We start from the raw sequence: 115,343 nt of genomic DNA, 5'->3' as shown, positions 1-115,343 counted from the left end.
ACAATGCAAGGACCGACCCACTACCCTTTCTTCTTTTTGCAGAATGCCCACAAGGTGTTAATGAAACGAGCTCTTTTGCAATATGTCGGGATTAAACCGGTGAAGTTCTTTGAATTTGGCATGATGGAAAGTCCAAAAGGGAAGCATGACGTGAAATTAAAACGGATATACAACTATTTTCGGAATATCAGCTCATAAAACCACATTCCTTGAGTCACTTTTCTTCTAATTTGAACCTGTTATGTCTTAAAATGACAGAGAGAGTGAGTAACTCATTCTCTTTATTTGAAAAGGGGGATATGGATGAAGAAAACATTGTTTAAAGATGCGGCTCTTATCACACTTGATCCATCTTTAGGTTTTCTGGAGAAGGGAGATCTATTAATTGAAGGGGCACATATTTTAGAAGTCGGACCTTCGATTGAAGTAAGTGGTGCTGATGTTGTTGATGCGTCTGACATGGTCATCATGCCAGGGCTTGTGGATACCCATCGTCATGTGTGGCAGTCTGTCATACGGGGAATCGGAACAGATTGGTCTTTGCAAACGTATTTGAGCAAAATTTATTATGGCAACTATGGGGCGATGAGACGTCCATCAGATGATCGAATTGCTAATTATTTAGGCGCATTAGAGGCATTAGATGCAGGAGTAACCACGTTTTTCGACTGGACGATGATCAATTCTATGGATCATACAGAAGAACTCATTGGAGGTTTAAAAGATGCGGGTATTCGAGCGGTCTTTGGTTTTGGTACCTCTGGAGATGCAGCGTATTGGGACAGAGAGAGTACGCTCACGAATATGGAAGACGCAGCCCGCGTGAAACAAAAACATTTTCAATCATCGGATCAGCTGTTGACGATGGGACTTGCCATTCGTGGACCTGAATTTTCTTCATGGGAGACGACCGTCTTTGAAATTGAAACAGCGAGATCACTAGATGCATTATGCAGTATGCACATTGGCTTTGGAAATTGGGGAGCAGCGGATCGATCGATTGAGCGGCTTCATCAAGCAGGGCTGCTCGGGCCTGATTTGAATATGGTGCATATCAATGCAATTGATGCAGATCAAATGAAGATGTTAGCTGACAGCGGAAGCTCCATCTCTATTACACCTGAGATTGAAATGATGATGGGACACGGATATCCTGTCACAGGGCTCGCCATTGAAAATGGCGTTCTGCCAACGCTTGGTGTAGATGTGGTGACAGCGACAGGCGGAGATTTATTTACTCAAATGAAATTCGGACTACAGGCGGAGCGGGCGATTCAAAATCAATCTTTATTGATGGAAGGGACGATGCCAGGACCTGAACTTGGATTGTCTGCACAGCAAATGCTTGAAGCAGCCACTATAAACGGGGCTCGTGCCTTGAAGCTTGATGACAAAATCGGCTCACTCACACCGGGAAAAGAAGCTGATTTTATCTTAATTGATCGGACAAGCATGAATCTTCTTCCGATGACAGATCCAGCTGGGGCAGTTGTGCAAACGGCACACCCTTCAAATGTTGATTCTGTCTATGTCGCTGGAAAAGCAGTGAAACAAAATGGGAAGCTAGTTGGAGTGAACGTAGAAGAGATCAAACAAAAAGCTTATGCGGCAAGAGATCATATTTTATCGCATCAGTTTGAATCAACGACATCATAAACAAACAATCCCCATAGGCAGCTGCCTATGGGGATGAGATTACAAGGATTCTTTAATGACTTTTTTGTAATACTGGACAGATAGGAATCCGAAGATAGAATATAGCACCGTATAAATCGACATGACGATGAGCATTGGTGTCCACAGTTCACCGCCGAAGAAAAACCAGCCTGACTGTACTGCAAAGTAGCTGTGAAGCAACCCGACAACGAGCGGAATCCCAAAGTTAAATAGCTGTTTGAGCCGAATACCTTTTAATAGATCCTTCTCAGTAAAACCAAGCTTACGCAAGATCGTGTAAGAGCTTTGTTCTTCTTCACTTTCATTCATTTGCTTAAAGTATAAAATACAGCCTGATGTGACAAGGAAGCTGAGACCTAAAAATCCGACTATAAACATCATCAGTCCGATGGTTTGTTTTTGTTGCTGAGTGGTAGCCAATTGAGACATGCTGTTGTCACCTAGTTTTAAAGAGGTAAACACATCATTCGCTTGTTCAAGGTTTTGATCATCTTTTATATTGACTGCGTGATATTGATTATTCTCAATCTGAAGTTTAGGATCTTTCTGCTGGTCAAGCTGCTCAAAGACACTTTGACTGACGACAGCAACAGGTAGACCACCAAACGTAAAGTTGTAAGAAATTAGGTAATCTTTCTTCATATCAATGACCTTTAAATCAAGGGGTTTCTTAATAAGTAGTTTCACATCACCTGAACTTTGAATCGGCATGAATTTCTTCAATAAATCACTGTAGCCGCTTAAGGTGACTTCGTTGCTTTTCACATGAATATTTGGTGTGTTTTTCTCACTGATCACAGGTAGAGTTAAGACGCCTGGATCATTATTCATATTTTTAATCTCTGAATCCATGATCTTTTTTGCGTCAAACTTCGCTTGAATGACCTTGAACTGCTTTGTTTCATACGCAATATGTTTGTCAGAAAGTGCACGAGTGAAGGTATCGGTATCTTTCTCAGAACTCATGACGAAATGTGATGGGATCTGTTGTTCAGCGGTTTTTTCTGCTGAGTAATAGGAAATGTAGCTTAAAGATAACAACCCGATAGCAAGCGCAGATACCGTTGTAATAATCGTTAAAAGCAGTGCGTTTGATTTTAACCGGAACATAATAGATGACAGAGACAGGACTTCATGAATGGCGAGATAGCCATTTTTTCGTTTGCGTACGATATTGGCAATGAACGAAACAGAGCCTTTATAGAAAAGATAGGTACCGATAATGACAGAGGCTAGAATATAAATCATCGCTAAAAGTAACGCAAGCATGGACGTATATGTGCCGGTAAAAAGCTGAGAAGAAATATAATAGCCTGAGCTGATGAATGCAATGCCTAGAACCCCAATGATGATTTCAAACACAGAGATTTTTTTCACACGCTGTTCTGTAGAAGACGTGGTTCTAAATAAAGATAAAATCGTCTGTCTATTAATAAACCATCGATTTCTTAACATAATTAATCCATAGATGACGAAAAAGACGATCAGTGTCTGCAAAAGGGCCATGCCTGAAAAATGCAGGTTGGCGATGGCGTTCACGCCGGTTACTTTAAATAGCACCATCAGCATGAGTTTTGAACCGATAAATCCAGCTATGATACCAATAGCCATGGAGACCACGTATAGGATAAAGTTTTCTGCATTGAGTAGTTTGGCAATTTTTTGTTTCGTCATGCCAATGAGCTGCAGGAGACCTATTTCTCTCCCTCTTCGTTTAATAAAAATGCTGTTCGCATATAACAGGAAGATTCCAACAATGGCAATGAGTAGTACTGAAGCGGCTTTAATCGACGCACCGCCCTTAATGGACCCCTTTACATCATCAAGTGCTGGTGAATACTGCAAGGTGACAAAGGAAAAATAGAGCGCCACACTAAATACAAGTGCAAACACGTATAAATAGTAATTTTTTAAGTTTTTCTTCAGATTGCGGAAGACGAGCTGATTAATGTTCATGCTTCACACCGCCTAAAACACCTTGCGTTTTCATAATATCCTCGAAAAACATCTTTCTCTCTAGTGCGCCTTTATTCAATTGTGTATAGATCTGTCCATCTTTGATAAAAATCACTCGTCTTGAATAACTGGCTGCAACAGGGTCATGCGTCACCATGACAATGGTTGCTTTGCGCTTGTGATTGAATTCTTGCAGCTTGTTCAGTAAGTCAGACGCAGATTTGGAATCAAGTGCTCCGGTTGGTTCATCAGCAAAAATAAGGCTTGGTTCATGAATAAAGGCACGTACCGCAGATGTCCGTTGCTTTTGTCCACCAGACAGTTCATTTGGATATTTGTCTCTTAGTTCATAAATCCCCATATCCTCTGCAAGCTGTTGAAAGCGTTCAAAAGCTTCTTTTTTAGGCGTTTTGGAGATGGATAATGGCAAGAGGATGTTCTCTTTAACCGTGAGTGTATCAAGTAAGTTATAATCCTGAAAAACAAAGCCAAGCTGTTTCTTTCTAAATTCAGCGAGTTGCTGATCTTTCATTTGCGTCATTTCTGCATCTGCGATCCGAATCGATCCGCTGGACACATGATCAATCGATGACAATACGTTCAAAAGGGTCGTTTTCCCCGAGCCTGATGGCCCCATGATGCTGACAAATTCTCCAGCTTCTATCGTCAAATCAATGCCTTTCAGCACCTCTTGTTTATTGAATTTATTTCCATATCTTTTATATAATTTGCGAGCTTCTAAAATGTTCATCTGTCGAACCCCTTTTTTATTTAATTGATATCTCTAGTATAAAAAGAAGCCGATCAGACTTCCTGCGATTTGGCGAACAAAACAGACGAGCATGTGACATTGTTGTCACATGCTCGCAATATGCACAAAATCATTCTTTTTCGGAAAGATAAAGGTGAAAGTTGTCCCTTGATCTAATGTGGAGTTGACCTCGATCGTGATATGAAGAGCGTCAGCTCCCTTTTTTGTTAAATAGAGCCCCATGCCTGTGGAGGCCGTGTCATTGTGATGTCTTGTGGAGGTAAAGCCTTTTTCAAAAATACGGGACACGTCTCTTGGGTCAATTCCTCTGCCTTGATCTGTGATGGTGAGCACCACTTGTTCGTTCATTTGTTTGCTTTCGATGATAATGTCAGATGATTGGCTGTACTTGACGGCGTTTGTCAGCACTTGTCTGATCATAAAGGATAACCATTTTGTATCACTTAATACATCTCGCTCTTCTAATAAAAGGTCAAAGCCAATTCCTTTTTGCATACACCACGATTGGAGCGCTTTGATTTCTTTCGTTAGCATGTTTTGGAGATCCAGTTTTTCAATAAATAAATCATTTTCAATATGTTGGATCCTGCTTTGATGCAGCTGTGCATCAAGGAGTAAATGTATTCTAAGCCATTCATATGTCATATTTGATTTGAGCGGCTGTTCTGTTATGCGGTCAATCATTAAGTGCATCGCCGTGAGCGGCGTTTTCACCTCATGTATCCATGAGAGCAGTTCATCTTTTTCTTCTTCCAGCGCAGTCTTTTGTTTAGCCGTCATCTGGCGGTATCGGTCAATTTGCTCTGACGTTGCCTCCTGTACAATTTGTTCAAAGGGGGAAGAGGGTTTGAGACGTATTTGATGGTCTATGTTTTCATCCCATTCTTTCAGTTGCATGTAATAAGCAGTTTCTTTCCGGTAACGAAAAAAAAGAAAAACAATGAAGAGTAATGTAGACAAAAGCACGATATAAAAAAGAGAAGCGAGTGGAATCGTTGTATCCAAATATGCAACAAAGAGAATGAGAAGCTGCAAACTAAGAAAGAACAAGATCCAGCTTCGTCGTTCTTTTAGAAATGCTTGCAGCATCATTGATCATCCTTTTCCTTTGCAAGATAACCTTGACCCACCTTTGTTTCAATGAAGGCGCCAAGGGAGATTTCGTCTAGTTTTTTTCTAAGGCGGTTGACGTTTACAGTGAGTGTATTGTCACTCACGAATCGTTCATCGTCCCATAAAGCTTGGATGAGAGATTCCCTTTTGACGATATGATTTTTATGCTGAATCAATTCTTTGAGAATAAAAAACTCATTTTTTGTTAATTCAACCTCACCGTTTTCATTTGTCACTGTATTATTTTCGAGGTCAAGGGTAGCGCCGCACCAGACTTTTAAGTTGGCTGGTTCCGCATTATAATCATGGACTCGGCGAAGAACAGCACTTACTTTGGCGATGAGAACGTCAAAGTGAAAGGGCTTTTGTACAAAATCATCAGCTCCAAGCTGCATCGACATGACCATATCAGCAGGATGATCACGAGAGGAAAGAAAGATGATGGGCACATTAGAATGATGCCGAATCATCCGGCACCAATGAAAGCCATCGTACTTTGGCAGCTGAATATCAATAATGACTAAATCAGGCTGGATGGAAGTGAACTCCTGCATGACCTGTTGAAAATTGTTGATCCCATACACATCATAAGACCAGTTGACTAAACGTTCTTTGATTTCTTGGAAGAGGGTTGTATCATCCTCAATCAGCAAAATTTTAAACAAAACGAGCACCACACTTTTTGAATTACTTGTACATCATTGTAGCGGAAAACAGGCACTCCCGCTAGAAGCAGACAGCAAAAAAGCAAGGGAAGAGATCCCTTGCTTCGGTTTATTTACCTAAAAAGTGCTTTTTAAAGAATGATAATTGATATTCAAGTGTGAGTGGGTCATTAAAGTAAAACTCTTCCGCATTTGCTTCATACACACGATGTTTTTTCACAGCAGGAATAGACTTATAGATTTCACTGTTTTGATAGGAATTGTCCATCTCGCTGTTTTTGCTAATGATCATATAGTCTCCGGCAAATTCAGGGATGACCTCTTGTGATACCGCATAATAGCCAGCTTTTAATGCTTTTTCTTTTACTTTTTCCGGCATTTTTAGTTTCATTGCTTGGTAGAGGATTTCTGTTCCGCGTCCCCATGCATCTCCAAAGACGTAAAGATCTTTTGTGCCGCTTTCAAAGACAGATACGGTTGCATCTTCACCGATTTTTGCTTTGATTTCTTTGCCAGCTTCAGCTGCACGCTGTTTGAAATCCTTGACCCATGCTTTTGCTTCTTTTTCTTTGTTTAAGACTTTTCCAATTTCAATATGCTGCTGAAGGTAATCGACTTTGTTATACGTGAATAAAACGGTAGGGGCGATTTTTTTCAGTTTTTCTACATTTTTTGCACCGCTTAAACCGATGATGACATCAGGCTTTAGCTTCATGATTTTTTCTACATTTTCATCGGATACTTCTTCCACATTTTTTAATTTCTTTTTGAAACGTGGATTCTTTTTTGACCAAGAGTCAACGCCCACAAGGTTCACACCAAGTGACAAGACATTTCCTGTATAAGAGGCGAGAACAACAACACGTTTTGGATTTGCTGGCAGCTTCACAGGTCCATTTTCAGATTGATATGTAATCGTGTCCGATGACGTTGATTGCTTTCCTTTATTTGAGGAAGAGTTGCTGCTATTGCCACATGCGCTCAACGCAAGTACGAAGATGAGCATCAGAGGGAACAATATTTTCTTCATGAATGTAAACTCCTTTGAAATCGGCACATCAGCCGTGTATTTGGTTGTATGAGTGATAATGATAATTATTATCACTAAGATATCATACCATAGAAGTGAGGTTTGTTGTCAATGATATTTTAGCAGTGGATAGAGGAATTCTGATAAAAAGAAAAAAAGATCAAGGCAGTGTCTGACCTGATCTTTTTTCTTATTTAAACCAGCCTTTTTCTTTGGAACGAGTGATGGCTTCAATTCGGTTTTTGACTTCTAGTTTATCTAAAATAACGGATATGTAGTTTCGGACAGTGCCGCTTTTAATGCTGAGTTCCTTGGCGATTTCTTTTGTGTTTTTTCCGTCCGCGACGAGTTCTAGAACCGACTTTTCTCGTTCAGTTAAAGGATTTTCGTCGCTGTACAAGTCTTCCATTAATTCAGGGGCGTACACCTTTTTCCCTTTCATCACGCTGCGGATGGCACTTGCCAAATCCTCGCTTGGGCTGTCTTTCAGCATATAGCCGCTAACGCCAGCTTTCAGCGCTCTTTGAAAATAGCCGGAACGGGCAAAGGTTGTTAAAATGATGATCTTCACATCAGACTTTTTGAGTTCTTCAGCGGCGTCGAGCCCAGATTTCCCGGGCATTTCAATATCCATTAAACAAATATCGACCGGGTGTTTTTGAGCAAAATCAATCGCGTCCTGGCCGTTAGTGCCTTTTCCAACAACCGTCATATCGTCTTCTAAATCAAGAAGCGATCCAAGAGCACCGAGCAGCATTTGCTGATCCTCTGCGATAAAGATGTTAATCATTTTATTTCCTCCTTATCTTTCGCTGCTGAATCATTTGGAATACTCATGATCAGCTTCGTCCCGTCTTTTGTTTCAATGTGTAGGCGTCCATTTGCAAATTCCAATCTTTCTCTAATCCCTAAAAGGCCATGTCCCTTCGTTTGAGAGGATGGATCACCGCCTTTAAATGTGCCGTTATCCTCAACTGTAATGACAACTTCCTTTGACTTTTGATGAATGGTGATTTGACAGACAGTGGCGTCGCTATGTTTGACGACATTCGTTACGGCTTCTTTGATGCACATGCTCACAATGTTTTCGTTCAGAAGAGAGATGTGTTTCGGCGCTTCCTTTTCATCATAAATCATGTCAATATCGGCGGCTTCAAGGATTTGCTTGATGTTCAATATTTCATCTTTGATCCGAATACCTTTCATGGAAGAAACAATTTTCCACACTTCATTTAGAGACGTTCTAGCTGTCTGCTGAACACTCTTTAGTTCGGCACGAGCCTGTTCAGGATCTTTATACACGAGCTTACGGGCAAGGTCACTCTTTAAACCAATAAGAGAGAGTTTTTGTCCAAGTGTATCATGCAGGTCACGAGCAATGCGCTGTCTTTCTTCAAGTTTGACAAGATCGGCGATCCGTTCATTGGCATTTTCTAATTTCTCTTCAAGGCGTTCACGTTCTTTTCGGCTTCGAATGCTGAGAGGGAGCAGAATGGCACTAATAAGTGTGATCACAACAAACGGAATTTGTGTGAGAAACCATCCCTTTTTTAAAATCAAGCTAAAGTTCACTGCTACGGCGGCGCTCCCTAGATGAATATAGTATAAGATATAAAAAGGGACTTTTCTTTTGATATGCCCGTTGAAATAGGCGATACAAAAAGCAAAATAAATGTAGCTGTAGAGCATCACATAGCCTGTAGAAATCGCAATCAATAAAAGACCGAAGACATATAAAGACCAGCCTTTTGCGACAAAGGCAAAACGATACACTCCGAAAAAAACCACGTTCAAAATAATGCCAATGACAATACCTAAAGTCGTAGGCGTCTTTAAGATAAAATAGAAGGGCAGGATGAAAAAAATGGCCCATATATAGGGGGAAATCCCATGCAATTTTTGAATTTTAAACTGTTTTTTCATCCGTGTGCCACCTTTTCCGTTTTTCGTTCTTTTCCTTACTTTATCAAATTCAACTTACGGTTGCATCCTGTAAATGGCAACAAGCTCCTTCTAGAGTAAGAAAGAGCTTGCACCAATTATGCATTTTTCTTCAGAATGTCTCCTTTAATGACAGGTGCGGGCATCTTCTTAGATTGCCGTGCTTCTTTAAAGGTAACGAATGCTTTCGTTTCTTCATCCCAAAGTCTAAATTTCATTGATTCGATACTTGTTTTTAAAGTGATGGTTGGAACATTTTGAAGCGGCTCACTATGATCATGTGCATGCTCCAAGTGATAATTCGGTACCCTCGGACTTAAATGATGAACATGGTGATAGCCGATATTGCCTGTTAACCATTGAAGAAGCTTTGGTAATTTGTAAAAAGAACTGCCTTCTACTGCCGCCTGCACATAATTCCAATGTTCATCTGCTTCAAAGTAAGAATCTTCAAATGTATGCTGCACATAAAACAGCCATACGCCGATTGATCCTGAGATCAGGAAGATTGGACCTTGGACAAGCAGGAACTCCTGCCAGCCAAAAAGAAGACACGTTGCAGTTGCTAGTGCAATGATGCTCACGTTTGTGAAATACGTGTTCCAGCGCTCTTTTTTACGAGCATTTTTGACGTTGAAACGGTTTTTTAAGAGAAAAACAAAGATCGGTCCTAAAATAAACATCACAAAAGGATTACGGTAAAATCTGTAGCGAAATTTCGTCCAAGCTGATGCTTCTTGATATTCTTTGACTGTCAGGAGCCAAATGTCGCCAGTACCTCGTTTGTCTAGATTACTGCTTGTGGCATGGTGAATTGAATGATCTCTTTGCCATTGAAGATAAGGGAAAAGGGTGAGTACGCCCGTTACAAAACCGAACAGGTGATTCAGCGGCTTCTGTTTAAAAAAGGATTGATGGCAGCAGTCGTGAAAAATAATAAAGACACGTACTAAAAAACCAGCTGCAATCACCGCAAAGAAGAGGGTTAAAAGGTAGGAGATGTTCAGGCTATAATAGGCAAGAAACCAAAGCCCCAAAAATGGAATGAATGTATTAAAGAGTTGAATGATACTTTTTTTCGAATTAGCACCAGAGAATTGGCCAACTTGTTTTCTTAAAGTGGCTTGCTGCTGTGTGTTTGTTGAAGTCGTCATGAACGTTCAAGTCCTTTCCGTTTCTTTCTACTTCAAAGTATAGAAGGAAAGGTGTCATGCTCATAGTAGCACCCATCATGTATTCAATATGACATTTGTCATGTTGGACGCGGGAAAGGCTGATGGTTCAAGGGTTGTAAGCTTATTTTATTTTAAATAAAAAAAGTAAAGGCGCTTAGCCTTCACTTTTTATGCACGTGCTTCATGAACTTTTAACTGCTTGCCTTTAATCGTTGTGTGGCGCATGGCGTTCAGCACAAGAGGGCCTTTGCCGTTTAAAATATCGACGTATGTTTTCGTATCTTGAATGGTAATAATCCCAATGTCATCAAAGGCAACGCCTTCTATTTTGGCAATGGTCCCAACGAAATCAACAGCCCGCAGCTTCTTTTTCTTCCCGCCGTTAAAATAAAGCTTCATAATATCTTTCTCTATGCCGGCCTGCTTATTTTCCTTTTGAATCGGTGTTTCAATTTTTTCTTCAAAGCTTGCCACATGCTGTTCTGCTTCTTCTTTTGTAGGATAAGGCTGAATTTGAAAATGAATGTCAGCTTCCTCTTTTAATTCTTCAATGAGCGGTTGCCCGTGCCTTGTCATAAACGCAATCGTTTTTCCGCTTTTACCCGCTCTGCCAGTTCTTCCGGTCCGATGAATATAGCGTTCTTTTTCATATGGCAAGTCGTAATGAATGACATGTGTCATATCACTGACATCAATTCCTCGGGCTGCAATATCTGTTGCGATCAAATAACGGAATTCCCCGTTTTTGAATTCATCCATGACAGCAAAGCGGTCTTCCTGCCTCATCCCGCCATGAATCTTATCGCAAGGAACATCCCACTCATCCAGCTTCATCGTCAGCTCATTCACTCGCTCCTGCGTATTGCAAAAAATAATACAGCTATCTGGATTTTCAATGACAATCGTTCGTTGAAGTAATGAAAACTTGCCTTCTTCCTCGGTTTCAATCAAGGTGTGGGTGATATGCTGCTTCGTCGTTTCCTCCCGAGCAATCTCTATCACTTTTGGCGATTGTAAAAACTGCTCACTCAAATCCTTCATTTCATCAGACATCGTCGCTGAAAATAACATCGACATCCGCTTTGGCGGCAGATGCTGAATAATAGAAGAGACTTGATCAATAAATCCCATGTTCAGCATTTCGTCTGCTTCATCTAACACGAAAAATGACAGATTGTCTAAAGAAAGTGTCCCTTTTTCAAGATGATCCAATATTCGTCCTGGCGTTCCGCACACAATGTGGTTCTTTTGTGCAAGCTCTATTTTTTGTGCTTGAAATGGAGCTTTTCCATAAATGGCGGCCGCTTTGATTCGTTTAAATCGTCCGAGGCTGGTCAGATCCTGTTTGACCTGCATGGCAAGTTCTCTTGTTGGGACGAGGATGAGGGCTTGAGGTTTATTCTCAGCCCAATCCACCATTTCACAAATTGGCAGACCGTAGGCTGCTGTTTTGCCACTGCCTGTCTGAGATTTGACAATGAGGTCCTGCTTTGAAAAAGCAACGGATAATGTCTCGTGCTGGACGGGTGTAGGTGTATGGAAATGAAGCGCTTCTAGCGCTTGTTTCAATTCATCGCTTAATGGATATTGATCAAAATGTTGTAATGGCATCGTGTTCTCCTTTTCGTACATGTATACTTGTGACATCATACCATATCTTTTCAAAGACACCATGACCTTGAATGAAAAAGCATGAAAAAAAGCCCCGTAAAGGAGCTTTCAGCGTGTAGACAAACCCTCGCATTCGGTGTCAGATTTGCGCTCCGGTACTCACTCTTCCTAGACTTCAAAGGTTTTCTATCACGCTGAAAAGAAAACAAAAGCCCCTTAAAGGAGCTTTTTGATTAAAGGAATCTGCGTTTTACTTTTTCCCAATAGGAGTTATCTTTTAATTTGACCGTTTTGATCACTTTACCAGAAAGGCCAATATCAATTTGTTTGACATGTTTTGTACCTAGCGCTTCGTTATCAAGACCGATAATCGGATGGTCGTTACCGTCCTGAACAATCTTTAGTGTCAGCTTGCGGTCACTGCTTAAAATGAAAGGAGCTCCAAGTGTACGGTATGAGTTGTTATTCAGCGATGCTAGCTCGGTTACTTGCATACACGGAAGCATCGGATCCACCACGGCGCCGTTGACAGATTTATTGTAGGCCGTTGAACCGGTTGGAGTGGAAATAATCATCCCGTCGCCTCTAAAGGTTTCAAAATGGAAATCATCTATATACACATCGATGACAAATGTTTTAATGATGCTAGAGCGGATCGACAGTTCGTTTAAGCAATGGAACTGGTTTGTACTGTCAACGCTTACATCGATGATCGGATATTTTCTCACTTCAATTTGTTCAGTGTTCATGGCATCAATCATTTTATCAAAATGTTCTAACGAAAAATCGCAGTATAGGTGCGAATTCTCTGTTTTTGATACCCCTACATACAAGCAGTCATCCCGGAAGTTCGTTTTGCGAACCGCTTGAAGAAATGTACCATCTCCACCAATTGAAGCAATGATATGGGCATCTTCTGCACGCTTTACGACGTGAAAGCCTTGATCGGTAGCGAGCTTCTCCAGAGAAGAAATGTGTTCATCCAATTCATGATCTTTTTTGTAAAAGAAAAATACATTGCGACGATTGTCTGTCATTGACGTTCTCCCCTTTGTTGTCAAAAATAGATTTCGAGTAGTAAAGGGCTTACATAGAAAACCCTTGCTCACATTTTACACTTTTTTCATATGAAAGTAAAAATATTAGAAAGACGCTTCATCATGATAGAGGCTTCCATTTGAGAAATGAGTCATTGTAAGTGATTAGACAACGCTGACTTTGAGCATAATTTAATAGCTCATTTTGGAGGATAGAGAGGTCTGGGCGTTTCGTTGTGGAGATGATCTGATCAATTAGATGTAGGGAGAGGATAAAATAACCAATTTTTCGTCATGATGAGCAAATGATAGAAGATGTAAAGTTGATCGTCATTTCACATCGGTGCTATCATATGTTGAAATGAAATGTAAAAAAACCACAGTTCCTGTGAAACATTTCATGTGTGTATTCGTATGAACGAAGTGAGACAAAAAGGAGGAGAAAGAAATGAATGCGAAAAGATGGGTAGCCTTAATCATTGCACTTGGTGTTTTCGGCTTTTCGATTGTGATTAGTATCACGACGGCCTTGTATGAAAGCTTCAATGATAATAAGATGAGCTATCAATTCGGGGACGAAATCGAAGAAAAGGTACTAGAAGATGGAAGCGGTGCGAGTAAAATTGCTGTACTTGAGATTAATGGTACGATTCAAGATAACGGCGGTGCATCCAGCCTTCTAGGCGGGGAAGCATATGATCATCGTGCGTTCTTAAAAGAATTAGATAAAGCAAAAGACGATGCGTCTGTGAAAGGTGTCTTGCTGCGCGTCAACTCTCCTGGCGGCGGTGTCTATGAAAGTGCTGAAATACATAAAAAATTAGAAGAAGTAAAGAAAGCGAAGAAGCCAATTTATGTTTCTATGGGTTCAATGGCGGCTTCTGGCGGCTATTATGTATCCACTCCAGCGAAAAAAATCTTTGCTTCACCTGAAACGTTAACAGGCTCTCTCGGGGTCATCATGCAAAGTTTGAATTATGCAAAGCTGGCAGATAATTTAGGCATCAAATATGAAACCATTAAAAGTGGAAAATTCAAAGACATCATGTCCCCAAATCGTGATATGACAAAAGATGAGCGAGACATCATGCAAAGCATGGTTGACAACTCTTATGAAGGCTTTGTGAAAGTCATCTCAGAAGGACGTGGTATGTCTAAGCAGGACGTCAAGAAAATTGCTGACGGCCGAATCTATGACGGAACACAGGCGAAATCGAACGGATTAGTGGATGAGCTTGGGTACTATGAAGATGCTCTAAAAGCAATGAAGAAAAATGAAAAAGGCCTAAAAGGAGCGACAGTGATCAGCTATTCACAAAGCTTTGGCTGGAACTCTCTTTTCAATATGAGTGCAAGTAAGCTCTTTAAAAGCGAAATTGATTTTCTGAACTTAAAAGAAACACTGGCTGGCTCAAATGGGTCTAAACCGATGTATCTCTATTCAAAATAAAGGAGGGATCATAGATGGATTCTACATTCGATGAAGTAACGGAAAGTCGCAGCCAAGAGGGAGAATCAAGGCCGACTCTTGCGAAGCGCACTTCAATTGAAGCGCAGGCTTTTGCAGGTTTCTGGATTAGATTTTGGGCATTTATCCTAGATTGGCTCGTCGTATGGGGTGTTAACCATTTGACGGTTTCTCCAATCTTTAGTCTCTTTGGCTGGTCAAAAGGTGGAGGCTGGTTTTCCCCATTTTCCGTCACAACGACAATTGTTTTTCTGCTTTATTTTGCGATCATGACGAAGATTTTCCAACAAACACTTGGAAAGATGGTGTTTGGAATCAAAGTCGTCTCACTTCAGCCGGAGAAGAAGCTGCCATGGGATGTCATTTTCTTTAGAGAAATTGTGGGGCGATATATTAATACGCTTTTTGTTCTCTATGCTGTGGTTGGGTTCACGCCGAAAAAGCAAGGGGTTCATGACTACTTTGCAGATACGGTGGTTGTTCATGAACATTTATATGAAAAAACAGAATCAAACGCATAATCAAAGAGAGTTTGGCCGAGTACCGGTCAAACTCTTTTTTTTGGTGATTGGGTATAAAATCCAGAAGGAGAGCCATAATCGTAGTGGAAGCATCATTTGTTATGGAGGAAGTGAGCACAGTGCTGTACGTTTGGATCGCAGCTTTTTTGTTCCTTGTGATCTTATTGATCTTTATGAAAGTGACCATTTCACTGGACTATTCACATGCAAATGACAATGACCATATTGCGGTGAAGATCATCACGTTATATGGAATCGTCAGACTGAAGAAAGACATTCCGATGGTGAAAGTGAATACGGAAGATCAAACGATTGATATTCGTGAAAAGAAAATGGCCAGCACCAAAACGCCTAATCAAGAAAAAGAAACCATGCATAAAAAAGTGGGAAAACGTGATGTAAAGGAAATCCTTCATCAAATGGAGCGTATTACAAAAGAAATTGTCGATCTAAACCGGATCATGCGAACGTTTTTCATTCATATAAAAATCGTCTCATTTCACTGGTCCACATGGATTGGTTTTCATGACGCAGCTTTAACAGGTGTAGCAGCCGGTGGTGTGTGGTCAGTCAAAGGAGCACTTCTTGCCTTTATGCAGGAGCATCTCACCTTTAAGCACAAACCCGTCTATGAAGTGATTCCCGCTTTTCAGCACAATGTGTCACAGACACACTTTGCATGTATAGCTTATTTTCGGATTGGACATGCTATGCTTGCAGCCATTCGATTACTTGTCCATTGGTTAAAAGGGAGAAAGGCGAGAAAAAATGCCTCTCTTCAAGCAACGAAGAATGAATCATCTGTTTAAGGAGGAACCCGAAAATGGCAGATCATCCAATCCAAGGTCTGATGAAGACAGCGATGGAAAACTTAAAAGAAATGATTGATGTGAACACGATCATCGGCGATCCAGTCGAAACCCCTGACGGCAGTGTCATTCTCACTGTGTCAAAGGTTGGTTTTGGATTTGCAGCCGGCGGCAGTGAATTCAACGGTAACCAAAAGAAAGAAAAACGGTCTGATGAACAAGAACGAAAAGAACCGAGACTCCCATTTGGAGGCGGAAGCGGCGGGGGAGTATCGATTACACCAATCGCCTTTTTAATTGTGGGAACAAATGGCGTACGAATGCTTCATTTGGATGAACACACACATCTGCTCGATAAAATATTGGATTCTGCTCCTCAAGCAATTGAACGTCTTCAGCACATGTTTAAGAAGGATGAACGGGAGCATCGTCACAAAGAACGAAAACTAGACGACATAGACCTTTAAAAAGTTAGCTGCCCTGCAGTTAACTTTTTTTTCAAAATGGACGATTAGGCTTTGCAGTTTTTTGCTTTCTCTACTATGATAGAACCATACATTTGATAAGGGAGGAATTGTTTTGGCATCGATCACATTTAAAGGGAGCCCAGTAACGCTTGTAGGAAATGAAGTGAAAGTAGGCGAGCAGGCTCCAGATTTCACGGTATTAACGAACTCACTAGGGGAAGTTTCACTTTCTGATTTAACAGGAAAAGTGACGATTATCTCAGTGATTCCTTCTATTGATACAGGTGTGTGTGACGCACAAACAAGACGTTTCAATGAAGAGGCAGCCGGTTTAGGTCCGGTCAATATCTATACCATTAGTGCAGACCTACCATTTGCACAAGCACGCTGGTGCGGAGCAAACGGAATTGAAAATGTCGAAACATTATCTGATCATAGAGATATGTCATTTGGTGAAGCGTTTGGTTTATATATGAAAGAATTGCGTTTATTGGCGCGTGCGGTCTTCGTATTAGACCCAAGCGGAAAAGTGGTTTACACTGAGTACGTAAGCGAAGCAACCAATCATCCAAATTATGAAAAAGCCATTGAGGCTGCGAAATCACTGTTATAAAAGCAGCATCGACAAGAGCTCCGGCTTCATACTGGGGCTCTTTTCAATGAGAACATATAGCTTTTAACAAAGCGAGGAGAGAAAAGCATTGCAGAAAGATCAAGTGAGTACGATTTTTGAGCTGCTCGATACAGCTTCAATTCGTTTAAAAAAGGAACAGAACATTTCCTATATTGAAGCATTGGCAGAAGCAGGAGAAGCCTTTTTCCAGGCAAATGATCGAAACGGTTTACTAAAAGATTTAATAGAGAAAGCAGATTTCGCCTCTTATGATCATGAGCAGATTCGTAAAGCGTTTCAGCTCGCCGTATTAAAAGGACAAAAGGATATTTCACATCCAAACCGGCAGATGACACCTGATACAATTGGTCTGTTTGTCAGCTATTTGGTCAATAAATTTTTAGAAGGACAAAAAGAGCTGGTTGTCTTTGATCCAGCAGCGGGAACAGGGAATTTACTGCTTGCGGTCCTCAACAATGTAACAGCAGAAACAACACGCGGTTTTGCCTCTGAAATTGATGACGTGCTCATTAAAATTGCGTGGGCACAAGCGAACTTAGAAGAAAAAGAAGTAGAGCTTTTCCACCAAGACAGCCTTGAGCCGCTTCTTATCTCACCAGCAGATGTTGCTGTATGTAGTCTTCCTGTCGGGTTTTATCCAAATGATGAGCGAGCTAAAGACTATGAATTAAAGGCAAAAGAAGGTCATTCCTTTGCGCATTATTTATTCATTGAGCAAAGTCTTCGTTATACGAAAGAAGGTGGCTTCTTATTCTTCATCATTCCAAACGATTTGTTTGAAGGAAAAGAAAGCGTACAATTAAAGGAGTTCATCAAAGAACATGCATATATGAATGCGTTAATTCAGCTGCCAGTCTCTATGTTCAAAGACAAAAAGCATGCCAAAAGCTTATTTGTGATGCAAAAGAAAAAAGAGGGGCTCGAAGCACCGAAACGTATGCTATTTGCCAATCTGCCATCTTTCTCACAGAAGGAAGCAATGGTTGGCGTCATGAGAAAATTAGACCAATGGTTTATAGAAGAAAAAGAAACGAAAGAATAGCCAGAGTGATGTCTGGCTATTTTATTATTCAGAAAATAACGACTTATTGATGTAAGCGGTAACAGTTCGAAGGTGTACTTGAAATGCAAAGTTTTCAATGTTTAAATGAAAAAGTCAGATATTTTTCGGACTTATCGTTAAACTATAAAAGACCCGTTCAAACAGGTTGAATATAGCACCGAAAAAACGTGAAACCTTATATAACAACTGAGTAAAAGGAGCGACAGTAATGTCCAAAATTATTGCAATCAACGCAGGAAGCTCATCTCTTAAATTCCAATTGTTCGACATGCCAGAAGAAACCGTTTTAACAAAAGGTCTTGTTGAAAGAATCGGAATGGACAACAGTATCTTCACGATTTCTGTAGATGGAGAAAAGAAAACAGAAGTCACAGATATTCCAGATCATGCAGTAGCGGTTAAAATGCTGCTTGAAAAACTAATTGAATTTAACATCATCAAAGACTTTAATGAAATTGATGGCGTAGGACACCGCGTCGTTCACGGCGGAGAAAAATTCAGCGATTCTGTTGTTTTAACAGATGAAGTCATCAAAGACATTGATCAGCTTTCAGAGCTTGCACCACTTCACAACCCTGCAAACGTTGTAGGAATCAAAGCATTCAAACAAATTCTGCCTGACGTACCAGCGATTGCTGTGTTCGATACAGCGTTCCACCAAACAATGCCAGAGCAGTCTTACCTATACAGCCTTCCGTACGACTACTACAAAAACTTTGGTATTCGTAAATACGGATTCCACGGGACAAGCCATAAGTTCGTAACAGAGCGTGCAGCAGAGCTATTAGGCCGTCCTCTTGAAGAGCTTCGTTTGATTTCTTGCCACCTTGGAAATGGTGCAAGTATCGCAGCAGTTGAAGGCGGAAAATCAATCGATACGTCAATGGGCTTCACACCACTTGCGGGTGTTGCAATGGGAACACGTTCAGGTAACATTGACCCTGCCCTTATTCCATTTATTATGGAGAAAACAGGACATACAGCGGAAGAAGTACTTTCTACTTTGAATAAGAAGAGTGGTCTTTTAGGTGTGTCTGGTCTTTCAAGTGACCTTCGTGATATCGAAGAAGCGACAGAAGAAGGAAACGACCGTGCTGAAGTAGCACTAGATATTTTTGCAAGCCGTATTCATAAATACATCGGTTCTTATGCAGCGAGAATGAATGGTGTAGATGCCATCATCTTCACAGCTGGAATCGGTGAAAACAGCTCAGAAGTGAGAGCACGTGTACTTCGTGGTCTAGAATTCATGGGCGTATATTGGGATCCATCTCTTAACAACATGAGAGGCGAAGAAGCATTCATCAGCTACCCTCACTCTCCTGTAAAAGTCATCGTGATTCCAACGAACGAAGAAGTCATGATTGCAAGAGACGTTATGCGTTTAGCGTAACATCCTTTTGAAGCTCTTTTCCTCAGCGGAAAAGGGCTTTTTTCTATTGAAATCAGCATGCTATAATGTGAGGCAATATGAAAGGAGCGGTGTGAAGATATGAGCGTCGAAGAACATAAACGCGAAGCGAAAACGAGGCTTCATGTAAAAGTCATTACCGTCAGTGATACAAGGACAAAAGAAACAGATAAAAGCGGCCGTCTGATGATTGATTTGCTCAAAGAACAAGGGCACCTAATTCTTGCATACGATATTGTGAAAGATCACATTGGAGCGATTCAAGATGCCGTTTTAGAAGGAACAAGTGAAGCGAAGATTGATGCCGTCTTGTTAAACGGGGGAACTGGTATTGCAGCAAGGGACGTTACGATTGAATCCATTACACCTCTTTTCTCAAAAGAGCTGCCGGGCTTTGGAGAAATTTTTCGCATGCTGAGCTATACAGAAGATATTGGATCAGCCGCTATCTTATCTAGAGCGACGGCAGGGGTGATTAACCAAAAAGCCGTTTTTGCCACACCAGGCTCTACCGGAGCAGTTCGGTTAGCCATGACCAAACTCATTATTCCAGAGCTTCCTCATGTCTTGCGAGAGCTTGAAAAAGATCAAAAATAGCCCAAAATGACTCTGCCAAGAAAATTTGGCAGAGTTTTTTTCATAAAGGGGTTGAAAAAACAATTTTTCCTTGTTACAGTGTATACATACTAAATGCATGTTTATAAATTAAAACTTATTTTTATGCAAAAAACATTCACAGAATCAAAACAAGCGAGAGGAGCTTTTCAAACATGTCACAAAATAAAAAAGTCGTATTAGCATATTCCGGAGGTCTTGATACCTCTGTTGCAGTTAAATGGTTACAGGAGCAAGGTTATGAAGTTGTTGCTTGCTGCCTGGACGTAGGTGAAGGAAAAGATTTAGCATTCGTTCAACAAAAAGCACTTCAAGTCGGAGCTGTTCAATCTTACATGATCGACGCAAAAGAAGAGTTTGCTGAAGAATTTGCACTTGCTGCACTGCAAGCCCACACGATGTATGAAGGGAAATACCCACTCGTGTCTGCACTATCTCGTCCGCTCATTGCCAAAAAGTTAGTGGAAGTCGCAGAGAAAGAAAATGCCGTAGCCGTTGCACACGGATGTACAGGTAAAGGAAACGACCAAGTTCGTTTTGAAGTATCAATCAAAGCATTGAATCCAGACTTAGAAGTTCTTGCACCAGTGCGTGAATGGAAATGGTCTCGTGATGAAGAAATCGACTATGCACAAAAGCACGGGATTCCAATTCCGATTAACTTAGACAGCCCATATTCAATTGACCAAAACCTTTGGGGCAGAAGTAACGAATGTGGTATTTTAGAAGATCCTTGGGCAGCGCCGCCAGAAGGTGCTTATGATCTGACAAATCCACTTGAAAAAACACCAGACACACCTGAAATCATTGAAATCACGTTTGAAAAAGGAAAACCAACAGCTATTGACGGAATCCAGTATTCATTATCTGATCTCATCCTTCATTTAAATGAAGTTGCTGGCCAGCATGGTGTAGGCAGAATCGATCATGTTGAAAACCGTCTTGTTGGAATCAAATCTCGTGAAGTGTATGAGTGCCCAGGTGCAGTTACATTGTTAAAAGCACACAAAGAACTTGAAGACTTAACGCTTGTCAAAGAAGTAGCACACTTTAAGCCAATCGTTGAACAAAAAATGGCTGAATTAATATACAACGGCTTATGGTTCTCACCACTTAAAGGAGCACTAGATGCATTCTTACAAGAAACGCAAAAGAACGTAACAGGTGTTGTACGTGTGAAACTATTTAAAGGCCATGCTATTGTAGAAGGACGTAAATCACCATATTCACTTTATGATGAAAATCTAGCAACTTATACAAAAGCAGATGAATTCGATCATGATGCAGCTGTAGGATTTATTAACCTTTGGGGTTTACCAACAAAAGTAAACAGCATCGTGAACAAAAAGGAGCAGGTTAAAGCATGAAAAAGCTTTGGGGAGGCCGATTTCAAAAAACACCAGAAAAATGGGTTGATGAGTTTGGTGCATCCATTCATTTCGACAAACAATTAGTCAAAGAAGATCTGACCGGCTCCCTTGCCCATGCAAGTATGCTGAATAAATGCGGTATCATCGGCGATGAGGAGGCCGCTGCGATCAAAGACGGACTGAATACGCTCATGAAAAAGGCAGAGGCGGATGAACTCGATTTCTCAGTAGATTATGAGGACATTCATTTAAACCTTGAAAAAATGCTCATTGATGAGATCGGTCCGCTTGGCGGCAAATTGCACACAGCGAGAAGCCGGAATGATCAGGTTGCCACTGATATGCATTTATATTTGAATAACCAAGTAGAGCATATCATTGAACTGATCTCTTCCTTTCAAACAGTGCTTGTAGAAAAAGCTGAACAGCACGTTGAAACGATTTTTCCAGGATATACGCACTTACAGCGTGCACAGCCTATCTCCTTTGCTCATCATATGCTCGCCTACTTTTGGATGCTTGAGCGGGACAAAGCGCGTTTTCAAGATTCATTGAAGCGGATTAATGTGTCACCACTTGGATGCGGGGCGTTAGCAGGAACGACATTCCCGATTGATCGTGAATATACAGCAGAGCTTCTTGGCTTTGACCATATTTACGAGAACAGCCTTGATGGTGTGAGTGATCGTGATTTCATTTTAGAGTTCTTGTCTAATAGCAGTCTTGTGATGATGCACCTCTCACGTCTTTGTGAGGAAATCATTTTATGGTGTTCTCAAGAATTCAAATTCATTGAGCTCGATGACACGTACGCAACAGGCAGCAGCATGATGCCGCAAAAGAAAAACCCGGATATGGCTGAATTGATCCGCGGAAAAACAGGGCGGGTATATGGCAACCTGATGGGGCTGCTCACCATTATGAAAGGCTTGCCGCTTACGTATAACAAAGATTTGCAAGAAGATAAAGAAGGCATGTTTGATACGGTGAAAACGATCGCTGGCAGCCTGCAAATCTTCACAGGCATGATTCAAACAATGACAGTGAACGAAGATGTCATGAAAAAAGCAACAAAAGAAGATTTCTCAAATGCGACCGAAGTGGCAGACTACCTTGCGAAAAAAGGTATGCCATTCCGTGAAGCACACGAAATCGTTGGGAAGCTTGTGTATACATGCATTCAAAAAGGCATCTACTTAAGTGACCTTCCATTTGAAACATTTACAGAAGCAAGCGGCCTCTTTGAACAAGACATTTACACTGTTCTTGATCCGTATGTTGCTGTTGAAAAAAGAACTAGTGCAGGTGGAACTGGATTCAAACAAATTCAGCTCGCGTTAGAAAAAGCAAAAGCCTGCCTAGCATAATTCGCCAAAACCATTCGTTTATACGGATGGTTTTTTGTCATGGGAAAAAGGAGATTGATCTTCACTGGAGAAAATGAAAGCATACCAGTGTCAAGCTGAATAAGGAGTGACAACAGTTCATGAAGAAAACGCTTCAGGCTTTGTTTGACCAGCCTATCGTATTAGTGAAAACGTTAGGAGAACCATATGACGGCCGGGCTAATGATGTGTGGCTGATTTCCTTACAAGACCAAACGGAATATGTAGTGAAATCTCCTAAAACTGCAAGAGAAGAAAGTGAATTTGTGTATGGGATCAACATGATTTATGGAGTAGATGCCCGTACTGTACAGGAGCATCTTGATGAAATCAGTGAAAAGCTGTCTCATACGAATTCCTTTCATATTCCGATAGTTGTTCGTAAAGTGAAGAAGGCGGGGAAACACTTTTATGTCATGGAAAAAGTAGAAGGAATCCCTTTAACATCTTTTGAGGGCCGTTCAGCACAATTCTATAGGGATTACGGGAGGAAACTAGCACATCTTCATTCATATCAAACAAACTTTTTCGGTGCAGTATACGGGGGAGAAAAGAGACATTTGAGAGAATTCCATGCGCTGTTAAAAAAGGCAGTTTCCAAACTCATCAGCCACTATTACGCTGATCAGCCTGAATATCAGAATTATGCAGAAAAGGTGCAGCAAAAGCTTGAAAAGCTAAGTCCTCCTGATGCAGCCAGTCTCATTTTAATTGATTTAGACCCATCGCAATATATTGAAGACGATGATCAAGTGACGAGTCTAGTTGATACGGAATATGTCGTATTTGGACCAGCTGCGTTTGATTTGATTGCACTCGAATACCTTTTGACGAAAGAAGCTGCACAAGCGGTTCAATTAGGGTATGAAGAGATTTGCCCGCTTCCTCGTCAGCTTCATGAGGTGAGAGAATGCTATCGGTTTGTTTCACTGCTTCTCGATATCCATGGTTCATGGGATATGAAAAAGTGGATGAATCACCCTATACGGTTTTCCCCTCACTGTTAAAGGGTTCAAAAGTGCGAAGGAAGCCGGTTTATAGTAAAGTAAAGATAACAAAAGAAACACATGAACTTGCAACCTTTGCTTTAGGAGGAGATTGTGTGCGACACGCATTAATAACAGCGGGTTCTAAAGGACTTGGCAGGAAAGTCACCGAGTCTTTACTGAATATGGGGTATTCTGTGACAGTCAATTATCGAAGTGATGATGAAGCTGTCCGGCAGATGAAAGAAGAACTGCAAGAATACGAAGAAAAGCTTCAATTTGTCCAAGGCGATGTGACAAACAAAGAAGATTTAAAAAACATGGTCGAGCTGGCAGCAGAGCGATTTGGGCGGATTGACGCCTTGATCAATAATGCTGGACCTTATATTTTTGAACGAAAAAAACTCGCGGATTACTCTGAAGACGAATGGTATCAAATGATGGAAGGCAACCTATCCGCAGTGTTCCATTTGTTCCGAATGGTGATCCCTATGATGAGAAAACAAGGCTTTGGCCGGATTATCACATATGGCTTCCAAGGAGCAGACCATGCGCCAGGCTGGATGCACAGATCAGCTTTCGGAGCGGCAAAAGTGGGCCTTGCGTCATTGACGAAAACCATTGCGATTGAAGAAGCCGAAAACGGCATCACCGCTAATATGGTGTGTCCAGGCAAAATCGTTGGAGACATGAAAGAATCAACGATAGAGGAAGCACGTCAGATAAAAGACGATGAAACACCGATTGGTCGGTCTGGGACAGGTGAGGATATCGGTCGTATCATTTCATTTCTATGTGATGACCGTTCAGACCTCATTACAGGAACCGTCATTGAAGCAACAGGTGGTCTTAATGTAATTCACAAGCACTAAGTTTTTCAGCTTTTTATAGAGGGAATAGACAAAATGAGATCAAATTCGAAAGGTGGATATATTTACATGAAAGCTACATATCATGGACATTCAGTCGTACACATTGAAACAAACGGATACCATATTTGGATTGATCCATTTTTAAATGGAAATAAGCACACCGATATCAAACCGCAAGATGTGAAAGTAGATGTGATTTTGCTCACGCACGGGCATGGAGATCACGTCGGAGACACGATTGAAATCGCTAAAAACAATGACGCACTCGTGATTGCGCCATTCGAACTTGCCACTTATTTAGGCTGGCAAGGGGTGAAAACACACCCGCTTTCTATTGGCGGCGGACGTGAATTTGAATTTGGTAAAGTCAAGCTGACGCAAGCGTTCCATGGCTCAGCGGTCATTGATGAAGAATCCAAAACGATTACGTATACAGGGATGCCATCCGGTATTTTATTTACTGCTGAAGGCAAAACAATTTATCATGCTGGAGACACGGCTCTCTTCTCGGATATGAAACTCATTGGGGAGCTGAATCATATTGAGCTCGCCTTCCTGCCAATAGGTGATAACTTCACAATGGGACCAGACGATGCGAGAATCGCAGCAGAATGGCTTCGTGCGAAACAAGTCGTACCGATTCATTACAGTACATTCCCGCCGATTGAGCAAGATCCTCATGCGTTTGCAGACAGCTTGCATGGCGGCGTGGGTCACGTATTAAACAGTGGAGAATCCATCGAGATATAATCAATAGAAAGAAAAGCCGGCACTCTACCGGCTTTTTTATTTGCCTGTATCGTGCTCGTGTAAAAGACAAATTGCTATTAAAAGCCTCCTGCCTTTATAATGAAATATAGATGAAAACGCTGAAAACAAAAAGGGTGAACGGGATTGGCGACAAAGCATGAGCAAATTTTATCGTATATTGATTCATTGGATGTCGGAGAGAAAATTTCTGTCCGGCGTATAGCGAAAGAAATGAAAGTCAGTGAAGGCACGGCTTACCGGGCTATTAAGGATGCTGAAAATAAAGGGTTCGTGAGCACTATTGAACGAGTCGGTACCATTCGAATTGAACAGAAGAAAAAAGAAAATATTGAAAAGCTGACATATGCGGAAGTCGTCAATGTCATTGATGGTCAGGTGCTTGGCGGACGAGCCGGCTTACATAAAACGTTAAATAAATTTGTCATCGGTGCAATGGAACTGGATGCGATGATGCGATACACAGCAGCAGGCAACCTGTTAATCGTCGGAAACCGAATCAATGCTCACCGGCAAGCATTAGAGGCGGGAGCGGCTGTGCTGGTCACGGGCGGATTCTCAACAGATGATGAAATTATTCAGCTCGCAGATGAGCTTGAGCTGCCCATTTTATCAACAAGCTACGATACATTTACCGTAGCGGCTCTCATTAACCGGGCCATTTATGACCAGTTGATTAAAAAAGAAATTGTGCTTGTGGAGGATATTTTAACGCCGATAGAACGGACCGTCTATTTATCGCCAGAAGACAAACTTGAGAAATGGTATGAAAAGAATTATGAAACTGGACACGGCCGGTTCCCGGTAGCAGACGATCAAATGAAAATTCACGGCATTTTGACCTCAAAGGATATTGCAGGCCATGACCGTTCTACACCGATTGAAAAGGTGATGACAAAAAATCCACTGACCGTTATTGGCAAAACATCTGTCGCTTCAGCTGCACAAATGATGGTGTGGGAAGGTATTGAGGTACTGCCAGTTGTAAATGATCATGCGAAGCTGATTGGGATGATTAGTCGTCAGGACGTGCTGAAGGCGCTGCAAATGATTCAAAAGCAGCCGCAGGTCGGTGAAAAGTTGGATGATGTCGTGTCACGAGGGTTTAAGGAGACTGAGACAGAAAAACCAAAAACAGATGCGGTGTACCAATATGAAGTCTCACCACAAATGACAAATCAACTCGGTAATATTTCGTATGGTGTGTTTACACAAATTTTAATCGAATCAGCCAACCGCTTCTTAAAGTCTCATAAAAAAGGTGAACTAATTGTAGAAAGTCTTTCTGTCTATTTCTTAAAACCAGTTCAAATGGAATCCACGATACAGATCAAACCGAATATTTTAGAAGTTGGGCGCAAGTTTGGAAAGCTGGAAGTGGAAGTTTACCATCAGTCAAATATTGTAGGCAAAGCGATGTTGATGGTGCAGCTGATGGAGAGAGGATAAAAGGCAGAAAAGGGCGGCATGAATGCGCCCTTTCAGCGTGTAAACAAACCCTCGAATTCTTTGTCAGTCCTGCGTGCTGGTGCTCACGAATGACAAATTCGCTCCGTAAAAGTAGCTGTCCTTCCTAGACTGCAAAGGTTTTCTAACACGCTGAAAAGAAGAGAAAGGGCTAAAATCAAGTTCATTTTAGCCCTTTCTCTATTATGCGTGGTCTTTTTCGCCTTCCTTTAAAAAGAGCGGAAGATAGTGCTTATAGGCTTTATATCCGGCCCATGTACTGCCGATACCAACTGCAACAAAAATAAACCCAATGACAAATGCGAGTGACGAGCGGTTTAAAAATAATTGATTCACACCGAAGAGCAGGACAAAGCAGCCAAGTGCCATACTTGATTTGGCAGACCAGAATTTCTTTTCGACCGGCCGGTTCGTACGGACATTCTTTGCTTTGTAGTATAAATAAAACATGGCAGAACAAATAATAAACACAATCAAAACAAGCATGTGCCAAGCCTCCATTGTAAGTGGTTACAACCCTATTTTAAACGTAAATAGGCTTGCTTACTAGAATAAATTGTCTATTCCTCACTTTTCTGTCTGGGTAGATTATGATTTAATAATAAAAAGAGTATCGCAATAAGAAGGAGTATTTATGAAAAAAGAACTGATTAGAACCATATCATTATATGACACCATCATCATTCATAGACATGTAAGACCCGATCCAGACGCATATGGATCGCAGTGCGGCCTTACGGAAATCTTGCGTGCCACCTATCCAGAAAAAAATATTTATGCAACAGGAACCCCTGAGCCATCTCTTTCATTTTTATATGAATTAGATGACGTGCCGGATGAAGTGTACAAAGGTGCCCTTGTCATTGTCTGTGACACTGCGAATCAAGCAAGAATTGATGATCAGCGCTATTCAATGGGCGATAAACTGATGAAAATTGATCATCATCCGAATGAAGATCCGTATGGTGATTTGCTTTGGGTTGATACAGAAGCAAGCTCTGTCAGTGAAATGATTTATGAGCTGTATTTAGAGGGGAAAGAAGAAGGATATCAGCTGAATACAAAGGCGGCAGAACTCATTTATGCCGGCATTGTAGGAGACACAGGCCGTTTCCTTTTCCCAAACACAACGAAAAAGACACTCAAATATGCGGGTGAACTCATCGAATATCCGTTTTCATCATCAGACCTTTTCAATCAATTGTATGAGACAGATTTGAATGTCGTGAAATTAAATGGCTATATTTTTCAACATATCTCTTTATCAGAGAATGGCGTAGCTTCTGTTTTTATTAAACGTGACATTTTGGAGTCGTTCCAAACAACAGCGCAGCAAGCCTCACAGCTTGTTGGGACACTTGGAAATATTGCAGGGATTAAGGCATGGGTCTTTTTTGTGGAAGAGAACGATCAGATTCGTGTGAGATTCCGCTCAAAAGGCGTCGTCATTAACACCATTGCTAAAAAATATCATGGCGGAGGTCACCCGCTTGCAGCCGGTGCGTCCATATATGATTGGGCAGTTGCAGATGAGATTTTGCGTGATTTAGAAGAAGTATGTAAATCATCATCGTGAGAGAGGGGCTTCAAGTCCCCCTCTCTTTTTTTGAGCTTTGAGAAAAGGGTTACTTGGATACAGGGATAAACCAGCAGCCGATGTCAGTTGAATCTTCATAGGCTTGGAGATTTTGATGCTTTAATTCTTTTTTAATTAAATGGGCCATCATTTCTGTCTCAGCATAAGCACACATGCCGTCTTTAATCCGGCTTGCTTTGTCTCGTGCCATTTGACGATAGCTGTAAACCTCCATTGTTCTCACCTCTTTCTTATAATCATCTCGTTCTTCTTTTAGTGTATAAAAATAACAAGTGAAAAGCGATCATTGAGTGCAGAAATTCATAAAAATTCCACATCATCTATTATTCAGCAAAGGAAATACGTACTTCAAGCGAAAGCTTTGTATAGATGGTCAGTTCGGTGACTTTGGCGCGGTATGCCTTTTCTCTAATCGTATATTCTTTATTTTCCACGGTCCGTTTTAAGAGCTCTTTTGTTTTATACACACTTTCAATATCCTTTGTGATCACCTCTGAGATATCCTCTTTCACCTGATCTTCGAATTTCAAGGTATCTGGTTCCGGGATTTTGTACTGCTCACGGTTGACGAGGTGAACGTCTACGCTCTGAATAAGCAGACGCTGCTTATTGTCTTCATTTAATTTATGCAAATCTTCCCGATAGAGTGTGATTTGTTCTTTCAGACTGTCCATATGGTGCTGCTGGCTTCTGAGCAGTGTCACCTGCTTCTCCTGAAAGGTGCCATACGTAAAGAGAAAAATCAGCCAGCTGATAATTGCGCCGAACATCATCCCAGCAAAAAAACGCTGCCAGCCTGGACGTTTATACAGCTCAGGCACCCTCATGATGATACATGCTCCTGAGTGAGCCACGTAATCAGGAGATACCCCGTTTGCGCACCGCCCATAGCAGAGATAATGAGCAAGATCTGCTTGAAAATATCACGTGTGTTCCCTTCGAAAATCCCTCTTTCAAAACTATAGACCGCATCAAAAGTTCCACCGATTGCCGCAACAAGTGCCCAAATTTTTAAGCGGTTGGCAAGACTTGAAATAATTGATAGCGGGGGCTGACCAGATAAATATGCACCTACCCCGCCTATAATGGCACCGCCCAAAATAACCCCTAGTGCGATAAAATAACAGCTAATAAAGTTTGGAATAAAGGCTTCCTTCACATCCATTTTTCCCACCTCACTCTATTCAATATATGGCGAATGCTGGACAAGTATGAACGAGCGGAAAAGAAAGAACATTTGTTTCTCACCGCATCGCGATTTATAATGAAAGAATGAATTTAGACGAAAGGAGTGGATTAAGCATGTCCTATGTTCATCTTCAGGTGCACAGTGGATACAGCTTGTTGAGCAGTGCAGCGAAGGTCAAGGAGCTCGTATTAAAGGCGAAAGAACTTGGCTATCAAGCGCTCGCTCTTACCGATGACCATGTGATGTATGGAACGGTTGAATTTTATAAGGAATGTAAAACACATGGCATCAAACCGATTATCGGTTTAACAGCTTCTGTCTTCATAGATGAACAAGAGACAGAGGCTTATCCTTTGATCCTCCTTGCCAAAAACAATGAAGGCTATCAAAACTTGATCAAAATTAGCAGTGTCTTGAAATCAAAGTCAAAAACCGGCCTGAAAGAGAAATGGCTGAAAGCCTATCATCATGGCCTTATTGCCATCACACCAGGCGTATCCGGCTATATTGAAACGCTGCTGCAACATGATCAGCTAGATGAAGCAAGGGATGCAGCCAGCCATTTAAAAGATCTTTTTGGTGAGGAACATGTGTATTTAGCCGTTCAGCCGTTTCAGCAGGACGAAGAGCTGTCTCATAAGCTCAGGGAACTCTCAAAAAGGGCGAACATCCCGCTTGTGGCAACAGGTGACGTCCACTATATCCATCAAGAGGACAAAACCGCATATACATGTTTAAAAGCCATTAAAGCAGGCCAGCAGTTATCAGAAATTGAGGAAGACCAAGGAGACAAGCATTTCAGATCGATCGAAGAAATGATGAAGTGGTATGGTGATGATCCAGAATTGCTGGCAAGAACGGTTGAGATTGCGAACCGCTGCGAGGTCGATTTAAATCTTGGCCAGACGAAACTGCCAACCTATCCGACGCCTGATCAATCAACAGCTGATCAATTTTTACGAAGAGTGTGCCAAGAAGGCATGAAACGAAGACAGATTGCTTCAAATGACACATATATCAAAAGGCTTGAGTATGAGCTGAGCATCATTCAAAAAATGAATTTCAGTGATTATTTCCTCATTGTGTGGGATTTTATGAAGTATGCTCATGATCATGGCATTGTCACAGGTCCTGGCAGGGGATCAGCAGCAGGCTCTTTAGTTGCGTATGTTCTGTTTATTACAGATGTCGATCCGATCCGTCACGGGCTTTTATTTGAGCGTTTTTTAAATCCTGAACGAATCAGCATGCCAGATATAGATATCGATTTTCCTGACACGAGAAGAGATGAAATCATTTCATATGTAAAAGACAAATATGGGGATATGCATGTGGCGCAAATTGTCACGTTTGGAACACTTGCCGCAAAGGCAGCTTTAAGAGATGTCGGACGTGTGATGGGAATTGATTCAAAAGCAGCAGACCGCCTTGCAAAGCTCATCCCATCAAAGCCAGGGACGACACTGAAAGAAGCGGTGACAGTCTCCTCAGAATTAAAAACACTGCTCCAGCAATCTGAAGAGCTGCAAAGAGTGTTTCAAACCGCTTTAAAGGTAGAAGGATTACCAAGACATACGTCAACACATGCAGCCGGCGTTGTCCTAAGTGAGGAGCCGCTCACACAAGTCGTGCCTATTCAAGAAGGGCATGATGGAGTGTATTTGACGCAATATGCGATGAATTATTTAGAAGATCTCGGTCTTTTAAAAATGGATTTTTTAGGTTTGAGAAACTTAACATTAATTGAATCCATTAAAAACCAGATTGAAAGACAGGAAAACGTCCACATTAACTTTAGTGACATTTCATATGAAGATCAGAAAACGTTTGATTTGTTATCAGCGGGAGATACAACGGGGATTTTCCAGCTCGAATCACAAGGTATGCGTCAGGTGCTGAGACGACTGAAACCTTCTAGTCTAGAAGATATCGTGGCTGTTAATGCCTTATACCGCCCGGGTCCGATGGAGAATATCCCGCTCTTTATCGACCGAAAGCATGGCAGAGTGAAAGTCTCCTACCCGCATCCAGATTTGTATGACATCTTAAAGGATACATATGGGGTCATCGTCTATCAGGAGCAAATCATGCTGATTGCAGCAAAGATGGCAGGCTTTAAGCTGGGCGAGGCCGATCTACTAAGAAGAGCCGTTTCAAAGAAGGATAAAAAGGTGCTTGATGAAGAGCGAAGCCATTTTGTTGAAGGATGCCTAAAAAAGGAGTATCCTGTTAACATTGCAAATGACGTTTATGACCTAATCGTCAAATTTGCAAACTATGGTTTTAATAGAAGCCATGCTGTTGCATATAGCATGATCGGCTTTCAGCTTGCTTATTTAAAAGCGCATTATCCGTTATATTTTATGTGCGGTCTTTTAACGAGTGTGATTGGAAATGAAGACAAAGTGGCTCAATATTTCTATGAGGCAAAGGAAAAAGGGATATCGGTGTTGAAGCCTTCTATTAATAAGAGCGAATTTCCATTCACGGTTGAAAAAGGGGAGATCCGCTACAGCTTAAGAGCGATTAAAAATGTCGGAGTGTCAGCTGTAAAGGATATATACAGAGCAAGACAGGAAAGGCCATTTGAAGATTTATTTGATTTTTGCGCAAGGGTATCAACAAAGAGTGTCAACCGAAAAACGATTGAAGCCCTCATTTTCTCAGGGGCAATGGATGAGCTTCATCCAAATCGTGCTTCGTTATTAGCATCGATAGATATTGCGTTAGACCATGTGTCATTTTTAACACCTGAGGATCAACTGGACTTTCTTGGGGATACAACGTTCTCCATTAAGCCAAAATATGCGGAGATAGACGAACTGCCGCTTGTTGATCTCCTGCAATTTGAAAAAGAGGCACTCGGGTTATATTTATCAAATCACCCAGTACAAGCGTATCGAGATCGCTTAAGAGAGAATGGTGCAGTGGAAATCATCAGACTTTCTTCCTATATAAAGCGAAAGATCTCAATGGGTGGTCTTTTGACAAAGGTGAAATCGATTCGGACAAAAAATGGACAATCGATGGCATTTGTCACATTCGGGGATGAAACGGGAGAAATGGAAGGTGTCGTCTTTCCAGAGCAATTTAGAAAGCTGTCCCCCTTACTTGAGGAGGGCGCAATGCTTTATGTTGAAGGCAGAATAGATGTCAGAAATGAGAGCAGTCAAATCATCGTGCAAGAAGCTGTTCTACTGGAAGAGATGGGCTCTAAAAGAAAAGAATCTGTCTACATTCGAGTCAAAGAAGAGAACCATACGCAGGAGCTGCTAGAACAAGTGAAGCGAGTGATCTCCATGCATAGCGGAGAAGCAGATGTCTATTTGTATTATGAAAAGCAAAAAAAGACGATGAGACTTCCAGATGCATACAAAGTTCATGCAGATCATGCGGTCATTTTCCAGTTAAAAGAGCTGCTAGGTGAACAAAACGTTGTGATTAAATGATGACAAATCGTCTGAATATGTTTTACAATTTCACCTATTGTGTTATCATTTTAAAGATTCTGTGTATTTAAACTGCCAAGTATGTGCTTATCAACTTAGCAATTCATTAAATCATTTTCCACTTGAAGGAGTGTTCATCACATGTCATTAAGAGAAGAAGCATTACATATGCACAAAGAGAATCAAGGCAAACTCGAATCAAAATCAAAGGTACAAGTGAAAAATGCGAAAGACTTGAGCTTGGCTTACTCACCAGGTGTAGCGGAGCCATGTAAAGATATTTATGACGATACAAGCAAAGTGTATGATTATACAATGAAAGGCAATATGGTCGCTGTTGTCACAGACGGAAGTGCTGTATTAGGGCTTGGAAACATTGGGGCAGAAGCATCTCTTCCAGTAATGGAAGGAAAAGCTGTCTTATTCAAAAGCTTTGCAGGTGTTGATGCATTCCCAATCGCACTTGCAACAAACGATGTAGACAAAATCGTTGAAACAGTGAAGCTTCTTGAGCCGACGTTTGGCGGCGTGAACCTTGAAGATATTGCAGCACCAAACTGCTTTATCATTGAAGAGCGTTTGAAAAAAGAGACAAACATTCCTGTTTTCCACGATGATCAGCACGGGACAGCGATTGTAACAGTGGCAGGACTTGTGAATGCACTGAAGCTGTCTGGAAAATCAATGTCTTCAATTAAAGTGGTTGCAAACGGCGCTGGAGCAGCAGGAATTGCGATTATCAAACTTCTTTATCATTTCGGTGTACGTGATATCATCATGTGTGATACAAAAGGCGCTATTTATGAAGGCCGTCCGAATGGTATGAATGCAGTGAAAAATGAAGTAGCTAAATTCACGAACCAAGATCGTAAAGAAGGTTCTTTAGAAGAAGTGATTGAAGGCGCAGATGTCTTTATCGGCGTTTCAGTAGCAGGTGCTTTAACTAAAGAAATGGTTGGAAAAATGGCAAAAGATCCTGTCATCTTCGCAATGGCGAATCCAAACCCAGAGATCATGCCAGAAGATGCACATGCAGCAGGTGCAAGTGTTGTAGGAACTGGCCGTTCTGACTTCCCGAACCAAGTGAACAACGTCCTTGCATTCCCTGGTATTTTCCGTGGAGCGCTTGATGTACGTGCGACACACATTAACGAAGAAATGAAAATTGCAGCTGTTGAAGCGATTGCTTCCCTTGTATCAGATGAAGAATTGTCAGCGGAATACGTTATCCCTGCACCATTTGATGCACGAGTAGCGCCAGCGGTAGCCAAAGCAGTGGCAAAAGCAGCAATGGAAACGGGCGTTTCAAGAATCAAAGTAGACCCAGAAGCTGTTGCAGAAAAAACAAGAAAATTAACGATTATCGGCGAGTAATCGAATTGGAAAAGTGTGCACGTTCTTTCTGAATTTGGAGGAAAAACGTGCACCATTTCCTCTCTTATACGAAATTTTTTTCATCCTAAATGAGATTTTTTTTGTAGACGTTCACAATTCACATATACCAACTACTCAGCGCCCCAAACCTATACTCATTTCTCATCAATTCCCCACTGAAAAAATTGAATGAAGGATGACAGCGTTTGACAAAAAAAGTACAATAGTTTCGGTACAGTTATGACATGTCCTATAATAGTGGATGTGCGTGTAAAGAAAAAACCCTTCAAAAAGGGAGGTAGTCATTTGTCAATCAAGAATATTTTCAGTAAAAAGAAAAAATATGCATCTGTACCCTCTGAACAGGCAAGTCAAGATGTGCCTGAAGGCATCATGACCAAATGTCCGCAATGTAAAAAAATAATGCTCACCAAAGAACTAGATAAAAATTTGCGTGTTTGCATGAATTGCGGCAGACATTTGCAAATGAATGCAAAACAACGTATTGAAAGCCTTGTAGACGAAGGCACATTTGAAGAATTTAACGGTCACCTCATTTCTGAGAACCCGCTCGGTTTCCCAGGCTACGAAGAAAAGCTTCAGAAAGACAGAGAAAAAACATCTTTGAATGAAGCCATCGTAACAGGAAAAGGTGAAATTAAAGGTCAAAGTGCTGTCATTGCTGTCATGGATGCCACGTTCCGTATGGGCAGCATGGGCTCAGTCGTTGGTGAAAAGATTACATTAGCTATTGAGAAAGCAAAAGCGGACAAGGTGCCATTTATCATCTTCACTGCATCTGGAGGAGCAAGAATGCAAGAGGGGATTCTTAGTCTGATGCAGATGGCAAAAACAAGTTCAGCATTAAAGCTGTTCAGCGAGGATCAAGGTCTGATTATCTCTGTGATGACCAATCCGACAACTGGCGGTGTATCAGCTAGTTTCGCGTCTCTCGGTGATTACAACTTTGCAGAGCCTGGTGCATTAATTGGTTTTGCTGGTCGCAGAATCATTGAACAAACCATTCGTGAAGACCTACCAGAGGACTTCCAAACGGCTGAATTTTTAATGAAGCATGGTCAGCTAGATGCTGTGATTCACCGTGCAGAAATGAAAGAAACATTAGGCCAAATCTTAGCATTACACAGCACAGGAGGTGAACGAGAGTGGCTGGAGAACTAGAATTTGAAAAACCTGTCATTGAACTCCGAGCGAAAATTGATGAATTGAAAAAGTTCACACAAAACTCAGAGATGGATTTAAGTGCGGAAATTGAGCGCCTTGAAACGCGTCTGAGTAAGCTTGAAACAGACATTTATACAAATTTAAAGCCTTGGGACAGAGTACAAATTGCTCGTCATGCGATGCGCCCAACAACTCTCGATTACATTCAAGAGCTGTTTGATAACTTTTTCGAATGTCACGGTGACCGTTTTTATGGCGACGATGAAGCCATCGTTGGAGGAATTGCTACGTTTAAAGGACTTCCTGTCACAGTCATTGGTCATCAGCGCGGAAAAGACACAAAAGAAAACTTGCGCCGTAATTTCGGGATGCCGCATCCAGAAGGTTACCGTAAAGCATTGCGCTTGATGAAACAAGCAGATAAATTTAATCGTCCAATCATTTGCTTTATTGATACAAAAGGAGCTTATCCTGGTAAAGCAGCTGAAGAACGCGGGCAAAGTGAAGCAATTGCGAAAAACCTTTTCGAAATGGCAGGACTTCGTGTACCGGTTGTCTGTATTGTCATTGGAGAAGGCGGAAGTGGCGGAGCACTAGGCTTAGGCGTAGGAAACCACCTATTTATGCTAGAGAACTCAACATATTCAGTGATTTCACCTGAAGGTGCAGCAGCACTGCTCTGGAAGGACTCATCACTTGCGAAAAAAGCTGCAGAATCAATGAAAATTACCGCTCCAGACCTAAAAGAATTAGATATTATAGATGATGTTATTAAAGAAGTGCAAGGTGGAGCACACCGAGACGTGAAACAACAAGCAGCCTACATTGAAAAAACATTAAAACAGTCACTTACATCTTTGCTCAAACAATCGCCTGAAGAATTAGTCGAACAAAGATATCAAAAATACAAAGCAATCGGTAAAGTATCGATTGAAAATCAATATATTGGGGTAAACTAAATAAACGTACAGCCTTTTGGCTGGCGTTTATTTTTTTCGTCTTTTTTCATCAAAACGATCTGATGTAAGCGCTATTTGAAAATAATTTTCTTTTGTTTTCATAAAATTTGAAACGTCTGAAAACGTTGATTTGACAAGGTTTAGAGCACTTGGATCAACTGTTTTTTGAACAAAGTGCTTTCATGACTTTCTTAACTTTTGTTTAAAAACATTTTATTTAATTGTATAATAAGTACGGTTTTAGAAATTCGTATTGAAAACATCCGGTTTTGCTCATGATTGTTTTCAAGCAGTGGAAATGGTATGTTTAATTCATATATGGTCTCTGAGGTGAAAAAGATGAAGCGTATAGGAGTTTTAACGAGCGGTGGGGATTCCCCAGGAATGAATGCAGCTGTGCGCGCAGTTGTAAGGAAAGCAATTTACCATAATGTAGAAGTTTACGGTATTTATAATGGATATTCAGGTCTAATTAACGGTAAAATTGAGAAACTCGAAATAGGTTCAGTAGGCGATATCATTCATCGTGGAGGAACAAAACTTTACACGGCAAGATGTCCTGAATTCAAGACAGTTGAAGGTCGTGAAAAAGGGATTGAGAACTTAAAAAAATTCGGTATTGAAGGACTTGTTGTCATCGGTGGAGATGGCTCATTCATGGGAGCGAAGAAATTAACAGAGCTCGGTTTTCCATGTGTAGGTGTCCCTGGCACGATTGACAATGACATTCCTGGTACTGATTTCACTATTGGCTTTGATACAGCACTAAATACAGTCATTGATGCCATTGATAAAATTCGTGATACAGCCACATCTCATGAACGTACATACGTAGTGGAAGTAATGGGAAGACATGCTGGGGATATTGCCCTTTGGTCAGGTCTTGCAGGCGGAGCTGAATCGATTTTGATTCCTGAAGCAGACTATGACATGGACGAAATTATTGCCAGATTGAGAAGAGGACATGAGCGCGGCAAGAAGCACAGTATCATCATCGTCGCAGAAGGCGTAGGCAGCGGTGTCGAATTTGGTAAGAGAATTGAAGAGGAGACAAGCCTTGAAACGCGTGTATCTGTCTTAGGACATATTCAACGTGGAGGTTCTCCAAGTGCGTTTGACCGAGTGCTCGCAAGTCGCCTAGGAGCGTATGCAGTAGAACTTCTTCTTGAAGGAAGAGGCGGACGTTGTGTAGGTATTCAAAGCAACGAACTCGTTCATCACGATATTTTAGACATCTTAGATAAAAAGCATACAGTCGATCAAAATATGTACCGACTTTCACAAGAGCTCTCTATATAAAACGAGAAGACCTTAGGAGGAACAGTAATGAGAAAGACAAAAATCGTTTGTACAATCGGTCCAGCAAGTGAAAGCATTGAAAAGCTGACTGAATTGATTGAAGCAGGAATGAATGTAGCCAGACTAAACTTCTCTCATGGAGATTTTGAAGAGCATGGTGCACGTATTGAAAACATTCGCAAAGCAGGTAAAACTTTAGGCAAGGACATTGCGATCCTTCTTGATACAAAAGGTCCAGAGATCCGTACACGCACAGTTGAAAACGGCTCAATTGAGTTAGTTGCTGGTGCTGATCTTATCGTGAGTATGGAAGACATTGTGGGAAACACTGAAAAAATCAGTGTGACGTACGAAGATTTAATTCATGATGTAGAAGTGGGCTCAACTATCTTATTAGATGATGGTCTGATTGGTCTAGAAGTAAAAGAATTAAATAAGAACCGAAAAGAAATCGTCACAAAAGTGATGAATACAGGCACACTGAAAAACAAAAAAGGTGTCAACGTACCAGGTGTGAGTGTGAACTTGCCGGGTATTACAGAAAAGGATGCCAATGATATTCTGTTTGGAATTGAACAAGGTGTCGATTTCATCGCAGCTTCTTTTGTGAGACGAGCTTCTGATGTTCTTGAAATTCGTGAGCTACTTGAAAAGAACAACGCAGCTGACATTCAAATCATTCCGAAGATTGAAAACCAAGAGGGCGTTGATAACATCGATGAAATCCTTGAGGTATCAGATGGACTGATGGTTGCGCGTGGAGATCTTGGTGTAGAGATTCCGGCAGAAGAAGTACCACTTGTTCAAAAAATGCTGATCAAAAAATGCAACCGTTTAGGCAAGCCTGTCATCACAGCAACTCAAATGCTGGATAGCATGCAGCGTAACCCGCGTCCAACACGTGCGGAAGCAAGTGACGTGGCAAATGCTATTTTTGACGGTACAGATGCGATCATGCTATCTGGTGAAACAGCAGCAGGAACATATCCAGTTGAAGCTGTGCAAACGATGCACAACATTGCCTCACGTTCAGAGGAAGCACTTAACTATAAAGCAATCCTTTCTCGCAGAAGCGAAGAAGTAGAGGTCAGCATTACAGATGCAATCGGTCAATCTGTTGCGCACACAGCTATGAAGCTTGATGTGGCAGCAATTGTGACACCTACTGAGAGTGGTCATACAGCAAGAATGATTTCAAAATATAGACCTAAAGCACCAATCGTTGCAGTCACAGCAAACGAATCAGTAGCAAGAAAGCTATCTCTCGTATTCGGTGTATTTGCGAAGAGTGGATCAAATACGTCATCTACTGATGAAATGCTAGAGAATGCAGTAGAAAAATCTATTGAATCTGGCTATGTAAGACATGGCGACTTGATTGTCATTACAGCTGGTGTGCCGGTTGGAGAAGCTGGTACAACGAACTTAATGAAAGTGTATGTTGTCGGTGACATCATTGCGAAGGGTCAAGGAATTGGCCGCAAATCTGCATTTGGACCGGTTGTTATTGCACAAAGCGGAAAAGAAGCAGAGGAAAAAATGTACGATGGTGCGATTCTTGTCGCAAACTGCACAGATCGTGATATGATGGGTGCTTTAGAAAAAGCGTCTGCCCTTATCACGGAAGAAGGCGGTTTAACAAGCCATGCAGCAGTCGTTGGGCTTAGTCTTGGAATTCCAGTCATTGTCGGTCTTGACAGTGCCACAACACTTCTAAAAGAAGGCGAAGAGATTACAGTAGATCCAGCACGCGGAGCGATCTACAAAGGCCGTGCAAGCGTCCTTTAAATCACACACGAGGGGAGTTATCTGACTCCTCTCTTTTTTTATGTTACACTAAAAAAAGTAAACAGCTTTCGATGAAAGAGACCCCATGAGGTGATATGGTTGAAAAAATATTTTCTACTATTATTGATTCTGTTCCCGGCAGTGGAAATTAGTTTATTTTTAATCTCAAGTAACATCATTGGTATTTTACCAACGATGCTAGTCATTGTGCTGACAAGTGCACTAGGTGCTTACTTTGCAAGAAAACAAGGAATAGAAGCATTTCAGAAAGTGCAGCGAGATTTACAATATGGCAAAATGCCAGGGGCCACCATTGTCGATGGCTTCTGCATTCTGATCGGTGGTTTGCTGCTGCTCATACCTGGATTCCTTTCTGATCTGATTGGGGCTGTGCTGCTCATTCCCATGACAAGAAAACGGATCAAACCGCTCTTTGAGCGCTGGCTTAGAAACATGTCCAATCGCAAACGCTATACGATTATACGATAAAGAGACCTTCGCATCAGGTCTCTTTTACTTTTGCGCACCATACCGAATGTACTGATAAAGGTCTCTGAAAACCCCTGCATTACGAAACGCCTGCCAAACGACAAGAGAAGCGGGACCGAGTGCAAGTCCAAGAAAACCAAAGCATTTTAACCCGACAAACAGTGCCACAAGTGTTGCTAAAGGATTAAGACCGATTGATTTACTTAAGACTTTTGGCTCTGATATTTGTCTTTGAATGAGCACCACAATATACAAAATGCCCAGTCCAATGGCGAGTGAAAGATTTCCTGTCATGGCGGAGTAAATGATCCACGGAAGAAAAACGGTGCCACTCCCGATGTAAGGAAGTAAATCAACTAGACCAATACATAGAGCAATCACAATCGCATGTTCGACCTTTAAGATGAAAAGTCCAATCAGCACGATCCCAATGGTCATGGCAACAAGGAGAAGCTGGGCTTTCATAAAGCCAGAAATGGCTTTTTTGATTTCAGATAAAATGGCACGTGTATGAAGCATCCATTTGGCGGGAAAGATACGAGAACCATATTTTTTTAACGTAAACCAATCTTTTGTGATAAAAAAAGTCGCTAGTGCGGAAAATAAAAGCGTCGCTGCTGCATCAGGCAAAAGACCTAAAAAAGCTGGAATGAATTCAAGAGTTTTTGAAAGGAAAGTCCCGATTTTTGCCGCTGCTTCGTCACCAAGTGCTTGGATTTGTCCTAAAATCGATTCCTTTTGACCTGCTTGAAGTGTATTAAATTGAGCAGTCAAATCATGATATAAAGGCAAAATCTGATCTGTGAAAAAACGTTCCACGATCCCAATCAGTTGATCAAGATGACCTGGCAGGACCTTTGCTAAATAAGCACTTCCTGAAATGATTTCCGCCACCAAAAGTGTCATGAATCCAGCTGCTGCCACTAAAAAGAGTAATAACACAATGATGACAACAAAACCTCTTGGCATCCCGGTCATGTTTTCAATTTTGCATACGGCTGGATGAATCAAACACGACACGGCAAATGCAATCCAAAATGGATATAAAAACGGAAAAGACTGATATAAAAAAACAACCGCACAAACGGCGATGCTGAAAATCATCAAACTTCGCAAAAAAATGCCTACATAAGTGTGATTCACACAATCCCCTCCAAAAAACAAGCATGTCCGATACTTCATTTTATTCAAAAAGATTAGTAATATGAAAAGGTCGCAATAAAAAGAAAGAAAGGAGCGGCGTATGTTTACTCAAGCAAATTTGTTTTTGGTTCTTTTACTCGTTATTGCACTTATTGCAAAAAACAATTCGTTAATTTTAGCGGTCTCTGTGCTGATTGCCATTAAGCTGATTGGCCTGGATCAAAAAATATTCCCGGTTCTGCAATCAAAAGGTATCAATTGGGGTGTGACGGTCATCACGATCGCTGTGCTTGTACCGATCGCAACAGGGGACATTGGATTTAAACAACTTGGAGAAGCGATGAAATCTTCCTATGCTTGGATAGCTCTTGGAGCGGGTATATTAGTAGCATTAATTGCAAAAAACGGAATTGTGCTACTCGAAAACGATCCGCATATCACAGCAGCACTTGTATTCGGTACGATTTTGGCAGTCAGCTTATTCAAAGGTGTGGCTGTTGGCCCGCTGATTGGTGCTGGAATTGCCTATTTAGCGATGCAAGCAGTGAAATTTTTCAGCGGTTAAAAAGAGAGTGGCTCATGCCACTTTCTTTTGATTTTTTTCTGGCGTGAGCTTTTGCAAAAAAACATAATTAAATATATTAAAAGAAGCAAAATCCCTTTATTCCATGCCCGAACCGGAAGGCTGGAAAAAAAAATATCAAAAAAAATTATAGTTAAACATTTAACAAATGTCTGATTATTGTTTATAATGGGAATAGGCTTAATTTTGAACTCATTGATCAAACACGAGATATGAGGCTAAAAGCGCTCTAACCGTATAGGTAAATGTAAGCATTTTCTTTTCTAAACCTGCCAGCCTATTTTGGTTGGATAGCGCTTTCAAAAAGCGAGAATTTTGCAACGAAGGGGAATCTTTTTAAAAAGGGGAGATTGAACATGACAGCAACAAGAGGTCTTGAAGGTATCGTGGCAACAACTTCATCCGTAAGCTCAATTATTGATGATACTCTTACTTATGTAGGGTACAATATCGATGATTTAACTGAAAAAGCGACTTTCGAAGAAATTGTCTACCTGTTATGGCACTTAAAGCTGCCGAATGAGCAGGAGCTAAGCGAGTTAAAGCAGCAGCTCAATGAAAATGCTCATATTCCGCAAGAGATCATTGAGCACTTTAAATCTTATTCGCTGGATGGGGTTCATCCAATGTCTGCGATTCGTACAGCGGTATCCTTATTAGGTTTACTTGATGACGAATCAGAGATTATGGACAAAGAAGCGAATTACAGAAAAGCCATTCGCTTACAAGCGAAAATTTCTGGACTTGTCGCTGCATTCTCACGTATTCGAAAGGGACTTGAGCCTGTACAGCCAAAAGAAGAATACAGCTATGCTGCAAACTTCTTATATATGCTAAACGGCGAAGAGCCTTCACCAGTAGAAATTGAAGCGATTGATAAAGCGCTCATTCTACATGCGGATCACGAATTAAACGCATCGACATTTACAGCACGTGTATGTGTTGCTACACTATCAGATATCTACTCTGGTGTAACAGCGGCTATCGGCGCATTGAAAGGACCACTTCATGGCGGCGCGAATGAAGGCGTAATGAAGATGCTCTCAGAAATTGGCGAAGTTGAAAACGTAGATTCCTATATTCATGGTAAGCTAGAGAAGAAAGAGAAAATTATGGGCTTTGGCCACCGCGTTTACCGCCAGGGTGACCCGCGTGCAAAACATTTAAAAGAAATGAGCCAGCGCTTAACAAATCTCACAGGCGAGCCAAAATGGTATGAAATGTCTGTACGCGCAGAGGAAATCGTGACATCAGAGAAAAATCTTCCACCAAATGTTGATTTTTATTCTGCTTCTGTCTATCACAGTCTTGGAATTGATCATGACTTGTTTACACCAATTTTCGTGATCAGCCGATTCTCTGGATGGATTGCTCACATTTTAGAGCAATATGACAACAACCGTCTGATCCGTCCAAGAGCTGACTATATTGGACCTGATCTTCAAACGTTTGTTCCGATCAGTGAAAGAGACTAATGTTTATAGAATAGCGGAGGCTGATCCATCTAAACCAATCAGCCTCCATATCAACAAAAAACGAATCACGTGAAAAACTTCTTGGCTTGCAGACATCAAGCTTGGAAGTTTCAAATATTCACTACATAACCTGGGAGGTAATATCATTGTCACAAGGCGAAAAAATTACAGTTACTGGCGGCGTATTGAATGTACCAAATAATCCAATTATCCCGTTTATCGAAGGGGACGGAATCGGTCCTGACATTTGGAAAGCAGCATCAAGAGTTCTTGAAGCAGCTGTAGAAAAAGCATATAAAGGTGAAAAGCAAATCACTTGGAAAGAAGTATATGCAGGTGAAAAAGCTTACAATAAAACTGGCGAGTGGCTTCCAGAGCAAACACTTGAAGACATTCGTGAATATTTAATCGCGATCAAAGGCCCACTGACAACACCAATTGGCGGAGGAATCCGTTCACTGAACGTGGCACTAAGACAAGAGCTTGATTTATTCACATGCTTACGTCCAGTTCGCTGGTTCAAAGGTGTACCATCTCCTGTGAAACGTCCAGAAGACACAGACATGGTCATCTTCCGTGAAAACACTGAAGATATCTATGCAGGAATCGAGTATGCAAAAGGATCAGACGAAGTGAAGAAGTTAATCGACTTCTTGAAAAACGAATTAGGTGTGAATAAAATCCGTTTCCCAGAAACATCAGGTATCGGAATCAAACCAGTTTCTGAAGAAGGAACATCTCGTCTTGTCAGAGCAGCGATCCAATATGCGATTGACCAAGGCCGTAAATCTGTGACGCTTGTTCACAAAGGAAACATCATGAAATTTACAGAAGGAGCCTTCAAAAACTGGGGCTACGAAGTGGCTGAAAAAGAGTTTGGCGACAAAGTCTTTACATGGGCACAATATGATCGTATTGTAGAACAAGATGGAAAAGATGCGGCAAACAAAGCGCAAAGTGAAGCAGAAGCTGCTGGCAAAATCATTGTCAAAGACAGCATTGCAGATATTTTCCTTCAACAAATTTTAACTCGTCCAGCTGAGTTCGATGTTGTCGCAACAATGAACTTAAACGGAGACTACATCTCTGATGCACTTGCAGCACAAGTTGGTGGAATTGGTATCGCACCTGGTGCAAATATCAACTACGAAACAGGACACGCTATTTTTGAAGCGACTCACGGAACAGCACCGAAATATGCTGGTCTTGATAAAGTGAATCCATCTTCTGTTCTTCTATCAGGCGTGCTTTTACTTGAGCACCTTGGATGGCAAGAAGCTGCTGATCTAGTGATTCAATCTGTTGAAAAAACAATTGCATCTAAAGTCGTCACGTACGATTTTGCTAGATTAATGGATGGTGCAACAGAAGTGAAATGTTCTGAGTTTGCTGACGAGCTCATCAAAAACTTGTCTTGATTCTTAAACTTTAAAGTTAAAGGGGAAAAAGGAAATGGCAAACAAGCGTAAAAAAGTATCTGTCATCGGAGCAGGCTTTACTGGAGCAACTACAGCATTTCTAACAGCTCAAAAAGAATTAGCGGATGTCGTATTAGTGGATATCCCTCAGCTTGAGAACCCGACAAAAGGGAAAGCACTTGACATGCTGGAAGCAAGCCCTGTTCAAGGCTTCGATGCGAATATTACAGGAACTTCTAACTACGAAGATACAGCCGGTTCTGATGTCGTGGTCATTACGGCAGGAATTGCAAGAAAGCCGGGAATGAGCCGTGACGACCTCGTGTCAACAAATGAAAAAATCATGCGCAGTGTGACACGTGAAATCGTTAAATATTCTCCAGAAGCGATCATTGTTGTGTTAACAAACCCTGTTGATGCAATGACATATGCAGTTTATAAAGAATCAGGATTACCAAAAGAAAAAGTCATCGGACAATCAGGAATTCTTGATACAGCACGTTTCCGTACGTTCGTTGCTCAAGAATTAAACTTATCTGTGAAAGATGTGACGGGCTTTGTTCTTGGTGGACATGGGGACGACATGGTTCCTCTTGTACGTTACTCTTATGCAGGCGGTATCCCGCTGGAAACATTAATTCCTAAAGAGCGAATTGATGCAATTGTTGAAAGAACAAGAAAAGGCGGCGGTGAAATCGTCAACCTATTAGGTAACGGTAGTGCGTATTATGCACCTGCTGCTTCACTCGTTGAAATGGTTGAGGCGATCTTAAAAGATCAACGCCGCGTCATGCCGACGATTGCATACCTTGAAGGTGAATATGGCTACGAAGGCATTTACCTTGGAGTTCCAACAATCGTAGGTGGAAACGGCCTTGAGCAGATCATCGAGCTTGAGCTGACAGAAGAAGAAAGAAGTCAGCTTGACCGTTCTGTTGAATCTGTAAAGAACGTCATGAAAGTATTGTCTTAATATGAATAAAAAAGAAGGCTTCTCGTATGAGGAGTCTTCTTTTTGTTTACAAAGCCAATCTTGTCGAAATTTTAAATTGTTCTCTTGTTAAGCTTTCGTTAAAATGAAAGAGAAAGCATGACTTCTCGCTTTTCACATAAGATACAAAAAACCGGATGCAGGGGAAATCACTAATTGGAGGCACAACATGAATAAAAAAATATTAGTTGTGGATGATGAAGAATCAATTGTAACACTTCTAAGCTATAACCTTGAAAGGGCGGGCTACGATGTCGTCACAGCAAGAGACGGAGAAGAAGCGCTTGAAAAAGCAGCAAGTGAACAGCCTGATCTGATTGTGCTTGATTTAATGCTTCCGAAAATGGACGGCATTGAAGTGTGCAAACAACTGAGAATTCAAAAAATGATGTTCCCTATTTTAATGCTGACAGCAAAGGACGATGAATTTGATAAGGTGCTCGGTCTTGAACTTGGAGCCGATGATTACATGACAAAACCTTTCAGTCCTAGAGAAGTGGGTGCTCGGGTAAAAGCCATTTTGAGAAGAGCACAGCAATCTCAGCCGGCTCCCGTGCAAGAAGAGAAGGAAGAGATCATTGCAGACCAAATCAAAATTGGAGACCTGCGCATTTTACCTGAACATTACGAAGTCTATTTCCAAGAAGAACGTCTAGAGCTCACGCCAAAGGAATTTGAACTGCTTCTTTATTTGGCTAAGCATAAAGGCCGTGTCCTTACGCGTGATCTATTGTTAAGTGCGGTTTGGAATTATGACTTTGCAGGTGATACTCGTATTGTGGATGTGCATATCAGCCACTTGCGGGACAAAATTGAAAAGAACACGAAAAAACCAACATATATTAAAACCATTCGAGGCTTAGGCTACAAATTGGAGGAGCCAAAGCCAAATGAGTAAAGTGAGAACCCGCCTTTTTTCTGGGCTCATTTTTCTCCTGTTTATTGTGTTTGTTGCGCTTGGTCTTTTCTTGGATCATATGTTTCATATTTTCTATGAAACAAAATTAACCGAACGAATGGAAAAGGAATCGAGTTTTCTCCTTTCTTCTATGAATGTTGAAGATTTGAATGCGGAGCAAAACAAGAAGATTCTCAATCAAGCAAAGCAGCATCTCGATATGAATGCGTCGATTGTGGACGTGAAGGGGAATATCATACATACAACGGGTCAAGCAGAACAAAGGGCTGTCATTTTAAACACACTGAAAAGTGAGCAGCTCCAAACAAAAGGAACGTTCATTGAGGATGAGAAGGATGCGCTGTTTCATTATGCAGTCCCAATGATGAAACAAAACGAACCGGCGGGATATTTATTTCTTCATGCTTCATTCCAGCCTTTGAATGAGATTGATGGTCAGCTCTGGCTTGCATTAGCCTTTTGTCTTGGTTCGGCCATCATTATCATCGTCTTCTTTGGCTATCGCATGTCGATGAAGTATGTAAAGCCGATTGATTATGCCACAAAGGTGGCCAAACAGCTTGAACGAGGGAACTATGATACAAATAACTATGAAGAGCTGATCATTGAAACAAGTGAACTCAATACATCAATGAAGCGTCTGGCAGAAAGTCTTCAAGACATGACAAGCGCTGGCGAAATGCAGCGAGATCGTCTGCAAACAGTCATTGAAAACATTGGAGCGGGGATTATTTTGATTGATAAAATGGGCTATATTCACTTAGTCAATCGAACATTCCGCAAGCAATTCAAAGTGCAAAAACATATTTACATGCACAAGCTGTATCATGAAGCCTTTACCCATGAAGAGATTATTGAGTTAATAGACGAAATTTTCATGACAGAAACCAAGGTCCGAAAGTTTTTACGTCTCGCTGTTGACATCGAGCGCCGTTATTTCCAAGTCGATGGTGTTCCGATCTTAAGTACAGACGATGAATGGAAAGGGATTGTTCTTGTCTTTCATGATGTGACAGAAACAAAGCAGCTAGAACAGATGCGAAAAGACTTTGTCGCTAACGTGTCACATGAATTAAAGACACCGATCACGTCAATTAAAGGCTTTTCTGAAACACTTCTGGATGGTGCCATTGACGATAAAGAAGCGCTGACACAATTTTTGTCCATCATCCTAAAAGAGAGTATTCGTTTAGAAACGCTCATCCAAGACTTACTTGATCTCTCGAAAATTGAACAGCAGCATTTTAAGCTGAATATTCAAGAAGCCAATGCGACAGAAATCATTCAAGAGATTGAAGTACTGCTAAAACAAAAGGCTGCTGAAAAAGGCATTGACCTACAAGTGCGTGTTCCGAAAGAGCCGGTCTATGTCATGGCAGATCCGTTGAGATTAAAACAAATTTTCCTCAACCTGATCAATAATGCCCTCACCTATACACCAGAGGGAGGAAGTGTCACGATCACAGCAAGACAGAGGAAAGACAGCTATGAATTTGATGTAGCAGATACAGGGATCGGTATGAAAAAGAGTGAGATTCCAAGAATATTCGAGAGATTTTATCGAATTGATAAAGATAGAAGTAGAAACTCAGGCGGTACAGGGCTTGGTCTTGCCATTGTCAAACACCTTGTCGAAGCACATGAAGGAACGATTTCTGTTCATAGCAAACAAGGCAAAGGGACGACGTTTACCGTGAGTTTAAAGTCAAAATAGAGAAGAATGGAAAGTGGCGTTAAAATTTACATGATCTTTACAATGAATTCATGTTTTGTTAATCAATCATTGGTAGGATGAATAGGAACCCCTTCATCCAAGGAGCCAATTTTGGAAGGACGAAAACACTTGTTGTTTTCGTCCCTTTTTTATGCAGGCTCGTCTATTTTCTTTTCAAAATAAACTTTGATAAAATGAACATACAATGTGCGAAAGAGACGGCTGAGCCGGCTCAGTCGATGGAGGATTAAAAGATGACAGATCAAAAGAAATTAGTACTTGTGGATGGAAACAGTCTCGCTTATCGAGCCTTTTTTGCTTTGCCGCTATTATCCAATGATAAAGGCGTACATACAAATGCCATTTATGGCTTTGCGATGATCTTAATGAAGATGCTGGAAGACGAGAAGCCGACTCATATGCTCGTAGCATTTGATGCGGGTAAAACCACCTTCCGTCACGAGACCTTTAAGGAATATAAAGGCGGAAGACAAAAAACTCCGCCAGAACTATCAGAACAAATGCCGTTCATCCGTGAGCTATTAGATGCTTATCAAGTGAAAAGGTACGAGCTTCCGCAATACGAGGCGGATGACATTATCGGCACACTGGCTGTAGAGGCAGAAAAGGACGGCTTTGAGGTCAAAATCTTCTCAGGAGATAAAGACTTAACGCAGCTTTCAACAGACCATACAACAGTAGCCATTACGAAAAAAGGTATCACAGAAGTAGAATATTACACACCGGCCCATATTGAAGAGAAATATGGCCTCAGACCAGATCAAATCATCGACATGAAAGGGCTGATGGGAGACTCATCAGACAATATCCCTGGCGTGCCTGGTGTCGGTGAAAAAACAGCGATTAAATTACTAAAGCAGTTTGAAAGCCTTGAAAATCTGCTTGATCATATTGACGAAGTCAGCGGGAAAAAGCTAAAAGAAAAGCTTGAAGAATATAAAGAACAAGCGGTGATGAGTAAAAAGCTGGCGACGATTCTCGTAGAAGCACCAATAGATGTGTCAAGCAAAGAGCTCGCCTATGAAGGTCCTCACATTGAGCAGGTCATCTCGCTTTATAAAGAACTGGGCTTTCAAACGCTGCTAGAGCGTTTAGGAGAAGCGCCAGAATCAGATGAACCAGTAGAAATAGACGAACTAGACGTGAAGAAAATGACAGATGTCACGGAGGACATGCTGACAGATCACGCTGCACTTGTGGTAGAACAGCTAGGAGACAATTATCACGAAGCCGATTTGATAGGGTTTGCGATCCATAATGAGAACGGTGCATTTTTTATGACAAAAGAAGATGCTCTGCAATCTGAAGCGTTTAAACAATGGGTACAGGATGAAACGAAGAAGAAATGGGTCTTTGATTCCAAAAGAGCGGTTGTTGCCCTTAGATGGCATGATGTTGATCTAAAAGGTGTCGATAACGATGTCCTGCTCGCTTCCTATGTGGTCAATCCGCAGAAATCCTATGAGGACGTTGCAAGTGTGGCGAAGGAATATGGCCTGAACATAGCCCTTTCCGATGAAAAAGTTTACGGAAAAGGAGCGAAACAGGCGATTCCATCTGAAGAAGAGCTAAAAGACCATCTTGGAAGAAAAGCAGCAGCGATCTCTGCGCTGCATGATTTGACCCTTGAAGCGTTAGAAAAGAATGATCAGCATGAGCTGTATGAAGATTTAGAGTTGCCACTTGCCCTCATCTTAGGTGAAATGGAATCTCTTGGGGTAAAAGTGGATGTTGAACGTCTTCAGAAAATGGGTGATGAACTCACGAAGAAGCTGAAGGAATATGAAGAAACCATTCATCGGTTAGCAGGAGAAACATTTAACATCAATTCACCGAAGCAACTTGGTGTGATTTTATTTGAAAAATTAGGACTGCCGGTTATCAAAAAGACCAAAACAGGCTACTCTACGTCTGCGGATGTCCTTGAAAAGCTTGAAGACAAGCACGAAATTATTCGGTCCATTCTGCATTACCGTCAAATAGGAAAGCTGCAATCCACTTATGTGGAAGGCTTAATGAAAGTGACGCGCAAAGATACGCATAAAGTGCACACAAGATTTAATCAGGCACTTACACAAACAGGAAGACTAAGCTCAACAGACCCAAACCTTCAAAACATCCCGATTCGTTTAGAAGAAGGCCGAAAAATTCGTCAAGCGTTCGTTCCGTCAAAAGAAGGCTGGCTCATGTTTGCAGCTGACTATTCTCAAATTGAGCTGCGTGTACTCGCGCACATTTCTCAAGATGAGAACTTGATTGAAGCCTTTACGCAAGATATGGATATTCACACGAAAACAGCCATGGATGTGTTCCATGTCTCAGAAGAAGAAGTGACTTCCTCTATGAGAAGACAGGCCAAAGCTGTCAACTTCGGAATCGTATATGGAATTAGTGATTATGGACTGTCTCAAAACCTTGGGATTACAAGAAAAGAAGCAGCGGCCTTCATTGAACGTTATTTAACAAGCTTTAAAGGCGTGAAAACCTATATGGAGGACATCGTGCAGGAAGCAAAACAAAAAGGATATGTGACCACGCTTCTTAAACGCAGACGATATATCCCAGATATCACAAGCCGTAATTTTAATGTGAAAAGCTTTGCGGAAAGAACGGCAATGAACACACCGATTCAAGGCAGTGCTGCCGATATCATCAAAAAAGCGATGATTGATATGGCACGAAAGTTAAAAGAAGAGAATCTGCAGGCAAATCTGTTATTGCAAGTGCACGACGAACTGATTTTTGAAGCGCCAAAAGAAGAAATCGCCATATTAGAAAAAATCGTCCCTGAAGTCATGGAAAACGCACTTCAGCTCGATGTGCCGCTAAAAGTCGATTTCGCTTCAGGTCCATCTTGGTACGACGCAAAATAAAGAGAGAGAAAAAGGAGCGAGGAGCATGCCGGAATTACCAGAGGTTGAGACCGTCCGGCGCACTCTTCAGCGGTTAGTCAAAGGAAAAACGATTGAATCGGTCGATATCAAATGGCCAAATATCATCAAACGTCCTGGGGAACCGGAAGAGTTCGCTAGAAGGATGGTAGGAGAAACCATTCAAACCATTGAAAGAAGAGGGAAGTTTCTACTCTTTCATTTAGACCACTATGTGATGGTCTCCCATTTAAGAATGGAAGGGAAATACCGTGTACATGAAACTGGTGAGCCTTATGATAAACATGTACACGTCGTCTTTACGTTCACAGACGGTACCGAACTTCGGTACCATGATGTCCGTAAATTTGGGACGATGCATCTATTTCAGCCAGGCGAAGAAGAAAAAGAACTTCCGCTATCACAGCTGGGGTATGAACCTTTTTCAGACTCATTTACACCAGAATATTTATGGGAGCAATTAAAGAAAACCTCCCGCGTGGTCAAAACGGCTTTACTTGATCAAAAAATCGTGGTTGGCCTTGGTAATATTTATGTAGATGAAGTGCTGTTTAAATCAGGCATTCATCCAGAAACAAAAGCGAATCAGCTAAGTCTTGCATCTTGCAAGGTGCTCCACAAACATATTATTGACACGCTTCAAGTGGCTGTTGATGCAGGAGGCAGCACCATTCGCTCCTACATCAATTCACAAGGTGATATTGGGACTTTTCAATTACAGCTTCTTGTATATGACCGGCGGGGAGAACCTTGCCAGACGTGCGGCAGTATCATAGAGAAAACAGTGGTGGGAGGGCGCGGCACGCACTTTTGTGTGACCTGCCAAAAACGCCCTTCATAAAGGTAAGCCGTCAGCATGCTTCCTTTTTGCCATGCATACGATAAAAAACATTCTTTTTTCAGCAAGGTGTAGACTGACACACAGCCCACCTGCTCTTCATATAGTGAAGAAGAGTCTAAGGACGCCTAGAGACTCTTGATCATCGTTGCATGAACAGAAAGGAAGAGTACAGGTATGATTTCGTTTTCGCTTCTGTTTTTAGCTATTGCCGTCAGCATTGACAGCTTTTCTGTAGGTTTTACGTATGGTCTTCGCAAGATGAGGATTCCATTTAAAGCCATCGTTATTATTGCTTGCTGTTCAGGAATTGTGTTGCTCATTTCCATGCTGATTGGCAGCCTGCTCACGACATTCCTCCCTGTCTCAGTGACAGATAAACTGGGTGGAGGCATTTTAATTGCCATCGGACTTTGGGTTCTGTATCAATTTTATAAACCAGCGAAAGAGCGTGATTTGCTCCTTCATGAAAAAACACTTCTCAATGTAGAAGTGCAGTCTCTTGGGCTTGTCATTCATATTTTGCGAAAGCCTACAAGTGCAGATATTGACCGCTCTGGCACCATTAATGGAATGGAAGCGGTGCTTCTTGGAATTGCTTTATCCATTGATGCATTTGGTGCAGGGATTGGTGCAGCGATTCTTGGTTTTTCTCCAATTGTCATGAGCATCACGGTCGCTGTGATGAGTTCTCTTTTTGTATGCATCGGACTGCGTGCAGGTCATTATTTGGCCAATTGGCGCTGGATCGATAAACTCGCATGCTTACCAGGGCTGTTGCTCATTTTAATTGGGGTGTGGAAGCTGTAAAGGAGGAAACGAATTGACGCTCGTCATTGGATTAACAGGCGGGATTGCTAGCGGAAAAAGCACAGTCTCGCAGATGATAAAAGAGAAAGGCATTCGGGTGGTGGATGCTGATATCATTGCAAAAGAAGCGGTTTCTAAAGGATCGGCTACCCTTCATCAAATCGTTCAAACTTTTGGTGAAGAGGTTCTTCTGCCAAATGGTGAACTGAACCGGCAGCAGCTTGGAGCGATCATTTTTTCTGATGAAGAGAAAAGAAAAAAGCTCAATGCCATCGTTCATCCTGAAGTCAGAAAGGAAATGCTCGAGCAGCGTGATGAAGGGGTGAGCAACAATGAAACATTTGTTGTGCTTGATATCCCGCTCCTATTCGAGAGCAAGCTGGAAGGGCTAGTCGACCGCATCATCGTTGTGTACACGACGCCTGAATTGCAGCTGTCGCGGCTCATGAATCGAAACGACCTGAGCGAGGAAGAAGCACTGAATCGCATTCACTCCCAGCAGCCTCTTGAGGAAAAATGCCAAAAAGCAGACCGCGTGATAGAAAACACAAAAGATCTTGCTTTTATTAGAAAGCAATTAGAGAACATATTAAACGAATGGGAACATACAGATAAGTAAGAGTACATACAGTACTCTTCTTTTTTTATGCTTTTTTCGTCAATTTCATTGCAAAGAACAGCCCTTTTTTTGAAAATATACGTTTATATACTGGCAATTACATTCTAATGTGATATACTAATTTCATAAATAAATTTATTGAGTATAACACATAATAGAGGAGTGACCTGTTCATGAAGGTAAAAGCAGCGATCAATGGGTTTGGCAGAATTGGACGCATGGTCTTCAGAAAAGCAATGCTTGATGATCAAATTCAAATTGTAGCGGTGAACGCAAGCTATCCTGCCGAAACGCTAGCACATTTAATTAAATATGACACAAATCATGGACGTTACGAATGCGATGTGACAGCAGAAGATGACGCGTTGATTGTCAATGGCAAAAGAGTGCTTTTGCTCAATAATAGAGACCCAAAGCAGCTCCCATGGGGAGAGCTTGGGATTGATATCGTGATCGAAGCAACAGGGAAATTTAATTCAAAAGATCAAGCGATGGGCCATATAGATGCCGGAGCGAAAAAGGTCGTACTTACAGCTCCAGGTAAAAATGAAGACGTTACAATTGTAATGGGTGTCAATGAGGATGATCTTGATCCTGAAAAGCACGTCGTTATTTCAAACGCATCTTGTACAACAAACTGTTTAGCGCCAGTTGTCAAATTGTTAGATGATGAATTTGGCATCGACAACGGCTTAATGACAACGGTTCATGCTTATACAAATGATCAAAAAAATATCGACAACCCCCACAAGGATTTGCGCCGGGCAAGAGCATGTGCCCAGTCCATCATTCCAACGACGACGGGTGCCGCTAAAGCGCTTTCTTTAGTGCTGCCGCACATGAAAGGGAAATTACATGGACTTGCACTTCGCGTACCGGTTTCAAATGTGTCGATGGTTGATCTTGTGGTCGACTTGAAAAAAGATGTCACAGCAGAAGAGGTAAATGCTGCCTTTGCAACGGCTTCAAAAACATCTCTTGCTGGCATATTAGATTACACAGATGAACCACTTGTCTCCACAGACTTTAACACAAACCCTTATTCTGCTGTCGTTGATGGACTTACAACGATGGTGATGGAAGGCAGAAAAGTAAAAGTTCTTGCATGGTATGACAATGAATGGGGCTATTCTTGCAGAGTGGTTGATCTTGTAAAGTTTGTTGGTTCCCAGATGAAAGAGCTTTCAGCTGTTTGAAATGAAGAAGACTGAACGTCCCTTTTCAAGAAATGAGAGAAAATCCCACTAAAAACACAGCTTGCAAAATGGGTCTAAACAAAGTATACTATTTTTCGTGAACTTCTTGTTCGCAGACTCATTCGGGTATACTTAAAGGGTTAGGACCTCTTTGGACTAACTTTCCCCCGTGGTATATGTCCGGTCCGGCTGCTTAGAACTTCACTCTTTCATTCTTGTTTAAGGGGGGTCCATGATGGAAACAATCGGACGTCACGTTATCTCCGAGTTATGGGGATGCGACTGTGATAAACTGAACGACATGGATTTTATTGAAAAAACGTTTGTAAATGCAGCTTTGAAATCAGGAGCTGAAGTAAGAGAGGTTGCTTTTCACAAATTTGCACCTCAAGGAGTAAGTGGAGTTGTCATTATTTCTGAATCTCATCTGACAATTCACAGCTTTCCTGAACATGGTTATGCGAGCATAGATGTTTATACTTGCGGCGATCTAGATCCGAATATTGCAGCAGATCATATCGGAGATGAACTAGGTGCTGAAACAAGAGAAAACATCGAAATTCCTCGAGGCATGGGACCTGTACAAGTGAAACAGGCGCAAGCAAAAGCACTGTAAACATAAAAAAGATTGCAATGGGAGCTGGCCAAAAGCATTAAATGCCTTTGTGTTATGCTCCTTTTTATATTTGTTCCATACACGACATCCAGCATGATCCAACCTGTCTATACTTTTGTTCTAGGAAAACAAAGGTTTTTTTTATAAAATAAAGAAGAGGGTTTATGACAAAGGGGATACGTGTATGACTTTAGGACAAAAGCTCAAACGATTCATTTCAAATCATACAGAAACATCTGACCATCATCCAGTGTCAGAGCTGAAAAGCCATTACTACAAATCGACACAAACTCAAGTTTTCCAAACGGTAGAAGCCGTTCTTTCAAGAAACGATTCCTATCAAGTGACATCTGTTTCAGCAGAACGAGGTGAAATCAGCGCAAACATACGAACGCCGAAAAAAGCTTTTCTCGTGGCGACTGTCATTTCAATTCGTCCTTTTGAAACAGCTGTCGATTTTAATGTGACAACAGAAACAGCACTGCCAACAGACTTTGGCTACAGTCAAAAGGCTGTTTTGTCCCTTTATAAAGAACTAGACAAACAACTTCCAAGAAGAGATCGGAGCTGATGAAATGAAATGTCCCACATGTCAGCACCTTGGCACAAGGGTGCTTGATTCAAGACCAGTAGATGAAGGGAAGTCCATCCGTCGGAGAAGAGAGTGTGAAAGCTGTCAATTTCGCTTCACGACGTTTGAAAAATTAGAAGAATTGCCATTGATTGTGGTGAAAAAAGAAGGAATTCGAGAAGAATTCAGCCGGGAAAAGATGCTGAGAGGCCTCATCAAAGCATGTGAAAAACGTCCTGTCGCTTTAAAACAGCTCGAGGATGTCTGCTTTAACATCGAGAAGGAATTGCGTAACCAAGGCATGTCAGAGGTGAAAAGCGAGCTTGTAGGGGAAATGGTGATGGACGAGCTGGCGAAAATTGATGAAGTGTCTTACGTCAGGTTTGCCTCGGTATACCGTCAATTTAAAGATATCAATGTATTTATTGATGAATTAAAAGATTTATTAAAGAAAGAACGCTAAAAAAGAGCTGAAGATTCTTCATGCTCTTTTTCCTGCGTAAAGCGTAAAACGCAAAAAGAGTGTACAATGAAGACAACCGTATTAAGGGAGGATCAGCATATGACAGAGCATTGGAAGGAAGTGCTAGCCGTCGATCCGTATGTCGTCAAAAGCGCTTCATTGCTCGGTGACATCGATAGACAGCTTATTACTCTTTTATATCAGCCGCTAATTGGCATGTCCGCTTTCAGTTTATACATGACGCTGTGGGGAGAGCTGGAACAAAATCGAATGTGGGGGAAACCCGCACCTCACCGTCAGCTGATGGTGATGCTGCAAACGAATTTAAATGATATTTTTGAGGAGCGCTTAAAGCTTGAAGCGATCGGATTACTCCGCACATATGAACAGGAAACGGAAGAAGGCAGACTGTTTACATATGAGCTCGTGCCGCCGCTAAGACCGGATGAATTTTTCCAAGACGGTATGCTGAATGTCCTTTTGTATCATCGGGTAGAGAAAGCTAAATATATGCAGCTTCGTGATTATTTTTCTTATCCAGGAGTTCCTGCTGATGCAAAGAACATCTCCCGATCGTTTGAAGAAGTGTTTCACGTCTTGCAGCCAGGAGAGCGCAAGATGACAGAGGAAATCAATCAGGCGTCATCGCTTGACGAGGGCTACGAATATGTGACAGTTGGCTCAAGTCAGCCTGCACCGCTTTCAGATGAATCTTTTGATTTTGATTTATTGTTAGCAGGCATGTCGGATATGATGATTCCGAGAAAGGCTTTGACAAAGCAAGTGAAAGAGACAATTAAGAAGTTAGCGGTCGTCTATGGCATCACCCCGCTGCAAATGCAAAATATTGTCGCAGCTGCCTGTGGTTCAGATCAGATGATATCAACTGAGGATCTGCGAAAAGCAGCGAGAGACTGGTATCAAATTGAATACAGAGGCGAACAGCCGAAGCTGATTGATCAAAAACAGCCAAGGCATTTACGTCACAATGTCACGCAGAATTCAGGTGCAGATGCGCCTGATGCGAAATTGATTGAAAAGCTTGATCATATTTCGCCTAGAGAGCTTCTAAAAGATATGGCAGATGGCATTGAGCCGACGTATGCAGACTTAAGAATTGTTGAAGATATTATGCTTGAGCAGCAGCTAGAGCCTGGGGTCATGAATGTCCTGATCTACTATACACTGCTAAAAACCGATATGAAACTGTCCAAAACATATATGCAGAAAATCGCCGCTCACTGGGTGCGAAAGAAAATCAAAACCGTGGCAGCTGCAATGAAAATTGCCAAAGAAGAAAATAGGCAAATGACAGAATGGGCGCAGCAAAAAAATAAGCGTCAATCATATGGATCAGGAAAAGTGATCCGCGAGGAGAAGCTGCCTGACTGGATGAAGGAAGCTGAAACGAAAGAACAGCCAAAAGAACAGACAGATAACTTGTCTACAGAGGACCTCGAACGAGAAAAAGAAAAATTGTTAGATCAGTTTAATAATATGAAAAAGTACAATGCACATTAATGTGAGGTGAGATGGAGATGAAACCGATCGGTCGTTCATTTGATCAGCTAAAAGGACGGGTAGATTTTCGCGTGAGATACAATCAGATTAAAGAAAGTGTCCTAGCTGATGAAGATGTAAAAGCTTTTTTAAAGGAGCATCAAGAGGACATCCAAGAAGACATGATCAATCGCAGCTTGAACAGGCTCTTTGAATATGTACAGCAATCAAAGGGCTGTTCTTACTGCTTAGAGGAAGAGAATGTAAATGTCATTTTAGACGGGTATCACCCGAAGCTTGTGATCAAAGGTCAGAGCATTGATATTGAATATTCCCCTTGTCCTGTCAAACTGCGGCTTGATAGACAGAAAAAACAGCAAGAACTCATGAAAAGCATGTATATTCCGCAGAATGTTCTTCAAGCGACGTTTGCTGATTTAAATGTGGTTGGAAGACAAGAAGTCATTCAAAAAGTAGGTCAATTCCTGCAAAGTTATGATGAAACAGGTAAGGGAAAAGGCCTCTATTTACATGGAAAGTTTGGGGTCGGAAAAACATTTATTCTGGCAGCGATTGCGCAGCAGCTAGCGGTAAAAGAGTATCCATCTCTCCTTGTATACGTGCCTGAATTTGTGAGAGAGTTAAAGAATTCGTTAGCCGATCATACACTCGAAGAGAAGCTGAATATGGTCAAATCAACACCAATTTTAATGCTTGATGATATTGGAGCAGAGTCGATGACAAGCTGGGTACGAGATGAACTTTTAGGAACAATCTTGCAATACCGCATGGCAGAGCAGCTGCCGACTTTTTTCTCTTCTAATTTCTCACCGAATGACTTAAAGCATCACTTTACGTACTCACAGCGCGGGGAAAAAGAAGAGGTGAAGGCAGCTCGATTAATGGAACGTATTCTCTACCTAGCTGAACCAGTTCTGCTTGAAGGGGAAAATCGCCGTCATTTATAAAAAGATAGGTCACGTGAAGGGGAGCGGATGAAATGAATAAAAGAAAATGGCTGCTTTTCCTCGTGATTGGCGTTCTAGCTGCTGTGCTATGGTGGCTCAACAAACAGCATCTTCAACTGTCGCCGAAAGATGTGAAGAATTGGATTCTTCAATTTGGGATGCTAGCTCCCTTTGTCTTTCTTTTCTTATCACTTTTTCGTCCATTTGTGCTTGTCCCTCTCACCGTCTTTTCGCTAGCAGCAGGTTTGGCATTCGGCAGTGTCCTTGGGACCATTTATGCCTTAGCTGGTGCGACAGCAGGTGCAACAGGGTCTTTCCTGCTTGCCTCAACCTTCCGTTCAAACAAGCAGGAAACCGAATCAAGCAATCGGAAGCTAAAAGCGGTGACGTCCCGTATTCAAGAGCATGGATTTATTTATATCCTCTTATTACGCATTGCGCCCATTCACTTTGATTTTGTCAGTTATGCCGCAGCAGCTTCACGTGCGAATTATCGTGCATTTGCGGCAGCGACTTTTTTAGGATTAATACCTGGTACTGTGGCGTTAAATGTCCTTGGATCAAGCTTTGTGAGCGGAAATTATGCCGCCTTAGCGATTGTTTGTTTGATTTATTTGATCTTTATCTCAGTGCCACTGATTTTAAAAAGAAAGATGCCTGATTTATTTTAGGCGTCTATTTTTTATGTTCTCCCCATATATATGTAACAGATGTCGTTAGGGGGGACAAACATGCTTGAAATAATCTTTGAAGATGAATATGATACCGCCGCTTTTTTACATCTTGCTGAACACTTGGACAGTCGGCATCACATTTCGATTCAACAAGGGAAAGACCGGCTTCTCATAGAAGCGAAGAAATCAGGAGAAGCCATAGAGCACATTGTGCAGACATTACTGATTCACTTTTTTTTGGAATGCAAAGAAAATGAACGCATGCGCAGCATCCTTGAAAACACATACTTATTTAAAGATCCAGAAGAGCAGCACCAAATTCTTTCAATCGCCCATAGCATCATGAAAGGGGATCTAGATGATATTCCTGGAATTCATCAAGACCCACCGAGGGAGGATCTGTTAAAAAAAGAGCTTGAGACGATTTCTTTACAGAAAGGTGTTTTTTCCATTGGTTCATTTATGACATTTAGGCTCTCAGCGTATGACAGAAGGCTGAAGAACTATGTTGAAGTATCCATCGAAGAATATAAAATGGAACAAGAATATCAAAACTTTATTCAATCCCTTCGAGACTATGTGATGTCAAGAGAACCTAAGCTTGAAAAAGTACATGTTGTGCATCAGGACCGCCTGATGATTTGGGAATTTCGGTACGCTTCTGAGCGTGATCAAAAACAATACATAGACAGACAGTTTGTAAGAGAGCATCCAATGTATATTGATTCGCAGTTGATTGCACCGCTTGTATCCATTGCGCCACAAAAGATTGACCTATTTACAGATGATACAGGTCACTCGATGGTGCAAACCATTCAAAATATTTTTCAAGAAAGAGTTGAGGTATTCCCTCTTCATTCGTTTCAGGAACAGCATGTTCAATTTGTTCCTAGTCATTTGGAAAAGAAAAGTGAAAAGCTTTCTTGATTTTCACGAAAAAACGTTTTATAATACGGTGTAACTTCATACAGAGACCGTATTGATAAGGACATGAACAAATGAACACCCGCTTAAAGAGAGGGAAGCCGTGGCTGAAAGCTTCCTAGCAGAGGACCATTTGCTTTACCACCTTTGAACATCAGCTGTGAACTGTTTAGTAATAGCTGACGGGAATTCCCGTTATTGAACCACAAGCCGTATTTGCTTTTGACAAAGCAAGCTGCAAATACGGGAAAAAGGGTGGAACCACGATTCCGTTTATTCAACCTCGTCCCTTTCCAGGGGGCGGGGTTTTTATATTGCCAAAAAAAGGAGTGACTAGAGATGTCAGAACAAATTCAACTTACATTTCCAGATGGAGCAGTCAAGGAGTTTGACAAAACAGCTACAACAGAAGACATCGCGGCATCAATTAGCCCAGGCCTAAAGAAAAAAGCGCTTGCCGGTAAATTGAACGGCAAAGAAATAGATCTGCGTACGCCGCTGTTAGAAAGTGGAACAATCGAGATCATCACAGATAAGAGTGAAGAAGCGCTCGATATTATGCGACACAGCACAGCGCATTTGCTTGCACAGGCAATCAAACGCATTTATGGAAAAGAGCATCACGTCCAGTTTGGCGTAGGCCCTGTCATTGAAAATGGCTTTTACTATGATGTCGATATCGATGTAGCGATTACACCTGAAGATTTACCAAAGATTGAAAAAGAAATGAAAAAAATCATTAACAGCAATTTGCCGATTGAGCGCATTGAAGTTTCAAGAGAAGAAGCGAAAGCACGCTTTGAAGCAATTGGCGATGAATTGAAGCTAGAGCTGTTAGAAGCAATCCCAGAAGGCGAAGCCGTCACAATTTATGAGCAAGGTGAATTCTTCGATCTATGCCGCGGTATTCACTTGCCGTCTACAGGGAAAATCAAAGAATTCAAGCTGTTAAGCCTTGCAGGTGCTTACTGGAGAGGCGACAGTAACAACCAAATGCTTCAGCGTATTTACGGAACAGCTTTCTTCAGCAAAGAAGAATTAAACGAGCATTTACGTCTGCTTGAAGAAGCAAAAGAGCGTGATCACCGTAAATTAGGCAAAGAATTGAAACTGTTTGCGAACTCTCAAAAGGTGGGCCAAGGTCTTCCGCTCTGGCTGCCAAAAGGGGCCACAATTCGCCGCGTCATTGAGCGTTATATTGTTGATAAAGAAGTACGCCTTGGTTATGAGCATGTGTATACACCCGTTCTTGCGAGTGTAGAATTGTATAAAACATCAGGCCACTGGGCGCATTATCAAGAAGACATGTTCCCTGTGATGGAAATGGACAATGAAGATCTTGTTCTCCGTCCAATGAACTGCCCGCACCATATGATGATTTATAAAAATGAACCGCATAGCTATCGTGAACTGCCAATTCGGATTGCAGAGCTTGGAACAATGCACCGCTATGAAATGTCAGGCGCTTTATCCGGCCTTCAACGTGTTCGCGGGATGACATTAAACGATGCCCATATCTTTGTTCGTCCAGATCAAATCAAAGATGAGTTCATCCGAACAGTTCGTTTAATTGAAGAAGTCTATCAAGACTTCGGCTTAAATGATTATACGTTCCGCTTATCTTACCGTGATCCAGAGGATACTGAGAAGTATTTTGATGATGATGCGATGTGGAATAAAGCACAGTCTATGCTGAAAGATGCAATGGACGAGCTTGGGCATGACTACTATGAAGCAGAAGGCGAAGCGGCATTTTATGGTCCGAAGCTTGACGTCCAAGTAAAGACAGCTCTTGGAAAAGAAGAGACTTTGTCTACTGTACAGCTAGACTTCTTACTTCCAGAGCGTTTCGATCTCACATATATCGGAGAAGATGGAAAACACCATCGTCCAGTTGTCATTCATAGAGGAGTTGTGTCCACAATGGAACGCTTCGTTGCCTTCTTAATTGAAGAATACAAAGGAGCTCTTCCAACATGGCTGGCACCTGTACAATTCCAAGTCATCCCGGTTTCACCATCTGTCCATCTAGATTACGCGAAAAAAGTGCAAGAACGTTTGCAGCTTGAAGGACTGCGTGTAGAACTAGACAGTCGTGATGAAAAAATAGGGTACAAAATTAGAGAAGCGCAAATGCAAAAGATTCCGTACATGCTGGTTGTCGGTGATCAAGAAGCAGAAAATGGCGCAGTCAATGTAAGAAAATATGGGGAACAAGATTCAGAAACAATGGACCTCGAAGCTTTTGTGAAACATGCAGTCGCAGAAGCAAAAAAATAATGAAGGCGAACGAAACAGTCAGTGATCTCATCTAATGAGGTTGCTGGCTTTTTTCTTATGGAAAAAAATTCTCCACTAGTGATCCAATTGCGCAAATGATACGTTTAGATAGTACGAAAGTATGGGTAAGTATGTACTATTAGAGAGAGGTAAATGGGGGGAATGAAAGCAATGATTCAAACAACAAATACTGTATCAACACAAGTATTGGAGCAATCAGCTGTGCTTCGTGCGCTAGAGCACTCACTGGCGATGATTGAATTTGATGTCACAGGTAAGGTCCTATGGGTCAATGATATTTTTGCAAAAGCCATGAAATATTCAAAGGAAGAAATGATTGGTTTAAAGCATAGACAGTTTTGTCCTCCGCATATTGCAGAAGACGCAAGTTATCAAATGTTTTGGAAGCGTTTGAAGAATGGTCAAGTGTTTCAGGAAAAGGTGCAGCGGATCACGAAGTACGGTGACACCTTATGGCTTGAAGCGACGTATACGCCAGTGCTCGATGAAGAGGGGAATGTAGTGGCTGTCGTGAAAGTGGCAACAGATATTACAGAGAGAGAAAACACAATGAAGCAGGTAGTAGAAGACCTAAAGGATATGTCTGCAAAATTAATGGAGCGAGCGGAAATCGGCATCCAGCATAGTCAAAGTGTAAATGCTTCTTTTGAACATATCGCGAATGAAACTGATCAAAACATGAGTTTACTAGAAGGGTTAACAGAGCAGGTGGAGTCGATCAGCTCAATTGCTACAACGATTAACAGTATCGCTTCCCAAACGCAGCTGCTCGCATTAAATGCGGCCATAGAAGCTGCGCATGCGGGTTCCTATGGAAATGGCTTTAGTGTCGTCGCGGCAGAAATCCGTAAGCTTGCGACAGATTCAAAGGAAGCGATCGTAAAGGTGGATCGTTATGTGAAGGCGATCCATTTAGAAGTTGAAAAGGTCAGCACCGGAACAAGCCGTGCAAAGACAAGCGTGTTTACAAACCGGGATCTTGTCAAGCAAGCAAGCGAGGAATTCATGAATGTAGGAGAAGCAGCACGAGGCTTAGATCGTCAAGCACAAAGTTTAGCAGCAATTGTATAGCCGAAAACGAAAAAACACCCAATCTCGATCAGGAGAAGGGTGTTTTTCCTATGGTTTATTTTAAAATATCAAACAATTCGTGTAAGTCTTTAATTTCATAATCTGGTGTCACATCTGTTTCATTTTTCTTGCCATGACGATTGATCCAAACGGTTTGGATGCCAGCGCGAGAAGCGCCGAGAATATCTGTTTTTGGATTATCTCCTACCATGATGACGTCATCTTTTGTGAGATTTAACAGCTGAAGGCAGTGCTCAAAGATGCCAGGATCAGGCTTTCCTTTTCCGTAATCTCCTGAAATCACAATTTCATTAAAATAAGGGGCAAGTTCCGGAACACCTGCAAGTTTTTCTTTTTGCAGACTAGGATCTCCATTTGTTAAAAGGAGTAATTCATAGGTGCCCTTCAGGCGCTCTAAAACAGGATACGTTTCTTCATAAACATACGGGCGTTTTCTACGCTCTGCTGCAAAGAAGTCTGCTAAGTATTGACCAAATGCTTCATCGTCAATGCCTGCCTCTTTTAATCCGTTCGTCCAAGCATTTTTGCGATACTCTGGTGCAAGGGCGTTCAGCTTTTGAAAGCCTTCGCTAATCGGCTCACTAAAATTAGACCACAGTCCTTCAAAAGGATTAATGCCAATCATAACAGTATAATCATATGTTTCATAAGAAGAGTACAGCTTTCTTGCTTCTTCACGCACAATCTGTTCAAACGATTCTGGATCAAGTCCATATTTCTTTTCCGCTTCCCTGCATGTTTCCTGAAAAGTGGTATGAATGCTTTTTTCATCCCAAAGCAAAGTATCATCTAAATCGAAAAATACGGCTTTCATGATCTTCTCCCTTGTTATGTATGTAGTTACCCTCAATTGCATGTGACAGGCTCATGTTCATTTTACAATAGAAGTTTTAGAGTTTAAATAGATTATTTAGTAATAAAAAAAGTGCACAAAAATGTGCACTCTTACATTATTTTGATAAATCAATGGTCTTATACTTACCGCCAGTCCATCCTAGTCCTGATGAGACTTGAAGCGAGAATTTCTTTTCGTTTGGAACTTCAAAAGCAATTTTACCTTTTTTAGATAATTTAGGATTTATTTGTTTTAAGAAGAAACTTGAATCGGTATCATTTACATACATATTATTTGTTGCAAGTGATTTGTATTCTGTGCCGTCTTTGCCAATTAACCTGAACATCTCAGTATCTACCATTCTACCTTTTTTACCTGTATTTTTGACCGTTATTTCAACAATCACAAATTTGCCGTCTGTCGTTACATCACTCATATACTGTTTTTGTAAAGATTTCGCTTCTGTTACGCCGTTTACTTGATAAGTAAAGTCTTCGACTGCTACTTTATCTCCAATTTTATGCGTTTTTTCTTTATTATTTTTCTTTTCGCTACTCGTTACTGCATTTTTAGAACCAGTGTTTGATGTATTATCTTTTTTGTTGCCGCCCCCAGCCATACAAGATACAAAGATAATAATCAAAATGAGAATAATGATACTAAGACACCCAATCTTAAAAAACTTTTTCAAATAAATCCCCTACTTTTCCTTATTTTATTAAATGAATTTGAATACTTCTCCAATGATAAGTCTAAAGGATTATAAAATCAATCATTTTTTTGAAAAAATAGATATAATATCCTTTTTTATATAGAATATGATTTATATTTTGGTTTATTTTGTGTATACAACTTGATTTATATCGGTGTGTTAATGAAATATTGAAGGAATTGAAGAGACTTTATTTTCTTTTTAAATAAGTCTTGCCCAAATCGTTTCGTCATGCTAAAATGAAAAAGTTGTTTCAAGAGTTCGGTTACTTGACGGACAAATGAAAATTGTGTAGAATAGTTAACGAATTGAATAGATATCACAAGCAGAAGCACCCGCTTCTCACCTGATTGACACATGTTTGTAGTTGACAGGTTGACCGTACATTTATTTTTTCATGCAAATGTTCGCAGTGTGGGTGTTTTATATGCCCACACTTTTTGTTTGCCTGTAAAACATACAACGAAATGGTCAAAATGAATTGTGAACTCAATTCAAAATCTCATGGAGGTGGCTCACTATTAGCAAAGATCAATTAGTTAATGAAGGTATTCGTGCGCGTGAAGTTCGTTTGATCGGACAAAATGGCGATCAGCTGGGGATTAAAACCCGCCAGGAAGCTCTGGAAATTGCTACGAAAGCCAATCTTGACCTTGTGTTAGTTGCTGCAAATGCAAAACCACCTGTTTGCCGAATCATGGACTACGGTAAGTTCCGATTCGAACAACAGAAGAAGGAAAAAGAGGCACGTAAGAATCAAAAAATCATTAGCTTAAAAGAAGTTCGGTTGAGCCCGACAATCGATGAACATGATTTTAACACGAAGCTCCGTAATGCAATCAAATTCCTTGAAAAGGGAGATAAAGTGAAAGCTTCTATCCGCTTTAAAGGCCGTGCGATTACGCATAAAGAAATCGGACAGCGCGTGTTAGACCGTTTCTCTGAAGCTTGCGCTGAAGTAGCAACAGTAGAAACAAAACCTAAGATGGACGGACGCAGCATGTTCCTCATGCTTGCACCAAAAGTCGAAAAGTAAAAGTAACAGAGGGAGGAAACATCCAATGCCAAAAATGAAAACTCACCGCGGATCTGCTAAACGTTTCAAAAAAACAGGTTCTGGTAAACTTAAACGTTCTCATGCGTACACAAGTCACTTGTTCGCTAACAAATCTACAAAGCAAAAACGTAAATTGCGTAAGAGCGCAATCGTAAGTGCTGGAGATTTCAAACGTATCAAACAACAACTTGCAAACATCAAGTAATCTGGAATAGGAAACATAGGAGGGAATTACAATGCCAAGAGTAAAAGGCGGAACTGTGTCGCGTCAGCGTCGTAAAAAGGTTCTTAAATTAGCAAAAGGTTATTTCGGTTCAAAACATAGATTATATAAAGTAGCAAACCAACAGGTGATGAAATCTGGAAACTACGCTTTCCGTGACCGTCGTCAGAAAAAACGTGACTTCCGTAAACTATGGATCACTCGTATCAATGCTGCAGCTCGTATGAACGGTCTTTCTTACAGCCGTTTAATGCATGGCTTAAAGCTTTCTGGTATCGAAGTAAACCGCAAAATGCTTGCTGATCTTGCTGTGAATGACCTAAACGCATTCAACCAGCTTGCTGATGCTGCAAAAGCACAACTAGACAAGTAAGTCATATAAAAGATCATTCCGCCAAGGAGTGATCTTTTTTTCTCATCATGTGAGGTGAAATCAATGAATATCGCTCTGATCGTGCTGCTCATCTTGGTCAATGTCTATGGGTTTTGTCTCATGGGAGAGGATAAACGCCGGGCGAAAGCACACAAATGGAGAATATCAGAAGCGCACTTATGGAGTACCGCAGTACTTTTTGGTGCTGCTGGGTCATTTCTTGGCATGCAGTATTTCCGTCATAAAACGAAGCATCCTGCCTTTCAAATGGGTATGCCTGCTTTAATTGTTGTCCAATTGGTGATATTGGTCTATCTCAATCTCATCTGAAAAGGGAGCAGACGCCGTTAAGTCGGCGTGTCTGCTCCCTTTTTTTGTTTGATTTTTTTGATGGGCTGATCCCAATCAATTTTTGTTTGAGGATACCGTTCAATGATGTTTTCCTCAAGTTTTTCAAAGTCTTCTAATGTGAATTCATTTAGCTTCTCAGGTGACTCCGTCCAAACGTAAATGGAGTGGACAAACAGAGGATGATCCTTAGAAGGAACATGCTTCTCCCCTTCAAACAAGACACCTTTATAGACGAAATTAAAATTTTTACGGGCATTTTGCTGTTCGTCCATAAAATAAAAGCCTTCTTTTAATTGTGCTTGTTTCAGCTTTCTTCTCGGGTTTGAGAAGAATTTTACCGCCATGTAGAAAATATAGACGAGCAATGCAACAAGAGCAAGTCTAATGAGGATGACAAACATGACAGGATGCACCTCCAATACCGTTATCTGATGTACTACGAATGAGAAAGACAAAAGGTTTCAACTTTTTTTAAAAAAATATTTCGATTAACGAAAAAATATTCATAAAAAGATCGTATTGAACGAAAGAGGTTTTGTATAATAAGAATGCACCATGAAGAAAAAGGAGGATACACAGAATGACAAAACTAGATCAAACATTAACTATGCTGAAAGACCTAACGGATGCAAAAGGGATTCCAGGAAATGAACGTGATGTAAAAAAAGTCATGCAGTCATACATAGAAACATATGCGGATGAAGTCTCTACAGACCGCCTTGGCAGCTTAATTGCTAAGAAGGAAGGAAATGCAAATGGGCCTAAAGTGATGCTTGCTGGTCACTTAGATGAAGTAGGATTCATGGTGACAAAAATCGATGACAAAGGCTATATTCGTTTTCAAACGGTCGGTGGCTGGTGGTCACAAGTTATGTTGGCGCAGCGTGTCACCATTGTGACGAAAAAAGGAGACATTACAGGTGTGATTGGTTCTAAACCGCCACATGTCTTATCACCAGAAGCACGAAAGAAATCAATCGAAATCACAGATATGTTCATTGATATTGGGGCTTCGAGCAAAGAACAGGCAATGGAATGGGGCGTCCTCCCTGGAGATCAAATCGTACCTTACTTTGAGTTTACGGTAATGAATGACGCAAAAATGCTTCTTGCAAAAGCCTGGGACAACCGTATCGGCTGTGCAGTAGCGATTGATGTCATGAAGAATTTAAAGGATACTCAGCATGAAAATATTGCATACAGTGTAGCAACTGTCCAAGAGGAAGTTGGCTTACGCGGAGCTAAAACAGCTGCAGCTACAATCCAGCCTGATATTGGATTTGCTATTGATGTTGGAGTAGCAGGTGATACACCAGGTATTACTGAAAAAGAAGCAACAAGCAAACTTGGCAAAGGACCAACGATTGTTGTATTCGACGCTTCCATGGTTTCTCATAAAGGGCTTCGCGATTTTGTTGTCCAAACTGCAGATGAATTAAACATTCCTTATCAATATGATTCCATGCCAGGTGGAGGAACAGATGCTGGAGGTATTCACTTAACAGGTCATGGCGTTCCATCACTATCCATCGGGATTCCAAGCAGATATATTCATACCCATGCAGCCATGATTCATCGAGATGATTATGAAAATGCGGTGAAGCTTTTAACAGAAGTCATCAAAAGACTTGATCAAAAAACGGTCGAACAAATTACGTACGGTTCTTAATGATGAAACCTTTCCTCAGTATGGGGAAAGGTTTTTTAATTGCGTTGAATTTCCCAGGAAATGAACTTTGGAATGTAAGTTATGTCAAAAGAACTGTTTTCAGTAAATGAAGTGATATTTTTCTAGTGAGGAAGGCACATGTGATCTATCTTGTATTTATGTAAGATGAAATCAATAAAAAGGACAGAGCCAATTGAGGCTCTGTCAAAAGAGAGTTTATGGAAGTAGGTGAAGCTTATTTTAGATTAAATCAATTATTCCTATTTGTCAACTCGGTTTTAAAAGAAAGAAAAATCAATCAATTTATGTTATATTTGTAACAAATTGTTTATACAAAGGGGATGGTTAAATGAATGCGGTTTCAATTGTGATAGGATCGATGTGTATTTTAGCGATTGCCTATCGCCTCTATGGCACGTTTATGATGGTGAAGGTATTAAAGGTCACAGATGATCATCCTACACCGGCTCATGCACTCGAGGATGGGAAAGATTATGTGCCAACAAACAAATGGGTCACATTTGGGCATCACTTTGCTGCAATTGCCGCTGCTGGTCCATTAGTTGGTCCGATTTTAGCCGCACAATTTGGGTATTTACCTGGTCTCCTTTGGCTCTTAATTGGAGCGGTGATTGGCGGAGCTGTTCATGATCTTGTGGTCTTGTTTGCTTCGATGCGAAAAAAGGGGAAATCACTATCCGAGGTAGCGAAAGAGGAGCTTGGTCCTGTGGCGGGATTTTGCACAGGGCTCGCCATGTTATTTATTATTACAATTACAATGGCAGGACTGTCCATGGTTGTGCTTCATGCTTTAGAAAGAAATCCTTGGGGAACCTTTGCAGTTGGTATTACCATTCCAATAGCGATGGGAGTCGGCCTTTATTATAAAAAGACTAGCAATTTAAAGCTGGCGACATCTGCGGGATTCATATTACTGATGTTGGGGGTATTCCTTGGACCGAATATTCAAGGAACAGCACTTGGAGATTTGTTAACACTTGATACAAAAACGCTTGCTCTTGCCCTGCCAATCTATGCGTTCTTTGCTGCGGCCCTGCCGGTTTGGTTGCTTTTGGCACCAAGAGACTATTTAAGCAGTTTTATGAAAATTGGTGTTTTCATTGCGCTGATTGCGGGAATCTTTGTGGTTAATCCAACCATCCAATTTCCGGCGTTTACGGAGTTTGTAAATGGAGGAGGGCCTGTCTTAGCTGGACCTGTATGGCCTTTTATTTCGATTACCATTGCTTGTGGTGCGATTTCTGGTTTTCATGCATTTGTTGGCTCTGGCACAACGCCAAAAATGCTAGATCGTTGGAGTGATATGAAGCCGGTGGCGTTTGGCGCGATGCTCGTAGAATGTTTAGTGGGAATCATGGCGTTAATTGCCGCTACTGCGCTTCATCCGGGAGATTATTTTGCAATTAATAGTACACCTGAAGTGTTCCGTACGCTTGGTATGAGTGTCGAGAATCTTCCTCAACTAAGCAAAGAAATCGGTCTTGACTTAGAAGGAAGAACAGGTGGAGCTGTTACATTAGCTGTAGGGATGGCGTACATCTTTACGGGTATTCCGTTCTTTAGTCATTTGGCCTCTTATTTCTTCCAATTCGTGATTATGTTTGAAGCCGTCTTTATTTTAACGGCGATTGACGCAGGAACCCGTGTCGCGCGATATTTGATCCAAGACTTCTTTGGAGAAGCATATAAACCGTTGAAACGAAATGACTGGGTACCAGGGTCAGTCTTTGCAAGTGCACTTGCTTGTTTTATGTGGGGATACTTGCTTTACTCTGGAGACATTGGATCCATTTGGGCACTCTTTGGCGTGTCAAACCAATTAATGGCCTCGGTCGGATTAATCATTGGGGCGACGGTTGTATTAAAAATTGCGGATAAAAGACGGTATATGTTGACTTGTTTAATTCCACTTGCTTACTTATATGTGACGGTGAATTATGCGGGTTATTGGATGGTTGCGAATGTCTATCTCAATCCTGAAGCATCTGGCTACAGTGTACTGAATGCCGTGCTTTCGATGATTATGCTGATTTTAGGTTTTGTCATTATCGTGTTCGCTATTAAAAAGTGGATCGAGATTTGGCGCGATCCAGCTCTTCGAATGGAGACGCCAATCACTGGCTAAATGAACAAAGCCGGCTTGCTCATAGATAAGCAAACCGGCTTCTTGTTATTGCTGATGCTCAGGCTTTAAGCCCTGCTCTAATGTTTCAAGAATTTCATTTTTTTCATCTTCTGATGCCTCTTGCCATAACACCTCAAACAAAACGCCAAGCCCTGGCAGCATTTTTTCCTCGCCACTTTGAATCGCATCTAAAATTGTATGCTCAAGCTGCTCTTGATTATGACCAGTAATGTTTTGAATCACTGCGCCTCTTAAATTAAAATCCATTGCCCACACTCCTTTTTTGATGGTGATAGCCCTATTCTGTCTCAAAGACAGGTTTATTATGTAGTGTGCTTGAGATATAATAAATTCATGATATTTAAAGGAGTTAAAGTCGCTTGAAATATATAGAATCAGCTAAAAACGCACACATTAAACAATGGAAAAAGCTCCATACAAAAAAAGAACGAACGAAAACAGGGCTATTCCTTGTTGAAGGAAAACACTTAGTAGAAGAAGCATTGAAAAGCGGGGTTGTAAAAGAGTTAATGGTCGCAACGCCTGACATGCTCCCTGCTGACATCGAGCCTGACATTGAGTTGTATGAATTAAGTGAAGAGGCTTTTACTGCGATGACGGAAACGGAAACACCTCAGCAAATCGCAGCGGTTTGTACAATTCCTGTATTTGAGGAGAAAAAGTATGAACGAATGCTTCTGTTAGATGCAGTGCAGGATCCGGGGAATTTAGGCACACTCATTCGGACAGCAGATGCAGCGGGGCTTGATGCTGTGATTCTAGGGGATGGAACCGTTGATGCGTTTAACGGAAAAACGCTCCGTTCAGCACAAGGGTCTCATTTTCACCTGCCTATCTTAAAACAAACGCTACAACAGACAATTCCAGCATTAAAGGCGCAAGGCATACCTGTATATGGCAGTGCTTTGAAAGATGCGAAAGAGTATAGACACATAGCATCAGAAGGTCCATTTGCGTTAATTGTAGGCAACGAGGGAGCAGGTATTGATCCAGAGATTCTTCAAATGACAGATCAAAATTTATATGTTCCAATGTACGGACAAGCGGAATCATTAAATGTGGCTGTGGCAGCAGCGGTTCTTGTCTATCATTTGCGCGGATAGTGTTGCATCACGTCCTATTTTTCACTATAATGAAACTAATATTTTAAAAACCATGATAGAGGAAGATTGTTTCACGGAGCGTCCTAATAGGGAGAATGCATCGTAGACTGAAAGTGCATTTAAGGAATGCTGAAACAGGAATTCACCTCTGGAGTTGTCACCGGGACCGCAGGTTTTGCGTAAAGGTGAACCGGATTCGTTTGATTCCGTTATGTCAATGAAGCTTATTCGCACATATATTTGTGCTTAACAAGGGTGGTACCGCGACCACAACTCGTCCCTTCTTTTTTGGAGGGGCGGGTTTTTTTATTGTCTTCAAACAATCAAACACCCGTTTATTCAGACGGTTTTGTATATTAAAAGGAGGATAACACTCATGCAAGAAACGTTAAAACAGCTTGAAACAGAAGCGATAGCGAAGGTAGAAGCAGCCAGCTCGCTCAAAGAAGTCAATGATATTCGTGTTCAATATTTAGGGAAAAAAGGTCCGATTACAGAAGTGCTGCGCGGAATGGGCAAGCTTTCCGCTGAAGAAAGACCAAAAATGGGCGCACTTGCAAATGAAGTGAGAGAGCAGATTGCTGGTGCCATTGCTGAAAAAAATGAGCAGCTAGAAGCAGAAGAAGTGAAAAAGAAACTGGCTTCTCAAACCATTGATGTCACATTACCAGCAAGTCCGATCAAAATCGGGGCAAGACATCCATTAACGATTGTCGTAGAAGATATTGAAGATTTATTTATCGGCATGGGCTATACCGTTGAAGAGGGCCCAGAGGTAGAAACAGATTACTATAACTTTGAAGCGCTCAATCTTCCAAAAGAACATCCGGCACGTGATATGCAGGACAGCTTCTATATTACTGAAGACACACTCATGAGAACGCAAACATCACCCGTTCAAGCACGTACACTTGAGAAATATAAAGGCCAAGGCCCTGTGAAAATCATCTGCCCTGGTAAGGTATATAGACGTGACAGCGATGATGCCACTCACTCCCATCAATTCATGCAAATTGAAGGACTTGTGGTCGATCACAATATTAGCATGAGTGACCTCAAAGGAACGCTTGAGACAGTCGCAAGAAAAATGTTTGGTGAAGATCGTGAAATTAGACTGCGCCCAAGCTTTTTCCCATTCACAGAACCTTCCGTTGAAGTTGATGTGTCATGCTTTAAATGCGGCGGGAAAGGCTGTTCTGTATGTAAAGGAACAGGCTGGATTGAAATTTTAGGTGCAGGAATGGTACACCCGAATGTATTGAAAATGAGCGGATTTGATCCAGATAGTTATCAAGGCTTTGCTTTTGGAATGGGTGTTGAACGTATTGCCATGCTGAAATACGGCATAGATGACATTCGTCATTTCTACACAAATGATATTAGATTCACGAAGCAATTTAAGCAGGACTAAGAGGAGGAAATCAACATGTTTGTTTCATATAAATGGTTAGAGGACTATGTCGATTTAGAAGGCATTCAGCCGGATGAATTAGCAGAGAAAATCACAAGAAGCGGAATTGAAGTGGAAGCCGTTGAGTATAAAGGCGAAGGCATCAAAGGTGTTGTCGTTGGACACGTCATTGAACGTGAACAGCATCCGAATGCGGATAAATTAAACAAATGTCTTGTTGATATCGGCGAAGACGCACCGGTGCAAATTATATGTGGGGCTCCAAATGTGGATAAAGGACAGCATGTGGCTGTCGCAACGGTTGGTGCAGTCCTTCCTGGAAACTTTAAAATTAAAAAAGCAAAACTGCGCGGTGAAGAGTCTCATGGCATGATTTGTTCTCTGCAAGAATTAGGCGTAGAGAGCAAGCTCGTACCAAAAGAATATGCAGAAGGTATCTTTGTTTTCCCGAATGACGTGAAACCAGGAGATGATGCCCTTCAAGCGCTTCAATTAGATGACGCGGTACTTGAACTTGGCTTAACACCAAACCGTGCCGATGCTCTTAATATGCTAGGAGTGGCTTATGAGGTTGCCGCCATTTTAGGGAGAGACATCAAGCTTCCTGATACAGCGCATGACACTTCTTCTGAAAAAGCAGCAGACTATATTTCTGTTAAAATTGAGGATCAAGAAGCGAATCCACTTTATGCAGCGAAGATCATTAAAAACGTAAAGATTGGACCAGCACCGCTTTGGATGCAAACAAGATTGATGAATGCAGGTATCCGCCCAATTAACAACGTCGTGGATATTACGAATTTTGTCTTACTTGAATACGGTCAACCTCTACATGCCTTTGATTATGACCGGTTTGGTTCAAAGCAGGTGGTCGTACGTAAAGCGGCTGAAAATGAAATGATTCAAACTCTGGATGAACAAGAACGTACATTGTCTTCGAAGCATCTTGTCATTACAAATGGCACAAAAGCGCATGCTGTTGCAGGTGTCATGGGCGGTTTTGAATCAGAGGTGCGTGATGAGACGACAACGATTCTTTTAGAAGCGGCATATTTCAACGGTCAAACCGTCCGTCAAGCATCTAGAGACTTAGGGCTTCGCAGTGAATCAAGCACACGATTTGAAAAAGGGCTCGATCCGCAGCGGACGACATCAGCAGCCGAAAGAGCAGCGCAATTGATCAGCACCTATGCAGGCGGTGAAGTGCTAAGCGGTACAGTTGAGGAAAACCACCTTGAAACAAGTATGAATGTCATCCACGTATCAACTGAGCGTGTGAACAAGGTGCTTGGCATGAGCATTTCAAAAGAAGATATGATTCAGATTTTCAACAAACTAGGCTTTACTGTGGGTGAATCAAATGATGTGCTTGTCGTAACGGTTCCTTCCCGCAGAATGGATATTACGATTGAAGAGGACCTCATTGAAGAAGTCGCGAGATTATACGGATACGACAATATTCCATCTACACTGCCTGCGACAGCTGGTACCGTTGGCGGTCTCACGCCATACCAAGTGAAGCGCAGAAAGGTGAGACGTTTCTTAGAGGGCGCAGGGCTTTCTCAAGCGATTACGTATTCATTAACGAATCAGCATAAGTCCACAGCCTTTGCTTTAAATCCAGCTTATCAAACAAGACTTTCCCTGCCAATGAGTGAGGAACGCAGTGTGCTGAGACAAAGCCTTCTGCCGAACTTACTTGATTCTGTCGCATATAACTTAGCAAGACAAGCTGATTCTTTCGCCTTTTACGAAACGGGTTCTGTTTTCTTAGCGGAAACGGAAGGCGCAAAACCAGTTGAGAAAGAGCATGTGGCAGGTGCGTTAACAGGTCTTTGGCATAAAAATCTTTGGCAGGGCGAGAAAAAAGCTGTCGATTTTTATGTAGCGAAGGGTATTGCAGAAGGGCTGTTTGAAAAGCTTGGTGTATCAGAAGAGATCACGTATGTTCAAGCAGAGCGTGAGGGCCTTCACCCAGGACGTACAGCCGATGTTCATTTAAATGGAAAAGTGATTGGCTTTGTAGCTGCACTTCATCCAGTAGTGGAAAAAGAATTAGATTTAAAAGAAACGTATGTATTTGAATTTGATTTAACAGATGTGATGACGTCTGAAACAGAGGATATGAAATATACGGCTATTCCGAGATTCCCAGCAGTGACAAGAGACATCGCACTTGTCGTCGATCAGCATATTTCAAGCGGACAGCTGGAGCAAGTCATTTATGAAGCTGGCGGCCAATTGCTCACAGACCTTTCCGTCTTTGATGTGTATGAGGGTGAGCATATGGAAGAAGGCAAGAAATCTGTTGCATTCTCTCTGCAATATTTAAACCCAGAACAAACGTTGACCGAGGAAGAAGTCACGGCTGTTCATACAAACGTATTGAAAGCATTAGAAGATACGTATCAAGCCGTCTTGCGCGGATAATAAAAAGAGCTATCGCTTTATGGGCGATAGCTCTTTTTTGATTATAACCATTTTTTCGCTTTTTGGGTGTTGGCAAAATGAAGTTTTGTAAATTGGCGTAAAGCCTCTTCGCCGTGATGTTTCATCAGCTTTGCTGCCGCTTTGTCAACATGCGGACCGGCCCCTTTTGGAATGTCAAAGCCCGCTGCTTTTGATAATTTATCCATTTCAATTAAAAAAGCATACCTTGCAATAATAGAAGCTGCAGCAACCGATAAGTGGATGCCTTCTGCTTTCGTACTAAAATATGTACGCTCCCGAATGATCTTTTTCCCCGCAAGGTGCCTGAAATAAATGCCTGGTTCGGCAAATTGGTCAATGAGAATGGCTTCTGGTTTCTTGCCATCCAGTTTTTCTAGCACGGAGGTGATGACTTGGTTATGAAGCAGTGCCTTCATTTTCCCTTGGCTCATGCCCTTTTCCTGCATCGCATTGTATTTTTCATTCCGAAGCACGAGAAGGCTGAACGGGATGGTTTTGATCAAGTCTTTGGCAATGTTGATAATCTGCGGATCTTTTAGTCCTTTTGAGTCTTTCACCCCGAGCTCTTTCATGAGAGCAAGCTGACTGGAATCAACATAAGCCGCACAGACCGTAATGGGTCCAAAATAATCGCCAGTACCGACCTCATCTGAGCCAATAACCGACATGGAAGCAATGCCGGGTGGTGGGCTGTACTGTGTGATGGATGGCGTTTTTTTGCTTTTTGTTTCAGCTGTTTGTAAATGGTTGAACTGACTCGCTTCAGCTTCTGCCTTTTGTCCTTGGAACAGTACTTTTCCAGATTTGTAGGCTGTAATCGTACAGCCGGGAACCTTTGCTTGAAAAAGAGCGCCTGGCGGCAAAGTGTCAGTTAAATGCTGAGCGTACACGCTCTTCATTTTTTTCATGTCTTCTGATGTTGCTTTTAAGACGGATTGGGGCACAGTGGATAACTCCTTTTTACCTTGATATCATTGATTTCTAAAGTGTACCATAACAGGGAAGGGCTCGTCTTTCCATTCAATGTCTAAACATGTTATGATAGAGACTAGGATTCTCGTGGAATGGAGGAGAAACGTTGTCTGACGGCGGTAAAACGAAAACAACAGTTGAGATTTACGGACAGTCCTATAAGATCATCGGCCAAGAAACGAAGATGCATATGCGACATGTTGCTTCAATTGTTGATGATAAAATGAGAGAAATCAATGAAAAAAATCCATACCTTGATATAAACAAATTAGCTGTACTGACAGCAGTCAATGTCGTCCACGACTACTTGAAATTAAAAGAGCAATACGAAAAACTAGAGCTTCATCTAAAAGAAAAGGAATGAAATTACCGTGATCGATATCATCATTTTGTTTTTGCTTCTTATGGGAACGCTTGTCGGTCTAAAACGCGGGTTTATTCTTCAATTTATTAAATTGATTAGCTTTGTTGTTTCTATTTTAGTGGCTTCTATGTTTTATCAGTCACTTGCACCACAGCTTACGTGGATTCCAGCACCTAATTTTAGCGGCGGTCAAGCGCAGCTCGCTTTCTTTAGTGGGAATCTAGAAACAGCTTATTATAATACCATTGCGTTTATCATTCTGTTTATCTTGACCAAAATCCTGCTCGCTATCATCGGCGGATTGCTCACAACCATTGCAAGTATCCCTGTGATTAAACAGGTCAACAAACTGCTTGGCGCTGTTTTAGGATTTCTTGAAACCTATCTATTTGTGTTTATTCTATTGTTTGTGGCTGCATTACTTCCAGTCGATGCGCTTCAAACCATGATGAGCAAATCAATGTTAGCAGATGTGATCGTAAATAGCACCCCTTACCTGTCCGGTCTTGTCAAAGACCTCTGGTCGACGTATGGAGTTTAAGAACTTCTCCTTTCTTGGAGAAGTTTTTTCTCATTCCATGACAGAAAGTTGTAGGATGAAGGGAAAGTTTGTATATTTATATAGGAAGATGCCAAAGCGGCTGGAGGATGAGAGATGAATAAAAAAGATATTATCAAACTTCTTGAAACAATTGCAGTCTATATGGAGCTAAAAGGAGATAATCCTTTTAAAATTTCTGCCTTTCGTAAAGCAGCTGCGGCACTGGAACAAGATGACCGCAGTCTTTCTCAAATAGATGACCTATTAGCATTACCCGGCATTGGAAAAGGAACCTTTGCTGTGATCACAGAGTATATCGAAAAAGGACAGTCTGAAACACTCGAACAATTAAAAAAAGAAGTGCCTGAAGGACTTGTCCCGCTCTTAAAATTGCAAGGACTCGGTGGGAAGAAGATTGCTAAGCTCTACCAAGAGCTTGGTGTTCACGATGCACAGTCTTTAAAAGAAGCATGTGAAGCGGAAAAAGTACAAACGCTTGCTGGGTTTGGCAAAAAAACAGAAGAAAAGATTCTTGCCGCTCTTGAGGAGGCAGGGAAGCAGCCAGAACGACTGCCAATAGGTTTTGCATTAGATGTGGCAGAACGAATTGATCATGCGCTGGAACAAATGGAGGGAATCATCCGTTTTTCAAGAGCGGGCAGTTTAAGACGTGCGCGTGAAACAGTCAAAGATTTAGATTACATCATTGCGACTGATAATCCTGAACAAGTGAGAGAACAGCTTGTTGCTCTTGATGATGTCAAAGATGTCATTGCGAGCGGTGATACGAAGGTATCGGTCATGCTTGCACTTGATTTTGAAATCAGTATAGATTTCCGGCTTGTGACAACAGACCAATTTGCAACAACGCTGCACCATTTCACTGGCTCAAAAGATCATAACATTCGTATGCGCCAGCTTGCGAAGGAACGCGGTGAGCGTATTAGTGAATATGGGGTTGAAACGATCGAAACTGGGGATGTGAAAACATTTGAAGACGAAAGCGCTTTTTATGCACATTTCCAACTTCCGTTCATTCCGCCAGAAATTCGTGAAACCGGAGCAGAGATTGATACGTATAAAGAAAGTATGCAATTTGTAGACCGAAAAGATATCAAAGGCGATCTTCATATGCACTCGACATGGAGTGATGGCGCTTTTTCTATTCGCGAAATGGCAGAGGCATGTATCGCAAAAGGCTATGAATACATGGCCATTACAGACCACTCACAATATTTAAAAGTAGCAAACGGTTTAACAAAAGAACGTTTGCGTTTGCAAGCAAAAGAAATTGATAAGCTGAATCAAGAATTCGAGCATTTTCACATTTTCAAAGGGGTCGAAATGGATATTCTGCCGGATGGATCGTTAGATTATGATGATGACTTTCTAGCAGACATGGATTTTGTCATTGCGTCTATTCATTCTAGCTTCTCTCAGCCGGAGGAAGTCATTATGGAGCGCCTAGAAAATGCCTTGAATAATCAGCATGTGGATTTAATTGCTCATCCAACTGGCCGTTTGATCGGTAGACGAGACGGCTATGCCTTAAATATTGATCAGCTCATAGAGCTTGCGAAAAAAACGGGCACTGCACTGGAACTCAACAGCAACCCGTCAAGACTTGATTTAAAAACAGAGCATTTAATGAAAGCAAACGAAGCGGGTGTGAACATCATGATCAATACGGATGCGCACAACATCGCTATGCTCGATCATATGGACGTCGGTGTCACAGCTGCAAGAAAAGGATGGACACCAAAAGCAAATGTCGTGAATACATTTTCACTCAATGAGATGAAAAAGTTTTTAACGCGTGACAGGTAGTCGTTAGGAGGCTGGACCATGCTGCAACAAAAAGTGTTAGCATCATTAGAATTTCATAAAGTAAAAGAAAAAGTCATGTCCTATACTGCTTCGACTTTAGGGAAAGAAAAAGCGCAGGGCTTAATACCACTCACAGATATCGAGAGCATTCAGCATCTGCTAGAAGAGGTAGCAGAAGCGCAAGATGTGATTCGTTTAAAAGGATCTGCGCCATTTGGCGGGTTAACGGATATTAGACGAGGCGTCAAACGAGCAGAAATAGGCAGTATATTAAGCCCTTCTGAGCTGATGGAAATTGCGGCGCTGTTATATACCACAAAAAACATGAAGCACTTTCTCGCCTCTATGTATGAGGACGGAGTAGAGATACCCCGTCTTCATACATATGCAGAATCGCTGATTTTACTGCCAGACGTGAGAAAAGAAATCGAAAGCTGTATTGGTGATAATGGAGAAGTGCTTGATCACGCAACGCCAGCCCTCCGCACCATACGAACGCAGTTACGATCACTAGAATCAAAAGTGCGAGATAAATTAGAATCAATGATTCGTTCACAATCTGCCTCGAAAATGCTGTCAGACACCATTGTGACGATTCGTAATGATCGGTTTGTCATTCCCGTAAAACAAGAGTACCGCTCGAATTATGGAGGGATTGTTCACGATCAATCTTCTTCAGGCGCAACTCTTTTTATTGAGCCGCAAGTGGTCGTAGATTTAAATAACACCTTGCAGCAAACTCGCCTAAAAGAAAAGCAAGAGATTGAAAAGATTTTGCAAATGCTGACAGCGAGTGTGTCAGAGCACATTGATGAATTGCTTCATAATGTGAATGAACTTCAGACATTAGATTTTATTTTCGCCAAAGCCAAATATGCAAAAGCAGAAAAAGCCACAAAACCTACTGTGAATAACCAAGGGGAGATTTATTTAAAACGGGCAAGACATCCCCTATTGCCCCGAGATCAGGTTGTGGCAAATGATATTGAGCTGGGCAAAGATTTTTCTACGATCGTCATCACAGGTCCAAATACAGGCGGTAAGACCGTCACTTTAAAAACACTCGGACTTCTTACGCTGATGACGCAGGCAGGTCTTCATATTCCAGTCGAAGAAGGATCAGAAGTGGCTGTATTCGATCAAGTCTTTGCTGATATTGGAGACGAGCAGTCTATTGAACAGAGCTTGAGTACTTTCTCATCTCATATGGTCAATATTGTGGATATCTTAAAGCATTTGACGTCTAATTCACTCGTGTTATTTGATGAATTAGGTGCAGGAACAGATCCTGCTGAAGGTGCAGCACTTGCGATGAGCATCTTAGATGAAGTTCATCAAACAAATGCGCGCGTCATCGCAACGACTCACTATCCTGAGCTGAAGGCATACGGGTATAACCGAGAAGGCGTCACAAATGCGAGTGTAGAGTTTGATATTGAAACCTTATCCCCTACATATCGCTTGCTCATCGGGGTGCCGGGACGAAGTAATGCATTTGAAATTTCCAAGCGTCTAGGACTGCCTCATCATTTAATTGACCGTGCAAAAGCAGATATGCACGCAGAACATAATGAAGTCGATCAGATGATTGCTTCATTAGAAGACAGCAAAAAACAAGCAGAAGAAGAACTGCATGAGACGGAATTCTATAGAAAAGAAGCAGAGAAGCTCCATAAAGAACTGCAAAAACAAATCCTTGAATGGAATGAACAAAAGGACAAACTGCTGGAAGAAGCTGAACAAAAAGCGGCAGAAAAAATTGAACAAGCAACAAAAGAAGCAGAAGAGATTATTCAAGAGCTTCGGTCCATTAAAAGTGAGCATCGTTCATTCAAAGAACATGAACTCATTGATGCGAGAAAGCGTCTTGAAGAAGCTGTCCCTGAGTTTGACCGTAAGAAAAAACCAGAGCCAGTGAAAAAAGCAGCAAGACAGCTAAAGCCAGGCGATGAAGTCAAAGTGCTGACGCTTGGCCAAAAAGGAACGCTCATCGAACAAACGGGTAACAAAGAATGGAGTGTCCAAATGGGCATTCTAAAAATGAAAGTAAAAGAAAAAGATATGGAATTTATCAAATCAGCACCGGAATTTAAACAAGAGAAAGCCATCACGGCGGTCAAAGGAAAAGACTATCATGTATCACTTGAGCTTGATTTAAGAGGAGAGCGTTATGAGAATGCCTTAAGCAGAGTCGAGAAATACTTAGATGATGCCGTCTTAGCTGGCTATCCGCGCGTGTCGATCATTCACGGTAAAGGCACTGGCGCCTTGAGAAAAGGGGTCCAGGAATTATTAAAACAGCACCGTAGTGTAAAAAATGCTCGTTTTGGAGAACAAGGCGAGGGAGGATCAGGCGTCACCATCGTCGAATTAAAGTAAAAAGGAGAAAACGCATGAAAGCCTTTTGGGAAAATGAACTTGTGGAAATTGCCGCCTATTACAGCGTGGCCGTCCTATGTCTTGTCTTATTTCTTACCATATTTGAACTCGTGACCTCCTATAAAAACTGGGAAGAGATTCAGCGGGGGAACTTAGCTGTTGCTATGGCAACCGGCGGGAAGATTTTTGGGATTGCCAATGTCTTTCAGCATTCCATCGCCCAGCACAACTCGCTTCTTCAAATGGTCGGATGGGGCGTATACGGCTTTGTGATGCTGCTCGTCAGCTATTTCATTTTTGAATTTTTAACACCACGATTTAAAGTAGACAAAGAGATTGAGAATGATAATAGAGCGGTCGGGTTTATTTCACTCATTATTTCTGTTGGGCTGTCTTATGTAGTAGCAGCCGGCATTTAAGGAGACGACATGGAAAAACTAGCCAAAGTATTAATTGTAGTTGCCTGCACTTTTGCGGTTATTGGTGCTGTTTACATGTTCCTGTAAAATGAAGAATACATTATAGAAAGCTGTCAGGGAAAACCTTGACAGCTTTTCACTCATCAAAGGCGGCGAATCAGAATGAATCAAATCTTGCAAAAAGACGAACTCATAAAGCGCATTGACAGTTGTCTCAAAAAGACATCTCTTCCCCAAGACATATATGAACCGTATATTGCACGTCCTTTTCAAACGACTGGTTTTTTTGATGATTTGAGCCCCTATATTGAAATTGATCCAGCCGGCTATATTCTTATTCAATATGAACGAGGGATTAAAGTGCTTCATAAAAGAACAAAAGAGGCGGATGAAGTCGTTTATTGGATTTTAGAAGACACCATCTTTCTAACTGTGTATCTAGACATGATGAGACAATATCAAGTGGACAACATCCACACACATTTACCTAATGACCCTAGTATCCATAAACAGATTGTGGAGAGAGTCCATGAGTCATTTCGTGCGATCGGTGGATTATACGAAAAGTGGCATCATGAAGGGAAAAGAGCCTCTATAGAAACACCGGCGAAAAAATGAAGATGTGTCATGGAACGAGCTCGATTTGAAAAAAGCAAACAGCCATAAGGAAAAGTTTGCTATAATAAAATAGTACGAAAGTTCAGGAAGGAGGGTTTTTATGCAGTCAGATAAACGTTGGCTTCTGCATTACCCGAATCAAATTCCCCACGAACTCACCATCCCAAATGAAACGTTGCAATCTTACTTATTCAGCTCCGCAGAGGCAGCACCTGAGCATACAGCCATTCATTTTTTAGGAAAAAACATCACCTACCAGCAGTTGCAAGAAGATGCACTGAAATTAGCCAGTCACTTGATTGACATCGGTGTCAAAAAAGGCGACAGAGTAGCGATTATGCTGCCAAACTGCCCGCAATCGGTGATTTCTTATTATGCGGTTTTAATAGCAGGCGGCATTGTCGTTCAAACCAATCCGCTTTATACGGAGAAAGAACTGGAATATCAAATGGAGGACAGCGGCTCTAAGGTGCTGATCACTCTCGATCTACTGTATCCAAAGGCCTATAAAATGAAAGCGCTGACAAGTATGGAGCATTTGATCATCACAAAATTACAAGATTACTTGCCATTTCCGAAAAACATATTGTTTCCGATTGTCCAGCGAAGGAAAAACAACATGGTCATCCAAGTGGAGAAGAGTGAGACCATTCATCATTTCTCACAGATCATGAAAGAATCGTCAGGAGAACGGATTCCGCAAATATCCTTTCAACCGAAAGAGGATGTCGCAGTTTTGCAATATACAGGCGGAACGACCGGTTTACCAAAAGGAGTCATGCTCACACACGAAAATATAGTAGCCAATACAGAAATGTGTGCATCCTGGATGTATAAAACGAACCGTGGAAAAGAGCGGATTCTTGGGATCATTCCGTTCTTTCATGTATACGGCATGACGACCGTGCTAAACCTTGCAGTCAAAGAAGGTCATCAAATGATTCTTCTTCCGCGTTTTGATGCAGCGGATGCCTTGAAGACCATTGAAAAACAGAAACCGACGCTGTTCCCAGGAGCACCAACGATGTATATTGCCCTGCTTCATCATCCGAATATTGAAAAGTATGACCTATCATCCATCACCGCATGCTTAAGCGGATCGGCTGCTCTTCCTGTTGAAGTCAAACAGAGTTTTGAAAAACTAACAGGAGGAAGGCTAGTGGAGGGGTATGGACTTTCAGAAACTTCTCCTGTCACTCATGCCAATTTCTTATGGGGAGCGAACAAAATAGGAAGTATCGGGTGCCCTTGGCCGAATACAGATGCCGGTATTTATTGTGAAGAAACGGGTGGACTCAAAGCGCCATATGAGCACGGAGAGATTATCGTCAAAGGTCCTCAAATCATGAAAGGATACTGGAATCAGCCGGAGGAGACAGCGGCAGTGTTAAGAGACGGCTGGTTTTTCACAGGAGACATTGGGTATATGGATGAGGATGGTTTTTTCTATATCGTAGACCGGAAAAAGGATGTCATCATCGCGAGCGGCTATAATATTTACCCAAGAGAGGTTGAAGAAGCCCTTTATGAGCATGAGCTTGTACAAGAAGTGGTTGTGGCGGGTATTCCAGATCCGTATAGAGGGGAAACAGTAAAAGCCTTTGTTGTCCCGAAAAAGGATGCCTATGTAACAGAGGATGAACTGGATCGTTTTGTAAGAACAAGAATTGCCTCATTTAAAGTGCCGCGTGTCTACGAATTTAAGGAATCACTGCCTAAAACGGCTGTAGGGAAAATCTTGCGCAGAGTGTTAATTGAAGAAGAAAAAAGAAAGCAATCATCTTCAACAGAAGAACCAGTCGATCAATGAGAGAATGAACCAGCATCATCCGGTCAAGCGGCCGGATGATTTGAATTGTACGTGTCTGCTCTGGTATGCTAAAGGTTGAAAAGAAAGAAGAACATCACTTGACAAATCACTCGTTTCTTTTTAACATAAAGTTATGAATGAATGCTCATTCAATTTAGAAAGGGACGAAGCACATTGAAGCAGAAAAGACCGAAGTACATGCAAATTATTGATGCAGCCGTTGTGGTGATTGCAGAGAACGGCTACCATCAATCACAAGTTTCAAAGATTGCCAAACAAGCAGGGGTAGCAGACGGAACCATTTATCTCTATTTCAAAAACAAAGAGGACATTTTGATCTCGTTGTTCAAAGAAAAAATGGGACAATTCATCGAACGGATGGAAACAGATATTCAAAAGAAACCGTCTGCCAAAGAAAAGCTTCTTCTCCTCATTCGAGAACACTTTCGCCTGCTATCTCAAGACCATCATTTGGCCCTAGTGACACAGCTTGAACTCAGGCAGTCAAACCTTGAACTGCGCCAAAAAATCAATGAGGTGCTGAAAGGGTATTTAAATATGCTAGACTCCATTTTAGCCGAAGGAAAGAAGACAGGAGAATTTAGACAAAATCTAGATGTCCGCTTAGCGAGACAAATGGTATTTGGGACGATTGACGAAACCGCTACAACATGGGTCATGAATGATCAAAAGTATGACCTGCCTGCACTCGCAGAAAGTGTACATGATCTTCTCTTAAACGGAATACATCAATCTTAAAGACAATTGAAAAAGGATGATTGACATGGAAAAAATACTTAGCTTACACCAAGACGAACAGACAGCACTCATCACGATTCAACACCCACCTGCAAATGCCTTATCCTCTCAGCTTCTCACTGAACTCAATGACATGTTTGATCAGCTTGAACAAAACAGTGAAGTGAGAGCTATTGTCATTCATGGAGAAGGTAGATTTTTCTCAGCAGGTGCTGATATTAAAGAATTTACGACCTTGCAGGAAGAGTCTGATTATGCCAGCCTTGCAGACAGAGGACAGCAAGTGTTTGAACGAATTGAACAATGTCCAAAACCGGTGATTGCTTCCATTCACGGGGCAGCATTAGGCGGCGGGCTTGAGTTGGCGATGTCGTGTGATATTCGAATCGCAACAAAAGATGCAAAGCTGGGACTGCCGGAATTAAATCTCGGTATTATCCCAGGATTCGGCGGAACGCAGCGCCTGCCTCGCTATGTTGGATCAGCTAAAGCACTTGAAATGATGGGAACAGCTGAGCCGATTACAGGAGAAGAAGCATTTGCTTGCGGACTTGTTTCAAAACTTGCGGAAACAGAAGAAGAAGCGCTGGAAACAGCCAAAACATTGGCTGCGAAATTTGCAGCGAAAAGCCCTAAAACGCTTGAGTATGTGCTTGAGTTATTGAATGCGACAAAAGTGTACTCATATGATGGCGGAATGAAGCTGGAAGCCAAAAAGTTTGCTGAGGTGTTCCAGTCGAATGATGCCAAAGAAGGCATCCAGGCTTTTATCGAAAAGCGCAAACCGAATTTTAAAGGGGAATAAGGGATTAGTACGACACAAGGGGGAGAAATGAATGAATATTTTTGTTTTAATGAAGCGTACGTTTGACACGGAAGAGAAAATCTCTATTCAGTCTGGTGCTATTCAAGAAGATGGGGCAGAGTTCATTATTAATCCTTATGATGAGTACGCAATTGAAGAAGCGATTCAGCTTCGGGATGAGCACGGGGGAGAAGTAACGGTCGTGACAGTTGGCAATGAAGATGCGGAGAAGCAGCTTAGAACAGCACTTGCAATGGGCTGCGATCAAGCCGTTTTATTAAATGTTGAAGATGATTTGGAGGAGTGGGATCAGTTTTCCGCTTCTACGATTCTATATCACTATTTCAAAGATAAAGAAGCTTCCTTAATTTTAGCAGGGAATGTAGCGATTGACGGCGGGTCTGGACAGGTGGCCCCGCGTCTTGCTGAATTACTCGGTTTTCCATATGTCACAACCATTACAAGTATTCAAATCGACGGCGACTCAGCTTCAATTGAGCGAGATGCAGAGGGTGATGTGGAAGTGATTTCTGCCGAGCTCCCGCTAGTGGTCACCGCGCAGCAAGGTCTCAATGAGCCTCGTTATCCATCGTTACCAGGCATCATGAAGGCAAAGAAAAAGCCTTTAGAAGAATTAGAATTAGACGATCTAGATTTAGATGAAGACGATGTGCCATATAAAATCAAAACCATTGAACGTTTTTTACCGGAGAAAAAAGAGGGTGGCAAGGTGCTGAGCGGCGAGCTTCAGGATCAGGTCAAGGAATTGACAGACCTGCTAAGAAATGAAGCAAAAGTCATCTAAACATCCACTTTACGATATCACGAGAACAAGGGGGAGCTTAAAGGATGAGTAAAAAAGTTGTTGTACTTGGAGAAAGTCGTGACGGTAAATTAAGAAATGTGACGTTTGAAGCGATTGCTGCCGCTCACGAGGTGGCTGATGGCGGTGAAGTGATTGGCGTTTTAATAGGGGATCACGTCAAAGATCAAGCGGATGAACTGCTTTATTATGGAGCGAATCATGTGATGATCGTCGAGCACCCGCATCTTTCTTATTATACGTCTGATGGTTTTGCGCAGGCGCTTCTAGCAATATTAGATCAAGTCAATCCTGATGCAGTGCTCTTCGGTCATACATCGATCGGAAAAGACTTGTCACCTAAAATAGCTGCCCGCCTGCAAACAGGCTTAATTTCAGATGCAATAGATGTAAGCGTTACCGGTGAACATCTTGTTTTCACTAGACCGATTTATTCAGGAAAAGCTTTTGAAAAAGTCATTTCAACAGATCGTCTGCTTTTGGCTACTATCCGTCCAAACAACGTGGCACCGCTGGAGCGTGATGCGTCACGCAGCGGAGAAGTAACGCCAGTTTCAGTCGATATTCAAAACCTAAGAACAATCGTGAAGGAAGTCATTAAAAAAACATCAGAAGGTGTAGATTTATCTGAAGCGAAGGTCATTGTCGCAGGAGGCAGGGGGGTTAAGAGCAAAGAAGGCTTTGAACCGCTGAAAGAACTTGCCCAAACGCTTGGCGCAGCAGTCGGTGCCTCGCGTGGTGCATGTGACGCTGACTACTGCGATTATGCCCTGCAAATTGGTCAAACCGGTAAAGTGGTCACACCTGACCTTTACATTGCCTGCGGGATCTCAGGAGCTATTCAGCATTTAGCCGGTATGTCCAACAGTAAAGTCATTGTTGCGATCAATAAAGACCCAGAAGCTGAAATCTTCAAAATTGCCGATTACGGAATTGTCGGTGACTTATTCGAAGTCGTTCCGCTTTTAAATGAAGAGTTAAAAAAGATGAATATCCATTCTTAACGCTCATACACTCAGAATGCCTAGGTATTCTGGGTTTTTTTGTATGTCATCACGAAACAAAGGAGCGGTTTACAAGTGAATGGAACTGTAAAAGTCAATGAAGTGATTGGACGCATTTCTAAACACATCTATGGACACTTTCAAGAGCATTTAGGAAGAGGAATTTATGACGGCATTTGGGTAGGGAAAGACTCATCGATTGACCATATTGAGGGGATTCGTACCGATGTACTAAAGGCGCTTCAAGCCTTACATATCCCGGTGCTGAGGTGGCCGGGCGGCTGTTTTGCAGACGAGTATCATTGGGCAAACGGCGTCGGTGATCTGAGTGAACGAAAGCCGATGGTGAATACTCATTGGGGTGGCACCGTTGAATCAAATGCGTTTGGTACACATGAATTTATGAGACTGTGTGAATTACTTGAATGTGAGCCTTATATTTGTGGAAACGTTGGAAGCGGCTCTGTTCAAGAATTAGCAGAATGGATTGAATATATCGCATTTCCTAAGGGGACACCTATGTCAGATTGGCGGATTCAAAATGGAAAACAAGAACCGTGGGAGCTGACGTATGTTGGTGTAGGCAATGAAAGCTGGGGATGTGGTGGAAATATGACGCCAGAGTATTATGCAGACTTATATAAACGCTACCAAACGTATGTGAGAGAATTTGCTGGTCAGCGCATTTACAAAATTGCATGCGGTGCGAATTCAAATGATGTGAATTGGACAAAAGTATTAATGGAGCGTGCAGCGCCGTGGATGGATGGGCTCAGTTTGCATTACTATACGGTCCCAGGAACATGGGAGAAGAAAGGGTCAGCGACCGATTTTGATGAGGATGAGTGGTTTACAACGCTGAAAAAGGCGTCTGAAATGGAGCGGCTTGTCGTGGAACACGGAAAAATCATGGATCGTTATGATCCAGACAAGCGAATCGGGATGATTATTGATGAATGGGGGACATGGTATGATCCAGAACCGGGGACAAATCCAGGGTTTTTGTATCAGCAAAACACATTAAGAGATGCTCTAGTCTGTGCCTTGCATTTTCATATTTTTCATCGCCATTGCCAGCGGATTCATATGGCGAATATTGCCCAGACCGTCAATGTGTTGCAAGCGATGGTGTTAACGCAGGACGAAAAGATGCTCCTGACACCTACCTATCACGTATTTCACATGTTTCAAGTGCATCAAGAAGAAGAAGCGCTTGAAGTAGAATTGAATGCGCCTTCGTATGAACGCCGGGGTGAAAAAATCCCTCAAGTCAGTGTGTCAGCCTCGCGGTCATCTGACAAGATGCATATTAGTTTCTGTCATGTGAATCCTCATGAAAAAGCAGACGTATCTCTTGCGATAGAGGGAATCGATACAAAAACGAAGGTCACTGGCCGTGTGCTGACTGCTGATCGGATGAATGCGCACAATACGTTCGATGATCCTCATTCCGTTCAGCCTGCGGACTTTCGGCAATTTGCTGTTAAGCACGGCGAGCTGACTATTGATCTGCCGCCTATGTCGGTTGTCATGTTGACCGTCGATCTGGCTTGATCGCATATTTCAATGTTTGATGAGAAGAATGTTGGGGCATCATACATTGTAAATGAAGCGGAAAGGGAGTTATGTCATATGCTTAGAACCATTCTAATGATCATTGGTGCGATTGTTGTTATTGGTGCGATTATACGGTTTGTTTTTTAATTCATTTCATAAAAAATGATTCGTAAGCATTTCATTCGCAAGTCACATTGGTAGATGCTATACTAAAAAGCATAATTTACATTGGAGGAATGAATAATGGCAATCGTAAAAGCTACTGACGCAACATTTTCACAAGAAACTGCAGAAGGTGTTGTTCTTGCAGACTTTTGGGCACCTTGGTGCGGACCTTGTAAAATGATTGCTCCAGTTCTTGAAGAACTTGATCAAGAAATGGGCGATAAAATGAAAATTGTAAAAATTGATGTGGATGATAACCAAGAAACTGCTGGTAAATACGGCGTTATGAGTATCCCAACACTTCTTGTTTTAAAAGACGGTGAAGTCGTCGAAACGTCCGTTGGTTTCAAACCAAAAGAAGCACTAGCTGAGCTTGTAAACAAACATCTATAAACCGATCTATGCCCGCGTGGCATGATCTCGAAAGCGGTTCTCGTATAGTCGAGAGCCGCTTTTCTTTCATCGTGGTATAAAACAAATGTTCGTGATACACTAGAAGGAGTGAAAGAGGAAAACAAGGACGGATGAAAAAATGAACAAATTGATCAAAGAAAAGCTGTCAGTCTTACCTGATCAACCAGGCTGTTACTTAATGAAAGATAGACAAAATACGATCATTTATGTGGGAAAGGCAAAGGTATTAAAAAATAGGGTCCGCTCTTATTTTACAGGATCTCATGATGCCAAAACGCAGCGGCTTGTCGGTGAAATCGAAGACTTTGAATACATTGTCACCTCTTCAAATATTGAGGCACTTATTTTAGAGCTGAATTTAATTAAAAAATATGACCCGAAATACAATGTCATGCTCAAGGATGACAAAACGTACCCTTTTATTAAAATTACGAATGAACGTCATCCTAAGCTGATTGTCACCCGCAATGTGAAAAAGGATAAAGGGAAATACTTCGGTCCATATCCGAACGTACAAGCAGCAAGAGAAACGAAAAAGCTGCTCGACCGTTTATATCCACTTAGAAAATGTGCGACACTCCCTGACCGAGTCTGTCTTTATTATCATCTTGGGCAATGTCTTGCTCCGTGTGTGTATGACATTTCTGAAGAAACGAATAAACAGCTCGTCGACGAAATCACAAGATTTCTAAACGGAGGACATCAGCAAATCAAGAAAGAATTAACAGAGAAGATGCAAGAAGCGGCCGAACAATTAGAATTTGAGCGGGCAAAAGAACTGAGAGATCAAATCGCTTATATCGACTCAACGATGGAAAAGCAAAAGATGACGATGAGTGACTTATCTGATCGCGATGTGTTTGCCTATGCTTATGATAAGGGCTGGATGTGTGTCCAAGTCTTCTTCATCAGACAGGGAAAATTAATCGAACGTGATGTCAGCCTATTTCCGATGTATCAAGACCCTGAGGAAGAATTTCTCACGTTTATGGGGCAGTTTTATGAAAAGAACAACCATTTTCTGCCGAAAGAAATTTTGGTGCCGGACAGCGTAGATCAAGAGATGATTGAGCAATTGCTTGAAACGAATGTTCATCAGCCGAAAAAAGGAAAGAAGAAGGATTTGCTTTTACTCGCCCACCAAAACGCCAAAATCGCTCTCAAAGAAAAGTTCTCGCTTATAGAGCGTGATGAAGAAAGGACAATTGGTGCAGTGGAGCAGCTTGGCGATGCACTAAATATTTATATGCCATACCGGATTGAGGCGTTTGATAACTCCAATATCCAAGGAGCAGACCCCGTATCCGCTATGGTTGTCTTCCAAGACGGGAAGCCGTATAAAAAAGAGTACCGAAAATACAAAATTAAAACCGTTGAGGGGCCCGATGATTATGCTTCCATGCGTGAAGTCATTAGAAGGCGGTATACCCGGGTGTTAAAGGATGAACTGCCGCTTCCTGACTTGATTTTAATCGACGGAGGAAAAGGACAAATCAACGCAGCCATAGATGTGCTCGAAAATGAATTAAATCTGTCTGTTCCTGTGGCAGGTCTTGTGAAAGATGAAAAACACAGGACATCGAATCTTATGATGGGTGATACGCTTGAAATTGTTGCGCTCGAACGAAATAGTCAGGCCTTTTATTTATTGCAGCGTATTCAAGATGAAGTGCACCGATTTGCGATTAGTTTTCACCGGCAGCTGCGGGGGAAGAATGCATTCCAGTCTATTCTAGACGATGTCCCAGGTATCGGGGAAAAGCGCAAAAAGCAGTTGCTGAAACATTTTGGCTCTGTGAAAAAGATGAAAGAAGCCTCTATCCAGGATTTTCAGGACGCTGGTATTCCGAAACAAACGGCTGAACTTTTAATGGAGGCATTAAAAAAATAGATTGTACTTTTTCCAAAAGTCTGTTAAGATGTGACTAATTTAATAAATGAACGTGTTGTTTGTTGAAGATAGAGGTGCGAACTTCAAGAGTAAGCCTTCAGAGATCGAGGGGATCTAGGAAGAGGGCTGAAAGGGGAGCGTCGCCGAAGTGAATAAAATCCACTCATTTTATTCGCTGGCTGTACATTGAAGAAATGTAGGGCTGTCAAGAATGTATTTCTTGGAGGGCTATCTCATTGTTTGCATCGTTTGATGATGATTTTAAAGCAATGGGAGATTTGTTCTCTCATTGCTTTTTTATTTGCAGTGCAGAGAGCAGTCTCCGCAGCCTCTTCTCTCACACGTGATCTTTTGAAAAAGGGTGGTAGACATGGGACTAATTGTACAAAAATTTGGTGGAACATCTGTTGGATCGACAGAAAAAATTCGCAATGCCGCAGAGAGAGTCATCGCTGAACGCGAGGCAGGAAATGATGTGGTCGTGGTTGTGTCTGCGATGGGCAAATCAACGGATGTTCTAGTAGACCTAGCGAAAGAACTCACAGATGATCCAAGCAAAAGAGAAATGGATATGCTACTGACAACTGGTGAGCAGGTGACCATTTCATTATTAGCGATGGCGCTCCAAGCAAAAGGTTATGATGCCATTTCCTTTACAGGCTGGCAAGCTGGGGTGAAAACAGAGAAGGTGCACGGAAATGCAAGAATCGTGGACATCGATGAAGCAAGAATCAAAGAAGAACTGAGTGCGGGAAAAGTCGTCGTTGTAGCAGGTTTCCAAGGAATTGCGGATGATCTACATATTACAACACTTGGGCGTGGTGGATCAGATACGACAGCAGTGGCACTAGCTGCGGCACTCAAAGCGGACAAATGTGATATTTATACGGACGTACCAGGTGTGTTTACAACAGATCCTCGTTATGTACCGTCTGCGCGAAAACTTGCAGGAATTTCATACGATGAAATGCTTGAGTTAGCCAATTTAGGAGCAGGTGTGCTGCATCCGAGAGCGGTCGAATTTGCGAAAAATTATCAAATCCCACTAGAAGTCCGCTCTAGTATTGAAAATGAATCGGGTACGTTAATTGAGGAGGAATCATCCATGGAACAAAATTTAGTTGTAAGAGGCATTGCATTTGAAGATCAGATGACACGCGTGACAGTATGCGGCCTTTCAAGCGGTTTAACAACGCTATCGACTATTTTTACGACACTTGCAAAGCAAAATATCAATGTCGATATCATCATTCAGTCTGTCACAAGCACCAATCAGACCTCCATCTCTTTCTCTGTGAAAACGGATGATTTGTCTAAAACAGTTGAAGTATTAGAAGAATACAAAGGTGCGCTTGGTTATGAGCAGATTGAGACAGAAAGCAAATTAGCCAAAGTATCTATCGTTGGCTCTGGTATGGTCTCAAACCCAGGCGTTGCGGCTGAAATGTTCGCTGTGTTAGCTCAAAAAGACATTCAAGTGAAAATGGTCAGTACGTCTGAGATCAAAGTCTCCACAGTCGTTGATCGTGAAGATATGGTGAAAGCGGTAGAAGCCCTTCATGATGCGTTTGAATTATCAAAGGTGAGCGCCGCTGCTCATTCATAAATCTTCAAAAGAGGTGTATCCCATAAAAAGATACACCTCTTTTTTATATTGGAAATCATCAGCATATGAAGAAAGAAAAACATGCGTAAACCGGTACGCCAACTGTGCTATGATAGAAGGGTATATAAAAAAGGCGTGACACGAAGTCATCGCCTTTCATAAACAGTGTTAGCTAGGGTCTCTTAAATCCCATTTAACGGTTAAAATGACTTTATCAGCACGCTTTTTTACTTGTTCATAGGATTCAGCCACGTGCTCATTGAGAAGCTGAATCTGTTCAGCGATAAAACCTGCTTCCATTTGAAAGCATGGCTCCTTTTGGTAGCTGAGTCGATTCGATACAAGTGGACCTTCGAGCTCAAACTCAATTTCCTGTTTTTTAGAATGGACCATCGTGAGAGTTCCCCATCCGGCATCATGGAAAAATTCGGGGATCTTTTCCCATGACTCTTGAGGAAATTTACGAGCAAGCAGTTTACCCGCAAAATACATCATAGATGAATGATCCTGACCAAGAATGTCAGGCAGCAGAACTTCGCGTATCAGCTCGTAGGCAAATCCATTGACTTCAATTTCTTTTAGCTGTTCTAAGTTAGATTCGAATTTATTCATTGTATGGCTCCCCTCTTTCAACAATTTATTATAGCTTATGTGGGCATATGATGACAGAGTTTTCCCTGAAGTCTAAGAAATTCTTATTGTAGTAAAACGAATTTTGATTTAAAACTTTTAAATTTCGGAAAATTTTAATTTATGTACGCGGTTTCTTGACGCTTTTTTGACATAGGAGTAAAATGAAATTGTCAATAAATTTGAATAAAGTGCTTACAATTGAAAGAAGCGGGGGTAAGACAATTTTCAAGCAATTGCACTTTTTTTACTAGGGGGTAAAGTAATGTCGGGGAACAAAGAATTTTTTTATCGGAGATTGCATTCTTTGCTTGGCGTCATTCCGGTCGGTCTATTTTTAGTACAGCACTTAGTGATTAACCACTTTGCGACGAATGGACCAGAGGCGTTTAACAAAGCTGCACACTTTATGGAACAGCTTCCATTCAGATATGCACTTGAGCTGTTCGTGATTTTCTTACCACTGATCTATCATGCTGTTTATGGGGTGTACATAGCCTTTACGGCACAAAACAACACGTCTCGCTTCAGTTACTTAAGAAACTGGTTGTTCAGACTGCAACGGATTACAGGTATCATCACATTGATTTTTGTCACTTGGCACGTATGGGAAACACGCATTCAAGCGCAGCTTGGAGCTGAAGTAAACTATGACATGATGGCGAATATTTTAAGCTCTCCATTTATGCTAGGTTTCTATATTGTCGGCGTTTTATCTACTATTTTCCACTTTGCTAATGGCTTGTGGTCATTTGCTGTCAGCTGGGGAATTACAGTTTCACCACGCTCACAAAGAATCTCCACATATGTGACATTAGGTATATTTATAGCGCTTTCATATGTAGGGCTAAGAGCAATTTTCGCTTTTGTTTAAGAGGAAATAGATTAGTAGAAGAGGGAGAGGGGCTACAATGAGTAATTCTAGCATCATCGTTGTCGGAGGCGGCTTAGCTGGTCTCATGGCAACTATCAAAGCAGCAGAAGCGGGAACAGCTGTTAAACTATTTTCAATCGTACCTGTGAAACGTTCGCATTCTGTTTGTGCACAGGGCGGAATTAACGGAGCGGTCAATACAAAAGGTGAAGGAGATTCACCTTATGAGCATTTTGATGACACGGTATATGGCGGAGACTTTTTAGCTAACCAGCCGCCAGTAAAGGCAATGTGTGAAGCAGCGCCGTCCATTATCCACTTACTTGATCGTATGGGTGTAATGTTTAACAGAACACCAGAAGGATTACTGGACTTCCGCCGTTTCGGGGGAACACAGCACCACCGTACAGCATTTGCTGGTGCGACAACAGGTCAGCAGTTATTATATGCACTAGATGAGCAGGTTCGCCGCTATGAAGTAGCAGGGCTTGTGACGAAATATGAAGGCTGGGAATTCCTTGGCGCTGTCTTAGATGACGAGGAAGTATGCCGAGGCATTGTCGCACAGAACTTGACGACAATGGAAATCGAATCCTTCCGTTCAGATGCTGTCATCATGGCAACAGGCGGTCCTGGTATCGTATTCGGTAAATCAACGAACTCCATGATTAATACCGGATCAGCTGCATCGATCGTTTATCAGCAAGGTGCTCATTATGCTAATGGAGAATTCATTCAAATTCACCCAACAGCGATCCCAGGAGATGACAAGCTGCGTCTCATGAGTGAATCAGCTCGTGGTGAAGGTGGACGTGTTTGGACATATAAAGACGGAAAACCTTGGTACTTCCTTGAAGAAAAGTACCCAGCATACGGGAACCTTGTACCGCGTGACATTGCAACGCGTGAAATTTTCGATGTATGTGTGGAGCAAAAGCTTGGGATCAACGGAGAGAACATGGTATACCTAGATCTTTCTCACAAAGATCCAAAAGAGCTTGATATTAAGCTTGGCGGAATCATTGAAATCTATGAAAAATTCATGGGTGATGACCCGCGTAAGCTTCCGATGAAAATTTTCCCGGCTGTTCATTATTCAATGGGCGGATTATGGGTTGATTATGATCAAATGACGAATATCAAAGGCTTGTTTGCTGCCGGAGAATGTGATTACTCTATGCACGGCGGAAACAGACTTGGTGCAAACTCATTGCTTTCTGCGATTTACGGCGGAATGGTTGCTGGACCAAATGCTGTGAAATACATTAGCGGTCTTGAAAAGTCTGCAGAAGATTTATCATCTGCAACATTCGACAGTGCCGTGAAGAAAGAGCAGGAGAAATGGGACAACATCCTTAGCATGGATGGCACAGAAAATGCATATGTGCTTCATAAAGAGCTTGGAGAATGGATGACGGATAACGTTACAGTGGTTCGTTACAACGAGAAGCTCTTAAAAACAGACCAGAAGATCGAAGAATTAATGGAGCGCTATAAGCATATTAACATCAACGATACAGCTTCATGGAGCAACCAAGGCGCTGCCTTCACGCGTCAGCTTGACAACATGCTTCAGCTGGCACGCGTCATTACGATTGGGGCTTACAACCGGAATGAAAGCCGAGGCGCACACTATAAACCGGAATTCCCAGAAAGAAACGATGAAGAATTCCTAAAAACAACGATGGCTACGTTCAAAGGGAAAAACCAAAAACCTGCATTCCACTATGAGGACGTCGATGTATCGTTAATTGCACCTCGTAAACGAGATTACTCGAAGAAAAAGGTGGAGAAATAAGATGAGTGAAAAAAACACGATTCAATTTATTATCACACGTCAAGATACAGCAGATGGCAAGCCTTATGATGAGGAATTCGAAATCCCTTACCGTCCAAATATGAACGTCATTTCCGCACTCATGGAAATCAGACGTAACCCGGTCAATAAAAAAGGTGAAAAAACAACGGCGATCAACTGGGACATGAACTGTCTTGAAGAAGTATGCGGCGCTTGTTCCATGGTCATTAATGGAAAGCCTCGCCAGTCATGTACAGCACTGATCGACAAGTTAGAGCAACCGATTCGTCTTCAGCCGATGAAAACTTTCCCGGTTGTGAGAGACTTGCAGGTTGATCGAAGCCGTATGTTCAATTCATTGAAAAAAGTCAAAGCATGGGTGCCAATCGATGGCACATATGATCTTGGACCTGGACCAAGAATGCCTGAGAAAAAGCGTCAATGGGCGTATGAGCTTTCAAAGTGTATGACATGTGGTGTCTGCCTTGAAGCTTGTCCAAACGTAAATGATAAGTCTTCCTTTATGGGCCCTGCACCGCTTTCACAAGTTCGTCTATTTAACGCACATCCGACAGGTGCAATGAATAAGTCTGACCGCTTAGAAGAAATTATGGGTGACGGTGGTCTTGCAAACTGCGGGAACTCTCAAAACTGTGTGCAGGCTTGTCCGAAAGGAATCCCGCTCACAACATCAATTGCAGCACTTAACCGAGATACAACTTTACAAGCTTTCCGTAACTTCTTCGGAAGCGATCACGCAGAATAACATCACATTCAGTCCTCCTTGCCAATCATGATGAGTGTTTACAAGAGGCTGGATGCAAAACATAACAAACGCCTCTTCCAATACGGGAGAGGCGTTTTGTTTGCGAATAAGGAGTGGATCAAATGAGGCTGCCGTCATATATTGAAGAACCGTTTGAAGAGTGGAGGGCATCGTTTCGATTTTATGTGGAAACAACCGTCCGTTTTTCAGAAACGGATATGTTTGGTCACATGAACAATGTCACCCCGTTTGTGTATTTTGAAGAGGCACGAATTGCCTTCTTTCAAAAAACGGGAATTGTAGATAAACGAATGAAGCGAGCGAGAGAGACGATTACGGTCGTGGCAAACCTTCAATGTGATTACATCAAGCAAGTGGAAATCGGTGAGAGGCTGCGTGTGTATGTAAAGCCAGAAAAGGTTGGATCAAGCTCTCTCATCCTTCATTATTTAGGAGAAAATGAACAGCAAGAACCGTGTTTTACAGGCTCAGTCACCATGGTGCAAATAAGTAAAGACACCGGTGCCCCTGTACCGTTTACAGAAGAGGAAAAAGAGACTTTTCAGGCCCAGCGACATTAAAGAATCACGGTCACATGCTTCATTTTGTTATAATAAAAGAATCATAATGAAGAAGAAACAAAAGGAGAGCACATGAAGATTTTTCAATACGACACCATTGATAGTACAAATAATGAAGCGAAAAGGCTTATTCAGCAAGGAGAAACCCCTTCATTTGCTGTATATGCCCGGCAACAGACAGCAGGGAGAGGCAGGCTTGGCAGACCGTGGGAAACGCCTACAGGGAATGTGGCTGTCACGATGACAGTAAAACCGCCAGTAGATATCTCCACCCAATCAACGATTGCCCCGCTGACGGCACTCGCCATTTATGATGTACTCAAACCACTCATGAGAGCAGAGGATCAGCTGGCAATCAAATGGCCAAATGATCTATTGATTAATGAAGCGAAAGTATCTGGCACATTAATTGAAGCAGACCGCAGCGCCATTTACATCGGTGTGGGCATCAATGTAGAGACAAAGCCGGAGCACGTTCCGTATAAAACCGTTTGCCTATCAGAACTGACTGAGGTGAAAGCGGACCAGCTAGTGAAAGATTTGGCAGCGGCCTTTGAAAAATACCATGCACGCTGGCAAATGGAAGGATTTGAAGCCCTCACAGCCCTCTATAACAAACGATTATATCGGCTGAATCAACCGCTTCGTATTTCATTAGATCGTGAAAAGCAAACATGGCAGGAAGGGATTTGCTGTGGTGTGAACCGTTATGGTCATATTCAGTTAAAAGATGATCAAGGACATATAAAAGCCCATTCAGCAGGAGATATTGATGCACCGCCCAAGTAGACAATTTCTTGTTCGATTAGTGTGGAGACAAACCGTTGCATTCGATGTTAGAACGGATTGCTTTAAGATCTTCACACTGAAAAAAAGACAAAGAGCTAAAATCAGTTCATTTTAGCTCTTTGTCGACATGATGACGTCTCATTTATGCTTCTCTTTTGATTTGAGGTTGAACCATGTAGTCTTTTTTTGTAAAGACCACTCCATCTAGAATTTCTCTTGCGGTTCGAATGACTTTCACTCTGTTTTGTGAGATATCAATTTCAGTTTGCATAATACCAGCAGGATGACCAATTCGAAGTGTATCATCTTGACCTTGAAAAAGCTGTGCCGGAAGCGTTTGATCCATGAAACAGCTGGCTGACACACAGACAGATCCGGTAATGGCAAGTGCTTGGTGCGGTCTTTGCATCGATAGCATCCGAACAATGATGTCCATATCTGCTGCTCTTCTCAATACTCCATTTGTATCTACATAATCAGCAGGCTCGCTAATAATTGCAAGCTTTGGAACAGCTGGAGACTGTAATGTAGCCAGTTCTTTTGGTGCGAAGTGACACATTTCAGCAGCGACGGAGCGAATCTCTTCTAAATCATCCAGCAATTCGTCTGTAAACTCCTCAGGCAATTCAGTTCCTTTTAATTGAATATCTTTGGCACGGACAAAGGCGATTGGATTTGCAATGTCAACGATTGAGATCGGAATCTCTCCAAACTTTGTCTGGATCGTATCCATTTTGTTTCCAGTCGGAAAGGTTTTACCTGTGACAGCGCCTTCAGGTTTCTCAAAGGATAAATAAATGGGAGAACCTGTTCCTTTCACTCCTGGAATTTCTGCCTGTCCTTCAAATTTTACTTCTCCGTTCTCGACTTCTACCTCTGCCACAATGATTTTATTCGTGTTGGTATTCAAAATACGTACCGTTGTGACAGGCTCAACTGCTTGGACAAGTCCTTTAATGATGGCATACGGCCCAACTGCTGATGAGATATTCCCACAGTTTCCCTTAAAGTCGACAAATCTTTCATTGATGCTGACTTGTGCAAACGTATAGTTCACATCCACATCTGGACGAGTGGCTTTATCGATAATGGCCACCTTACTTGTTAAAGAATTACCGCCTCCGATTCCATCAACTTGCAGCCGGTCAGGGCTGCCCATAATGTCTAATAAAAATGCTTCGAGCTCATCGTGTTCGTAAGGTGCATCATTGGCTTGAATGAAGACCCCTTTGCTTGTACCGCCTCGCATGATTGTGATTGGAACTTTTCTCATTGCTCTCACCCTCAATTGTTTAGTTACTATTTATCTAATCAAAATGGTAAAGTATAATAAGAAATAAGTTAAATACATTATTTTAAGATAAACTGATAAAATATTTTTATAACAAGGTCAAAAGGAGGGAACACAATGGATGAGAAAGACTGGCGGTTTTTAAAGGTGTTATATGAAGAGAAGAACATCACAAAAGCGGCAGAAAAATTATTTGTCTCGCAGCCTGCCTTAAGTTATCGATTGAAACAGCTTGAAGAGGAATTTGACATGAAGCTTTTCTTTAAAAGAAAACGAGGCATTGAATTTACATCAGAGGGCGAATATTTGGCTAAATACGCAAATGACATGCTCAAGCAGCTCCAGCAAACGAAAGATGGCATGCTCAATATGCAAAAAAAGATCAAAGGAACGATCCGACTAGGGGTGTCGAGTAACTTTGCTCAATATAAACTGCCGGAAATTTTAAGAGAGTTTTCTAAGCAGTATCCACATGTTCAATTTATGGTGAACACAGGATGGAGTACAAAAGTCATGGATTTATTAGGTACATCAAGTGTACATTTAGGAATTTTAAGAGGAGATTACGACTGGAATGGAGAGCGATTTTTGCTTGATAAAGAACGGCTTTGTATCATTTCAAAATCAGAAATACAGCTAAAGGATCTTCCTAAGCTGCCGCTCATTGACTATCACACGGATAGTTCATTAAAACGATTGATTAACAGATGGTGGCAGGAGACGTTCACGATGCCTCCGCTTGTGACAATGGAGACAGACAGGCAAGATACATCAAAAGAGATGGTGAAGCATGGTTTAGGTTATGCTATTGTCCCGGAAATTTGCCTCAGACCAAGTGATGAGCTATTTGTAAAAGGTCTTTCGTATAAAGATGGACAGCCTGTTTTAAGAGATACATGGCTCATGTACCAGCCAGATTCCCTTCATTTGTCTGTTGTGAAAGCATTCATTGAGTTTTTAAGAAGTCAGCAAGGCTAATTATAAAAAAAATTTATTGAATAGACGAAAAAATCGATATTTTCATTATAAAAAAAGCTATTATATCCTTGAAATAGAAAGCGCTAACATTTCGGGCCGCAAGTGCAAAAGGGGCGCTTGTGGATCGTGTAAAGAAGAGGATGGAGGGATATGAAGTGCTAGCTATTTTAGGGATCTTGATGGTCGTGACTTTTACATTTCTTATTATGACAAAACGTATGCATCCGGTGGTGGCTCTAACCGTTGTGCCAATCATCTTTGCATTAATCGGTGGATTTTACAGCGGATTAGGGGACATGATGCTTGATGGACTCAAGACCGTTGCACCATCTGCTGCTTTATTGTTATTTGCCATCTTATTTTTCGGTGTCATGCTGGATGCCGGATTGTTTGACCCATTGATCAAACTGATTTTACGTCTTGTGAAAGGCGATCCGGTCAAAATTGCTTTTGGGGTAGCGATTTTGTCTATGCTTGTTGCATTAGATGGTGATGGGACGACAACGTACATGATTACCGTATCAGCTATGCTGCCACTTTTCTTAAGAATTGGGATGAACCCGCTGATTTTAGGGACAATTTCATTATTATCACTAGGCATTATGAGTGGAATGACGCCTTGGGGCGGTCCAGCTACTCGTGCGATTGCTGCACTTGGTTTAGATGCAGCGGAATTCTTCATTCCATTACTCCCGACGATGATAGGGGGCGGTCTTTTTATCCTTTTTACAGCGTATGTTCTTGGAAAAAAAGAACGGAAGCGCATTGGGGTTGCCGAGATTCAGTATAAAGAAGAGGTCTCGATCTCTCCTGAATTGGCGGCATCAATTGAAGATGGCGTAGCTGATATGAAGAGACCAAACTTGATTTGGGTCAACTTCTTCCTGACGATTGCTGTCATGGTCACACTTGTATTGGATATCGTACCGATTCCTGTACTCTTTCTCATTGGCTTTGTCATTGCGCTTATGATCAACTATCCAAAAGTTGAAGATCAGCGTGAGCGGATTTTATCGCATGCAGGAAATGCTTTAACGGTCATTACCCTTGTGTTTGCAGCAGGAATTTTCACAGGCATTTTTTCGGGAACAAAAATGGTGGAGTCCATTGCTAACTTGGTCATTTACATGATTCCAGATTCATACAGCTCATTTTTTCCACTCATTGTCGCTTTGACGAGTATGCCATTTACATTTGTTCTTTCAAATGATGCTTATTATTTCGGGGTGCTGCCAATCTTAGCTGAAGCCGGCGCAGCTTACGGAATTGATCCAGTGGAAATTGCGCGCGCCTCTATTATCGGACAGCCTGTCCATTTACTGAGTCCGCTTGTCGCTTCCACATTACTGCTTGTGAGTATGCTGAATAAAGATATTGGTGATTTGCAAAAGTACGCACTGCTATGGACCGTACTCACAGCCCTGTTTACAACACTAATTGCTCTTTTAACAGGAGCCATTTCGATATTTTAAAAGCTTGTTTGATAAAGGATGATGTCTCTATAGGGGACTCGTCCTTTTTTGTGCGGTTTGAAGGGGAGGAAATTGGACGCCGATCTGCGGGAATTCTCGATTTTAACGTCACCTACCTCAAGTACCCGGCATATGATATCTCGACTATACAGAATCCCATTCTATAGAGACTAGAGCTCTCACCTTAGCAAGGAGGGTTACAATACTTGAAGGAGAAAGAGTTTCAATCCAAGCCGCTATTAACCAAAAGAGAAAGAGAAGTATTCGAATTGCTCGTCCAAGATAAAACAACAAAAGAAATTGCAAGCGAGCTTTTTATTAGCGAAAAGACTGTTCGAAATCATATTTCGAATGCCATGCAAAAGCTAGGAGTTAAAGGTCGTTCACAGGCCGTAGTCGAGCTTCTGCGTATGGGTGAGCTAGAGCTCTAACGTCAGCCGGTTTTCCTTCCGCACCAGGGAGGAGCCGGTTATTTCTATATCGTTTCCATGAGTCTCTTCTTGCAATTTCATTGAAAAACGAGGAAAATAGGAATGTACGTTTTAATCAAAGTGAGATGCTATAGTGAGGTATCAATGAAATGGAAACGAATGAGTCAGGCCATGTTGCAGAAATTGAAAAATCATTGCGCCATATTGCTGCAATCATTAAGCAAAAAGGTAGAGAAATTCTGAATCAATATACGATTACACCTCCTCAATTTGTAGGGCTTCAGTGGCTTTATGAATTCGGAGATATGACAATAGGTGAGCTATCACAAAAGATGTATTTGGCTTGCAGCACGACAACCGATTTAATTGATCGAATGGAAAAAAGTGAACTTGTTGAACGGGTGAAAGATCCGTCTGACCGCCGCGTGGTTCGCATTCATTTATTGCCTGAAGGTGAGCGGATCATTCAAGAAGTGATTGTCAAACGCCAAGAATACGTCAGTGAACTTCTAGGGGCTTTCTCAGAAGAAGAAGCCATCGTTTTCAACCAATCTTTAACGAAACTACAGCAGCAAATGAAAAGAAAATGAGGCGATTTTGTTGGATCAACCAATCGGCGTGATTGATTCCGGCGTAGGCGGTTTAACCGTTGCGAAGGAAATCATGAGACAACTGCCAAAAGAAAAAATTATTTATGTAGGCGACACAAAACGATGTCCATACGGCCCTCGAGCAGAAGAAGAGGTTCTTCAATATACATGGGAAATGGCGCACTACCTATTAAGACATCACCATATTAAAATGCTAGTCATTGCGTGTAACACTGCGACGGCGATAGCACTTGATGAAATTAAAGCAACACTTGATATCCCGGTCATTGGCGTGATCCAGCCCGGAGCCCGCACAGCGATCAAGGTCACAAACAATCAGCATATTGGCGTCATCGGCACAGCCAATACGATCAAAAGTGAAGCCTATAAAGAAGCACTGCTTTCTTTAAAAGCAGGACTAACTGTTCAAAGTCTGGCATGTCCAATGCTTGTGCCGTTTGTGGAAAGTGGTACGTTTTTAGATCATACAGCAGATGAAGTCGTAAAGGCTTCTCTTGAACCGATGAAAGAAACAGGCATTGATACGCTCATTCTTGGTTGCACGCACTACCCGATTTTAAAAGAACCGATTCAGCGCTTTATGGGCAGTGGCGTCAACATCATTTCTTCAGGAGACGAGACTGCGAGAGAAGCGAGCACCATTCTTTCATATAAAGGGCTGTTAAATGATTCGAAGGAAGAGCCTGTTCATACTTTTTATACAACAGGGCAGCAGCAAAACTTTCAAAACATCGCTCAAGACTGGTTCGGCTACCTGCCAGGAAAGGTCGAAACGGTTTCGCTTGAACACGTATATCAGCAATAACCTACTTCTCATGGAAGTGGGTTATTTTTTTATGAAAAGGGTCTAATCCTCTGAGGGAGCTCGTATACATACTAGTACAAACCACTAGAGGAGGGTGAAGTATGCTGAAAAAAGGAACTACAGCAGCTGTTACGTGTATTGCGTCAGCCATGCTTTTATCAGGATGCGGATTGTTTCAAACAGACCAAGCGAAAACAGAGATTGATCCACCACAAAATGTCACATTTGTGAAAGAAAATAAAGAAGAGAAACAAACAGCCAAAGAAGGAAAAGAAGAGAAGCAAGCAGATACCGTCATGAGAGAATTATATTTAATTGATAAAAATGGATATGTTGTCTCTCAATCCATTCCGCTGCCGAAAAACGAAGGAAGTGCGAAACAAACACTTGAATACCTCGTAGACGGGGGACCGATTTCTAACCTGATGCCAAATGGATTCAGAGCCGTGCTACCGGCGGACACGAGCGTATCTGTCGATATTAAAGATGGCACTGCGGTTGTTGATTTCTCAAATGAATTCAAAAACTATAAAAAAGAAGACGAACAGCGCATTTTGCAATCAGTCACTTGGACATTAACGCAGTTTGACTCAGTAGCCAAAGTCAAATTAAAGATGAATGGCCATGAATTAAAAGAGATGCCTGTGAATGGGACGCCGATTTCAGATGATTTAAGCAGAGAGGACGGCATTAATATTCAGCACGAGGCTGCGGCTGATATGACATCGACAAAGCCTGTGACTGTCTACTATTTAGCTGAATCTGATAAACAGACGTACTATGTCCCGGTGACCAAAAGAGCACCAAAAGACGATGATGATCCAATTACAGCAGCCATTGATGAGCTCGTCTCTGGGCCAAGCAAAACAAGCCAATTGCTGACAGACTTTGATCAAGATGTGAAGCTGAATGATGTCCCGAAAGTAAAAGACGGTCATGTGACACTTGATTTTAATGAATCCATTTTTGGCAGTGCAGATGAAAAGAAAAAAGTCATTTCACAAAAAGTTCTTGATAGCATTGTGCTGACATTAACAGAGCTGCCAGATGTGAAAAGCGTGTCTGTGAAGGTAAACGGAAAGGCAGAGCTTGTGAACGAAAAAGGAACAGAGCTCACAAAGCCAGTTTCAAGACCAGAACAAGTGAATACAGGTAGTTTTTAACGTCACACATTGATATAATGGAGAAAAAGAGGCATGCACATTCGCTGCCTCTTTTTTATTCCAAGCGATTAGAACGGATCGAGGTTGTCAAAGTTAATAGGAGAACCCCGCTGACACCCGCGCGGAATGTATATTGTAACGGAGGTAAAACATGAGATTAGATGAAAGACAATACGACGAATTAAGAAAAATTGAAATACAGGCAGGCTACATCACACATCCAGAAGGCTCTGTCTTAATCTCAGCGGGAAATACGAAGGTGATTTGTAACGCATCTATCGAGGACCGCGTACCTCCTTTTTTAAGAGGAGAAGGAAAAGGCTGGATTACAGCAGAATATAGCATGCTTCCTAGAGCAACGGCTCAAAGAACGATAAGAGAATCATCTAAAGGAAAAGTCACAGGACGTACAATGGAGATCCAGCGTTTAATTGGACGAGCTCTGCGCGCAGTCGTTGACTTAGAAAAGCTTGGTGAGCGCACCATTTGGATTGATTGTGATGTCATTCAAGCAGACGGCGGAACACGCACAGCATCTATTACAGGTGCATTTGTGGCCATGACACTAGCGATTCAAAAGCTTCAATCAGAAGGCGTTTTGAAAGAAAATCCGATCACTGATTATTTAGCCGCAATATCCGTCGGAATTGATTCTAAACAGGGACTTCTGTTAGATTTAAATTATGAAGAAGATTCTTCAGCTCAAGTGGATATGAATGTCATCATGACAGGCGCTGGACGCTTTGTTGAACTTCAAGGTACTGGCGAAGAAGCGACATTCTCAAGAGAACAACTAAACGGACTGCTTGATTTAGCCGAAAAAGGCATCAAAGAATTAATTGAAAAGCAAAAAGCAGTGACAGGAGAAGTTATCGAATAAAGAGAAGGGTTTGATCAGGATGAAAACTGCCATCATCGCAACGCACAATGCGGGCAAAGCGAAAGAATTCAAAGCCATTCTTGAGCCAAAAGGATTCACGGTCAAAACACTAGCGGACATCGGATTTACGGAAGAGATCGAAGAAACAGGACATACCTTTGAAGAAAATGCGATCATCAAAGCCGAGGCCATTCAAGCCAAAGCAGGTGAAATGGTGATTGCAGACGACTCGGGTCTGTCAATTGATTACCTTGGCGGAAAACCTGGCGTCTATTCAGCGAGGTACGCGGGCGAGCATAAAGACGATGCCGAGAACGTGGAAAAGGTGCTGAATGAGCTGCAAGGCATCGAAAAAGAAGACCGCACTGCTAGATTTAGATGTGCCCTGGCTGTCAGTATACCGGGTAAAGAAACAAAAACGGTAGAAGGATCAGTAGAAGGCTTTATCGCAGAAGAACCGATCGGCGAAAACGGCTTCGGATACGACCCAATTTTCATCGTCAAAGACAAAGACCAGACGATGGCCGAGTTATCACCAGAGGAAAAAAACAAGATCAGCCATCGAGCGGTCGCGCTTCAAAAGCTTTCATCACTGCTAGACGCAAATGAATAAGGGGGAATGAAGCCATGAAGATACTCATCATTAGTGACAGTCATGGACTCACAGACGAACTTCAAACCATTGCCAAACGGCATGCGGCTGAAGTGGACATGATGATTCACTGCGGAGATTCAGAACTCGAAACGAACCACCCAGCACTCGAAGGATACAAAGTCGTCAAAGGAAATTGTGACTTTATGGGCGATTTTCAAGAAGAACTCCTGCTCCCACTGGATGGAGGAGGAAAACTATTTCTCACTCACGGACATCTGCATGGCATCAAACAATCCTTGCTTCAAGTCTACTACCGTGCAGAAGAGCTAGGCGCAGACATTATCTGCTTTGGCCACTCGCACATCCCTGGCAGTGAACTGCTAAGAGGAAAACTCCTCATTAACCCAGGCAGCGTGCACCTGCCAAGAGTGCGCAAAGAGCGCAGCTATGCTATACTGACACTAGATGGAAGCGAAGCAAACGTACAGTTTTTCACGGACGAAGGTCACGTCATACAAGACCTCGAAAACACTGTCACATTGGAAGGTATTTCATAAGGGTGCAGCATTTGCCCCTTATGAAAAAACTTTCGAAAAACCGTTGACTTTAAAGAACAATAGTAATATAATAAATCTTGTCGCTGAGGTAATTCGCCAAAGTACACTACATAACAACATGTCCCAGTAGCTCAGCAGGATAGAGCAACGGCCTTCTAAGCCGTCGGTCGGGAGTTCGAATCTCTCCTGGGACGTATTTATTTCAAACCGTTAAAAAGCCAGAAACATTGATAAAACAATGTTTCTGGCTTTTTTGTTTTCTCCTAGTTGTCGTTTTAAATTTTTTGCGCAAATTTTTCATATAATTAAACGAGCATAGATGCAAACGTCGAACATAGTATGAGTGTGTTGTATCTATGTGGCTGTGGCCTAAACGTTCAAATATATAAATAGGAGGAATATTTTGGATAAAAGTGCTTTTATATCAGCAATTACAATGATCATACCAGTTTTCTTAGCATTCATAGTTTTAATGATAACTACACATAATAGGAGTAGGGATGAATCTAATTACATCAAGACAATGAGGGAATATTATCTTCTAAAAGATCAATTAGAACAAGAGCAAGAACAGAAGCCAAAACAAAAGCAAAAACACTTGGTAAACCAGAAACAACAATTAATAAATGAAAATGCAAATGAGGAATTAATCGAAAAAAGGTTAATAAAATTTCAACAACAAGCTCATGTTCATTCAAATATGCAATTCTATGTTGGTTTAATCATGTCTATTGTTGGATTTATTCTTTTAATAAGTTTAATTATTTTGCTTTTAGCTCAGACAAAACAGTTAGTAATACAATTAGCATTGTTGGAAGTTTAATTTTGAAGGGATTTCACTTATGTTTTTAAAATAATTACAAAAAATTTGAATTCGAGGAAAATAATACATTGATAGTGTTATAGAGGATTATAAAAGAAAAGGAGCAATTGCGTTAGCAGATAATATTCAAGATGAAAAATTACGTTCATTAGTGCAAGCCCAATTAGCTTTTTAATTAATGGGTATTGATGTTGGTACATTAAATATTTCAAGTTTTTCAGCCAACAAATCTTCTCCTACTAAAGATGACTCTAATTAGTCGAGGAAGGAGGTTAAATGAAATGATAAACAAAAATGATGATCTATGGATGGTTTATGATCATGAAGAAGGACTTGTTGGCTTATTTGATGAAACAGAAGAAGCCTTAAAGGTTTACGGACACAAAAAGAATTCATTAAAAAAGTACTTCGACGAAACTTTCTATGTATTTGAGGGAGATGAACGTATAGTTTTATCGAAAGTTATTAAACAATCTTATTCTTACGAAGATGTAGATAAAGTGACAGGTATTACTTACTGGGATTTCAAAGAAAAGAAGTACAAAAACTAAATAAGTCCAAGACGGAGAGCCTGCGGACACTGATCAACACCTTTTAAGGGTGTTGGTTGGTGTTCGTCTTCTTTTTGTCAGAAAGGAGCGGCCATGAAGAAGGAAAAGCCTAAAAATAGCCACAGGATCTTACACAATGAGAGATACGTGAACTCATGGGGCCAAAATATGCAACTGCAAATTATTGAACGAATGAATGCCTTTGGAGAAAGAGACATGAAATCGAAAAAGATTTAACGAGCGAAGAAGAAATGGTGCAGAGCATTTGACGGGAGCTTGCTATAAAAATAAAAAAGAGGGAATCATCCCTCTTTTAAAAGTAATATTCACGTCAATGTCGAGTACCAGCAACGCTCATATGCGCCATACCAAATACCTGAGTAAGTTTGCGCACCTTTTAGATACCAATTATAGGTGCCGTCGTTATAAATTGCTGGTATTGCATTTCTTGAAGAGTATGGACCAAATATTTCAGAAGTACAATGCTTCCATGTTTCGTTAGGAGTAGCAGCGTCTGCTTGTGCAGTAAAAAAAGCAGATGAAGAAAATAGCAAAGCGAGTGATAGAACTGAACTTGCAATTACTTTTCTGATTTGCATGATTGATGCTCCTTTTCATTCGGGATAATAGTCTTACAAGTTTAATAATACTATATATTCAAAAATAAACCATATGAAAATTTATTTAACTTATATGGGAATAAATATCGGGGGGTGTGAAATGAAAAAACTACTAATCACACTAACTATTATTATTGCGGCGGTGCTTTATGCGCCGTCTGTTGCGGCAGTAACAAGCGAATATAAAACAATTGAAGGGCATACAGTCAGCGTATCAACTGACGCCAATTCTTACACGTCCAGAGCTAAATCAATCGACGTGACAGCACGTAAAACGGGTTCTGAAACGGTATATTATCGGTTCAAGCTTCAAAAAAAGGTGAGCGGTACTTGGAAGGATCAGCGGTTTAGTCTAGTGGGATCGTTTAAGTCCGCCACGCCAGCAAAAGAGTTTTACACTGTCAATCATACAGCTGGCACGCACCGTATCAAAATGACGATCTACAAAAACAGCAATTGGACAGGCGTTAAGGGATACATTTATACGCCAGATCTCGAGGTGAGGAAATGACAAACAAATTATCAAAATATAGGCTGGAATTTTTTTATATTGTATAATTAAAGTAAAAAAGGTTGATTAAAATGGATTTTTTGTCAAATGCTTGGGTTATTAGCTTTGTTACAACGGTAATAAGCACATTTTTTATTAATTCAATTGTTTACTTTTTCAAAAGGAAATATTATAAGAAAAGAATTGCAAATGCAAACATGGAATTAATTAGAACAGTTAAAAATTTTGTATCAGAGGGGCAAATTCCATCTGTCTTGCTTATACAGTCTCTAAGTCAAGCTTATTCAGAATCTAACAGCGTCAAGAGATCAGAAATGAATAATGTAGATCAAGTTATAAATCATTTGTTAAAAGATATTTTTGAGACAAATTTCATATCAGTTCAACAGAAATCTGATATATCAAAAGAGTTAATGGATCTGAAAGAACATTCACTAGATGAAGAAGTTGAAAACAATGAAGAAGCAAGTGGAATTTCAAATAAAATGAGATTGTATATCAATGTGGCTGTCTTTATGTTTTTCTGCTCATTATCTTTGTATTATTTGAATGAGGCTTGGAATATATTTGAACTTTATCCTTTGGAAATGGTTATGGTTATTTTGTTAATTATATCAATTATTACAAGTTTGATAAGTGCTTGGTTTATTTTAGATTTGTCTCTTGGTAAACTATTCAAAAAAAAATCAACATAAGTCCAAGACGGAGAGCCTGCGGACACTGATCAACACCTTTTAAGGGTGCTGGTTGGTGTCCGTTTTTTATTTGTCTGAACGGAGGATGAACATGAAGAAGGAGAAAACCAAAAAACAGCCGCAGAAGCTCACTGACAGAGATTTAAGAGAGCTGATGGGGCAAAACATGCAAAGACTGAAAAGAGCCAAAGGCGGGGCCATGCGCCGAAAATAAAGGGAGTGATTGGGATGACTAATAAAAATGATAAGAATCCAAACGAACAAACAGGTCAAATGAATTTAGATATCCCTCAAATCGACGAGGAAAAAACTAGAGAAAAGATGGAAAGAATGCTAGAAAAGTATAAGATGTTAAGGCTTCAAACGCCAGAAGACTTCCTCCCAAAAATCACAACAACATACACCATTACGCCGCCGAGTTTTTCAAATCAGTTCCACTCATCCACAGAAGAAGCAGCGCTTAAAAAAATGGATTGGGAGATTGAACGGGAAAAATACATGAAGCGAATTGAAAGAGGTATTAATCGTCTTACGCAAAAAGAGCGTCGCATCTTAGTAATGCTCTATATGCAAGATGAAGAAATGTTTGATTATGAAATTTATGCAGAAATGGGTCTAAGCCAGCGGAACTATTACCGATTCAAAAATAAAGCCTTTTACCGTTTAGCTTTCGCACTTAGAGAAGAAGTGTACAAGGGGGGCAAGTCATGAATTTCGTTCAGCCGATAAGGGACCTTGATCAGATCCATTATATAAAGAAATATCTTGGAGAGCGGAACAAAAGGAACTTGCTGCTTTTTGTGGCCGGAATTAATTTAGGCTTGCGTATATCCGATCTGCTGGAATTGAGGGTGAAGGATGTAAGGAAGCAATATGTATCGCTAAGAGAACAAAAAACAGGTAAAGAGAAAAGAATCAAAATAAACAAAACATTCGAAAAGCGATAGATCAATATATCAAGGACAAAGATGATCAAGAATACCTTTTTAAAAGTAGAGAAGGACTCAACAAAGCTATCAGCCGCAGCAGTGCATACAATATTTTGAGAGAAGCAGCGGAGTATGTTGGCCTCGATAGCATAGGGACACACACACTAAGGAAAACGTTTGGTTACTGGCATTATAAGAAATTCAAGGATGTGGCCTTGCTGCAAGAAATATTCAACCACTCAAGCCCTGATATTACATTGAGATATATCGGGATCACACAAGACACAATGGATAAAACAATGGACGACTTTGGCTTATAGGCTCATCTGTTCAAATGGCAGATGGGTCTTTTTTTGCGCTCTTTTTCATCAACTAACCATAATGAGAAAATGTCCAACTCATTTCAGGGAAATGGCTGAAAAGCAAGAGGGGCAAAGGATTCAACGATTTCTTGAGTTAGACACAATAATAGATATGGTGAATTGGTGGATTGTGTGGATACTTCTAAGAAAAAAGATAGTATTTCCTTTTAATAAAAAACAGTTATTGTCGATATTAAATAAAAAAGGATGAATATAATGGAAAGCACAGAGAAATGGAACATAGTTACTAAATACCTTAATTTAATTGAAGATTACACTACTTTATATCATTATACGAACGTTTATGGTTTAGAAGGTATAATTAAGCATAGAGAACTATGGGTATCCAATGCAGATTTTTTAAATGATAAAACAGAACGTAAGTATACAGAAGAAATTCTTTTTAATTTAATCGAGGATAAATCAAAAAATCATAATTTGAGAGACTTTATTATTATGGGTATGGAAGAAATTCTAGACATGAAGAATTACGCTACTTATGTTTTATCATTATCTAAAAACAAAGATTCTAACTTATTATGGTCAAATTACTCAAAAGATGATGGTTATAACATATCCTTTCAATTTGAATCACTTAAAGATATAGTTGATTCTCCAGATTTAACAGTTTTTAAATCAAAGGTTATATATGACGAAAAAATACATTATGAAGCATTAAATAAATTAGCTGATTTTTGCATTGCAACTTTTACTAATACTAAAACAAATTCCGAAGAATTTTTAGATGAAATAAGAGTAATACTTACTTCTTTGCAGTTACTTTCTTCTTTTTTCAAAGATTCGTGTTTTCAACAAGAGGAAGAGTATAGAGTAGTGCTTATCCAAACTGGTGGGGATAAACCTAGTTATGAATGCAGAGTCTCGAATGGGACATTCATCCCTTATTTAAAAATGGGATTTAATATAAACGATGTCAAAGGAATAACTATTGGCCCGAAAAATAAAATGGATATATCAGAAGAAGGATTAAAGAGTTTTTTAACATTAAATGAATTTAATGTGGAAACTATAGAGATTAACCGATCAAAGATTCCATACAGATATTAAAGTAACTTACTATTAAATATATTTAAAGCATTAAATGGCACACTTTTGGCACGATCTTGGCAAAGCGTTTTGCCTGAGAGCGGTTATGATGGTAATAGGTGATAAATTGAGAGCGGCTTCCATTGTGGAGGGCGTTTTTTTCGTTCGACAAAACTTGCGAATAATAAAATTTCCAAATAACAGGTCGATATATCATCTGAGGTGATCATATATGACTAGGAAACTTGGAGAATCTAAATATGCTATAAAATATTTAACAGGTCGTTATAAAAAAAAGTATAAAAAAATGTTACATAAAAATACTTTCGACGAAGATCTTAAATTACAAAAAGACATTATCTTAGATCATGATAAAGATGAATTAAACAGGATGTTAAAAAGAATTGAGGCTTCTATAGAAGTAGAGAAAGACACTCAAACTTTATACAGTCAGCCTATTTCAATATTACTTGTGATGATAACTGTTATGATGTCAGCAGGAATGGGAATATTATCAAATTTTTTTTCGCTTATGAGTAATATCTTTGGTAAATATTTAGACAGTAAAGATATTAAAAAGATTAATTTTAATGAGCTGTTCAACTCTCTAACTGATTTTACACCTGTAATTCAATATGTATTAGTAAGTGCAGGTGTACCTTTTTTAATTTTGATTGTTTTTTGGAATTGTTCTGTAAAAAGACGGAGGAGATCCATTGGAAGGTTATATACGACCTTAGTTTTATTGGAAGATTGTATAGAGAATTATGATAAAGTAGTAAAGCAGCGAGTTAATAGTTAATTAATTCAAGAAGCAAGAAATAAAATCACATTAGTCTATATTTCTTTCGATTGAAAGAGATGAAATATATTTTATCTTATTTGAGAGTAGGCGGAGCTTCTTATGCAGTTAATGAAAAAACCGTTAACTTAATTTTAATTAAGGTTAATCCACCATAAAAATTATAAAATGGCACACTTTTCACGATCTTGGCAAAGCATTTCGTCTGAGAAAGGTTATGATGGAATTGGTGAAAGTTTCATTTATTTCACTTTATGCTGATATAAAGGCAAGGGGTTTTTCAAAATGGAAAACGGGAAAATGTATTCAAACATTATATTTTTTACAATTATTCTCTCTCTATTCTTAGGTGACCTTTTGATCTACACAGGTCTACTGAATATGTTTTTTGAAGACAGGGAAACAATTTGGGCTGGTATTATTGCTTTTATAGGCGCAATAATAGGTGGAGCAATTACTTACTATGGTGTTAGATTGCAAATTCATCATAGAGAAAAGGAAATGTTTTTAGGTACTGCAAGTGAAAGTTTGAAAAAAATGAATATACTAATTAATTCATTAAAACCCATTTATAATCATTTTTTCTTAATCAAACATTCTTCAGATG

At 41.2% G+C, this 115,343-nt stretch carries 114 protein-coding genes, 1 tRNA gene, 1 pseudogene, 1 riboswitch and 2 other annotated features (2 of these 119 cut by a window edge); of the genes and pseudogenes, 93 read left to right on the top strand and 23 right to left on the bottom strand.

Going from position 1 to position 115,343, the window contains the following annotated elements; genetic code table 11:
* Together MHI20_RS07200 and MHI20_RS07195 are read left to right on the top strand one after the other, a co-directional pair.
* Positions 1-198 carry the 3' end of an NAD(P)H-dependent oxidoreductase gene (locus tag MHI20_RS07200; RefSeq protein ID WP_017358293.1) on the top strand. Its footprint begins 390 nt before the window's first position, so the window shows 198 of its 588 coding nt (coding positions 391-588); the start codon falls outside the window, past its left edge; it ends in the stop codon at positions 196-198.
* A 105-nt stretch (positions 199-303) separates the two neighbouring features.
* A complete protein-coding gene (locus tag MHI20_RS07195; RefSeq protein WP_274660682.1) occupies positions 304-1,656 on the top strand; it encodes an amidohydrolase family protein in 1,353 nt (450 codons plus the stop codon).
* 39 nt (positions 1,657-1,695) lie between these two features.
* Here the strand turns inward: MHI20_RS07195 and MHI20_RS07190 are convergent, their stop codons facing one another.
* The 10 genes from MHI20_RS07190 to MHI20_RS07145 all read right to left on the bottom strand — a co-directional run bounded on the left by MHI20_RS07190 (position 1,696) and on the right by MHI20_RS07145 (position 12,977).
* Positions 1,696-3,633 carry an ABC transporter permease gene (locus MHI20_RS07190; protein ID WP_340937357.1) on the bottom strand — a complete coding sequence of 646 codons (1,938 nt, stop codon included), beginning with the start codon at positions 3,631-3,633 and terminating at the stop codon, positions 1,696-1,698.
* On the bottom strand, positions 3,623-4,384 hold the full coding sequence (locus tag MHI20_RS07185; RefSeq protein ID WP_340937356.1) for an ABC transporter ATP-binding protein: 762 nt from the start codon (positions 4,382-4,384) through the stop codon (positions 3,623-3,625). Before MHI20_RS07185 ends, MHI20_RS07190 begins: the two co-directional genes overlap by 11 nt.
* Before the next feature lie 105 nt (positions 4,385-4,489).
* Positions 4,490-5,494, bottom strand: a complete 1,005-nt coding sequence (locus tag MHI20_RS07180; protein ID WP_058337290.1) for a sensor histidine kinase — start codon at positions 5,492-5,494, stop codon at positions 4,490-4,492.
* Positions 5,494-6,183, bottom strand: coding sequence for a response regulator transcription factor (locus tag MHI20_RS07175; protein ID WP_047945292.1), 690 nt, complete (start codon positions 6,181-6,183; stop codon positions 5,494-5,496). The genes MHI20_RS07180 and MHI20_RS07175 overlap by 1 nt, the downstream gene beginning before the upstream one ends.
* Positions 6,184-6,292: 109 nt before the next feature.
* Complete coding sequence (locus tag MHI20_RS07170; protein ID WP_025207786.1) at positions 6,293-7,213, bottom strand: iron-hydroxamate ABC transporter substrate-binding protein; 921 nt, start codon at positions 7,211-7,213, stop codon at positions 6,293-6,295.
* Positions 7,214-7,403: 190 nt separating this feature from the next.
* Positions 7,404-8,003, bottom strand: a complete 600-nt coding sequence (locus MHI20_RS07165; protein WP_007501749.1) for a response regulator transcription factor — start codon at positions 8,001-8,003, stop codon at positions 7,404-7,406.
* Positions 8,000-9,136 carry a sensor histidine kinase gene (locus MHI20_RS07160; protein WP_340937355.1) on the bottom strand — a complete coding sequence of 379 codons (1,137 nt, stop codon included), beginning with the start codon at positions 9,134-9,136 and terminating at the stop codon, positions 8,000-8,002. The genes MHI20_RS07165 and MHI20_RS07160 overlap by 4 nt, the downstream gene beginning before the upstream one ends.
* 116 nt (positions 9,137-9,252) lie before the next feature.
* Entirely contained in the window at positions 9,253-10,308 is a 1,056-nt protein-coding gene (locus tag MHI20_RS07155; RefSeq protein ID WP_007501745.1) for a fatty acid desaturase, read from the bottom strand.
* A gap of 189 nt (positions 10,309-10,497) precedes the next feature.
* Positions 10,498-11,940, bottom strand: coding sequence for a DEAD/DEAH box helicase (locus tag MHI20_RS07150; RefSeq protein ID WP_340937354.1), 1,443 nt, complete (start codon positions 11,938-11,940; stop codon positions 10,498-10,500).
* Between the two features lie 233 nt (positions 11,941-12,173).
* Positions 12,174-12,977: an NAD kinase gene (locus MHI20_RS07145; protein ID WP_340937353.1), complete on the bottom strand. Its 804-nt coding sequence runs from the start codon at positions 12,975-12,977 to the stop codon at positions 12,174-12,176.
* 448 nt (positions 12,978-13,425) lie between these two features.
* On the opposite strand from MHI20_RS07145, the gene sppA reads away from it, so the two are divergent.
* The 14 genes from sppA to MHI20_RS07075 all read left to right on the top strand — a co-directional run bounded on the left by sppA (position 13,426) and on the right by MHI20_RS07075 (position 26,795).
* Entirely contained in the window at positions 13,426-14,427 is a 1,002-nt protein-coding gene (gene sppA, locus MHI20_RS07140; protein ID WP_024718673.1) for a signal peptide peptidase SppA, read from the top strand.
* 14 nt (positions 14,428-14,441) lie between these two features.
* Positions 14,442-14,966: an RDD family protein gene (locus MHI20_RS07135; RefSeq protein ID WP_008343136.1), complete on the top strand. Its 525-nt coding sequence runs from the start codon at positions 14,442-14,444 to the stop codon at positions 14,964-14,966.
* 101 nt (positions 14,967-15,067) lie between these two features.
* Positions 15,068-15,775 (top strand): DUF2953 domain-containing protein, encoded by a 708-nt coding sequence (locus tag MHI20_RS07130; RefSeq protein WP_041506808.1) that lies wholly within the window; start codon positions 15,068-15,070, stop codon positions 15,773-15,775.
* Positions 15,776-15,789: 14 nt separating this feature from the next.
* Positions 15,790-16,242, top strand: coding sequence for a GerW family sporulation protein (ytfJ, locus tag MHI20_RS07125; protein ID WP_007501733.1), 453 nt, complete (start codon positions 15,790-15,792; stop codon positions 16,240-16,242).
* A 112-nt stretch (positions 16,243-16,354) separates the two neighbouring features.
* A complete protein-coding gene (tpx, locus tag MHI20_RS07120; protein WP_007501731.1) occupies positions 16,355-16,855 on the top strand; it encodes a thiol peroxidase in 501 nt (166 codons plus the stop codon).
* A gap of 88 nt (positions 16,856-16,943) precedes the next feature.
* Positions 16,944-17,918: a class I SAM-dependent methyltransferase gene (locus MHI20_RS07115; RefSeq protein WP_163116448.1), complete on the top strand. Its 975-nt coding sequence runs from the start codon at positions 16,944-16,946 to the stop codon at positions 17,916-17,918.
* Positions 17,919-18,147: 229 nt separating this feature from the next.
* Positions 18,148-19,332, top strand: coding sequence for an acetate kinase (locus MHI20_RS07110; RefSeq protein WP_024718669.1), 1,185 nt, complete (start codon positions 18,148-18,150; stop codon positions 19,330-19,332).
* 99 nt (positions 19,333-19,431) lie between these two features.
* Positions 19,432-19,947, top strand: a complete 516-nt coding sequence (locus MHI20_RS07105; RefSeq protein ID WP_024718668.1) for a MogA/MoaB family molybdenum cofactor biosynthesis protein — start codon at positions 19,432-19,434, stop codon at positions 19,945-19,947.
* Between the two features lie 173 nt (positions 19,948-20,120).
* Positions 20,121-21,332, top strand: a complete 1,212-nt coding sequence (locus MHI20_RS07100) for an argininosuccinate synthase (RefSeq protein WP_017358278.1) — start codon at positions 20,121-20,123, stop codon at positions 21,330-21,332.
* Positions 21,329-22,702, top strand: coding sequence for an argininosuccinate lyase (argH, locus tag MHI20_RS07095; RefSeq protein ID WP_008343150.1), 1,374 nt, complete (start codon positions 21,329-21,331; stop codon positions 22,700-22,702). Before MHI20_RS07100 ends, argH begins: the two co-directional genes overlap by 4 nt.
* Positions 22,703-22,821: 119 nt before the next feature.
* Complete coding sequence (locus MHI20_RS07090; RefSeq protein WP_100325125.1) at positions 22,822-23,727, top strand: phosphotransferase; 906 nt, start codon at positions 22,822-22,824, stop codon at positions 23,725-23,727.
* Positions 23,728-23,822: 95 nt separating this feature from the next.
* Positions 23,823-24,578, top strand: a complete 756-nt coding sequence (locus MHI20_RS07085; protein ID WP_159144993.1) for an SDR family oxidoreductase — start codon at positions 23,823-23,825, stop codon at positions 24,576-24,578.
* 66 nt (positions 24,579-24,644) lie between these two features.
* Positions 24,645-25,328 carry a metal-dependent hydrolase gene (locus MHI20_RS07080; protein WP_045034152.1) on the top strand — a complete coding sequence of 228 codons (684 nt, stop codon included), beginning with the start codon at positions 24,645-24,647 and terminating at the stop codon, positions 25,326-25,328.
* A gap of 144 nt (positions 25,329-25,472) precedes the next feature.
* Positions 25,473-26,795, top strand: a complete 1,323-nt coding sequence (locus MHI20_RS07075) for a CBS domain-containing protein (protein WP_017358275.1) — start codon at positions 25,473-25,475, stop codon at positions 26,793-26,795.
* Positions 26,796-26,996: 201 nt separating this feature from the next.
* On the opposite strand, the gene MHI20_RS07070 is transcribed toward MHI20_RS07075, so the two are convergent.
* Positions 26,997-27,299, bottom strand: coding sequence for a YtpI family protein (locus MHI20_RS07070; RefSeq protein WP_003216665.1), 303 nt, complete (start codon positions 27,297-27,299; stop codon positions 26,997-26,999).
* A gap of 148 nt (positions 27,300-27,447) precedes the next feature.
* Between MHI20_RS07070 and MHI20_RS07065 the strand changes: the two genes are divergently transcribed.
* Complete coding sequence (locus tag MHI20_RS07065) at positions 27,448-28,389, top strand: DHH family phosphoesterase (RefSeq protein WP_025207776.1); 942 nt, start codon at positions 27,448-27,450, stop codon at positions 28,387-28,389.
* Between the two features lie 49 nt (positions 28,390-28,438).
* On the opposite strand, the gene MHI20_RS07060 is transcribed toward MHI20_RS07065, so the two are convergent.
* From MHI20_RS07060 to MHI20_RS07050, 3 genes are all read right to left on the bottom strand, one after another.
* The gene (locus tag MHI20_RS07060) at positions 28,439-28,624 is read right to left on the bottom strand and encodes a hypothetical protein (protein WP_008346082.1); all 186 of its coding nucleotides are present in this window, start codon (positions 28,622-28,624) and stop codon (positions 28,439-28,441) included.
* A gap of 109 nt (positions 28,625-28,733) precedes the next feature.
* Positions 28,734-29,237 (bottom strand): sporulation membrane protein YtrI, encoded by a 504-nt coding sequence (gene ytrI / locus MHI20_RS07055; protein ID WP_007501718.1) that lies wholly within the window; start codon positions 29,235-29,237, stop codon positions 28,734-28,736.
* Positions 29,234-29,575 carry a YtrH family sporulation protein gene (locus MHI20_RS07050; protein ID WP_007501717.1) on the bottom strand — a complete coding sequence of 114 codons (342 nt, stop codon included), beginning with the start codon at positions 29,573-29,575 and terminating at the stop codon, positions 29,234-29,236. The genes ytrI and MHI20_RS07050 overlap by 4 nt, the downstream gene beginning before the upstream one ends.
* A gap of 137 nt (positions 29,576-29,712) precedes the next feature.
* Between MHI20_RS07050 and dnaE the strand changes: the two genes are divergently transcribed.
* The 7 genes from dnaE to MHI20_RS07015 all read left to right on the top strand — a co-directional run bounded on the left by dnaE (position 29,713) and on the right by MHI20_RS07015 (position 40,142).
* Positions 29,713-33,048, top strand: a complete 3,336-nt coding sequence (dnaE, locus tag MHI20_RS07045; protein ID WP_304716999.1) for a DNA polymerase III subunit alpha — start codon at positions 29,713-29,715, stop codon at positions 33,046-33,048.
* A 141-nt stretch (positions 33,049-33,189) separates the two neighbouring features.
* Positions 33,190-34,422, top strand: a complete 1,233-nt coding sequence (locus tag MHI20_RS07040; RefSeq protein ID WP_007501712.1) for an NAD(P)-dependent malic enzyme — start codon at positions 33,190-33,192, stop codon at positions 34,420-34,422.
* 306 nt (positions 34,423-34,728) lie between these two features.
* Complete coding sequence (gene accD / locus MHI20_RS07035) at positions 34,729-35,604, top strand: acetyl-CoA carboxylase, carboxyltransferase subunit beta (RefSeq protein WP_008346077.1); 876 nt, start codon at positions 34,729-34,731, stop codon at positions 35,602-35,604.
* Complete coding sequence (accA, locus tag MHI20_RS07030; RefSeq protein WP_008346075.1) at positions 35,589-36,566, top strand: acetyl-CoA carboxylase carboxyl transferase subunit alpha; 978 nt, start codon at positions 35,589-35,591, stop codon at positions 36,564-36,566. The genes accD and accA overlap by 16 nt, the downstream gene beginning before the upstream one ends.
* A gap of 339 nt (positions 36,567-36,905) precedes the next feature.
* Positions 36,906-37,865, top strand: a complete 960-nt coding sequence (gene pfkA, locus MHI20_RS07025) for a 6-phosphofructokinase (protein WP_017358271.1) — start codon at positions 36,906-36,908, stop codon at positions 37,863-37,865.
* A gap of 27 nt (positions 37,866-37,892) precedes the next feature.
* Positions 37,893-39,653 (top strand): pyruvate kinase, encoded by a 1,761-nt coding sequence (pyk, locus tag MHI20_RS07020; protein ID WP_340937338.1) that lies wholly within the window; start codon positions 37,893-37,895, stop codon positions 39,651-39,653.
* Positions 39,654-39,752: 99 nt separating this feature from the next.
* Positions 39,753-40,142, top strand: coding sequence for an FxsA family protein (locus MHI20_RS07015; protein WP_007501703.1), 390 nt, complete (start codon positions 39,753-39,755; stop codon positions 40,140-40,142).
* 24 nt (positions 40,143-40,166) lie between these two features.
* Here the strand turns inward: MHI20_RS07015 and ytvI are convergent, their stop codons facing one another.
* Complete coding sequence (gene ytvI, locus MHI20_RS07010; RefSeq protein ID WP_024718659.1) at positions 40,167-41,285, bottom strand: sporulation integral membrane protein YtvI; 1,119 nt, start codon at positions 41,283-41,285, stop codon at positions 40,167-40,169.
* Between the two features lie 100 nt (positions 41,286-41,385).
* On the opposite strand from ytvI, the gene MHI20_RS07005 reads away from it, so the two are divergent.
* From MHI20_RS07005 to MHI20_RS06910, 20 genes are all read left to right on the top strand, one after another.
* Positions 41,386-41,850, top strand: coding sequence for a DUF441 domain-containing protein (locus MHI20_RS07005; RefSeq protein WP_007501699.1), 465 nt, complete (start codon positions 41,386-41,388; stop codon positions 41,848-41,850).
* Between the two features lie 374 nt (positions 41,851-42,224).
* The gene (gene citZ / locus MHI20_RS07000) at positions 42,225-43,343 is read left to right on the top strand and encodes a citrate synthase (protein ID WP_008346063.1); all 1,119 of its coding nucleotides are present in this window, start codon (positions 42,225-42,227) and stop codon (positions 43,341-43,343) included.
* Between the two features lie 146 nt (positions 43,344-43,489).
* Complete coding sequence (gene icd / locus MHI20_RS06995) at positions 43,490-44,761, top strand: NADP-dependent isocitrate dehydrogenase (protein WP_024424789.1); 1,272 nt, start codon at positions 43,490-43,492, stop codon at positions 44,759-44,761.
* Between the two features lie 34 nt (positions 44,762-44,795).
* A complete protein-coding gene (mdh, locus tag MHI20_RS06990) occupies positions 44,796-45,734 on the top strand; it encodes a malate dehydrogenase (RefSeq protein WP_007501693.1) in 939 nt (312 codons plus the stop codon).
* 187 nt (positions 45,735-45,921) lie between these two features.
* Positions 45,922-46,650, top strand: coding sequence for a response regulator transcription factor (locus MHI20_RS06985; protein WP_007501691.1), 729 nt, complete (start codon positions 45,922-45,924; stop codon positions 46,648-46,650).
* On the top strand, positions 46,643-48,385 hold the full coding sequence (gene pnpS / locus MHI20_RS06980; RefSeq protein ID WP_017358268.1) for a two-component system histidine kinase PnpS: 1,743 nt from the start codon (positions 46,643-46,645) through the stop codon (positions 48,383-48,385). Before MHI20_RS06985 ends, pnpS begins: the two co-directional genes overlap by 8 nt.
* 254 nt (positions 48,386-48,639) lie before the next feature.
* Entirely contained in the window at positions 48,640-51,279 is a 2,640-nt protein-coding gene (polA, locus tag MHI20_RS06975; RefSeq protein WP_340937333.1) for a DNA polymerase I, read from the top strand.
* Positions 51,280-51,304: 25 nt separating this feature from the next.
* A complete protein-coding gene (mutM, locus tag MHI20_RS06970) occupies positions 51,305-52,138 on the top strand; it encodes a DNA-formamidopyrimidine glycosylase (protein WP_159144991.1) in 834 nt (277 codons plus the stop codon).
* Positions 52,139-52,312: 174 nt separating this feature from the next.
* Positions 52,313-52,945, top strand: a complete 633-nt coding sequence (ytaF, locus tag MHI20_RS06965) for a sporulation membrane protein YtaF (protein ID WP_007501684.1) — start codon at positions 52,313-52,315, stop codon at positions 52,943-52,945.
* A 13-nt stretch (positions 52,946-52,958) separates the two neighbouring features.
* Positions 52,959-53,564: a dephospho-CoA kinase gene (gene coaE, locus MHI20_RS06960; protein ID WP_340937332.1), complete on the top strand. Its 606-nt coding sequence runs from the start codon at positions 52,959-52,961 to the stop codon at positions 53,562-53,564.
* A 173-nt stretch (positions 53,565-53,737) separates the two neighbouring features.
* A complete protein-coding gene (locus MHI20_RS06955; RefSeq protein WP_008346043.1) occupies positions 53,738-54,760 on the top strand; it encodes a glyceraldehyde-3-phosphate dehydrogenase in 1,023 nt (340 codons plus the stop codon).
* 235 nt (positions 54,761-54,995) lie between these two features.
* Positions 54,996-55,376, top strand: a complete 381-nt coding sequence (gene speD / locus MHI20_RS06950; RefSeq protein WP_003216492.1) for an adenosylmethionine decarboxylase — start codon at positions 54,996-54,998, stop codon at positions 55,374-55,376.
* Positions 55,377-55,560: 184 nt separating this feature from the next.
* Complete coding sequence (locus MHI20_RS06945; RefSeq protein WP_041506740.1) at positions 55,561-55,947, top strand: hypothetical protein; 387 nt, start codon at positions 55,561-55,563, stop codon at positions 55,945-55,947.
* 4 nt (positions 55,948-55,951) lie between these two features.
* Positions 55,952-56,410, top strand: a complete 459-nt coding sequence (gene nrdR, locus MHI20_RS06940) for a transcriptional regulator NrdR (protein WP_041506741.1) — start codon at positions 55,952-55,954, stop codon at positions 56,408-56,410.
* Positions 56,411-56,509: 99 nt separating this feature from the next.
* A complete protein-coding gene (locus MHI20_RS06935; RefSeq protein WP_340937331.1) occupies positions 56,510-57,931 on the top strand; it encodes a replication initiation and membrane attachment family protein in 1,422 nt (473 codons plus the stop codon).
* A 17-nt stretch (positions 57,932-57,948) separates the two neighbouring features.
* Positions 57,949-58,878 carry a primosomal protein DnaI gene (gene dnaI, locus MHI20_RS06930; protein ID WP_041506742.1) on the top strand — a complete coding sequence of 310 codons (930 nt, stop codon included), beginning with the start codon at positions 57,949-57,951 and terminating at the stop codon, positions 58,876-58,878.
* A gap of 32 nt (positions 58,879-58,910) precedes the next feature.
* Positions 58,911-59,549, top strand: coding sequence for a TVP38/TMEM64 family protein (locus tag MHI20_RS06925; protein WP_041506743.1), 639 nt, complete (start codon positions 58,911-58,913; stop codon positions 59,547-59,549).
* A gap of 60 nt (positions 59,550-59,609) precedes the next feature.
* Positions 59,610-60,479 carry a putative sporulation protein YtxC gene (gene ytxC, locus MHI20_RS06920; protein ID WP_041506744.1) on the top strand — a complete coding sequence of 290 codons (870 nt, stop codon included), beginning with the start codon at positions 59,610-59,612 and terminating at the stop codon, positions 60,477-60,479.
* A gap of 43 nt (positions 60,480-60,522) precedes the next feature.
* Positions 60,523-60,770: a binding site (T-box leader), on the top strand.
* Between the two features lie 45 nt (positions 60,771-60,815).
* Complete coding sequence (thrS, locus tag MHI20_RS06915) at positions 60,816-62,756, top strand: threonine--tRNA ligase (RefSeq protein WP_007501674.1); 1,941 nt, start codon at positions 60,816-60,818, stop codon at positions 62,754-62,756.
* A 171-nt stretch (positions 62,757-62,927) separates the two neighbouring features.
* A complete protein-coding gene (locus MHI20_RS06910; RefSeq protein WP_052472165.1) occupies positions 62,928-63,848 on the top strand; it encodes a methyl-accepting chemotaxis protein in 921 nt (306 codons plus the stop codon).
* Positions 63,849-63,903: 55 nt separating this feature from the next.
* Here the strand turns inward: MHI20_RS06910 and MHI20_RS06905 are convergent, their stop codons facing one another.
* Positions 63,904-64,683, bottom strand: coding sequence for an HAD family hydrolase (locus tag MHI20_RS06905; RefSeq protein ID WP_024718651.1), 780 nt, complete (start codon positions 64,681-64,683; stop codon positions 63,904-63,906).
* A 136-nt stretch (positions 64,684-64,819) separates the two neighbouring features.
* Positions 64,820-65,395, bottom strand: a complete 576-nt coding sequence (locus tag MHI20_RS06900) for a DUF4352 domain-containing protein (RefSeq protein WP_256688577.1) — start codon at positions 65,393-65,395, stop codon at positions 64,820-64,822.
* A 338-nt stretch (positions 65,396-65,733) separates the two neighbouring features.
* Positions 65,734-65,865 (top strand) — a sequence feature (ribosomal protein L20 leader region).
* Positions 65,866-65,936: 71 nt separating this feature from the next.
* Here MHI20_RS06900 and infC point away from each other — a divergent pair.
* The 4 genes from infC to MHI20_RS06880 all read left to right on the top strand — a co-directional run bounded on the left by infC (position 65,937) and on the right by MHI20_RS06880 (position 67,399).
* Positions 65,937-66,452 carry a translation initiation factor IF-3 gene (gene infC, locus MHI20_RS06895; protein ID WP_024718649.1) on the top strand — a complete coding sequence of 172 codons (516 nt, stop codon included), beginning with the start codon at positions 65,937-65,939 and terminating at the stop codon, positions 66,450-66,452.
* A gap of 25 nt (positions 66,453-66,477) precedes the next feature.
* Positions 66,478-66,678, top strand: coding sequence for a 50S ribosomal protein L35 (rpmI, locus tag MHI20_RS06890; protein WP_003216324.1), 201 nt, complete (start codon positions 66,478-66,480; stop codon positions 66,676-66,678).
* A 31-nt stretch (positions 66,679-66,709) separates the two neighbouring features.
* Positions 66,710-67,069: a 50S ribosomal protein L20 gene (gene rplT, locus MHI20_RS06885; protein ID WP_007501659.1), complete on the top strand. Its 360-nt coding sequence runs from the start codon at positions 66,710-66,712 to the stop codon at positions 67,067-67,069.
* A 63-nt stretch (positions 67,070-67,132) separates the two neighbouring features.
* Positions 67,133-67,399: a DUF1294 domain-containing protein gene (locus tag MHI20_RS06880; protein WP_024718648.1), complete on the top strand. Its 267-nt coding sequence runs from the start codon at positions 67,133-67,135 to the stop codon at positions 67,397-67,399.
* Positions 67,400-67,416: 17 nt separating this feature from the next.
* Here the strand turns inward: MHI20_RS06880 and MHI20_RS06875 are convergent, their stop codons facing one another.
* Complete coding sequence (locus MHI20_RS06875; protein WP_008346017.1) at positions 67,417-67,821, bottom strand: hypothetical protein; 405 nt, start codon at positions 67,819-67,821, stop codon at positions 67,417-67,419.
* 179 nt (positions 67,822-68,000) lie between these two features.
* Between MHI20_RS06875 and MHI20_RS06870 the strand changes: the two genes are divergently transcribed.
* Positions 68,001-69,089 carry a M42 family metallopeptidase gene (locus tag MHI20_RS06870; RefSeq protein ID WP_217967926.1) on the top strand — a complete coding sequence of 363 codons (1,089 nt, stop codon included), beginning with the start codon at positions 68,001-68,003 and terminating at the stop codon, positions 69,087-69,089.
* 349 nt (positions 69,090-69,438) lie between these two features.
* Positions 69,439-71,235, top strand: coding sequence for a carbon starvation protein CstA (gene cstA / locus MHI20_RS06865; RefSeq protein WP_340937323.1), 1,797 nt, complete (start codon positions 69,439-69,441; stop codon positions 71,233-71,235).
* Positions 71,236-71,280: 45 nt separating this feature from the next.
* On the opposite strand, the gene sspI is transcribed toward cstA, so the two are convergent.
* Positions 71,281-71,502, bottom strand: a complete 222-nt coding sequence (gene sspI, locus MHI20_RS06860; protein ID WP_008346010.1) for a small acid-soluble spore protein SspI — start codon at positions 71,500-71,502, stop codon at positions 71,281-71,283.
* A 113-nt stretch (positions 71,503-71,615) separates the two neighbouring features.
* Between sspI and MHI20_RS06855 the strand changes: the two genes are divergently transcribed.
* The 3 genes from MHI20_RS06855 (at position 71,616) to pheT (ending at position 76,200) form a co-directional block, all read left to right on the top strand.
* Positions 71,616-72,359, top strand: a complete 744-nt coding sequence (locus MHI20_RS06855; RefSeq protein WP_041506747.1) for a TrmH family RNA methyltransferase — start codon at positions 71,616-71,618, stop codon at positions 72,357-72,359.
* 376 nt (positions 72,360-72,735) lie between these two features.
* The gene (pheS, locus tag MHI20_RS06850) at positions 72,736-73,770 is read left to right on the top strand and encodes a phenylalanine--tRNA ligase subunit alpha (RefSeq protein ID WP_041506748.1); all 1,035 of its coding nucleotides are present in this window, start codon (positions 72,736-72,738) and stop codon (positions 73,768-73,770) included.
* Between the two features lie 15 nt (positions 73,771-73,785).
* Positions 73,786-76,200: a phenylalanine--tRNA ligase subunit beta gene (gene pheT / locus MHI20_RS06845; protein WP_058336553.1), complete on the top strand. Its 2,415-nt coding sequence runs from the start codon at positions 73,786-73,788 to the stop codon at positions 76,198-76,200.
* A 41-nt stretch (positions 76,201-76,241) separates the two neighbouring features.
* On the opposite strand, the gene rnhC is transcribed toward pheT, so the two are convergent.
* Entirely contained in the window at positions 76,242-77,165 is a 924-nt protein-coding gene (rnhC, locus tag MHI20_RS06840) for a ribonuclease HIII (protein WP_082627008.1), read from the bottom strand.
* Between the two features lie 134 nt (positions 77,166-77,299).
* Between rnhC and zapA the strand changes: the two genes are divergently transcribed.
* The 15 genes from zapA to MHI20_RS06765 all read left to right on the top strand — a co-directional run bounded on the left by zapA (position 77,300) and on the right by MHI20_RS06765 (position 94,175).
* Positions 77,300-77,557, top strand: a complete 258-nt coding sequence (gene zapA / locus MHI20_RS06835) for a cell division protein ZapA (RefSeq protein ID WP_340937315.1) — start codon at positions 77,300-77,302, stop codon at positions 77,555-77,557.
* Positions 77,558-77,564: 7 nt separating this feature from the next.
* Positions 77,565-78,098 carry a CvpA family protein gene (locus MHI20_RS06830; protein WP_008345997.1) on the top strand — a complete coding sequence of 178 codons (534 nt, stop codon included), beginning with the start codon at positions 77,565-77,567 and terminating at the stop codon, positions 78,096-78,098.
* 114 nt (positions 78,099-78,212) lie between these two features.
* Positions 78,213-79,925 (top strand): DNA polymerase/3'-5' exonuclease PolX, encoded by a 1,713-nt coding sequence (polX, locus tag MHI20_RS06825; RefSeq protein WP_340937312.1) that lies wholly within the window; start codon positions 78,213-78,215, stop codon positions 79,923-79,925.
* A 21-nt stretch (positions 79,926-79,946) separates the two neighbouring features.
* Positions 79,947-82,304, top strand: a complete 2,358-nt coding sequence (locus MHI20_RS06820; RefSeq protein WP_340939282.1) for an endonuclease MutS2 — start codon at positions 79,947-79,949, stop codon at positions 82,302-82,304.
* A 14-nt stretch (positions 82,305-82,318) separates the two neighbouring features.
* Positions 82,319-82,723: a DUF350 domain-containing protein gene (locus tag MHI20_RS06815; RefSeq protein ID WP_007501637.1), complete on the top strand. Its 405-nt coding sequence runs from the start codon at positions 82,319-82,321 to the stop codon at positions 82,721-82,723.
* Between the two features lie 162 nt (positions 82,724-82,885).
* Positions 82,886-83,341, top strand: a complete 456-nt coding sequence (locus MHI20_RS06810) for an Imm63 family immunity protein (RefSeq protein WP_007501636.1) — start codon at positions 82,886-82,888, stop codon at positions 83,339-83,341.
* Between the two features lie 100 nt (positions 83,342-83,441).
* The gene (locus tag MHI20_RS06805; protein WP_113767054.1) at positions 83,442-85,151 is read left to right on the top strand and encodes an AMP-binding protein; all 1,710 of its coding nucleotides are present in this window, start codon (positions 83,442-83,444) and stop codon (positions 85,149-85,151) included.
* A 174-nt stretch (positions 85,152-85,325) separates the two neighbouring features.
* Positions 85,326-85,910 carry a TetR/AcrR family transcriptional regulator gene (locus MHI20_RS06800; RefSeq protein ID WP_024718637.1) on the top strand — a complete coding sequence of 195 codons (585 nt, stop codon included), beginning with the start codon at positions 85,326-85,328 and terminating at the stop codon, positions 85,908-85,910.
* A gap of 25 nt (positions 85,911-85,935) precedes the next feature.
* Positions 85,936-86,715 (top strand): enoyl-CoA hydratase, encoded by a 780-nt coding sequence (locus MHI20_RS06795; protein ID WP_017358245.1) that lies wholly within the window; start codon positions 85,936-85,938, stop codon positions 86,713-86,715.
* 31 nt (positions 86,716-86,746) lie between these two features.
* Positions 86,747-87,520, top strand: a complete 774-nt coding sequence (locus tag MHI20_RS06790; protein WP_259253274.1) for an electron transfer flavoprotein subunit beta/FixA family protein — start codon at positions 86,747-86,749, stop codon at positions 87,518-87,520.
* Between the two features lie 44 nt (positions 87,521-87,564).
* The gene (locus MHI20_RS06785; protein WP_340937305.1) at positions 87,565-88,542 is read left to right on the top strand and encodes an electron transfer flavoprotein subunit alpha/FixB family protein; all 978 of its coding nucleotides are present in this window, start codon (positions 87,565-87,567) and stop codon (positions 88,540-88,542) included.
* A 75-nt stretch (positions 88,543-88,617) separates the two neighbouring features.
* On the top strand, positions 88,618-90,096 hold the full coding sequence (locus MHI20_RS06780) for an alpha-N-arabinofuranosidase (protein WP_340937303.1): 1,479 nt from the start codon (positions 88,618-88,620) through the stop codon (positions 90,094-90,096).
* A gap of 246 nt (positions 90,097-90,342) precedes the next feature.
* Entirely contained in the window at positions 90,343-90,657 is a 315-nt protein-coding gene (gene trxA / locus MHI20_RS06775; protein ID WP_007501629.1) for a thioredoxin, read from the top strand.
* A gap of 139 nt (positions 90,658-90,796) precedes the next feature.
* Positions 90,797-92,569 (top strand): excinuclease ABC subunit UvrC, encoded by a 1,773-nt coding sequence (uvrC, locus tag MHI20_RS06770; protein WP_061419851.1) that lies wholly within the window; start codon positions 90,797-90,799, stop codon positions 92,567-92,569.
* Positions 92,570-92,630: 61 nt separating this feature from the next.
* Positions 92,631-92,808, top strand: a riboswitch (Lysine riboswitch).
* A gap of 131 nt (positions 92,809-92,939) precedes the next feature.
* Positions 92,940-94,175, top strand: a complete 1,236-nt coding sequence (locus MHI20_RS06765) for an aspartate kinase (protein WP_019744095.1) — start codon at positions 92,940-92,942, stop codon at positions 94,173-94,175.
* 168 nt (positions 94,176-94,343) lie between these two features.
* Here MHI20_RS06765 and MHI20_RS06760 read toward each other — a convergent pair whose 3' ends face one another.
* A complete protein-coding gene (locus MHI20_RS06760) occupies positions 94,344-94,787 on the bottom strand; it encodes a YslB family protein (RefSeq protein WP_008345974.1) in 444 nt (147 codons plus the stop codon).
* Between the two features lie 283 nt (positions 94,788-95,070).
* On the opposite strand from MHI20_RS06760, the gene MHI20_RS06755 reads away from it, so the two are divergent.
* The 5 genes from MHI20_RS06755 (at position 95,071) to MHI20_RS06735 (ending at position 99,613) form a co-directional block, all read left to right on the top strand.
* Entirely contained in the window at positions 95,071-95,679 is a 609-nt protein-coding gene (locus MHI20_RS06755; RefSeq protein ID WP_007501622.1) for a succinate dehydrogenase cytochrome b558 subunit, read from the top strand.
* 37 nt (positions 95,680-95,716) lie between these two features.
* Entirely contained in the window at positions 95,717-97,477 is a 1,761-nt protein-coding gene (gene sdhA / locus MHI20_RS06750; protein WP_008345971.1) for a succinate dehydrogenase flavoprotein subunit, read from the top strand.
* A gap of 1 nt (position 97,478) precedes the next feature.
* Entirely contained in the window at positions 97,479-98,243 is a 765-nt protein-coding gene (sdhB, locus tag MHI20_RS06745; RefSeq protein ID WP_072367454.1) for a succinate dehydrogenase iron-sulfur subunit, read from the top strand.
* A 122-nt stretch (positions 98,244-98,365) separates the two neighbouring features.
* Positions 98,366-98,824, top strand: coding sequence for an acyl-CoA thioesterase (locus MHI20_RS06740; RefSeq protein ID WP_007501614.1), 459 nt, complete (start codon positions 98,366-98,368; stop codon positions 98,822-98,824).
* A 72-nt stretch (positions 98,825-98,896) separates the two neighbouring features.
* The gene (locus MHI20_RS06735; protein WP_007501613.1) at positions 98,897-99,613 is read left to right on the top strand and encodes a biotin--[acetyl-CoA-carboxylase] ligase; all 717 of its coding nucleotides are present in this window, start codon (positions 98,897-98,899) and stop codon (positions 99,611-99,613) included.
* A 142-nt stretch (positions 99,614-99,755) separates the two neighbouring features.
* Here MHI20_RS06735 and MHI20_RS06730 read toward each other — a convergent pair whose 3' ends face one another.
* Positions 99,756-100,886 carry a 2-methylaconitate cis-trans isomerase PrpF family protein gene (locus tag MHI20_RS06730; protein ID WP_340937291.1) on the bottom strand — a complete coding sequence of 377 codons (1,131 nt, stop codon included), beginning with the start codon at positions 100,884-100,886 and terminating at the stop codon, positions 99,756-99,758.
* A 135-nt stretch (positions 100,887-101,021) separates the two neighbouring features.
* On the opposite strand from MHI20_RS06730, the gene MHI20_RS06725 reads away from it, so the two are divergent.
* The 12 genes from MHI20_RS06725 (at position 101,022) to MHI20_RS06670 (ending at position 109,770) form a co-directional block, all read left to right on the top strand.
* Positions 101,022-101,882 (top strand): LysR family transcriptional regulator, encoded by an 861-nt coding sequence (locus tag MHI20_RS06725; protein WP_178896984.1) that lies wholly within the window; start codon positions 101,022-101,024, stop codon positions 101,880-101,882.
* A 155-nt stretch (positions 101,883-102,037) separates the two neighbouring features.
* Positions 102,038-103,354 carry a CitMHS family transporter gene (locus tag MHI20_RS06720; protein WP_017358236.1) on the top strand — a complete coding sequence of 439 codons (1,317 nt, stop codon included), beginning with the start codon at positions 102,038-102,040 and terminating at the stop codon, positions 103,352-103,354.
* Between the two features lie 206 nt (positions 103,355-103,560).
* Positions 103,561-103,785, top strand: coding sequence for a spore germination transcription factor GerE (gerE, locus tag MHI20_RS06715; RefSeq protein WP_003184172.1), 225 nt, complete (start codon positions 103,561-103,563; stop codon positions 103,783-103,785).
* A gap of 149 nt (positions 103,786-103,934) precedes the next feature.
* Entirely contained in the window at positions 103,935-104,375 is a 441-nt protein-coding gene (locus MHI20_RS06710; protein WP_007501606.1) for a MarR family winged helix-turn-helix transcriptional regulator, read from the top strand.
* A gap of 7 nt (positions 104,376-104,382) precedes the next feature.
* The gene (gene racE, locus MHI20_RS06705) at positions 104,383-105,201 is read left to right on the top strand and encodes a glutamate racemase (protein ID WP_089374140.1); all 819 of its coding nucleotides are present in this window, start codon (positions 104,383-104,385) and stop codon (positions 105,199-105,201) included.
* A gap of 101 nt (positions 105,202-105,302) precedes the next feature.
* Positions 105,303-106,364, top strand: a complete 1,062-nt coding sequence (locus MHI20_RS06700) for a GerMN domain-containing protein (protein ID WP_035701809.1) — start codon at positions 105,303-105,305, stop codon at positions 106,362-106,364.
* A gap of 151 nt (positions 106,365-106,515) precedes the next feature.
* Positions 106,516-107,244: a ribonuclease PH gene (rph, locus tag MHI20_RS06695; RefSeq protein WP_168948486.1), complete on the top strand. Its 729-nt coding sequence runs from the start codon at positions 106,516-106,518 to the stop codon at positions 107,242-107,244.
* Positions 107,245-107,254: 10 nt separating this feature from the next.
* On the top strand, positions 107,255-107,857 hold the full coding sequence (locus MHI20_RS06690; RefSeq protein WP_007501598.1) for an XTP/dITP diphosphatase: 603 nt from the start codon (positions 107,255-107,257) through the stop codon (positions 107,855-107,857).
* A 14-nt stretch (positions 107,858-107,871) separates the two neighbouring features.
* A complete protein-coding gene (locus MHI20_RS06685) occupies positions 107,872-108,396 on the top strand; it encodes a YfcE family phosphodiesterase (protein ID WP_041092493.1) in 525 nt (174 codons plus the stop codon).
* A gap of 120 nt (positions 108,397-108,516) precedes the next feature.
* A tRNA-Arg gene (locus tag MHI20_RS06680) sits at positions 108,517-108,590 on the top strand.
* Positions 108,591-108,799: 209 nt separating this feature from the next.
* The gene (locus MHI20_RS06675) at positions 108,800-109,219 is read left to right on the top strand and encodes a hypothetical protein (protein WP_144684121.1); all 420 of its coding nucleotides are present in this window, start codon (positions 108,800-108,802) and stop codon (positions 109,217-109,219) included.
* A 281-nt stretch (positions 109,220-109,500) separates the two neighbouring features.
* A complete protein-coding gene (locus MHI20_RS06670) occupies positions 109,501-109,770 on the top strand; it encodes a hypothetical protein (protein WP_144684119.1) in 270 nt (89 codons plus the stop codon).
* 326 nt (positions 109,771-110,096) lie between these two features.
* On the opposite strand, the gene MHI20_RS06665 is transcribed toward MHI20_RS06670, so the two are convergent.
* On the bottom strand, positions 110,097-110,369 hold the full coding sequence (locus MHI20_RS06665) for a hypothetical protein (RefSeq protein ID WP_041092020.1): 273 nt from the start codon (positions 110,367-110,369) through the stop codon (positions 110,097-110,099).
* A 121-nt stretch (positions 110,370-110,490) separates the two neighbouring features.
* On the opposite strand from MHI20_RS06665, the gene MHI20_RS06660 reads away from it, so the two are divergent.
* The 8 genes and pseudogenes from MHI20_RS06660 to MHI20_RS06625 form a co-directional block, all read left to right on the top strand.
* Positions 110,491-110,901, top strand: coding sequence for a hypothetical protein (locus MHI20_RS06660; protein WP_144684117.1), 411 nt, complete (start codon positions 110,491-110,493; stop codon positions 110,899-110,901).
* Positions 110,902-110,972: 71 nt separating this feature from the next.
* The gene (locus MHI20_RS06655; protein WP_144684115.1) at positions 110,973-111,596 is read left to right on the top strand and encodes a hypothetical protein; all 624 of its coding nucleotides are present in this window, start codon (positions 110,973-110,975) and stop codon (positions 111,594-111,596) included.
* Positions 111,597-111,687: 91 nt separating this feature from the next.
* Positions 111,688-111,810, top strand: coding sequence for a hypothetical protein (locus MHI20_RS06650; protein ID WP_272950065.1), 123 nt, complete (start codon positions 111,688-111,690; stop codon positions 111,808-111,810).
* Positions 111,811-111,824: 14 nt separating this feature from the next.
* Entirely contained in the window at positions 111,825-112,307 is a 483-nt protein-coding gene (locus MHI20_RS06645; RefSeq protein ID WP_186366166.1) for an ArpU family phage packaging/lysis transcriptional regulator, read from the top strand.
* Positions 112,304-112,845, top strand: a pseudogene (locus MHI20_RS06640) (site-specific integrase). Before MHI20_RS06645 ends, MHI20_RS06640 begins: the two are co-directional and overlap by 4 nt.
* Positions 112,846-113,103: 258 nt before the next feature.
* Positions 113,104-113,955: a DUF2971 domain-containing protein gene (locus MHI20_RS06635; protein ID WP_165378990.1), complete on the top strand. Its 852-nt coding sequence runs from the start codon at positions 113,104-113,106 to the stop codon at positions 113,953-113,955.
* A 211-nt stretch (positions 113,956-114,166) separates the two neighbouring features.
* Entirely contained in the window at positions 114,167-114,736 is a 570-nt protein-coding gene (locus MHI20_RS06630; RefSeq protein ID WP_340937274.1) for a hypothetical protein, read from the top strand.
* A 285-nt stretch (positions 114,737-115,021) separates the two neighbouring features.
* On the top strand, positions 115,022-115,343 hold the 5' portion of the coding sequence (locus MHI20_RS06625) for a hypothetical protein (RefSeq protein WP_144684109.1). 275 nt of this gene lie beyond the right edge of the window; the window shows 322 of its 597 coding nt (coding positions 1-322); it begins with the start codon at positions 115,022-115,024; its stop codon lies off the right edge, out of view.

It is taken from the genome of Bacillus sp. FSL K6-1106, assembly GCF_038005245.1.
GTDB classification, from domain to species: Bacteria; Bacillota; Bacilli; order Bacillales; family Bacillaceae; genus Bacillus; species Bacillus altitudinis.
Note: the sequence above shows the minus strand (reverse complement) of the source record. Positions and strands in the feature narration are given on the sequence as shown.

Coding starts and splice junctions, on each gene's coding strand:
- MHI20_RS07135 (WP_008343136.1), top strand. CDS start 14,442: ATGGATTCTACATTCGATGAAGTAACGGAAAGTCGCAGCCAAGAGGGA.
- polX (WP_340937312.1), top strand. CDS start 78,213: ATGAATAAAAAAGATATTATCAAACTTCTTGAAACAATTGCAGTCTAT.
- MHI20_RS06735 (WP_007501613.1), top strand. CDS start 98,897: ATGAAGATTTTTCAATACGACACCATTGATAGTACAAATAATGAAGCG.
- mutM (WP_159144991.1), top strand. CDS start 51,305: ATGCCGGAATTACCAGAGGTTGAGACCGTCCGGCGCACTCTTCAGCGG.
- MHI20_RS06685 (WP_041092493.1), top strand. CDS start 107,872: ATGAAGATACTCATCATTAGTGACAGTCATGGACTCACAGACGAACTT.
- rpmI (WP_003216324.1), top strand. CDS start 66,478: ATGCCAAAAATGAAAACTCACCGCGGATCTGCTAAACGTTTCAAAAAA.
- argH (WP_008343150.1), top strand. CDS start 21,329: ATGAAAAAGCTTTGGGGAGGCCGATTTCAAAAAACACCAGAAAAATGG.
- MHI20_RS06870 (WP_217967926.1), top strand. CDS start 68,001: ATGACAAAACTAGATCAAACATTAACTATGCTGAAAGACCTAACGGAT.
- MHI20_RS07080 (WP_045034152.1), top strand. CDS start 24,645: ATGAAAGCTACATATCATGGACATTCAGTCGTACACATTGAAACAAAC.
- MHI20_RS06790 (WP_259253274.1), top strand. CDS start 86,747: ATGAATATTTTTGTTTTAATGAAGCGTACGTTTGACACGGAAGAGAAA.
- dnaI (WP_041506742.1), top strand. CDS start 57,949: ATGAAACCGATCGGTCGTTCATTTGATCAGCTAAAAGGACGGGTAGAT.
- thrS (WP_007501674.1), top strand. CDS start 60,816: ATGTCAGAACAAATTCAACTTACATTTCCAGATGGAGCAGTCAAGGAG.
- rph (WP_168948486.1), top strand. CDS start 106,516: ATGAGATTAGATGAAAGACAATACGACGAATTAAGAAAAATTGAAATA.
- MHI20_RS06645 (WP_186366166.1), top strand. CDS start 111,825: ATGACTAATAAAAATGATAAGAATCCAAACGAACAAACAGGTCAAATG.
- pyk (WP_340937338.1), top strand. CDS start 37,893: ATGAGAAAGACAAAAATCGTTTGTACAATCGGTCCAGCAAGTGAAAGC.
- MHI20_RS06880 (WP_024718648.1), top strand. CDS start 67,133: ATGAATATCGCTCTGATCGTGCTGCTCATCTTGGTCAATGTCTATGGG.
- rplT (WP_007501659.1), top strand. CDS start 66,710: ATGCCAAGAGTAAAAGGCGGAACTGTGTCGCGTCAGCGTCGTAAAAAG.
- trxA (WP_007501629.1), top strand. CDS start 90,343: ATGGCAATCGTAAAAGCTACTGACGCAACATTTTCACAAGAAACTGCA.
- MHI20_RS07050 (WP_007501717.1), bottom strand. CDS start 29,575: ATGGATGTGAAGGAAGCCTTTATTCCAAACTTTATTAGCTGTTATTTT.
- MHI20_RS06985 (WP_007501691.1), top strand. CDS start 45,922: ATGAATAAAAAAATATTAGTTGTGGATGATGAAGAATCAATTGTAACA.
- MHI20_RS06725 (WP_178896984.1), top strand. CDS start 101,022: ATGGATGAGAAAGACTGGCGGTTTTTAAAGGTGTTATATGAAGAGAAG.
- MHI20_RS06925 (WP_041506743.1), top strand. CDS start 58,911: ATGAATAAAAGAAAATGGCTGCTTTTCCTCGTGATTGGCGTTCTAGCT.
- MHI20_RS06765 (WP_019744095.1), top strand. CDS start 92,940: ATGGGACTAATTGTACAAAAATTTGGTGGAACATCTGTTGGATCGACA.
- MHI20_RS06630 (WP_340937274.1), top strand. CDS start 114,167: ATGACTAGGAAACTTGGAGAATCTAAATATGCTATAAAATATTTAACA.
- MHI20_RS07155 (WP_007501745.1), bottom strand. CDS start 10,308: ATGACGACTTCAACAAACACACAGCAGCAAGCCACTTTAAGAAAACAA.
- MHI20_RS07190 (WP_340937357.1), bottom strand. CDS start 3,633: ATGAACATTAATCAGCTCGTCTTCCGCAATCTGAAGAAAAACTTAAAA.
- MHI20_RS07110 (WP_024718669.1), top strand. CDS start 18,148: ATGTCCAAAATTATTGCAATCAACGCAGGAAGCTCATCTCTTAAATTC.
- MHI20_RS06875 (WP_008346017.1), bottom strand. CDS start 67,821: ATGTTTGTCATCCTCATTAGACTTGCTCTTGTTGCATTGCTCGTCTAT.
- MHI20_RS07105 (WP_024718668.1), top strand. CDS start 19,432: ATGAGCGTCGAAGAACATAAACGCGAAGCGAAAACGAGGCTTCATGTA.
- MHI20_RS06700 (WP_035701809.1), top strand. CDS start 105,303: ATGCTGAAAAAAGGAACTACAGCAGCTGTTACGTGTATTGCGTCAGCC.
- MHI20_RS06945 (WP_041506740.1), top strand. CDS start 55,561: ATGACTTTAGGACAAAAGCTCAAACGATTCATTTCAAATCATACAGAA.
- mdh (WP_007501693.1), top strand. CDS start 44,796: ATGGCAAACAAGCGTAAAAAAGTATCTGTCATCGGAGCAGGCTTTACT.
- MHI20_RS06805 (WP_113767054.1), top strand. CDS start 83,442: ATGCAGTCAGATAAACGTTGGCTTCTGCATTACCCGAATCAAATTCCC.
- ytrI (WP_007501718.1), bottom strand. CDS start 29,237: ATGAGGGTGCCTGAGCTGTATAAACGTCCAGGCTGGCAGCGTTTTTTT.
- MHI20_RS06730 (WP_340937291.1), bottom strand. CDS start 100,886: ATGAGAAAAGTTCCAATCACAATCATGCGAGGCGGTACAAGCAAAGGG.
- uvrC (WP_061419851.1), top strand. CDS start 90,797: ATGAACAAATTGATCAAAGAAAAGCTGTCAGTCTTACCTGATCAACCA.
- cstA (WP_340937323.1), top strand. CDS start 69,439: ATGAATGCGGTTTCAATTGTGATAGGATCGATGTGTATTTTAGCGATT.
- MHI20_RS06710 (WP_007501606.1), top strand. CDS start 103,935: ATGGAAACGAATGAGTCAGGCCATGTTGCAGAAATTGAAAAATCATTG.
- MHI20_RS06635 (WP_165378990.1), top strand. CDS start 113,104: ATGGAAAGCACAGAGAAATGGAACATAGTTACTAAATACCTTAATTTA.
- MHI20_RS06785 (WP_340937305.1), top strand. CDS start 87,565: ATGAGTAAAAAAGTTGTTGTACTTGGAGAAAGTCGTGACGGTAAATTA.
- MHI20_RS07100 (WP_017358278.1), top strand. CDS start 20,121: ATGTCACAAAATAAAAAAGTCGTATTAGCATATTCCGGAGGTCTTGAT.
- MHI20_RS06795 (WP_017358245.1), top strand. CDS start 85,936: ATGGAAAAAATACTTAGCTTACACCAAGACGAACAGACAGCACTCATC.
- polA (WP_340937333.1), top strand. CDS start 48,640: ATGACAGATCAAAAGAAATTAGTACTTGTGGATGGAAACAGTCTCGCT.
- MHI20_RS06810 (WP_007501636.1), top strand. CDS start 82,886: ATGAATCAAATCTTGCAAAAAGACGAACTCATAAAGCGCATTGACAGT.
- ytxC (WP_041506744.1), top strand. CDS start 59,610: ATGCTTGAAATAATCTTTGAAGATGAATATGATACCGCCGCTTTTTTA.
- MHI20_RS06670 (WP_144684119.1), top strand. CDS start 109,501: ATGATAAACAAAAATGATGATCTATGGATGGTTTATGATCATGAAGAA.
- sspI (WP_008346010.1), bottom strand. CDS start 71,502: ATGGATTTTAATTTAAGAGGCGCAGTGATTCAAAACATTACTGGTCAT.
- MHI20_RS07060 (WP_008346082.1), bottom strand. CDS start 28,624: ATGGAGGTTTACAGCTATCGTCAAATGGCACGAGACAAAGCAAGCCGG.
- MHI20_RS07150 (WP_340937354.1), bottom strand. CDS start 11,940: ATGCCATTACAACATTTTGATCAATATCCATTAAGCGATGAATTGAAA.
- MHI20_RS06905 (WP_024718651.1), bottom strand. CDS start 64,683: ATGAAAGCCGTATTTTTCGATTTAGATGATACTTTGCTTTGGGATGAA.
- MHI20_RS06650 (WP_272950065.1), top strand. CDS start 111,688: ATGAAGAAGGAGAAAACCAAAAAACAGCCGCAGAAGCTCACTGACAGA.
- MHI20_RS06665 (WP_041092020.1), bottom strand. CDS start 110,369: ATGCAAATCAGAAAAGTAATTGCAAGTTCAGTTCTATCACTCGCTTTG.
- sdhA (WP_008345971.1), top strand. CDS start 95,717: ATGAGTAATTCTAGCATCATCGTTGTCGGAGGCGGCTTAGCTGGTCTC.
- pheS (WP_041506748.1), top strand. CDS start 72,736: ATGCAAGAAACGTTAAAACAGCTTGAAACAGAAGCGATAGCGAAGGTA.
- MHI20_RS06910 (WP_052472165.1), top strand. CDS start 62,928: ATGATTCAAACAACAAATACTGTATCAACACAAGTATTGGAGCAATCA.
- MHI20_RS07065 (WP_025207776.1), top strand. CDS start 27,448: ATGAAAAAAGAACTGATTAGAACCATATCATTATATGACACCATCATC.
- MHI20_RS07130 (WP_041506808.1), top strand. CDS start 15,068: ATGGAGGAAGTGAGCACAGTGCTGTACGTTTGGATCGCAGCTTTTTTG.
- pfkA (WP_017358271.1), top strand. CDS start 36,906: ATGAAGCGTATAGGAGTTTTAACGAGCGGTGGGGATTCCCCAGGAATG.
- sdhB (WP_072367454.1), top strand. CDS start 97,479: ATGAGTGAAAAAAACACGATTCAATTTATTATCACACGTCAAGATACA.
- MHI20_RS07145 (WP_340937353.1), bottom strand. CDS start 12,977: ATGACAGACAATCGTCGCAATGTATTTTTCTTTTACAAAAAAGATCAT.
- MHI20_RS07160 (WP_340937355.1), bottom strand. CDS start 9,136: ATGAAAAAACAGTTTAAAATTCAAAAATTGCATGGGATTTCCCCCTAT.
- ytfJ (WP_007501733.1), top strand. CDS start 15,790: ATGGCAGATCATCCAATCCAAGGTCTGATGAAGACAGCGATGGAAAAC.
- MHI20_RS06740 (WP_007501614.1), top strand. CDS start 98,366: ATGAGGCTGCCGTCATATATTGAAGAACCGTTTGAAGAGTGGAGGGCA.
- MHI20_RS07005 (WP_007501699.1), top strand. CDS start 41,386: ATGTTTACTCAAGCAAATTTGTTTTTGGTTCTTTTACTCGTTATTGCA.
- MHI20_RS06760 (WP_008345974.1), bottom strand. CDS start 94,787: ATGAATAAATTCGAATCTAACTTAGAACAGCTAAAAGAAATTGAAGTC.
- MHI20_RS07040 (WP_007501712.1), top strand. CDS start 33,190: ATGTCATTAAGAGAAGAAGCATTACATATGCACAAAGAGAATCAAGGC.
- MHI20_RS06755 (WP_007501622.1), top strand. CDS start 95,071: ATGTCGGGGAACAAAGAATTTTTTTATCGGAGATTGCATTCTTTGCTT.
- pnpS (WP_017358268.1), top strand. CDS start 46,643: ATGAGTAAAGTGAGAACCCGCCTTTTTTCTGGGCTCATTTTTCTCCTG.
- MHI20_RS07170 (WP_025207786.1), bottom strand. CDS start 7,213: ATGAAGAAAATATTGTTCCCTCTGATGCTCATCTTCGTACTTGCGTTG.
- dnaE (WP_304716999.1), top strand. CDS start 29,713: ATGTCCTATGTTCATCTTCAGGTGCACAGTGGATACAGCTTGTTGAGC.
- speD (WP_003216492.1), top strand. CDS start 54,996: ATGGAAACAATCGGACGTCACGTTATCTCCGAGTTATGGGGATGCGAC.
- ytaF (WP_007501684.1), top strand. CDS start 52,313: ATGATTTCGTTTTCGCTTCTGTTTTTAGCTATTGCCGTCAGCATTGAC.
- MHI20_RS07195 (WP_274660682.1), top strand. CDS start 304: ATGAAGAAAACATTGTTTAAAGATGCGGCTCTTATCACACTTGATCCA.
- MHI20_RS06660 (WP_144684117.1), top strand. CDS start 110,491: ATGAAAAAACTACTAATCACACTAACTATTATTATTGCGGCGGTGCTT.
- MHI20_RS06655 (WP_144684115.1), top strand. CDS start 110,973: ATGGATTTTTTGTCAAATGCTTGGGTTATTAGCTTTGTTACAACGGTA.
- MHI20_RS06935 (WP_340937331.1), top strand. CDS start 56,510: ATGACAGAGCATTGGAAGGAAGTGCTAGCCGTCGATCCGTATGTCGTC.
- MHI20_RS07165 (WP_007501749.1), bottom strand. CDS start 8,003: ATGATTAACATCTTTATCGCAGAGGATCAGCAAATGCTGCTCGGTGCT.
- MHI20_RS07090 (WP_100325125.1), top strand. CDS start 22,822: ATGAAGAAAACGCTTCAGGCTTTGTTTGACCAGCCTATCGTATTAGTG.
- MHI20_RS07185 (WP_340937356.1), bottom strand. CDS start 4,384: ATGAACATTTTAGAAGCTCGCAAATTATATAAAAGATATGGAAATAAA.
- MHI20_RS06955 (WP_008346043.1), top strand. CDS start 53,738: ATGAAGGTAAAAGCAGCGATCAATGGGTTTGGCAGAATTGGACGCATG.
- MHI20_RS07180 (WP_058337290.1), bottom strand. CDS start 5,494: ATGCTGCAAGCATTTCTAAAAGAACGACGAAGCTGGATCTTGTTCTTT.
- MHI20_RS06815 (WP_007501637.1), top strand. CDS start 82,319: ATGAAAGCCTTTTGGGAAAATGAACTTGTGGAAATTGCCGCCTATTAC.
- nrdR (WP_041506741.1), top strand. CDS start 55,952: ATGAAATGTCCCACATGTCAGCACCTTGGCACAAGGGTGCTTGATTCA.
- sppA (WP_024718673.1), top strand. CDS start 13,426: ATGAATGCGAAAAGATGGGTAGCCTTAATCATTGCACTTGGTGTTTTC.
- citZ (WP_008346063.1), top strand. CDS start 42,225: ATGACAGCAACAAGAGGTCTTGAAGGTATCGTGGCAACAACTTCATCC.
- MHI20_RS07070 (WP_003216665.1), bottom strand. CDS start 27,299: ATGCTTGTTTTGATTGTGTTTATTATTTGTTCTGCCATGTTTTATTTA.
- pheT (WP_058336553.1), top strand. CDS start 73,786: ATGTTTGTTTCATATAAATGGTTAGAGGACTATGTCGATTTAGAAGGC.